Consider the following 114,031-nt stretch of genomic DNA (forward strand, 5'->3'; position numbering starts at 1 on the left):
GGGAGAGTAAGTCGCTGCCAGGTCTGCCAAGGGCATGTAAAATCTTCTCAATACGATAAATGGCCCGCCAAAGGGACCAACGGGCCGCCAGTCTCGCAAGGATTGGGCGGCCCTTTCTGTTGGTGAAATCCTCGCAAAATGTGGGAAAATCCCTACATGAACGAGGAAAGCAGGCCAAAATGTTCAATGCGGGGTCGAGCAGCCCCCGCCGGACCGCTGAAGCCCCCCCCCTGCTCCAGGGGCAAGGGCTTCAAGCACCGGCACCAGAGGTCCGAAGTCGCCAGGACAGGCTCAAAATGGCGCGGGGTGGAGCAGCCCGGTAGCTCGTCAGGCTCATAACCTGAAGGTCGTTGGTTCAAATCCAACCCCCGCAACCAAGATGAAGACACTCCCGCGAGCCCAGCTCCGGGAGTGTTTTTGTTTGCAGAGCCAACTGCCTGCCGCTCCGTCCAGTTCAGGATCGTGCCCAGCTCGCCATGCAGCATGGCCTCGATCTCGCCGCGAGCCGGCGCCGGGGGTCAGAATGAAGCGGGCGGCCGTCGGATCGAACTTCGTAGCCTTCCTCGATCGTGTAGTGCCGGATGGTACGAGACGTACTGCTCCAGATCGCGCGGAGAACCGTCAACGTGATTGCGGCGCGGCCATGATTTCGATTAACTTGGAAACATCGCTTTGCTTGGTTGACATGCCGGAACAAAAAGGTTCTGACTATCCAGCACACTATCTACACTTTTTGCGATGGCGGCGGCGCCTGTCAGACGACGCTACTGAAGCGACATGTATTGAAACTGAAGCGATATATATTGAAGGATATTGGCCCTTGAAGATACGTTTTGCCCTTTTGATGACCACTGCGTTGATTGCGATGAGTGTGGGGACGGCGCGGGCGGAAAACGTGACTACCGAGGCCGCGCCAGCCGGCATGGCGTATGCTGGCGCGACGGACTGGAGTGGGATCTACGTCGGCCTGCATGCTGGTTTCGCTGACGGCGCCGCGACGCAAGGGCAGCAACCAGTTCCTGGTTTTGAGGCAGGCTTCGAGCTTGACGGCAAGCTCGTCGGCGGCCAGGTCGGCGCTCTAGCGCAGGTCGGTAACTTTGTGCTCGGTGTGCAGGGCGATATCTCCTGGGCTGGCCTAAGCGGCAACTACGACTTCGGCTTCGGGCCATTTCCCAACATCTCCATGGAGGTCAACTGGCTGGCCAGCCTGACCGCCCGTGGCGGTATCGCCTTCGACAGCGTGTTGCTCTACGGCCTGGCCGGTCTGGCCGTGGCGGATACTGCAGTAACGTGGCCGGGAGGATCCGCCAGCCCCACATACACCGGGTACACGGTTGGCGCCGGCGTCGCTGTGAAACTCGATACCAATTGGTCGGTTTTCAGTGAGTACGCCTATTACGGGCTTGGCGAGGAGGAGTTCGACGGGGATACATACGACCTCAACCTTTCAAACATCAAGGTCGGCTTGAACTACAAGTTCTGATCCGACCTGACGGGGTTGGCTGTCGGCGGGAAGCACGCTTCCGCCCGCGCCGCGGGCCGCCACGCAAGGTCCTCCTGCATGGCCATGGCTAAGGGCCGGTCGGGCTGTCGGTCGGTCAGGCCGCAATTCCAAGCCGATGTTTGCGCCGCGTCGCCCACGCCGTGATCAGCTGGTCGGCGGTGAGGCCCATGAAGGCGGCGCGCGCCGGCAAATGCCGCCGGACCTCGAGCTGGCAGGTCTCGACCAACCTGCTCATCCCATCCGGCTCATGACGCCAAGGCCTAAGTGAGGTGGCGTCTGTCCCAGTCGGTGCCGGCGGCGAAGGCGCGCAAAATGCGGCGGATGACGTCGGCCTGGCGGGCGTCGATCTCGCGCTCGCCCTTGATCTGTTCGCCGCGCGCGTCGAGCCGCTTGAGGACACGATAGCCGTAACACAGGCCGCCGCCGGACTTGCCGTGTTCGACGCGCCCGCGCAGGCCGCGCCGGGTTTTCATGGCGAGGTCCTTGAGGAACAGGGCATTCATCGTGCCCTTGAGGCCGACATGCAGCTCGGAGATCGCCCCTTCGGCAAGCGTGACGATCGGCACCCCGGTGAACTTCAGATGCCTGTAGAGTGTGGCGATGTCAGCCTGGTCGCGCGACATGCGGTCGAGCGCCTCGGCCAGCACCAGCTGGAACAGTCCGCATTGGGCATCGCGCACCAGCTTCTGGATGCCCGGCCGCAGGATCAGGCTTGCCCCGGAGATGCCGGCGTCCTGATAGGCGCCGGCAACCTCCCAGCCTTCGCGCGCCGCATGTTCGCGGCACCTTCCGTCCTGTCGTCGTTTGTCAGCATCTTCCTGCCCTGCTCAATCAGCCGCCGGGATTACGGTGCCATAACCCTAACCACGCTCGACCAAACTCCAGTCGGTGTTCCGTGCCGGCCTAACGCGTGAAAGCGAAGACGTGTTTTCCCACCTGTTTGTAGTGACAGACGCCGAGGCATGAGTTGGAAGTCGAGGCTGTCGTCGATCATAGCGTAGCGCGCCCAATGGGGGGTACGCCGCAGAGCACAGATCAAGCCTCTATTATGTCTTGGAGCCAGTGTGCTCTTCTGTCGTTCCAAATAAACTTGTGGATGTTTTGGTTGCGTGATCGTCGCCGAACAAGTTGTGCGCGTATTGTTAGTATTTGTTGGCGTGCGGCTTGTTCGGGGGAATCATGAAGCGCGGAAAAGGCTGAGCAACTCGGAAATAAGTAATAATTCATCTCATCGTGGATTATCGTTTCATGAATAGAAAATACGAAATGAGCGTTAATTCTGACGAAAATTTTGATAGATTATTCGTCGAGATTGAATTTGAAGGAAAAGATGTCGGTGTGATAGTTACACAAGAGGAAGATGGCGGCAAATTGTGCGTTTGCGTCTTTTCGTTCATTGATCGGGCGCGCGAAAGGTTCTTTAATTCTGAAAAAATAAAGGAATATCAATTGAGCATGACCTGTTCCTGGAGGCCATTCAATCGGCAAGGGAGAGACTTGTGCTTCTGGACTCGCCTCGAGATAGGTAGGGGCTGTCGACGAGCGCTACTCTGCCGAGGCGGGGCTTATCTACGTCGACGTCCGTTACATGCCCCCGTCCTCGCCACTTCATCGCATGGCAGCTCAAGCTGTCGACGAAACGAATTTGTGGTCAACCTGCGAGAAACTCTACTGCCGCAATCTGAAATCAGCTATTTGACGATGGATGTCGTGTAGCTGTTCGACGCAGACGTTACATTGTTGAGAACGGACTACAGATGGGCGCCCAGCAGGTCCAAGATCTCTTCGAATGGTGGACGACTGAGCTACCAGCGGTTGCGCGCGTCGGGAGAAGGCGCGCTAGCGAACTTAATGATGCTGGGACCAACCTTCTCCGAACAGAAGATGTGGCCTTGGAATGGCTGCCGCCTGATACAGGCGGTGAAACGCATATAGCTGGCCATTCCGAGGCAGGTGCCTGGGAGAACTCCGCCAAGCGGCTGGTGATCGCCCTCAGCCGAAATCAGTTGCTCACCCGTCGCCTGTCCAGCCAACGGCTTCCGCGGTATCAGGCAACTATGATGGCCGAACTGGATCTTCTTGGTGCCACGCCGTTCGAGCCGTCGCAGGTCCACGTCATATTTGCCACAAACGATGGCGGCTGTGGCTATCACATTGTGAAGCGCTCCACCCTCGCTCCCGTCGTCCATGCAGCGAGGCATGCAGGAATCGCAGTCAGCTCGTTGCGGTTGGAAACGAGCGACCGCATCAAGATCGCCGACCGCCACAGCCTTCGCGCGATTTTCCCGCTCACCAAGAAGGAGCGTTTCCAACCGGCAAGCCCCAGTGTGTTATACACTTGATGTGTGTCGCCATGTCCGGCGGGTGCGGTTGCCTTTGTTTCTTGGGCTGCCTGACCGGATGGCCTTCCATTCAGATATTCACCTAACCGAGTCTCGTCATGCCAAGAGCCACCGCAGCACCCAATGCCAAGGGCGCCGATGCCGCCGTCCCTCCCAATGGTGATCTTGCTCAAGGAGCCTCCATCGACGAAATCGCCGAGCGCATCCTGGCGGCGATCTGGGAGCACCGGCTGCCGCCTGGGACCAAGCTGGTCGAGGAAAGGCTGGCCGGCGTGTTCGGTGTCAGCCGTACCAAGGTGCGGCTCGGCTTTGCCAAGCTGGCGCACGAAGGCGTGCTAACGGTGCTCCCCAACCGGGGCACTTTCGTTTCGAGCCCAAGCGTGGCGGAGGCAAGGCAAGTGCTGCATGCGAGGCGGCTTCTGGAACCCGCGCTGGTGCATGACCTGGCCGCCAGCATAACGCGGGAGGGCCTGCGCACGCTACGCGCCATCGCGCGCCAAGAAGCTCAGGCGCGCAAGGCCAACGACCGACGCGCCATCATTCGCCTTTCAGGCGAGTTCCATTGCAAGCTGGCCGAGATTTTTGGCAACCAGTACCTGGGAAGGTATATGCGCGAGCTCTGCTCGCTGACCTGCCTGGTGATCGCGCTCTACGACGCGCCCGGGTTGCCGTCCTGCCCGCATCACGAACACGACGACATCATCGATGCGCTAGAGGCGGGAGACGGCGCGCGCGCCGCGAAGCTGATGGTAGAGCATCTCGGCCACGTGGAAAGCACCCTCAAGCTGGAGTTGCCGGTTGAGGAAGAGGTGGACCTTGAGGCGGTGTTCGCGGAGATCTGAGAGCTTCCACTCGGCTTGCAAGCCCATTCTGCGAAATGAGAGGCAACTGCTCACTACGGACAGTTTCTGTCGTTGTGGTGCTCCACAGCTCAGTCGATTGCCGCAGTGCTTGTTAGACAGGACCGCCCCAATCTCATCATGTTCTACGATGTTCGATACGAGCCGCCAGCGCGTTCGGCAGGCCAATGGTGGACTTGGCATCAGGGCGGCGGAAGGTACCTGCGGTGGCCTTGCGCGGTTGCAGGGCGACCAGGGCCTCGGCCTGCTTGATGGCGGCGGCCATCTGATCCACCACCGGTACCGGGATGCGGTCGCGCACGCGCGCGGCCAGACCCGCAAGCGGTGCACCGGCCAGGATCACCGCATCGGCTTCGTCTTCCTCTACGGCGCGATTGGCCAGTTCGATCAACAGCGCTTCCTTCTCTTCCTGCACGTCCGACACCGAAGTGAAAGCGCCGTTCAGCATGCGGATGCCGGCTAGGCGGCCGCGCAGGCCGTGCATGTCCACGCATTCCTCGTACCACGGTCCAAGAGCGCGCGCGAAGGTGACGATCGCGAAGCGCCGGCCCAGCATGCAGGCCGATAGCATGGCGGCTTCAGCCATGCCGACAACCGGCAGGTCGAACAGTTCACGCGCACCCATCAGGCCGGGGTCACCGAAGGCCGCGATGATGGCGGCATCGTAGTCGGCATGGTGCTCGGCAAGCATTTCCAAGGCAATCGCGCCGCCGATCTGGGCCTCGGCACGGGTGGCGATGTAGGGTACGCCGCGGCTGGCCGTGAGCGCGTGCAGTTCGGTGCCGGGCGCGGCCGCTTGTTCGGCTACGCTCATCAGGCGGGCGGTGATGTCTTCGCTGGTATTCGGGTTAAGAACCAGGATTCGCATGGGGTTGTGTGCGGGCATGGGCCGTACTCACGCGGCTGAGTGAAGTAAGGAGGCAAAGGCGGATTCGGCCAAGCGGGCGGCGGCCAGGACACGCAGGTCAGAGCCGCGCGGGCCGGCAATCTGCAGGCCTACCGGCAGGGCGTCGCGGCCGGTACCACAGGGCACGGAAATGGCGGGCGCCTGCGCATGGTTGAAGAAAGGTGTGAACGCGGCGTGCGCACGCGGCTCTACGGTCACTCCTCCGATCTGCTCCGGCCCCAACCGGTCGTTGCGCCACGCGACGCAGGGCGTGGTCGCGGAAAGCAGCAGGTCGTAGCGCGTGAAGAAGGCCGCCACGGCGAGGCCGATGCTGTGGCTGGCCTCGCGAGCGCGGGCCACCTCCACTCCGCTCCAGGCCAGCCCCCGCTCAATCTGGCGGGCAACATCCGGGTCGAACAGGTCGGGGTCGCGGCGCCAAGCTTCACCGTACAGGTTGGCCAGGCCCACATGCTGCAGCGGCATCAGGGCGGCCTCGTCGGTGCCTGCCGGCCAGACGGGATCGGCACGCTCGACCGACAGGCCGGCAGCCTGCAGGCGAGAGACGGCCGTATCAAAGGCGGCCGCCACGTCGTCGTCCACCGGCACGTTAAGCCCGAGCCGCGGGCTGAACGCGATCCTGAGCGTATGCAGCGGGCGTGCATCCGACACTACGGCAAAACCCAGTGTCGCCGGATCGCGCGGGTCGGGGCCGGACAGGGCACGGAACATCAGTTCGGCATCGGCCACGGTGCGCGTGATCGGCGCCATGACCTGGATGCCATGGAAGGCGTGAGGGAAGCCTACCGCGTCGGGAATGGCGCCGAACGAAGGCTTGAACCCGACCACGCCGGCATGCGCGGGCGGGCGACGGCTGGAGCCGCCACCGTCGGTGCCAAGTGCCAGCGGCGCCATACCGGCCGCCACCGCCACTGCGCAGCCGCCGGAGGAGCCGCCGGCGGTCAGCGTAGGATCTGCCGGGTGCCTGGTCAGCCCGTACACCTTGTTGGTGGTCAGGCCCTTGCATGCAAACTCCGAGGTATTGCCCATCCCTAGGATGATGGCGCCTGCCCGGCGTAGGCGCTCTACGGCGATGGCGTCTTCCGGCGCGACGAAGTCGCGGTATAGCTGCGAACCCTGGGTCACGCACCGGCCTTTGGTCCAGATCACGTCCTTGACGATGACCGGTACGCCGGCCAGCAGCGGCCGCTCGCCACGGGCCAGGCGCGCGCGCAATTCGGCCAAGTCGGCCTGAACCAGGTCCGGCCGTTGCTCGAAGACGGCGTTCAGTTCGGGGTTTCGCTCCTCGATGCGGGCCTGGAAGATGGTGGCTACGTCCGCGGCGTCCAGTCGGCCGGCGCATACGTGCGCGGCGATGCCGGCGGCGTCCAGCGCGACGATGTCCGGTGTGGTTCCGGCGGTGCTTGCGTTGCTCACAGGTTGCCTCCTGCGGTCCGATAGCGGGGTTTGGCCATCTCCGGCAGCGCACACGGCAGGAAGCGGCCGTGGCCGGCCTGCGCGAGAACCTTGCCGTCGTGGGCCACAATCTTGCCGCGCACCAGCGTGGTCACCGGCCAGCCCTTCACCCACTGTCCCTCATATGGCGTGTAGTCCACGGCATGATGCAGGTCTTCGTTGCGGATCACAACTTGGCGTTCGGGATCCCATATAGCCATATCGGCATCCGAGCCGATCGCGATGGTGCCCTTGCGTGGGTGCAGGCCGAACAGTTTGGCGGGATTGGTCGAAGTCAGCGCCACGAACTGGTTGACCGAGATGCGGCCGGTGCCAACACCCCCGGAGAACAGCAAAGGCAGCCGGGTTTCCAGCCCCGGGATACCGTTGGGGATGTAGCTGAATGGCACTTCCTCCCCGCCCGGCTTCTTGCCCCGCGGGTCGTTGTAGCGAAAGGGGGCGTGGTCGGACGAGAAGATGGTGAACAGGCCATCGCTCAGGCCGTCCCAGATCACTTCCTGGTTGGCGCGGTCTCGCGGTGGCGGGCTGCACACGCACTTGGCGCCGAGGTAGCCCTCCTGATCCAGGTCGGAGGCAGTGAGAAAGAGGTATTGCGGGCACGTCTCGGCGAAGATCTTCATGCCGCGGCCGCGCGCCCAGCGGATCTGCTCCACTGCCTCGCGCCCTGACACGTGCACGATCAGGATGGGCAGGTCGACCAGTTCCGAGAAGGTGATAGCGCGATGGGTGGCCTCGCGCTCGACTGCCATCGGCCGCGCCAGCGCGTGGAACTTGGGACCGGTGCTGCCGACGGCCTCGAGCGCCTCGGTCAGCCAAGCAATGCAGTCGGAGTTTTCGGCGTGGATCATCACCAATGCGCCTTCGCGGCGGGCCACCGACAGCACCTCTAGGATCTCGCGGTCACCCAGCTTGAGATCGTCGTAGGTCATATAGATCTTGAACGACGAATAGCCCTCGCGGATCAGCGCAGGCAGCTCGTCGCTGAGCACGGGATGGGTTGGATCTGAGACGATCAGATGGAAGGCGTAGTCGACCACGGCCTTGCCTTCGGCGCGGCGGTGGTAGTCCTCCACCGCCGCGCGCAGCGAGTGCCCCTTCTCCTGTGCGGCGAAGGGGATCACCGTGGTGGTGCCACCGCAGGCGGCGGAAATGGAACCTGTGTAGAAGTCGTCGGCCATCTTCAGCCCATCCGGTACGGGCTGGTCCAGATGACAATGGGCATCCACGCCGCCGGGAAGAACCAGCTTGCCGCTGGCGTCGATTTCCTGCCCGGCGCTGCCCAGGTCATGGCCGAGCCCGGCGATGCGGCCATCGACGATGGCGATATCGCATTGCACGGTGTCGCTGGCAGTGACGATGGTGCCGTTGCGGATGATGATGTCGAACTGTTTCACTCGGCTGTGCTCGCAAGATTGGATGCATTGGTTTGGCTCGGATGTACAGGGAGCACGGCTGCCGCCGCGCTCCCTGATGTGGCCAGGGCGGATGCCGCGTCAGCCCGCGTCGGATAGGTTGATGCGGGCGGTTTCTCGCGCGGCCATGGCGGACAGCGCAATCAGTATGCAGACCACCGCCAGGTAGATTGCCACCGGCGTGGTGCTACCGAAGCGATCGATCAGCGAGACTGCGATCAGCGGGGCGAGAGCGCCGCCAAATACGCCGGCGAACTGGAAGCCCAACGAGGCGCCTGTCACCCGGACCCGGGTGGCGAACAGCTCGGGCAGGAACGAGGCCAGCGGCGAGAACATGAACGACACCAGCACCATGCCGACGAAGGAGCTCAGCATGATCAACGCTGGGTTGGAGGAGTTGACCATCAAGAAGAATATGAAGGCCCAAACCGCGCCGCCGAAGCCGCCAAGCATCAGCACCGGACGGCGTCCGATGCGGTCGGCCAGCAGGCCCGCCACTGGAATGAACAGGATCTGTGCCACTGCACCCATCAGCACTGCGTTCAGCGCGATGCTCCTGGGCAGGCCCAGCTTGGTCGGCACGTAGTACAGCAGGAACAGCGTGAACACGTAAAAGGCGATGTCGCCGCCCAGGCGCGCGCCGAAGGCGATCAGCAGTTGCTTCTTGTAGTTGCTCAGCACTTCCTTGATGGGAGCGCGCGACTCGCCGCTGGTCTCTTCCAGCTTCTCGAACATGCCGGATTCGTGCACACTGGCACGGATATACATGCCCACGCCGACCAGGATGGCGCTCAGCAGGAAGGGCACGCGCCAGCCCCAGCTCAGGAAGGCCTCTTCCGATACCAGCCAGGTGATCAAGGCGAACACCGCGTTGGCGAGGAGCAGGCCGATCGGTGCTGCAAGCTGGACCAGACTGCCAAGGAAGCCGCGCCGCTTGCCTTCGGGATCCAGCTCGTTGACCATGATGGCGGCGCCACCCCATTCACCGCCCAAGGCCAGTCCCTGCACGATGCGTAGCAGCACCAGCAACAACGGGGCCAGCACGCCGACGCTGGCGTAGGTGGGCAGCAGGCCGATGCAGAAGGTGGCCACGCCCATCATCAGCAACGTCACGATCAGGACCCATTTGCGGCCGATCTTGTCGCCGAAATGGCCGAACACGGCGCCACCCAGCGGCCGCGCCACGAAGGCCACGCCGTAGCTGGCCAGCGAAAGCAGCGTGGCGATCAGCGGATCGGTCTGCGGGAAGAAGAGCTTTGGAAAGACCAGCGCCGCCGCCGATCCATAGATGAAGTGATCATAGAATTCGAGGGTGGTGCCGGCCAGGCTGGCGCCCGCCACCCGTGCTACCGATTGCTTCTTGGCTGGCGTTTTCACTGCCGCCGCGCCGGTACTGACTGCTTGCATAGTGGATCCTCCCATGGTCCAGGGCTGTTGCCGGGTGCTTCCCGCTCCACCGATCGGCCGCGCCGGTCTTTGGCGGGAAGTCATTGTGTTCCCCCGAGGCTGCTTACAAAGGCAGCCTCTCAAGCACTATACATTATTCTGATATCCGCCATACAATCAATATCAATATTGTTGTCAATTTCGTCGAGTTCGCGCCGGCAATGATGCAATGCTCGAGGGTCGTACGACGTTGGGGGGGCTATTCAGCGAGCTTTTGGACGGCTCGCCGCCTACAAAACGATTGATATTCCGACCGCACCTCGCAGCGCTCCGTGATGGAAGCGATCGTGCAGGGCGGGCCTATTTCCCGCGCATCGATCTCCAAGCTCACCGGCCTGTCCAAGCAGACCATTTCCGAAATCGTCCGCGTGCTGGAGCTGGAAGGCTGGGTGCAGGAGACGGGTCGCACCAGCGGTCATGTCGGCCGCACCGCCGTCACCTACGAGCTCGTGCATGACGCGGCCTACATCGTCGCCGTCGACCTTGGCGGCACCAAGGTCCGCGTCGCGATCACCGATCTCGCCTGCGAGATTTTCGCGGAAGACATCGCGCCCACCGATCCGCGTGGCGGCCGCTTCATCGTCGACCAGATCGCCAAGCTGGCCTTCCAGGCGGCGGCGCGGCAGGGCATCGCCCGCGACAAGATCAAGCTGGCCGTCATCGGCGTGCCGGGTGCCCCCGACAGCGCCACCGGCCGCGTGCTGCTCGCGCCCAACATCGCCGACTTCGACAAGATGGATGTCGTCAGCGCCTTTTCCCATGCCTTCGGCTTCGATGTGATGCTGGAGAACGACGTCAACCTTGCCGTGCTCGGCGAGAACTGGCTCGGGCAGGGGCAGAGCATCGACAACCTCGCCTATGTGGCGCTCGGCACCGGCGTCGGCAGCGGCCTGATGGTCGGCGGCCATCTTGTGCGCGGCGCGATCAACGCCGCCGGCGAAATGGGCTTCCTGCCGCTCGGCGCCGATCCCTTCGAGGCGGAGTCGCTGCGCACCGGCGCGTTCGAACGCGCGGTCGCCTCGCGTGGCATCGTGGACCGCTACGCAGCACTTGCCGGCCGTCGCCTGACAGTTCCGGAAATCTTCGAGGCCGCGAATGGCGGCGATCAGCCGGCGCAGACCGTGCTCGACGAGATCGCCAGGCACCTGGCGCGTGGCATCGGCGCCATCGCTGCCATCGCCAATCCGGAGAAGGTGATCCTCGGCGGGTCGATCGGCCTGCGACCGGAAATCCTGTCGCGCGTCAAGGTGTTCCTGCTGCAGTGCTTTCCCTATCCGGTCAATGTCGAGACGGGCGAGCTGGGTTCGCGAGCGGCAATCATCGGAGCCGCGGCGATCGGGCTCGGGCAACTGCACAACGCGCTTTTCGGCGTCGACGCGCCCGACGGCCGCATCTCGCTGCCGAAGGTCGACATGGGTGCGTTGAGGGAGGCTGTGTGATGACGGACGAGCTGACCAGGCGTCTTGAAGCGGCGCTCGACAAGGATGCGGCGCTGGCGCTGTTTCGTGGCGCCATTGGGCGCGAGCGGATCTCAAGGCCGGCATCACCTCGTCGCTTGCGGCCCTCGCCTTGCTCGACAGGGCGGGCATTCGCCTGGCCGGCGACGTGTCCTATGCCCGCAGGGCGGCGCCGGCCAATGACGACAGGCCGGAAGCAAAGGCAGAGAGGCGCGAGGACATCGCGCCCTGGGTGAGGTTGGACAGGGTGGCGTTCGACATCGCCCGGCTGATCGGACGGCAGATGGCCCGCGAAGACCTCGGGCGGCTGAGAGCCGCAAATGGAACCCGCCTGAAAGGCGAATGATGGTGCGACGGTCTTTGGTCTTGCGCGACTGAGCTTCTTGGCGCGCGATGGCGCGTAGCGTGCGCAAGCCCTCCAGCGTTATGTTGGCGGCCAGGTCATGCGGCAGCGCGGGTTTGAGGAGCCGCCTCGAGTGCGGCACCTGCCTTGCCTCCGGTCGCTGATGCCTTTGCCAAGACTGATCCGACGGGTCAACTGCCGGCGAGTGCGGCGAGGTTTCCCAGCAGTGGCTTTTTCTCCTTGCCGATCATGAGCACACTGCTGTCTGGTACGAAAAGGGCCGAAAACGGCAGCATGGCCGCACCGATCGGTGACGCTTCATGTCCGAAGCGGCCGGAAAGAATCTGCGGAGCCACAATGCCGATCGCCTTTGATTGGCTGAATTCGCTCTGAACCTTGGACACCAACTCGCGATGAATCGACCGGGGCAGGATGCTGTCCAGTATGATCGCCTCGATGTCGATGATCGACGTGATGGCGATAATCGCCTCCGATATGGCGCTGGCGCAGTCGTCAAGCCATTCGGCAAGCGGCTCGCGGGCGCCAGGCGGCAATGGGTCGAGCTCGCGTACCCGGTTGATGGATATGCCGTTTGCCATGAGGTGGTCGATCAGGACGTAGATCGATGCTCGATGCAGAAGGCTCTGATATCGAACCGAAGTCGCTGACGCAGGCCTAAGCCTTGACGGGGATACAGGAAGGGGCCCGAGCGCGGCGCTATTGCCGTGAGGACCTGTGTGAACCTTGCCGCCCTGCACCAGACCGCCTCCCACGAAGGTGTCGATTGAAATATGCATGAAATCGCGGAACTCCACGCCCGGTCCGAAGGTGAGTTCCGCCAAGGCGGCGGCAGAAGCATCGTTCTCGATGAAGACCGGCATCTTAGCGTCGACCTCGAAAAAGTTGGCGAGATTTATGGCTTCCCAGCGCGGCCCAAGGTCCATTGGAAAACCAAGTTCCTCGCTCCAGCCGCCTAAGAAATAGGGCGAAGCGATACCCAGGCCAACGATCACGGCATCGTCGATCTGCTCGACATGCTCCCGAAATGTTCGCAGGGCCGCGTTGCCGGCGCGCAGCACGAGGTCAGGATCGGGATAGCGATACTCGTGGGAGTAGCGCGCGCTGATCTCGCCCGCATAGTCGACAAGAACTGCATCAAGCGCTCGCCTGCCGATCTTGATCCCGATACTGAAATTGCGGCGCGGCGCCAGTCGGTAGAGAACCGAGGGAGAACCGCGCTGTCCGATTCTTTTACCGACTTGCTTTATTAATCCCGCGACTTCCAGTCCGTCCACGATGCCGGCGATGGCCGCCGGGGTCAAATTGGCCATGCGGGCGAGGTCGGACTTCGATGCTTCGGTGAGACGCCGGATCTCCGAGAGGACGAAGCGCTCGTTATAGTGTCGAAGCTTGATCGAATTGCTACCTCTACCAAGCAAAATTAGGCACTCCACCATTTGAGCCACGGCAGCGAGGCGGCTTTCTTCCAAGCGCTCGCGCGCTGCCGCCACGATGTGGCTCTCAGTCCAACATGTCGCGACATTGCCCCATCGAGGCCGACAGAGTCAAATTCCGCTTGCAGGCACTACCTCTTTATTATAGTGACTTAAAAAAATATATAGGTTTTGGGAGGAGCCTTGAACGCGTCCGCAATGAGGGGAGCCTGGGAGGGGAAAGCCATGACGAACCCCGCTCCCGTGGCCTTGAGAGAAATCACGAAAGCGTTCGGCGGGACTGTCGCTCTGCGTTCAGCCTCCTTCGACCTTCGCGCCGGCGAGGTGCTTGCGCTGCTCGGAGAGAATGGCGCCGGCAAGAGCACCTGCGTGAAGTTGATTGCCGGGGTCTATGCGCCAACCGAAGGCAGCGTCTTGCTCGATGGCCGATCGGTTGTCTTTCATTCCCCGCAGGATGCCCAGGCCGCGGGTATCGCGGTGATGCACCAGCACCCCGGACTGTTTCCGGATCTGTCATTGGCGGAGAATATTTATCTCGGCCACATGCCTCGCGACCGCTTCGGCGGCATCGACGGCGCTGCGATGCTGGATGGCGCGCGCAGGGTCTTGACCATGGTGGGGCTCGACGCGCCTGCCGGAACTCGACTGGGCGAACTCAGAACGTCCGAGCAGCAGCTTGTGGAGATCGCTCGGGCGCTGTCGCTCGACGCGCGCGTTCTCATCATGGATGAGCCGACGGCCGCCTTGTCGCAGCGCGAAGTGGAGCGCTTGTTCGACGTCGTGGACAATCTCCGCCGGCGGGGCGTGGCAATGATGTTTGTCGGCCACCGGATGGACGAGATCTTTCGCATAGCGGATCGCATTGCCGTCCTGCGGGACGGCAGGCTGATCGACATCCGGCCGAAGGCCAATCTCGACCGCAGCGCTGCCATCGCCATGATGGTCGGCAGGGAGATCGGCGGTCTCTATCCCGAGCGCGGTCGATGCCCCGGCAAACTGATCCTCGAAACCCGCGGCCTTTCAAAGGACGGCGTGTTCTCCAATATCGACCTCAACCTGCATGAAGGTGAAGTGCTCGGTCTCGGGGGGCTGGTTGGAAGCGGCCGCACTGAAATCGCGCGTGTCCTCTTCGGCATCGACCGGCCTGATGCCGGCGAAATCCTCATCGACGGTCGCGCGGTTGTTTTCAACAACACCCGCGACGCAATGGACCATCGCATCGCCTATGTGTCGGAAGACCGGCTCGGCCAGAGCCTGGTCATGGATTTTTCCATCCTCGACAACGCCGTGCTGCCGATCGTCGGGCAAGCAGCGCCGCACGGCCTCTACTCCCGGGAACGTGCGATCGGGCTGGTGGCGGACTGGCTCGGACGCATGAAGCTTCGCTTTGCCGGCTACGAACAGCCGGTCAACCAACTATCCGGCGGCAATCAGCAGAAGGTGGCGCTGGCCAAATGGCTGCGGACCGAACCGCGGATCCTGATCCTGGACGAGCCCACCCAGGGTATCGATGTCGGCACCAAGGCCGAAGTTCATGCCATGATCGCCGAGTTGGCGCGGCAAGGCCTCGCGATCGTCCTGATCTCTTCGGAGATGCCGGAACTGATCGGCATGTGCGACCGCATCGTCGCGCTTCGAGAGGGTCAAAAGACGGGTGAGTTCGACGGCCGAACGGCAACGCAGGAAAAAGTCCTGGAAGCGGCCACCAGAAGCAGTGACCTTGAGCAGGCGGCTTCTGCGGCAGTCGTGCTGAACAAGCGGGCCGGTACCGGGCCGCTCGAATTCCTCAAGCGGCGCGAATTCGGACTGCTGGCGGCGATGATCGCCGTGGTCGTCCCCGTGGCCATCATGAACCCGCGGATGCTGAGCGCCGCCAACGTGACAGCGGTCGCGATGGATGCGTCCCTGCTCATTGTCGCGGCGCTGGCGCAGATGCTGGTTCTCCTGACGCGCAACATAGACCTGTCGATTGCGTCGGTGATCGGTCTGGCCGCCTACATGGCGGCAAGCATGGTTCAGGCTCATCCTGGTATCGACATTGCCGTCGGTGTCTCTGCAGCCTGCGCCGTCGGGCTGGCGGCCGGCTTGCTCAACGGTCTCATCGTCACCAAGGGCAAGATCCCGGCGATTGTCGTCACCTTGGCGTCTATGTCGATCTTGCGCGGCTTCAATTCCCTGTGGGCGGCAGGAGACCAGGTCAGCGCGGACGAGGTGACGCAGACCTGGCTCGACATGACGTCGCACAAAGTTCTGGGTCTACCGCTGATCGTCGTGCTTGCAGCCGTCATCCTGGCAGCCAGCTATGTTCTGCTCTATCGCACGGCCTTTGGACGCGAACTCTACGCAACCGGGTCGAATCCTGACGGCGCCCGCCTGATTGGCATCCCCGCCGACCGACGCATCATCGCCGCCTTTGCGATAGCAGGCTTGCTGGGCGGGATATGCGGCGCGCTCTGGGCGTCGCGCTACGCCACTGTCGACGCGCGGGTGGCCCTTGGGTTCGAGTTGACCGTCATTGCCTCGGCCGTGGTCGGCGGGGTCGCCATTCGCGGCGGCTCGGGCACATTGCTCGGAATCGTCCTGGGTTCGCTGACGCTGCTCGTCATCAAGAACGGGCTGACATTGGTCCGCGTCGATCCGCTGTGGCTTCAGGGCGTCTACGGCCTCGTTATCCTCGTCGCCGTCAGCATCGACGCCCTCATCGTCCGCCGGGCCGATCAGCTCCGCCAGCGGAGGCCAAAATGAAAAAGCTCCTGAACACCATCGATTTCTGGGACTTGTTGCTGGCATTCGCCTGCCTGGTGGCCTTTGCCTACGCGGCTCTTTCCATTCCAAATTTCCTGTCCGGATTCAACCTGTCGCAGTTGGCTGCAAGCGTGTCGGAAAAGGCCCTGCTCGTCCTGCCGATGGCGCTGCTCGTCATTGCACGTGAGATCGACCTGTCCATCGCCTCGGTTCTGGCGCTGTCTTCCGTGATCTTCGGACTGCTGATCCAAGCAGGCGCGCCAACGCTCGCGGCCATCCCGGCTACGGTGGTTCTCGGTGGGCTGCTCGGCGCTTTCAACGGCTTGCTGGCGACTGCGCTGGGGCTGCAGTCGCTGGTCGTCACCCTCGGCACGATGGCGCTCTACAGGGGCATCGGCTACATTCTGCTCGGCACGGGATCGGTCAACGTCCTGCCCCCATCCGTCGTAGACTTTGGCATCGGCAACGTGCCCGGCACGCAGGTGCCTTGGACAATCCTCCCCTTCCTGGTCTTGGCCCCGGCCTTTGCGGTGGTGCTCCAGCGAACGCCGGCCGGCAAGCGTCTCTACGCGCTCGGAGGCAATCCGGAAGTGGCGCGCTATTCCGGCATCGACACCGGTCGCATGGTATTCCGGCTGTTCGTGCTCTCCGGGCTGGTCGCGGCGGTCGCCGGGATCGTCTACACGGCCCGCCTCTCCAATGCGCGCGCCAACAACGCACTCGGCATGGAACTGGACGTCATCACCATCGTGCTCCTCGGGGGCGTCAGCGTCTTCGGAGGCAAGGGGCGACTGACCGGCGTGGTGCTGGCGCTGGTTCTGATCGCCGTCATCCGCAACGTGCTTGCACTCAATCAGGTCGGCGGCGACGCCCAGGGCATGATCATCGGCCTGCTGCTGGTTGTCACGCTGCTGGTCGGCAATTTCTGGCGCTCCACTCAAGAAACACTCACCAGAACGCGCGCGATGCGCCAAGCGCAAAGGGTGGATTCGGCCCCTGCACTGAAGTCCGAATAGTAACGGAGGAGAATATGAAGCGTTTTCAGTCGGTACTTCTTGCGTCGGCGGTCCTATTGACGTCGGCGACCCTTGCGCTCAGTCAGGAATGCGCCACGGAACCGGTGACGGTCGGTTTCTTGCCCAAGCTCGACACGGACCCCTACTTCAAAGTCGCACAGCAGGGAGCCGAGGAAGCCGCCAAGGAAATCGGCGGCAAGGCCATCCAGGTCGCCCCATCCCAAGCGACGGCTGAAGCCCAGATCGACTTCATCAACAGCCTTGTTTCCCAGAAGGTCGGTGTGATCGCCATCTCCGCCAATGACGCGAATGCTGTCGCCCCAGCGCTGAAGCGCGCAGCGCAACAGGGTGTGCGCGTCATTTCCTATGATTCCGACGTCGCCGCCGACGCACGTTCGATCTTCGTGAACCAAGCGAAGGGCGACAGCCTGGCGGAGATGATGCTGGAGAGCGCCTACAATCTCACGGGCGGCGAAGGCGAGTTCGCCATCCTGTCCTCCACGCCGACCGCAACCAACCAGAATGCGTGGATCGACTTCATGAAGGCGAAGCTGGCCGCCGAACCCAAATACGCCAAGATGAAGCTCGTTCAGGTTGCCTATGGCGAGGAGAGCGAGCAGATCAATCAGCAGCAGGCACTTGCGCTTGTGCAGGCGTTCCCCGACATCAAGGCAATCATCGTTCCGGCTGGCATTGGCCTTCCCGCCGCTGCACGCGCTCTGGAAGAAGCCGGCATGATCGGAAAGGTCAAGCTGACCGGCCTGGCTCCCGCCACGCTGATTTCCAAATACATCAAGGACGGCGCGGCGCAGGACATCTGGTGGAATGTCTCCGATCTCGGCTACCTGACCTACCAGGCCGCCCAGGCGCTGGCCCAGTGCAAGATCACGGGCAAGGAAGGCGACAAGTTCAGCGCCGGGCGGCTTGGCGAGTACACGATCGGGGCTAGCGGCGAGCTGATCCTTGGACCGGCAAAGATCGTCACGCCGGACAATCTGGCGGAATTCAAGTTCTAACTCCCAAGCAAAAGACAGAGGCGCCGGCCGAGGCCGGCGCCTTCCAGGCAATTCTCGCTGGCAACGGATTTCGTCGCAAATGCACGTCCTTCTCGCAGGAGAGACCTTTTCGGCCATCACGTCGGTTGCGGCCGGGTCCAACGTCGTGACCAGCTCGACCTGGTCGAATGGAGCCACAGCCTTCATCACGGCTTTGTCAGCGGCCGGGCACACCGTCACACAGATTGGCGGCGACCGTTGCAGCACCGAGTTTCCGACCGACTTGGATACACTTCAGAGCTACGCAACCGTCATCCTGTCGGATGTCAGTGCGTTAACACTCCTCCTGACGCCAGAGGCGCGCGCGGGGCGGGTGAGCGTCAATCGACTCGAGTTGCTGAAGACATATGTGGAGCGCGGCGGCGGCCTGTTGATGGCCGGTGGCTACATGAGCTTTCAGGGAATGTTCGGCAACGCGCATTTCTATAACACCGCCATCGAGGACATTCTGCCGATCAGATGCTCCCCCTGGGCCGACGGCATTGAAGTTCCGGAAGGCGCGTACGCCTCCATTGGCCTGCCGACGCATCCGCTTGTCGCTGGATTGGATCTGTCTTGGCCGCCCATACTTGGACTCAACAAGGTGGATTTTCGCCAGGACGGATCATCCCGATTGATCGCCACGGCGCGCTGCCGAGGACACGACTTGCCGCTGTTGGCTACACGTGAATATGCCAACGGTCGCTCCGCCGCCTGGATGACCGACATTGGACCACACTGGCTGTCGGAAGAGTTTCTGCAATCCCAAGTGTACGCGCGCCTGATGGCGAACATTATCCGCTGGTTGTCCAAGGCGACATGATGATCACCGGTGATGCTCGTCGATAGGGCCAGTCGCAAGCTGGACCGATCGACCGTAGCGCCGCTTCCGGCGCTTGAGCTGTCGTTCAGGCAACGCTTCATCACTTGGCCCGGGATCACCGCGTTTCGGCGGTGTGCAACGCGAAACGATTAGATTGGGAAAGATGCAAACATGAAGTTCTTCGTTGATACAGCTGACATCAAGGACATATCTGAACTCAATGATCTCGGCCTTCTGGATGGCGTGACCACCAATCCGTCGCTGATCCTGAAGTCGGGCGGCAGGATCGCCGAGGTCACCAAGCAGATCTGCGACATCGTCGACGGACCGGTTTCGGCCGAAGTGGTGGCGACCGAATATTCCGCGATGATCCGGGAAGCCGAAACCTTGGCGAAGATCGCCGACAACGTCTGCATCAAGGTGCCGCTGACGCTGGACGGGCTGAAGGCGTGCAAGACGATCCGCACCGAGATGAAGCGCCTGGTCAACGTCACGCTCTGCTTCTCGGCGAATCAGGCGCTCCTGGCCGCCAAGGCCGGTGCCTCCTTCGTCTCGCCCTTCATCGGACGTATCGACGACACCGGCTCGGACGGAATTGAGTTGATCGCCGAGATCCGGACGATCTACGACAATTACGGCTACTCGACAGAGATCCTCGCGGCTTCGGCGCGGACGGTGAACCACATCAAGCAGTCGGCGCTCATCGGCGCCGATGTCGTCACCGCGCCGCCCGCCATCCTCAGGGCGCTGGTCAAGCATCCGCTGACCGATGCCGGCCTGAAGCAGTTTCTCGCCGACTGGGAGAAGACAGGGCAAAAGATCGGCTGAACCATGCGAGAGATGACAAAGCTTGTCGACATCGTGCTCGAACAGTCCCGCCACGCGGTGCGCTTCATCATAGCCATTGCCGGACCGCCGGGCGCAGGAAAGTCGACGCTTTCCGAGGCCCTGGCACGTGAACTTCCCCAGTCGGCGATCTTGCCGGTGGACGGGTTTCACTATGACAATCTGCACTTGGATCAATTAGGTCGACGGGCATACAAGGGAGCACCCGACACATTCGACTGCCGCGGCCTGGAAATTCTCTTGCGCCGGATTCGCGCGCGCGAGGTGGAGACGATCGTACCTATCTTCGACCGAACTCGCGACGTGGCGTGCGCGGGCGCCAAAGCCATACCTCAGGAGGCCAAGCACATAATCGTGGAAGGCAATTATCTACTCGTGAAGCGCGGCGACTGGGCGAGGATGCGCGAATTCCTCGACTTCACGATCTTCATTTCCACTCCACGAGAGGAGTTGGAACGTCGGCTGATTGGTCGGTGGGTCGAGTTCGGCCATGACATGGCCTACGCCCGCCAAAGGGCACTGTCCAACGACCTGCCTAACGCAGACTACGTCTGCAAGAACAGCGAAACCGCAGACATAGTCTGGCAGCAGTAGAAGCGCCTGGAAGCCCACGGATTTGCACCGCTGGGCCGGAACGGCGGCGTTTTTCCGCTCAAGGAGCAAAGCACGGCGAGCAGAGTGGAATTCGGGCCGTGAAGACGCAAATCTCTATCGTCGAAGAATTTATGCCAGCGGGCACAGCCAGCCCCCGCAACCAAATCGGAAAAAGCCCGCATGGCAAACCAGGCGGGTTTTTTTGTCGGCCAAAGCAAGCCCTGCCAGGCCGCCCCAACTCCCGTGCCTGGCTCAGCACGATCTCCTCGATCAGGGGCCGCGGCACCCCCAGGCCCACCAATTCTACCTTCGTCATCTCCGGGTGGCTTCTTGCCGGATTGAGCCGGCCTTTTCTTGATGCCGTACTCAATCAAAAGGCTGAATTGCACTCAATATGACATAATTCTAATATTTGCAGCCTGTACGGCAGGCTTGGGCTGCCGGGTGAATGGGAGGCGTGTGTGCGTCGTTGCGTCCCGTGTCGACACAGCGGCGTATATGCTGTTGGGAAATGTCCACCAGAAGAGCGTGAAGAGGTATGGCGGCCTAGTTCCGGCCCCCATGCCTCGTGTCCTGCCTGAATTGCTTGACAGCCAGAACAGCACCGGCCGGGGCGTCGCGTGAACGCGCATGCCCAACGGGGCGGGCCGCGCGCGAGCACGGAGGACGATCATGACGATCAGCTTCATTCTCAACGACGAGGCCGTAAACGACCAGACGACCGGCCTGCAAACAGGCGACAGCGGCGACGGCTTCACCGACACCGACGTGACTTATGCCTCGCTGCCGGCTGCGTTCCGCACCTATCTCGAAACCACCCTCGGGTTGACGTCCACCTTCCCGACCGGCGTCGGGGTCGCGACCAAGGCCAATTCGGTCACCGTCAATGCCACCGCCGGCGCCCAGATCACCGGGGTCAAGTTCACCGACAGTGCCGGCGGCGCCCTCGATGGCGACGACAGCGGGCTCAACACCGTCGACGGCAAGGACATCCTGCTGTTCGCCGACGGCAACGACACCGTGATCGGCAAATATGACAGCGACGGCAACGGCAGTGCCGATGCGATCGCCTTCGTCATCTTCAAGCAGGAGATCATCAATGTCGGCGCCACCAGCGCCCAGGTGACGTTCCACATCGTCACCTATACCCCGATCTTCCACGGCACCAGCACCGATCCCGACGACGCAGTCGACCTCGGCAACACCCTGAGGCTCGCGGCCAGCGAGAAGCTCGCCTTCAGCTTCGGCGGCACGCCCTCCGGTGACCATCTCTTCACCATGGTCCAGTCGGGCACGACCGGACTGGTCGCGACGCCCGAGACCGAAGTGGTCAAGCTGCACATCTCGCAAGGCGGCGGGCCGACCACGCTCGGGCTGTTCAACCAGATGATCGACCCGAACGAGACGCTGGTCGTCACGTTCCTCACCAACCCGAACGCCAACTTCACGGTGCCCAACCTCAGCCAAGGCGAGGCGGATTCCGAGACCAACATCCTGTTCGGCGGCCTGCAGACCATCTCCGGCGGCTCGGTGACGATCTCGCAGACCCAGGGCAACGACGCCGCCGGCATGCGGCTCACCGCCAGCATCGCCACCGGCACCACCGAGTCGACCGGCAACAACTTCATCGCCGGCTACGCCGATGACGGCATTTCGACGATCAGCGCGATCCGGGTGAGGGACGGTTCCGGCACGTTGCTGCTCAGCACCACCACCGACGTCACCACCCCGGTCAACGGCATCACGGTTGACTTCCGTGCCGACGGCACCGTCGACGTCCTCGGCCTGGAGGAAGACTACACGGTCGAATACGACGCGGGTACCCACCAGCGGCTCAAGATCACCGGCCTTGCCGGCAAGTTCGACGTCGGCGGGATCGGCGTGGAGACTCCCGGCTCGGCATCGGCCGCCGTCGGCCAGCAGATCGTGATCGAGGACGACGGGCCCGGCGTGAGCGCGAATGCGACCGCGCTGCTCGACGACGACGCGCTGTCGGGCGGCAACGCCGGCGGCACCAGCGACGACACCAACGCGGCCAACACCTCCGGCACGCTGGGGCATGACTTCGGTACCGACGGTGCCGGATCGATCGCCTTCCTGACCACCGGGGCGCCGTCGGGCTTCACCTACCAGCTGTCGGGCAACGACCTTTTGGTCAAGCAGGGTGCGACGACCGTGCTGACGGTGACGCTCAACACGACCACCGGCGCCTATACGGTGACGCAGAACAATCCGATCCTGCATGCGACCGGCCTGGACGAGAACAACCAGGCCTTCACGATCGCCTACCGTGTGACCGATGCGGACGGCGACACCGCCGACGGCACGCTCGGCGTCAATGTCGACGACGATACGCCGACAACGAGCGCGAACCTGACCGCGCTGCTCGACGACGACGCGCTGACGGGCGGCAACGCCGGCGGCACCGGCGACGACACCAATGCGGCCAACACTTCCGGCACGCTGGGCCTTAGCTACGGCGCCGACGGAGCCGGATCGATCGCCTTCCTGACCACCGGGGCGCCGTCGGGCTTCACCTACCAGCTGTCGGGCAACGACCTTTTGGTCAAGCAGGGTGTGACGACCGTGCTGACGGTGACGCTCAACACCGCCACCGGAGCCTATACGGTGACGCAGAACAATCCGATCCTGCATGCGACCGGCCTGGACGAGAACAACCAGGCCTTCACGATCGCCTACCGTGTGACCGATGCGGACGGCGACACCGCCGACGGCACGCTCGGCGTCAATGTCGACGACGATACGCCGACAACGAGCGCGAACCTGACCGCACTGCTCGACGACGATGCGCTGACGGGTGGCAATGCCGGCGGCACCGGCGACGACACCAATGCGTCCAATACGTCCGGCACGCTGGGTCTTAGCTACGGCGCCGACGGAGCCGGATCGATCGCCTTCCTGACCACCGGAGCGCCGGCGGGCTTCACCTATCAGCTGTCGGGCAACGACCTCCTGGTCAAGCAGGGCACGACGACGGTGCTGACGGTGACGCTCAACACGACCACCGGCGCCTATACCGTGACGCAGAACAACCAGATCCTGCATGCGACCGGCCTGGACGAGAACAACCAGGCCTTCACGATCGCCTACCGGGTGACCGACGCGGACGGCGACACCGCCGACGGCACGCTTGGCGTCAATGTCGACGACGACACGCCGACCACGAGCGCGAACCTGACCGCACTGCTCGACGACGATGCGCTGACGGGTGGCAATGCCGGCGGCACCGGCGACGACACCAATGCGTCCAATACGTCCGGCACGCTGGGCCTTAGCTACGGCGCCGACGGAGCCGGATCGATCGCCTTCCTGACCACCGGGGCGCCGGCGGGCTTCACCTACCAGCTGTCGGGCAGCGACCTCCTGGTCAAGCAGGGCACGACGACGGTGCTGACGGTGACGCTCAACGCGGTGACCGGCGCCTATGCCGTGACGCAGAACAACCCGATCCTGCATGCGACCGGCCTGAACGAGAACAACCAGGCCTTCACGATCGCCTACCAGGTGACCGATGCCGACGGCGACACCGCCAATGGCTCGCTCGGCATCAATGTCGACGACGACACGCCGCTGATCGGGCCGATCTCGGACGGGCTGGTCGATTTCGCCGACGGAGATTCGGTCACCAATCCGCTCAACGGCCTGGTCGGTGCCGACGGGCCGGTAACCTACAGCGTCACCAGTTCGCCTGCGACGCTGACCATCTTCGACGGCACTACAGCGGAGACGACGCTGCTCAGGGACATCTCGGGCAACGGCACGATCGTCACCTACTATGACGACGTGGATGGCAGCGGCACGCTCAACGCTGGCGATACGTCGTTCTTCAAGCTGACGGTGGCGGGCGGGAACTACACCTTCGAGGTGCTCGAGGATCCGCCGCCGGCGGAGGTCACCTTCTCCTTCGACGGAACGCCGTCGGGCAACCACCTCTTCACGATGGTCCAGTCCGACGGAAGCGGCATCGTGGCGACGCCCGAGACCGAGGTGGTCAAGCTGCACATCTCGCAAGGCGGCGGGCCCACCACGCTCGGGGTGTTCAACCAGATGATCGACCCGAACGAGACGATGATGTTCACCTTCCTGAGCAACCCGAACTCGAACTTCACAGTGCCTAACCTCAGCCAGGGCGAGGCCGATCTCGAAACCAACATCCTGTTCGGCGACGTGAAGACGATCACCGGCGGCGAGGTCGCCATCTCGCAGACCCAGGGCAATGATGCTGCCGGAATGCGGCTGACCGCCTACAACACCAAGGGCGACGGCAGCGTCGCCGAGCCAAGCGGCAACGGGTTCATCAACGGCTACACCAATGATCCGATCGCCGCGATCTCGGAGGTCAGGATCTTCGACGACAACGGTACGCTGCTGCTTACGGCCACCGGCGACGTTTCGACGCCCGTCAACGGTATCACCGTCGACTTCCTGGCCAGCGGCGAGGTCGAGGTGCGTGGGTTCGAGGACGACTATTTCATCGAGTACGACGCCGCTTCGCACGAGCGCCTCAAGGTTACCGGCCTCGAAGGCAAGTTCGACATCGGACGCATAGGCATCTCGCAGACGCAGCCGGCGCCGGACGAGGTGCTCGACTTCACCGTGCAGATCTCCGATGCCGACGGGGATACCGCCAGCGACAGCTTCGCGATAGGGATCGATGGCACAGGAATCTTTGACGACAACCACGTCGACGGCGTCATCGCCTAGACGGCAAGCGGCTGTGCACCCTTCGGCGCACGGCCGCCACTTGGAACTGTCGCGGCGTGGGGTCTGCCATGCCGCGCAGTGAGCGTTCGTTCGCAGCGATCATGGCCGCGGTCAGGCGGCAGGCGCCGGCGCTCGTCATGTTCAGCCTGCTGTCCAACCTGCTCCTGCTGGTCGGCGCCCTCTACATGCTGCAGGTCTACGACCGGGTGCTGGCGAGCGGCTCGATGGACACGCTCATGCTCCTGACGGCGATGGCGCTCGCGGCCATCGCCGTCTACGGCCTGTTCGAGCAGGCTCGCCGGCTGATCCTCGGCCGCATCGGCGCCTGGCTGGAGAACGAGCTGTGCGGTCCCGTGATCCGCCGGTCGATGGACGCGCGGCTTGCCGGCGCCGCCGGTGCGGATGCCGGCCTCAAGGACGTGGCCGACCTGCGCGCCTTCATCGGCGGCGAGGGCATCCTGGCCTTTCTAGACGCGCCCTGGACGCCGGTGTTCCTGACGATCGTCTGGCTGTTGCATCCCGGGCTCGGCATGCTGGCGACGGGCGGTGCGGTGGCGCTCTTCGTCGCCGCGCTCGCGAACGACTTCCTCACGCGCGGGCGGCAGCAGCGCGCCAGCCTGATAATGCGCCACAATCAGGCGGAGGCGCTCCGCTATGTCGAGAGCGCCGAAACCATCGCCCCGCTGGGCATGACCGGCATGGTCCTGGCGCGCTGGCAGGCGCAGCGCCGCGATGCCCAGGCCGAGGGCCAGCGCCTCGCCGAGACGACTGTCGCCATCGTCAGCAGTACGCGCGCCCTGCGCCTTGCGCTGCAGGTCCTGATCCTCGGGTTCGGGGCCTATTTCGTACTGAAGGGGCAGTTGACCGCCGGCGGCATGATCGCCGGGTCGATCATCCTCAGCCGCGCGCTCGCCCCGATCGAGCGCTCGATCGGCGGCTGGCGCAGCTTCGTTTCGGCGCGAACCGCGCACCGGAACCTGAGCCGGCTGCTCGGCGCCGGCGACACGGTGGCGAACCCCGTCCAGCCGCCGCGCCCGCTAGGCCGGCTCGAAGTGCAGGAGTTGCAGTACCGGGCGCCGGGATCGGGAGACCGCATCATCGACAACGTGTCGTTCGTGCTAGAGCCGGGCCAGACCTGTGCGGTCGTCGGGCCGTCGGGGGCCGGCAAGTCGAGCCTCTGCCGGCTGCTCGTCGGCGCCTGGAAGCCCTCCCACGGTCACGTTCGGCTCGACAGCGCCGAAATCTCGGCATGGGATGCGGAGGACAGGGGCCGATATCTCGGATACCTGCCGCAGCAGGTGGAACTTTTCCCAGGCACCGTGGCCGAAAACGTCGCCCGCCTGCAGCAGGTCGAGAGCGCGCCGGTCATCGCGGCGGCGAAGCTTGCCGGCATTCACGAGATGATCCTCCATCTGCCTGACGGCTACCAGACCGTCGTCGGCCTGCACGGTACGCGAATCTCGCTGGGACAGCGGCAGCGCATAGGGCTGGCCCGCGCCCTGTTTGGCGATCCGCCGCTGATCATTCTCGACGAGCCGAATTCGAACCTAGACAGCGAGGGCGACCAGGCGCTGCTCCAGGCGCTCAACCAGTTGAAGCAGCAGGGGCGGACGATCCTGATCGTCTCGCACCAGGTGATGCCGCTGCAACTAGCCGACAAAATCCTGGTCCTGAAGGAAGGCAGCGTCGCGATGTTCAGCAACCGCGACGAGGTGCTCAAGACGCTCGGCGGCGGCCGCCGCCACATGCGCGTCGTCTCGACCAGCGGCACGCTGAGCCGGCCGACCCGCGGCCCGACGGCGGCGGAGTAGCGGCCATGTGGAATGAGACCATCGCGCGATTGCAGCAGTACGCGGCCCTTGTGGAAGCCTGGTACGAGGAGGTCTTTACCGCGGCAGGCTGGGCCAATCCCGACGAGGCGGCGCGCATCGCCCTCTATGTGACGCTGATCGTCCTTGTGGGCTGCATCATGATGCTACTCTGGCTGGCGCTTGCCGGTCCCTCGCCGAAAGCCGCCGATCCAAGCCTCGCGCAGGTGACGCGCTGGCCCCGCAGGCTGGGCTATGCGGCGTTCCTGCTGCTTGTCGCCGGCTTCGGCGCCTGGGCATCGACCGCGCCGCTGGCGAGCGCCGCCATCGCGCCAGCCGTCGTCAGCCCGGACGGCAGCCGCAAGACCATCCAGCATCTCGAAGGCGGGATCATCCGGACCATCCATGTCCGGGAGGGGGACTGGGTGGCCAAAGGCCAGAAGCTGATCACGCTCGAGGATACACAGGCCCGCGCCGGCCGCGACGAGTTGCGCGAGCGCTTCGTCCACCTGCTGACGACCGAGGCGCGACTCGTCGCCGAGCAGACCGACGCGGAGGACATCGCGTTTCCCGAGGAGCTAGAGTCTTTGGGGGTTTCCGAGGCCCATCCGACAATGCTGAGCCAGCGCGACCTTTTGCTCAGCCGCCGCGCCACCCTGGAGGGGCGAGACCGGATCCTGGGGCAGCGGGTCAAGCAGTTGGAAGAGGAGATCGCCGGCCTGCGCGAGATCATTACGGCCCAGGACACGCAGCTGATGCTGATCGGCAAGGAGATCAAGTCGGTCGAGGAGCTCTATAGCAAGGGGCTGGAACGCTTGCCGCGGCTTCTGGCGCTGCAACGCGAGCAGGCCGGGCTGCGGGCAGGGCAGGCGGCCAACCGGGCCGCGATCGCGCGCGACAAGCAGGAGATCGGCGAGGCGGAGATGCAGCTCCTGACGCTGCGCCAGGAGAACAAGGAGCGGGTGAACGAGGAATTGACGAAGGTGCGCGCCGGCCTGGCCGAGCTGCGCAGCCAGCTGCCGTCGCGAACCGACGTGCTGAGCCGAACCGTGATCGAGGCGCCGATTGCCGGGACGGTGATGAACGTCCGGGTGACGACCGAGACCGGCGTGATCGGCGCGGGCGCGCCTCTGCTCGACATCGTGCCGGCGGAGAGCAAGCTCATCATCGATGCAAGGGTCAAGCCAATCGACATCGACACGGTCCGGCCTGGCATGAGGAGCCGCATCCTGCTGACCGCCTACAGGCAGCGCAACATGCCCCAGATCCATGGCGTGCTGCGGACCATCTCGGCAGACAGGCTGATCGACGAGCGTTCCGGCGAGCCGTATTTCCTGGCCAAGGTCGAGGTCGACCGGGCAGAGCTTGCGCATGTTCCGGGGGTGCGGCTGAGCCCGGGCATGCCCGCCGAGGTGATGATCCTGACGGGCGAGCAGACCGTGCTGGCCTATTTCCTTGGCCCGCTGCTCGAATCCTTCGCCAGGAGTTTTCGCGAAAACTGAGCGCCAAGCTTCGGATGCCGGCTGTCGGTCCAGACAGCCCCAAGCGCTGAACCAGGCCTTCCCGCAGCAAGGCCGCCGGCCTAAAAATGCGGTCGGATTCAGGACATGGCCGCCGCGCGTGCCGGTCTAAGACCTTTATCGGAACAGGGAGCCTGCCATGCTGCGCAAGACGGAATTCTTCATCGACGGCAAATGGGTGGCGCCGGCCGTTGCCAGGGAGCTCGCGGTCATCAATCCGGCCGATGAGCAGCCCTTTGCGGTGATCTCGCTCGGATCGGCGGCCGACGTCGACAAGGCGGTGGCGGCCGCGCAGCGGGCGTTTCCCGCATGGAGCGCCACCAGCCGTGCCGAACGCATCGGCTATCTCGAGAAACTGCTCGCAGCCTACAGGCGGCGCATGCGCGACATGGCCGAGGCCATTTCGGCGGAGATGGGCGCCCCGATGAAGCTGGCGCTGGAATCGCAGGCGGCCTGCGGCGCCGGCCACATCGAGAGCTTCATCGAGGTGCTCGCCGAATTCGAGTTCGAGGAGCCGCTGAACGCCAGGAACCCGCAGGAGCGGATCGTGCGCGAGCCGATCGGCGTGTGCGGGCTGATCACGCCGTGGAACTGGCCGATGAACCAGGTGACGCTGAAGGTGGTGCCCGCACTTGCCGCCGGCTGCACCGTGGTGCTCAAGCCATCCGAGATCGCGCCGATGTCGTCCATCGTCTTCGCCGAGTTGATGGAGGAAGCCGGCTTCCCCGCAGGCGTGTTCAACATGGTCAACGGCGACGGCCCCACGGTGGGCGAGGCGATGTCCAGGCATCCCGGCATCGATATGATGTCGTTCACTGGCTCGACCCGCGCCGGCACGGCGGTTACCAGGGCGGCGGCCGAGACGGTCAAGCGCGTGGCGCTCGAACTCGGCGGCAAGTCGCCGAACATCGTGTTCGCCGACGTCGACCTCGAGGATGCGGTCGCACGCGGGCTGGCGCATGTGTTCGAGAACACCGGCCAGTCCTGCAACGCGCCGACGCGCATGCTGGTGCAGCGTCCGGTCTACGACAAGGCAGTCGACATCGCGGCGAAATATACGGCGACCGTCAGGGTCGGGCAGCCGGCCGAGGACGGCGACCATATCGGCCCGCTGTCGTCGGACGTGCAGTTCGACAAGGTGCAGGGCATGATCGACGCCGGCATCAAGGAAGGCGCGCGGCTGGTGGCCGGCGGGCTCGGGCGCCCCGAGGGCTTCAACCGCGGCTATTTCGTGCGGCCGACCGTCTTCGCCGACGTCAACAACGACATGCGCATCGCCCGCGAGGAGATTTTCGGGCCGGTGCTGGCGATGATCCCGTTCGAGACCGAGGAGGAGGCGATCGCCATCGCCAACGACACGCCCTACGGCCTGTCCGCCTATGTCCAGTCGGCCGACAAGGTCCGCGCCCAGCGCGTCGCCCGCAAGCTGCGCGCCGGCATGGTGCAAGTCAACGGCACCGACCGCCCCTATGGCAGCCCTTTCGGCGGCTACAAGCAGTCGGGCCTCGGCCGCGAGGGCGGCAAGTGGGGGCTCGAGGATTTTCTCGAGGTCAAGGCGATCAGCGGATTCGAGGAAGGGCTGGGCTGATCGTAGCTGCTGCTGGCGGTGAGGGGGCCCTTTGCGAAGCGGAGGGGCGCGCGGTGGACGTCTACCCCTCATTCCTTCTCAAATATTCCTCGGCGATTTCGCGCATCCGGGCACCGTCGATGCTGTCGGCGTGGCCGCCATGGACGACGCGAACGGGAAGCTCGATCAGCCGGCGCATGGTCGCGCAACAGGCAGTGCGGTCCGAATCCGGCATGTCGTCGACCAAAAGCCCGCCATGGATGGCGTCGCCGGAAAACAGCGTGCCGTTGCGCTCGTCGAACAGGCCGATGGAGCCGGGCGAATGGCCAGGCAGGTGCAGCACGCGGAAGGCGCGGTCGCCGAGGTCGATGACGTCGCCTTCGTCGAGCAGGCGGTGCAGCGGCGCGGGGCTGATCGCGTAATCGGCGGAGTGCCAGCCGGGATAGGGCAGCTCGGAAACGGCGCCGGGAAAGTTGCGGAACATGTGGGCGTAGGTCGCCTCGTCCGGCATGGTTTCGAAGAGCGGCGCCTCGATGCGCGGGCCGGCGCGCCAGGCAAATTCGTGCAGCGAGCCGACATGGTCGAGATGGACGTGGGTCGCGACCGCGAGCAGCGGCCTGCCCGGGATAGTCTCGATTTCAGGCGAGAGCGGGCAGATGCCCATGCCGGTGTCGACCAGCATGTCGAGGTCGCGGCCGCGCACCAGCCAGATGTTGGCGCGGCAATAGTCGGTGACTAAGGGCTCGGTCAGCATCGTCGTCCTGTCGTCGACGATGCGCTTCGAAAACCAGCCCGGCCGTGGCCTCACACGAACGGCCTGCCGATCTTGAAGCGCCCGGGCACGAGCCGGCGGAGATAGTCCATCCCCTTCTCCGACAGGTGGTTGGCGTCGGGCAGCATGAAATCGTCGGGCATGTGGCGGGTCTTGCCGGCAACGTTGGCAAGCGGCACCAGCCTCAGCACGGTCTTGCCGCCCTCGTATTTGAGCGCGACCGAGCCGCCGCCCTTGTCGGCCGCCTCGATGGCGAAGACGCCGGCGTCGAAGGCTTCCTGCGCGTCGACCGCGTTGACCGCGCCGACATAGCCGCGCGGCATGTAGCCGAGCGCATCGACGCGGGCGCGCTTGCCGGGCAGGCCCTCGGCCAGGGCCTGTTCGAAGGCGCGCGGCAGGTCGCTGCCGGAAAGCTTGATGTTGCCGTGGGCATCGCGCTCGAGCTTGTCGGCGGGAACGATGCTCTCGACCAGGGCGCGGCCGTCCTCGGTGGTGACGCCTTCGGACACGGCCACCACGCAGCGGCGGTGGCGGGCGAGCGTCGCCTTCACGTCGTCGATGAAGCGGGGCACCGAGAAGGCCCGCTCGGGAACGTAGACGAGGTGCGGGCCGTCGCCGTCGTCGTCGCGCCAGGCCGCGGCCGCGGCCGTGAGGAAGCCGGCATGGCGGCCCATGACGATGCCGACATAGATGCCGGGCAGCGCCCGGAAATCGAGATCGACGCTGAGGAAGGCACCGGCGACGAATTCGGCGGCCGAGATGAAGCCCGGAACGTGGTCGTTTTCCTCGAGGTCGTTGTCGATGGTCTTGGGCGCGTGCACGAAGGCCATGCTGCCCTGGGCCGCGTCGGTCAGGATCTGCTGGGTGCCGGCGGTGTCGTTGCCGCCGATATAGATGAAGGCCTGGGCATCGGCCTTCTTCAGGCCCTTGAGGATGACCTCGCAATAGGCCGCATCCGGCTTGTCGCGGGTGCTGCCCAGGGCCGCGCTAGGGGTGGCGGCGATGCGCAGGAGCTGCTCCTCGGCGATGTCGGTCAGGTCGACATAGTCGCCGTCGCGGATGCCGCGGACGCCGTGGCGCGAGCCGAGGATGCGGGCCTTGGGATGGCGGCGCCGGATTTCGAGCACCGCGCCGGCCATGGTCTGGTTGATGACGGCGGTCGGTCCGCCGCCCTGCGCGATCACGAATGTCGATGGCATGGTGGTCATCCTCCCCAATGATATCGGGAAACTTTCGTCCTTATCGGCAAGGGACGCAATGGGAGAGATGGAGCGGCCTGGGGACGGCCGCCCTAGCCGACGACGATCGGGCTCTTGCCGTGGACGCGGCTGAAGAGGTCGATGACGTCCTGGTTGATCATGCGCACGCAGCCCGACGACATGGCCTGGCCGATGGTCCACCATTCGGGCGAGCCATGCACGCGGTAGCCGGTGTCGCGGCCGTCCTGGAAGATGTAGAGCGCACGCGCCCCGAGCGGGTTGTCGAGGCCGCCGGGCTGTCCGCCGCGCCATTTCTCCAGCTCCGGCTTGCGGGCGATCATCTCAGGCGGGGGCGTCCAGGTCGGCCACTTCTTGCCGTACTGGATGTTGGCGCGGCCGGACCAGCGGAAGCCGTCGCGGCCGATGCCGACTCCGTAGCGGATGGCGTCGCCGCCCGTCTGGACGAGATAGAGATACCTCTCCTGCAGCCGCACGACGATGGTGCCTGGCGCTTCGCCGGTGGGATCGACGACGATCTGGCGGCGGAGTTTGGGATCGACCTTGGCGAAGGGGATCTCCGGCAGCTGATAGCCTTCGTCGGTGAAGGAGGCGTACATCAGCTCGGGGCTGGTGACCTGCTTGTCGACGCTGATGCTCGGCCGGATCGAACCGGTCGGCGTGGTGTCGAGCCCCATTTCCGGCACCTGCAGCATCTCCATGTCGAGCGTGCGGCTGCAGCCGGCGAGCAGGCCGGCAGCACCGATGCCGAAAAGGACGCTACGGCGCGAGGCGGATTTCGGGTCGCGATGACCGGCTGGGCCGGACCTGGGCAAGACAGGCGATTTCGACACGGCACAATTCCACTGGTTACGCGGACGGCCGAACGAACTCCGGCCCGATAGACTGCATTTTCAGCATTCATGGTTGAAAAAGGGTGAATGCCGGGGCCTCCCCGTTAAGGGCTTTACAACAGTGCCGCGGCGGAGCTTGATCGCCGGTCAACAGGGAGACCGCCATGTCGTTCGAAAGCTGGGCCGCGTTTGCCGCCGCATCCGCCGTGCTGCTCGTGATCCCCGGGCCGACCATCCTCCTGGTCGTCTCCTATGCGCTCGGCCAGGGCTGGCGCACGGCACTGCCGATGGCGATCGGCGTGGCGCTGGGCGACTTCACCGCGATGACGCTGTCGATGCTCGGCATCGGCGCGCTGCTCGCGGCTTCCGCCGCCGTCTTCACCATCCTCAAGTGGATCGGCGCGGCCTACCTCATCTATCTCGGCATCAAGCTGTTCCGTGCCGGTGGTGCGCTGGACGCCAAGCCGCGCACGGATGCGGCATCCGCCGCCAAGATGATGGCGCATGCCTGGATCGTGACGGCGCTGAACCCCAAGAGCATCACCTTCTTCGTCGCCTTCCTGCCGCAGTTCCTCGACCGCAGCGCCGACTTCTGGACCCAGATGCTGGTCTTCGAGCTGACCTTCCTGACGCTCGCCTTCGCCAATGCCTTCGGCTATGCGCTGGTGGCCGCGCGGGCTCGAAGAGTCGTGTCCAATCCGCGCGCCATCCGCATCTTCAACCGCACCGGTGGCACGCTGCTGGTCGGCGCCGGCATCGCGGCGGCTGCCGCCCGCTCCGGGCATTGAGGGACATTGTCATCGTGAAGGATCGGCCATGGTGAAGGACGGGCTCGGTCTTGCGCTGAGCGGCGCCGACGCGGCGGCGGCTGCGTATTACGAGCGCGGAGTGAGCGAACTGCAGCGTTTCGTCGGCGATCCGGTCGGTTCGGCCGACAAGGCGATCGCGGCTGCACCCGACTTCGTCATGGCGCATGTGCTGAAGGGCTGGCTCTACGGCCTGTCGACCGAGTGCGAGGCGATGGTCGTGGCGCGGGATTGTCACCAGACGGCAGCCGGGCTCGTCGCAACGGCGCGCGAAAAGGCGCATGTCGCAGCCCTCGGCCGTCTTGCCGGCGGGCACTGGCACGAGGCCGGGCATATCCTCGCAGAGCTGACGGCGGAGCATCCGACCGATGCGTTGGCGTTGCAGGCCGGGCACCAGATCGACTTCTTCACCGGCAATGCGCCGATGCTGCGCGACCGCATCGCGCGTGCGATGCCCTCGTGGGGCAGGGGCATGCCGGGCTATCACGCCATCCTCGGCATGCAGGCCTTCGGCTTCGAGGAGATGGGCGACTATAAGACCGCGGAGTCGCTCGGCCGCGAGGCGGTGGCGCTGGAGCCGCGCGACGGCTGGGCCCAGCATGCGGTGGCGCATGTGATGGAGATGCAGAGCCGCCAGGGCGACGGCATCGCCTGGATGCGCGGCAATGTCGACGCCTGGACGAAGGAGAGCTTTCTGCAGGTCCACAACTGGTGGCACCTGGCGCTGTTCCACTACGATCTCGGCGAGACCGACGAGGTGCTGGCGCTTTACGACGGGCCGATCTACGGCGCGCAGTCGAAGCTGGCGCTCAACATGGTCGACGCCTCGGCGATCCTGTGGCGGCTGCATCTCGGCGGTGTCGATGTCGGCGGGCGCTGGGCCAGCCTTGCCGCCAACTGGGCGCCGAAGGCTGCCGCCGGCAACTACGCCTTCAACGACGCGCATGCGATGATGGCTTTCGTCGGCGCCGGGCTCGAAGCGCCGGCCAAAGCGATGCTCGAGGCCCAGCGCGAGGCGATCGCGCGCGACGACGACAATGCCGCCTTCACCCGCGACGTCGGCCACCCCGTCACGCTGGCGGTCAAGGCCTTCGGCGAGGGGAGGTACGGCGAGACGGTGCGGCTGCTCGAACCCGTCAGGGCCATCGCCCACCGCTTTGGCGGCAGCCATGCCCAGCGCGACGTGATCGAGCTGACGCTGATCGAGGCGGCCCTGCGTGACGGCAATGACGCGCTGGCAGTGCGGCTCGCCACCGAGCGCAACCATGCGCGGCCGGCAAGCCCGTTGTCGGGCCTGTTCGTGCAGCGCGCGGCGCTTCTCGCCCATGGCTGACTGAGAGCGAAGGGCGTCGGCGAGGCGCTCGATTTATTTTTTGCGAGTTCCGAAATAAATGTCGACCCGACCCGGGAATGTTTGCTATTAAGCATCGTCCGTGGAGGAGCGGGCAGGTGGCCGGGCGTTCAGCCTGTTGGCGACGAAGGCCGGCCAATGACGTGAGAGGATGGGCGCTGGCCTTGCGTCCGCGTCGCTCATTCGGGAGGAACGGCATGTATCTCGGGCTCGATCTCGGCACGTCAGGCGTGAAGGCGCTTTTGATGGATGCCGACCAGAAGATCATCGGTTCCGGCCATGGTGCGCTCGACGTGTCGCGGCCGCATCACGGCTGGTCCGAGCAGGACCCGGCCGACTGGATCCGCGCCACCGAAGAGGCGGTCGCCGAACTCAAGGCGGCACATCCTAGCGAAATCGCCGCCGTGCACGGCATCGGCCTGTCGGGCCAGATGCATGGCTCGACGCTGCTCGATGCCTCTGGCAAGGTGCTGCGCCCGTGCATCCTGTGGAACGACACGCGCAGCTTTGCCGAGGCGGCGGCGCTCGATGCCGATCCGCGCTTCCGCAAGATGACCGGCAACATCGTTTTCCCCGGCTTCACCGCGCCCAAGCTCGCCTGGGTGAAGGCCAACGAGCCCGACATCTTCGCCAAGGTGGCCAAGGTGCTGCTGCCCAAGGACTATCTGCGTCTCTGGCTGTCGGGCGAGTACATCTCCGAAATGTCCGACTCCGCCGGCACGTCATGGCTGGACGTCGCGGCGCGGCGCTGGTCGCCGGAGCTTCTGGCCGCCACCGGCCTCGGCGCCGAGCACATGCCGTCGCTGGTCGAGGGCACGGAGCGGGCCGGAACGCTGCGCGGCGAACTGGCGGCGAAATGGGGCATGGGGCAGGGCGTGGTCATCGCCGGCGGCGCCGGCGACAACGCCGCTTCGGCCTGCGGCATGGGCACGGTCAAGCCGGGCGCCGCCTTCGTGTCGCTCGGCACGTCGGGCGTGCTGTTTGCCGCCAACGGCGCCTATCTGCCCAATCCGGAGAGTGCCGTGCATACCTTCTGTCATGCGCTGCCCAATGCCTGGCACCAGATGGGCGTCATCCTGTCGGCGACGGACTCGCTCAATTGGCTGTGCAACGTCACCGGCAAGGATGCTGCCGAACTGACCCGCGAGCTGGGCGACGAACTGCGCGCGCCGTCGGGCGTCACCTTCCTGCCCTATCTCTCGGGCGAACGCACCCCGCACAACGATGCGGCGATACGCGGCTCGTTCACGGGGCTTGCGCATGAAATCGACCGGGCGGCGATGACCCAGGCCGTGCTCGAAGGCGTGGCTTTCGCCTTCCGCGACAGCCTGGAGGCGCTGGCCAAGGCCGGGACATCGCTGACGCGCGTGACCGCCATCGGCGGCGGGTCGCGCTCGCGCTACTGGCTGAAGTCGATCGCCACCGCGCTCGGCCTGCCGGTCGACATTCCCGCCGACGGCGATTTCGGCGCCGCCTTCGGTGCCGCGCGGCTCGGCCTCATCGCCGCCGAAGGCCCCGACCCGCATCAGGTCTGCACGCCGCCGGCGACCGCCGAAACCATCGAGCCGGTGGCGGCACTGGCAGGCGCCTATGACGAGGCCTACCAGCGCTATCGCAAGCTCTATCCGGCGATCCGGGGGACGACGTGAGCGCCGACCGAGTTTCAGCCCGGCACCTTGTCGAGGAAGCCGGTGATGGCGCTCAGGTGGCCGCCTTCGATGGTGGCGAAGTCGGTGCCTTCGACGATCGCGTCGACGCCGTCGGGGCCAAGGCCCCAGGAGAAGCGGATGGTGTCGCCGAAGCCGTCGGCCTTGCCCTTCAGCTTGAAGCGGAAGCCGGGGAACTGGCTGTGCACGCCGGCGATCAGCGCGTCGATGCCGCCATGGCCGTCGCCCTGCATGATCGGGTCGCGGTAGCTGACGCCGGAGGTGAAGGCGGCGTCTATCTTCGCCTTGCGGACGGCTGCGTCGGTCTCGTTCCAGGCGGCGAAGTAGGCGTCAGTGATGGCGTTGTAGTCGGTCATTTCTGCTCTCCGTCGGGTTCGTCTTGGTTGACGCGGCCTTTGTCGCAGCAGGCACGACTGGAACCAATTACGCCTGAGGTAATCGAATTCGGAATTTCGGCAGCGGCCCCGGAACGGGCGGCGATGCGTACTCACTGAAAGGAGTTCTCCCATGAGCACCGGCTATTTCGGCGACATCAAGCCCGTCAAATATGAGGGACCGGACAGCACCAACCCGCTGGCCTATCGGCACTACGATGCCGACGAGGTGGTCCTCGGCAAGCGGCTGGAAGACCATCTGCGCTTCGCCGTCGCCTACTGGCACAGCTTCGCCTGGCCGGGCGGCGACCCGTTCGGCGGCCAGACCTTCGAGCGGCCCTGGTTCGGCGAGACGATGGACAGCGCCAAGCTTAAGGCCGACGTCGCCTTCGAGCTGTTCTCGCTCTTGGGCGTTCCCTACTACTGCTTCCACGATGCCGACGTGCGGCCCGAGGGCGCGACCTTCGCCGAGAGTGCCAAGCGCCTCGACGAGATCGCCGACCATTTCGAGGCCAAGATGGCCAAGACCGGCGTCAAGCTTCTGTGGGGCACGGCGAACCTGTTCTCCAACCGCCGCTTCATGGCGGGTGCCGCGACCAATCCCGACCCGGACGTCTTTGCCTATGCGGCAGCCACGGTGAAGCACTGCATCGACGTCACCAAGCGGCTGAAGGGCGAGAACTACGTGCTGTGGGGCGGACGCGAGGGCTATGAGACGCTGCTCAACACTGACATGGGCCGCGAGCTCGACCAGCTCGGCCGCTTCCTCAATCTCGTCGTCGATTACAAGCACAGGATCGGCTTCACCGGCACGATCCTGATCGAGCCGAAGCCGCAGGAGCCGACCAAGCACCAGTACGACTACGACGTCGCCACCGTCTACGGCTTCCTCAGGAAGTACGGGCTGGAGAAGGAGGTGAAGGTCAACATCGAGCAGGGCCATGCCATCCTGGCCGGGCACTCGTTCGAACACGAGCTGGCGACCGCCAATGCGCTCGGCATCTTCGGCTCCATCGACATGAACCGCAACGACTACCAGTCGGGCTGGGACACCGACCAGTTCCCCAACAACGTGCCGGAGATGGCGCTGGCCTATTACCAGGTGCTGCTGGGTGGTGGCTTTAAGACGGGCGGCACCAATTTCGACGCCAAGCTGCGCCGCCAGTCGCTCGACCCCGAGGACCTGCTGGTCGCCCATATCGGCGGCATGGACGCCTGCGCCCGTGGCCTCAAGGCTGCGGCGAAGATGATCGAGGACAAGGCACTGTCGGGCCCGCTCGACGCCCGCTATGCCGGCTGGAACTCGGCCGAGGCCAAGGCGATGCTGGCAGGTGAGCGCAGCCTCGAGGATATCGCCGCGCGCGTGGTCAAGGACGGCATCGAGCCGCAGCCGAAGTCGGGGCGGCAGGAATATCTGGAGAACGTCGTCAACCGCTACGTCTGACGGCGCCTTCCGGGAACGGCTGTCCGAAGCCGTTGGGCCCCACGCGCCGTTCGTGGGTGGGGCACGGGCGGTTGAGGTTCCGGCGGGGGCACACCTTGCCCCCGAATTGCCCCTTTCTCGCCCTCATGGCGCCAGTCGAATCAGCCACTTAGTGTCCCATGAGACGGGAACAAAAGACTTTCACCACGCAAAACCACGATCCGGCGATCGAGGCTCTCCTCGACAAGTCGGAGGCCGTTTCGATCGTCGACCGCCTGATGGCGCTGCCGCCGGTCACGGAGACCGAACTGTCCGACGAATGGAGCCGGGCAGTGGCCAAGCGGCTCGAACTCGTGCTCGCCGAGAGCATGCGGGCGCGGATCGACCACGAGGGCCGCGACGCGGCATAGCCCCTTGCCGCTGCGTTTGACGAACGGAGGATGGTCAGCCATCCTCCGGGGATGATACGCGCGGTGCTCCTGGATCTTTCGGGCGTCGTCTATGACGGCGACACGCCGATCCCGGGCGCGGTCGAGGCGATCGCGCGGCTGCGCGATGCCGGCCTGCCCATCCGCTTCGTCAGCAACACCACGCGCTCGCCGCGACAGGCGATCGTGGCGCAGCTGGCCGGGCTCGGCATCGCCGTGTCGGATGGCGAACTGCTGACGCCGGCGAACGCCGCGGTCGCATGGCTGACGGCGCATGGCTGCAGTCCGCATCTGCTCGTGCATCCGGATCTCGAAGCGGAGTTTTCCGGCGTCCCCACGGGCGAGCTGAAGGCCGTCGTGGTCGGCGACGCCGCCGAGGCCTTCGACTACGCAGCGATGAACGGCGCCTTCCGGCAGCTCGTCGACGGCGCCGAGTTCCTGGCGCTCGCCACCAACCGGACCTTCAAGGACGCCGACGGCGGCCTCAGCCTCGATGCCGGGGCCTTCATTGCCGCGCTCGAGTTCGCCGCCGGCAAGCAGGCGATCGTGCTCGGCAAGCCCTCGCGCGACTTCTTCCACGCCGCCCTTGCCGGCCTGGGCTGCGGGCCGGGCGATGCCGTCATGGTCGGCGACGACATGGAGAGCGACGTCGCCGGCGCGTTGCGGGCAGGGCTGGGGGCAGGGCTATTGGTGCGCACGGGCAAGTACCGGCCGGGCGACGAGGGCCGCTTCGCCCCGCATCCGACCGCGGTCGTCGACGACCTGACCGGTGCGGTGGACTGGATCCTTCGCAAGCGAGGCTGAGAGCTTCCCATGGTCGCCGGCACCCTTCTCCTGACCCAGCGCATACGAGGTTACCCCCACCCCTAACCCCTCCCCACAAGGGGAGGGGGATTCCGGCGCTGGTCGCGCCCAGCGAGATGGGCTCACCATTGGATCGCATGGCGCGAAGCAAAGCCTCCCTCCCCCTTGTGGGGAGGGATTGAGGGTGGGGGGTCTGAAGCGCACAGGCGGCTCCGGCAGAGCGCCAACTACGCCCGCCGCATCCTCACCGGCGCGGTGCCGAAGGCCCGCGAAAAGCTGCGGGAAAAGGCAGCGGCGGAGGAGAAGCCGGTGCGCTCGGCCACTTCGGCCATGCTGACGCGGGTGTCCACCACCAGCCTGCGGGCGGCACTCAGGCGCAGCCTGAGATAGTAGGCGCCCGGCGTTTCGCCGATCGAGCCGCGGAAGATGCTTTCGAGCGTGCGCGCCGTCACGCCGGCGCGCTTGGCGATCGCCTCGATCGTCAGCGGCCGGTCGACATGCGCCTCCATCAGCCGGATCGCCTGGGCGAGCCGCGGGTCGTAGCCGTCGAGCCGGCCGAGCGAGACCAGCGGCTGGGCATCGGTTGCCGCACGCGACTGGTCGTAGATGAAGACGCTGGCCACATCGAGCGCCACCGCCATGCCGAGCCGCGACCGCACCAGATGCAGCATCAGGTCGAAGGTCGGCGCGGCCCCGCCGCAGGTGAAGACGGGACCGTCGATGATGTAGCGGTCGGGGCGCACGTCGACCTCGGGAAAGGCCACGGAAAAGTCCTCCAGATCCTCCCAGTGCGTGGTCGCGGCTCTGCCGTCCAGCAGGCCGGCGCGGGCGACCAGCCAGGTGCCGGCCTCGACACCGCCGACCGCCCGCGCGCCACGGGCGGCGCGGCGCAGGCCGCCGAGCAGCTTGGAGGTGGCGTAGCCCTGCGTGCCGAAGCCGGCGATGACGACGAGCACGTCGCACGGTTCGCCGGGATCGAAGGCGCCGGATACGGCTACCGGCAGGCCGCAGGTGGTGACCGCCGGCTGCCCGGTGGCCGAGACGAGGCGGAAATCGAACAGTGTTTCGCCGGCGATGCGGTTTGCGGCGCGCAGCGGATCGATGGCGGAGGCCACGCACATGATGGACGCGCCGGAGAAGACCAGCATCGTCACCCTGAGCGAGGCGCGCTCGCTGCGAAAGATTGTCGGTTTTTCGCTCTTGGCCATTTGGATTTCGTAAAACGCAAAACAGATGCACGCAAGCGGCGCGATGATCGCGACAGATGTTTCGTATGGGAGGAATGCGATGCCGCTCGAGATGAACCGCGAGGTCTTCATTACCTGTGCCGTGACCGGGTCCGGCGGCACGCAGGATCGCAGCCATCTGGTGCCGCGTTCGCCCAAGCAGATCGCCGACTCGGCCATCGAGGCGGCCAAGGCGGGCGCGGCGATCGTCCACTGCCACGTCCGCGATCCCGAAACCGGCAAGCCGCGCCGCGACATCCATCTCTACCGCGAGGTGACCGAGCGCATCCGCGCGGCAGACGTCGACGTGGTGCTGAACCTGACCGCCGGCATGGGCGGCGACATGGTGTTCGGCGGCGTCGAGAACCCGTTGCCGCTGAAGGAAGCCGGCACCGACATGGGCGGCGCCTCGAACCGCGTCGAGCACGTGCGCCAGTGCCTGCCGGAAATCTGCACGCTCGACTGCGGCACGATGAACTTCGCCGAGGCCGACTATGTCATGACCAACACGCCGGGCATGCTGCGCGCCATGGGCGGCATGATGACCGCGATGGGCGTGAAGCCCGAGATCGAGGCCTTCGACACCGGCCATCTCTGGTTCGCCAAGCAACTGGTGGAGGAGGGCGTGCTAGCCCCCGACACGCTGGTGCAGCTGTGCATGGGCGTGCCGTGGGGCGCGCCTGATGACCTCAACACCTTCATGGCCATGGTCAACAACGTGCCGAAGAGCTGGACCTTCTCGGCCTTCTCGCTCGGCCGCAACCAGATGGCCTATGCGGCGGCGGCGGTGCTGGCCGGCGGCAACGTACGCGTCGGCCTCGAGGACAATCTCTGGCTCGACAAGGGCGTGCTGGCGACCAACGCGCAGCTGGTCGAAAAGGCGGTGACCATCGTCGAGACCCTCGGCGCGCGGGTCATCGGGCCGGAAGAGGTGCGCAAGAAGCTGAACCTCGTGAAGCGCGCGCCGCTGGCGGCGTAGCATGGAAGCGCGAAGCACCCCCCTCTGGCCTGCCGGCCATCTCCCCCTCAAGGGGGGAGATCAGTCGCGTCGCCGGCGGTACCCATCCTGCACCGTCGCAAGGATAGGCTTTGCCAAGTTGGTGATTGGCAACGGGGTTGATGACGGTCTGATCTCCCCCCTTGAGGGGGAGATGGCCGGCAGGCCAGAGGGGGGCGTGACGAAGCTCCTCGATCCCAATTTCCATTCAATTCCAGCGGCTCTCCCGGAGTTCACACAATGACAATTTCCAAGGCGGCCGCCATCGGCGGCGGGGTGATCGGCGCGGGCTGGGTGGCGCGGCTGCTGCTCAACGGCATCGACGTGTCGATCTTCGATCCCGACCCGGAGGCCGCCCGCAAGGTTGGCGAGGTGATGAAGGGCGCGCGCCGCGCCTACAAGCAGATGGTGCCTGGCGGCCTGCCCAAGGAGGGCAAGCTGACCTTCGCCAAGACCATCGCGGAAGCCGTGGCCGACGCCGACTTTATCCAGGAAAGCGTGCCGGAACGGCTCGATCTCAAGCACAGGGTGCTGGCCGAGATCGACCAATATGCGCCGGCCAACTCGATCGTCGGCTCGTCCACCTCGGGCATCAAGCCGTCCGACATGCAGGTGGCGATGAAGAAGCATCCCGAGCGGCTGGTGGTCGGCCATCCGTTCAACCCGGTCTACCTGCTGCCCATCGTCGAGATCGTCGGCGGCGCCCAGACCTTCCCCGAGGCCATCGAGGTCGCCAAGGAAATCTATGCCTCCATCGGCATGAAGCCAGTGGTCATCCGCAAGGAGATCGAGGCCTTCGTCGGCGACCGCCTGCTGGAGGCGGCGTGGCGCGAGGCGCTGTGGCTGATCAAGGACGGCATCTGCTCGGTCGAGGAACTCGACGACATCATGCGCTACGGCTTCGGCCTGCGCTGGGCCCAGATGGGCATGTTCCAGGTCTATCGCGTCGCCGGCGGCGAGGCGGGAATGCGCCACTTCATGGCCCAGTTCGGCCCCTGCCTGAAATGGCCGTGGACCAAGCTGATGGACGTGCCGGAATTCAACGACGAGCTAGTCGACCTGATCGCGACCCAATCGGACGACCAGTCGTCGAAGTGGTCGATCCGCGAGCTGGAGAAGATCCGCGACGACAATCTCGTGGCGATCATGGATGCGCTGTCGAAGCAGAACAAGGGCAAGGGCTGGGGCGCCGGCGCGCTCTACAAGGACTACACGCGGCAGCTCGCCGCGCAGGCCAAGCCCAAGGTGTCGAAGGCGGCCGAAAAGGCCAAGGCTGCCAAGCCGGTGAAGAAGGCAACGAAGAAGGCCGCGGCCAAGAAGAAGGGCTGAGACGATGCATTTCGGTCTGTCCGAGGAACAGCAGCTGATCGTCGACACGACGCGCGCCTTCGTCGAGAACGAGCTTTATCCGCATGAACGCGAGGTCGAGCGCACCGGCCACCTCCGGCGCGAGCTGATCGAGGAGATCAAGGCAAAGGCGATCGCCGCCGGGCTCTATGCCGCCAACATGCCGGCGGACGTCGGCGGCGCCGGGCTCGATACACTGACCTGGCTGCTCTACGAAAAGGAACTCGGCCGCGCCAACTATGCGCTGCACTGGACCTGCGTGGCGCGCCCGTCCAACATCCTGCTCGCCGGTACGCCGGAGCAGCGCGAAAAGTACCTGTTTCCCTGCATCCGCGGCGAGAAGTCGGACTGTCTCGCGATGACCGAGCCGGGGGCCGGCTCCGACCTGCGCGGCATGAAGGCATCCGCGGTCGAAAAGGGCGGCGACTGGGTGCTGAACGGCACCAAGCATTTCATCAGCCACGCCGACCTCGCCGATTTCGCCATCGTGTTCATGGCCTCGGGCGAGGAAGACACGCCGCGGGGGAAACGCAAGAAGATCACCGCCTTCTTCGTCGACAAGGGCACGCCCGGCTTCACCGTGCGCGACGGCTATCGCAACGTCTCGCATCGCGGCTACACCAATTCGGTGCTGGAGTTCGACGACTGCCGGCTGCCGGCGAGCCAGGTTCTGGGCGAGGTCCACAAGGGCTTCGAGGTCGCCAACAGCTGGCTGGGCGCGACGCGCCTGCAGGTCGGCGCCACCTGCCTCGGCCGCGCCGAGCGGGCGCTGGGCCACGCGGTCGAATACGCGGCCCAACGCGAGCAGTTCGGCCAGCAGATCGGCAAGTTCCAAGGCGTGTCGTTCAAGCTCGCCGACATGGCGACCGAGCTCAAGGCAGCCGAGCTGATGGTGATGGAGGCCGGCTGGAAATACGACCAGGGCACGGTCACCGACCAGGACATGGCGATGGCCAAGCTCAAGGCCACCGAGATGCTGGCCTTCGTCGCCGACGAGGCGATCCAGATCCATGGCGGCATGGGCCTGATGGACGACCTGCCGCTCGAGCGCATCTGGCGCGACGCCCGCGTCGAGCGCATCTGGGAAGGAACGTCCGAAATCCAGCGGCACATCATCTCGCGCGCCCTGCTCAGGGCGGTGGGCGGATGATGTCGCGGCTTCCTGGTTCGACCCTCCCCCTTGTGGGGAGGATGGCCCGCAGGGCCGGGTGGGGGTAAATATGTCTGGCTCGACTTCATCTACCCCCACCCCGAAGCCGGCGCCGCCCGAACCCGGCAAGAGCCGCCTCGAACGGCTGCTGCGGCCGAAGTCGATCGCCGTGTTCGGCGGCTCGCAGGCAGCGGCCGTGGTCAGGCAGTGCCTGAAAATGGGCTTTGCCGGCGACATCTGGCCGGTGCATCCGACAAAGGACGAGGTCGAGGGCATCAGGACCTTCCGCTCGGTGGCGGAGCTGCCCGCTGCACCCGACGCGGCCTTCATCGGTGTCAACCGCTTCCTGACCATCGAGGTGATCGCGCAGCTCTCGGCGCGCGGCGCGGGCGGGGCGATCTGCTTCGCCTCGGGCTTTCTCGAAGCCGGCAATGACGACGCCGACGGCGAGCGGCTGCAGGGGGAACTGGTGGCGGCGGCGGGCGCGATGCCGGTCATCGGACCCAACTGCTATGGCCTCATCAACTATGCCGACGGCGCGCTGTTGTGGCCCGACCAGCATGGCGGCCAGCGGCTGGCGCCCGGCGGGCGCGGCGTCGCCATCATCACGCAGTCGTCGAACATCGCCTGCAACCTGACCATGCAGAAGCGCGGCCTGCCGGTCGCCTTCCTGATGACGGCGGGCAACCAGGCGCAGACGGGTCTCTCCGAGATGGCGCTGGGCCTGATCGAGGACGAGCGGGTCTCGTGCCTCGGGCTGCACATCGAGGGCTTCGACACCGTCGACGGCTTCGAGCGGCTGGCTGCGCGCGCGCGGGAGTTGGGCAAGCCGATCGTCGCCATGAAGGTCGGCCGCTCCGAGCAGGCGCGCAAGGCGACGATCTCGCACACGGCGTCGCTGGCCGGTTCCGACGCGGCGTCTGATGCCTTCCTCAAGCGCCTGGGTATTGCCCGCGTCGACACCATCCCGTCGCTGCTCGAGACGCTGAAGCTCTTGCATGCGGTCGGCCCGCTGCCGGGTTTTTCGCTGTCGTCGATGAGCTGCTCGGGCGGCGAGGCTTCGGTCATGGCCGACAGCGCCGAGGGCCGGCGGCTCCGTTTCCCCGCGCTGACGCCGGAGCACCATGCGCGGATCAAGTCGACGCTCGGCGCCTTCGTGGCGGTCGCCAATCCGCTCGACTACCATACCTTCATCTGGAACGACGAACCGGCGATGACCGCGACCTTCGCGGCAATGGCATCGGGTGGTTTCGACCTCAACGTGCTGGTGCTGGATTTCCCGCGCAACGATCGCTGCTCGGACGCCGACTGGTGGCCGACCGTGCGCGCCTTCGAGGCGGCACTGAAGGCCAATGGCGCGCGCGGCGCCGTGGTGGCGTCGATGTCGGAGAACCTGACCGAAGAGCACGCCGCGGATCTCCTTGCGCGCGGCATCGTGCCGTTGCAGGGCATCGCCGAGGCGATGGACGCGGCCGAGGCTGCGGCGACGATCGGAGAAGCGTGGGGGAGGCCGACAGCTGCCAAGGTGGGCGAGAAATCACCCCCTCACCGTCTCGCTTCGCTCGACACCTCTCCCCCTGCCCGGGGGAGAGGAATCGAACCTGAAGATGGCGCGAGCTCCATGACTGGCGGTTCCTCTCCCTCACGCAGTGGGGGAGAGGTGGCTCGGGCGGAGCCCGAGACGGTGAGGGCTGCCTCGGCGACGTTGGCTGCCAGAACTCCGCAGACCCTCGACGAAGCCGCAGCCAAATCCCTCCTTCGAGACGCTGGCCTTGCCGTTCCGTCTGGCCATCGTGCATCGACCGTAGCGGAAGCAATCGCAGCGGCCGAGGCGCTTGGCTATCCCGTCGCGCTCAAGGCGCTGGGCGTCGCTCACAAGAGCGAGTTGGGCGCGGTGCGGCTCAATCTGCGGACCGGCGAGGATGTGGGCGCGGCTGCCGCCGCGTTGCTGCCGCTGGGCAGCGGCCTCTATGTCGAGAAGATGGTCTCGGGCGGCGTGGCCGAGCTGATCGTCGGCGTCGTGCGCGATCCGCTGTTCGGTACTGTCATGACCGTCGGCACCGGCGGCGTGCTGGTCGAACTCCTCAAGGACAGCGCCACGCTGCTGCTTCCCGTCTCGCGCGGCGAGGTCGAGGCGGCGCTCAAGCGGCTGAAGATGTTCCCGCTGCTCGACGGCTACCGCGGCCGCCAACGGGGGGATGTCTATGCCGCCATCGATGCGATCATGGCCATTGCCGCATTCGTGTTGGAGCATGCCGATGCGATCGAGGAGCTCGACATCAACCCGCTGATCGTCTGTGGGGAAGGGCAGGGCGCCTGGATCGCGGATGCGCTGCTGGTTTGTTCTTCCCCCCTCGAGGGGGAGGTGGCCGCGAAGCGCCAAGAGGGGGTAGCCTCGGGAGGCACCGCCAACACGCCGTGCCCAGCTTTGACGACCCCACCCGTCCGGACTGCGTCCGGACACCCTCCCCTCAAGGGGGAGGGGAGCGCAAGCGCAGGAGAGTGAAAATGTCCGACGTCGTGAAAACCCGAAAGGAAGGCGTGATCCTCGAGGTCACGCTCGACCGGCCCAAGGCCAACGCCATCGACCTCGCCACGTCGCGGCTGTTGGGCGAAACCTTCAAGGCCTTCCGCGACGACGAGGGCTTGCGCATCGCCATCGTAAAAACGGCGGGCGAAAAATTCTTCTCGGCCGGCTGGGACCTGAAGGCCGCGGCAAACGGCGATGCGGTCGACGGCGACTATGGCGTCGGCGGCTTCGGCGGGCTGCAGGAACTGCGCGACCTCAACAAGCCGGTGATCGCCTGCGTCAACGGCATGGCGGTCGGCGGCGGCTTCGAGCTGGCGCTGTCCTGCGACCTGATCTACGCCTCGGATCATTCGAGCTTCGCGCTGCCGGAAATCCGCGCCGGCACGCTTGCCGACGCCGCCACCATCAAGCTGCCCAAACGCATCCCCTATCATGTGGCGATGGACCTTCTGCTCACCGGCCGCTGGATGGACGTGGCCGAGGCGCATCGCTGGGGCCTGGTCAACGAGGTGCTGCCGGCCGACAAGCTCGAGGACCGCGTCTGGGAGATCGCCCGGCTGCTGGCCGGCGGGCCGCCGCTGGTTTTCGCTGCGATCAAGGAGGTTGCCCGCGCCGCCGAGGTGATGGGCTTCCAGGAAACGATGAACCGCATCACCAAGCGCCAGTTCCGCACGGTGGACGAACTCTACGCCTCGGAAGACAATCTCGAGGGCTTCAAGGCATTCGCCGAAAAGCGCGACCCGGTGTGGAAGGGGAAGTAGGTTCGTGGAGATGACTGCGTTCTCTCGCGCCCCCCTCTGGCCTGCCGGCCATCTCCCCCACGAGGGGGGAGATCAGTCGCGTCGGCCTCGCGCCAAGCTCCTCGGCTTCGCAACGCGGCGTACATCTGGGAAGCTTGCGATTGGTCGCGACGTCGGCGGCAGCCTGATCTCCCCCCTCGTGGGGGAGATGGCCGGCAGGCCAGAGGGGAGCGACGTAGAGCGCTACCTCGACCGAGGTTCGCGCCAATGACCGACTACGCCAAACTCATCGACGCCGAGACCTGGGCCTTCATCGAGCGGACCAACTCCTATTATCCGCCCGATACCATCGACTACACGGTTCACCAGCAGCGCGATATCTACGACCGCATGTGCGGCGAGTTCTTCGCCGGCTATCCCGAGGGCGTTGCGGCCGAGACGACCGCCATCGCCGCCCCGGGGCGGAAAATCCCGATCCGCATCTACCGCCTGGCCGGCACGACGCCGGAGGCGGTGGTGCTCTATTTCCACGGCGGCGGGTTCATTCTCGGCGGGCTCGACAGCCATGACGACGTCTGCGCCGAGCTCTGCGGCCGGACGGGCTACGAGGTGGTGTCCGTCGACTACCGGCTTGCGCCCGAGCACCGGCATCCGGCGGCCTTCGACGACGCCATGGCCGCGTTCGAATGGGCGATCGAGGCCCACGCGCAGCCCGTCGTGCTCGCCGGCGACAGCGCCGGCGGCAACCTCGCCGCCGCCGTCAGCCACGCCACGCGCGGGCACGAGCGCCGGCCGGTCGGCCAGGTGCTGATCTATCCCGGGCTCGGCGGCGACCAGTCGCGCGGCTCCTATGTCCGGCATGCCGAGGCGCCGATGCTGACGATGCGCGACCTCGAATTCTACAAGGACATCCGCACCGGCGGCGAGGACCGCACCGGCGACATCACGCTCATGCCGCTGGCCGACGCCGATTTCGCCAATCTGCCGCCGACGGTGATCATCACCGCCGAATGCGACCCGCTGTCTTCCGACGGCGAGGCCTATGGCGAACGCGTGGTCGCCGCCGGCGGAAAAGCCTTCTGGTTCGAGGAGCCAGGGCTGGTGCACGGCTACCTGCGCGCGCGCCATTCGGTGGGCCGCGCCCGCGCCAGCTTCACCCGCGTCGTCGATGCGGTCGCCGCGCTGGGGCGTGGCGAGTGGGTGTGGTGAGGAGGTAGCGCTCCTTCGCACCCCCCTCTGGCCTGCCGGCCATCTCCCCCACAAGGGGGGTGATCAGTCGCGTCACCGCCGGTGCTCATCCTCCAGGATGCCGACAATTGTGATCGCCGGGCATAATTTGGCCCTTTGCGATGTTGGTGATTGTGGCCGGCGCCGATGAAGGCTTGATCTCCCCCCTTGTGGGGGAGATGGCCGGCAGGCCAGAGGGGGGGTGGGAAGGAGCGCGACTTACACAAGAATATTGTTGCGCGCCCCTCAATTTCCCGCGCTTGCCATCCTCCGGCCCTTGATGGCCTTTTCCAGCCAGCCCATCTCCATCTCCGGCACCGACGAGAGCAACAGGTCGGTATAGGCGTCGAAGGGCGGCTTGAGCACCTGGGACTTCGGCCCGTAGCGCACCACTTCGCCGCGATACATGACGGCGATGGAATCGGCGATCGACTTCACCGTGGCCAGGTCGTGGGTGATGAAGAGGTAGGCCACGCCTTCCTCCTGCTGCAGCTCGAGCAGCAGCTTGAGGATGCCGTTGGCGACCAGCGGGTCGAGCGCGCTGGTGACCTCGTCGCAGATGATCAGGCGCGGCTTGGCCGCCAGCGCCCGGGCGATGCAGACGCGCTGCTTCTGGCCGCCCGAAAGCTCCGCCGGATAGCGGTCGGCGAAGCCGCGCCCCAGCTCGATCTTGTCGAGCAGCTCGGCGACGCGGGCGTCGCGTTCCTTGCCGCCCATGCCAAAGTAGAACTCCAGCGGCCTGCCGATGATGGTCGCCACCGTCTGGCGCGGGTTCATCGCCACGTCGGCCATCTGGTAGATCATCTGCAGCTCGCGCAGGTCGTCGCGGGTGCGGTCCGCCAGCCGGTTGCCGAGCGTCCGGCCAGCGAAGCTTATGCTGCCCTGCTCGGGCGGCAACAGCCCGGTGATGGCGCGCGCCAGCGTCGACTTGCCGGAGCCGGATTCGCCGACGACGGCGAGCGTCTGGCCGGGCAGGACGTCGACCGAGACGTTCTTCAGCACCTTGATCCTGCCGCCGGCATAGGCCGCCGTGACGTTCTTGACCGACAGGAAGGGGGCGGCGTTCGGCTTCTTCTCCTCGTGCGCGATCTCGTGCACGGCGACCAGGGCGGTGGTGTATTCCTGCCGCGGCTCCTTGATGATCTGGCGCGTGCCGCCCCATTCCACCAGCTTGCCGTGCCTGAGCACCATGATCTCGTCGGCGACCTGGGCGACCACGGCGAGGTCGTGGCTGATGTAGAGGGCCGCCACGCCGGTGTCGCGGATCGCCTCCTTGATCGCGGCGAGCACGTCGATCTGGGTGGTGACGTCGAGAGCGGTGGTCGGCTCGTCGAAGACGATCAGGTCGGGTTCGGAGCAAAGTGCCATGGCGGTCATGACGCGCTGCAGCTGGCCGCCCGAGACCTGGTGCGGGAAGCGCCTGCCGATGTTCTCCGGATCGGGAAGGCTGAGCTTCCTGAACAGAGCCACGGCCCGCTTCTCCGCTTCCTCGCGGCTGCAGACGCCGTGCAGCACCGAGGCCTCGACCACCTGGTCCATCAGCCGGTGGGCGGGGTTGAAGGCCGCCGCCGCCGACTGCGCGACATAGCAGACCTCGCGGCCGCGCAGGGCGCGGACGCCGGACGTGCCGGCCTTGCGGATGTCGCGGCCGTTGAGGATGATCTCGCCGCCGGTGATCTTCACGCCGCCGCGGCCATAGGCCATCGACGACAGCCCAATGGTCGACTTGCCGGCGCCGGATTCGCCGATCAGGCCGAGCACCTTGCCGCGATGCAGGCTGAGCGAGACGTCGTGCACGAGCGTGATCGTCCTGGGCGCCTCCCCGGGCGGGTAGACCTTGGCCTCGAGCCGGAGGTTGCGGATGTCGAGCAGCATGTCCGAGCCGGCTGCCGGCTTGGGTGTCCTAGCCATTGCCGCGGCCCCCCTTGAGATCGGTCGTCCGGTTGAGCACCCAGTCGGCGACGAGGTTGACGGAGATGGCGAGTGCTGCGATCGCCGCGGCGGGAATCAGCGCCGCAGGGATACCGAAGACGATGCCGTCCTTGTTCTCCTTGACCATGCCGCCCCAATCCGCGTCCGGCGGCTGCACGCCGAGGCCAAGGAAGGACAGCGCGGAGAGGAACAGCACCGCGTAGATGAAGCGCAGGCCGAGCTCGGAGACGAGCGGGGAGAGCGCGTTGGGCAGGATCTCGCGGAAGATGATCCAGCCCTTGCCCTCGCCGCGCAGCTTGGCCGCCTCGACGAAGTCCATGACGTTGATGTCGACGGCCACCGCGCGCGACAGGCGATAGACGCGGGTGGCGTCGAGGATGCCCATGACGAGGATCAGCGTCATCAGCGTCGAGGGCAGCACAGACAGCACCACGAGCGCGAAGATCAGCGTCGGGATCGCCATCAGGAGGTCGACCAGCCGCGACATGGTGGTGTCGAACCAGCCGCCGACGACCGCGGCGGTGAAGCCGAGGATCGAGCCCAGCGAGAACGACAGCGCCGTTGCCAGCACGGCGATGAAGATCGTCGTGCGGGCGCCGTAGATCATGCGCGAGAGCAAGTCGCGGCCGAGATTGTCGGTGCCGAGCAGGAACTGGCCGCTGGCCGGCGCCCAGACGTCGCCGACGATGTCGGCCTTGCCGTAGGGGGCGATCCACGGCGCGAAGGCGGCCGCGATCAGGAACAGCGCAGTCAGGATCAGGCCGATCCAGGCGCCGATGGGAATGCGTTTGAGGTCTCGCATGGCGCCGTCCTATTTCGGGTGCCGGAGGCGCGGGTTGGCGACGATGGCGGCGATGTCGGCGACGATGTTGAGGCCGATATAGACCGCGGCGAAGATCAGCCCCACCGCCTGCACCACAGGCACGTCGCGCTTGGCGACATGGTCGACGAGATACTGCCCCATGCCGGGATAGACGAAGATCACCTCGATCACGACGACGCCGACGATGAGGAAGGCGAGGTTGAGCATGACGACGTTGATGATCGGTGCGATCGCGTTGGGGAAGGCGTGCTTGCGGATGATGTCGAAGGGCGACAGACCCTTGAGCTCGGCCGTCTCGATGTAGGCCGACTGCATGACGTTGAGGATCGCCGCGCGCGTCATGCGCATCATGTGGGCGAGCACGACGAGCGTGAGTGCTGTCGCCGGCAGGGCGATCGCCTTCATGCGCTCGAGGAAGGGCATGCCGTCATAGACGGTGGAGATGCCGGGGAAGATCTGCCACTTCACGGCGAAGAAATAGACGAGCAGGTAGCCGACGAAGAACTCCGGCAGCGAGGTCGAGGCCAGAGCCAGGCCCGAGATCGCCTTGTCGATGAAGCCGTTGCGGTAGCGCACCGCCAGCAGCCCGAGCAGGATCGCCAGCGGCACGGAAACGGCCGCCGCCCAGAAGGCGAGGAACAGCGTGTTCTTGAGGCGCCCGCCGATGGCTGTGGCGATGTCCTGCCGGCTGGACAGGGCCGTGCCGAGGTCGCCGGTCAGCACCCCGCCCAGCCACCTGAAGTAGCGGACATAGGCAGGGTCGTTGAGGCCGAGCGACTCGCGCAGGTTGGCGAGCGCCTGGGGCGTCGCCGACTGGCCGAGAATGGATTGGGCGACGTCGCCGGGCAGGATTTGCGTACCGGCGAAGATCAGGACCGAAACGGCCAGAAGCAGCAGAAGGCCCAGCGCGATGCGCTGGGCGATCAGTTTCAGGATCGGATTGGACATGCGGGCGTGGCCGATCTCACGCGTTGAGCCAGCACTTGGACAGTGCGTAGCCGCCCATCATCTCCTGGTTGCCGTCATCGACCCAGCCGCCGACCTTGGCGCTGGTGGCGTCGATGAAGTCGTTGAACATCGGCGTGATGACCCCGCCCTCGTCGCGGACGATCTGGCCCATGTCGGCGTAGATCTTCTTGCGCTTGTCCTTGTCGAGTTCGGAGCGTGCCTGGAACAGCATCTTGTCGAAGTCCTCGCGGAAGAAGCGCGTGTCGTTCCAGTCGGCCTTGGAATAGTAGGCGGTCGAATACATCTGGTCCTGCGTCGGCCGCCCGCCCCAGTAGGAGGCGGAGAAGGGCTGCTTGTTCCAGACCTCCGACCAGTAGCCGTCGCCCGGCTCGCGCTTGACCTCGATGGTGATCCCGGCCTTGGCGGCACTCTGCTGGTAGAGCTGGGCGGCATCGACTGCACCCGGGAAGGCGACGTCGGAGGTGCGCAGCAGCACCGAGCCGGAATGGCCGGACTTCTTGTAGTGGAAGGCCGCCTTGTCCGGGTCGTACTTGCGCTGCTCCATCTCGGTGAACAGCGGATAGGCCTTGTTGATCGGCGTGTCGTTGCCGACCGAGCCGTAGCCCATCAGGATCTTCTGCAGCATCTCCTCGCGGTCGAGCGCGTATTTCAGCGCCAGCCGGAGATCGTTGTTGTCGAAGGGCGCGGTGTTGCAGTGGGCGATGAAGACGTAGTGGCCGCGGCCGGCGACGTTGCGGATGACCACGCCCGGCACGCGCTTGATCAGTTCGACGATCTTCGGCTCGACGCGGTTGATGATGTCGACCTGGCCGCCCTGCAGCGCCGAGGTGCGGGCCGTGGCGTCGTTGATGACGATGATCTCGATCTGATCGGCGAAGCCGCGATCGTCGCGCCAGTAACTGGCGAACTTCTCGCCGCCGAGCCGCACGCCCGCCTCGTTGACTGTGACCTTGTAGGGGCCGGTGCCGATGCCTGCGTCGGGCTTGTCCTTGCCGCCATTGGGCTGGATCATCAGGTGGTAGTCGTCGAGCAGGAAGGGCAGGTCGGCATTGGCCTCCTTGAGCGTGAAGACGACGTTCTGGCCGTCTTTCTTGACCGAGGCGATGCCGCCCATCAGGCCGAGGGCGCCCGACTTCGCCTTTTCGTCCGAGTGGCGCTCCATGGTCGCCACCACGTCGTCAGGGGTCATCTCCTTGCCGTTGTGGAACTGCACCCCCTTGCGGATCTTGAAGGTCCAGGTCTTGGCATCGTCGGATGCGCCCCACTCCTCGGCAAGGGCGGGATGCACTTCGCCGGTCGGCGAGATCTGCACCAGCTGTTCGCCCCACTGGCGGCCGAAGAAATAGGGAACCTGACTCGACCAGGATGCCGGGTCGAGGCTGTCGGTTGCAGCACCTCCCTGCATGCCGGCGCGAAGGATGCCGCCCTTGACCGGGCCTTCGGCCCTGGCGGCGTTGGACATAAGCGTGTTGGCGAATGCTGCTGAGACGCCAAGGGCAGCGGCGCGGCCCAGGAAGTCGCGCCGGCTCAATTTGCCTACAGCGACATGACGGCTCAGGAATTCCAGTTCATCGGACATTGGAAGGCTCCTCACTCTGGCGGTCGTTATGGCTCGACTTCTGATGCCGATATTGACCGCACGTAAGGACAGCGGCAAGACCGATTACGACATCGCATGGCGCAATCGGCATGTCGCTTCTGGACCAAATGGCCGCGAGCGTCAGATCCCGTCGCGGGGGATAACTTCGTCGAAATCGCGTTCGAAGATCAGTTTTTCGCCTTCGTAAGCCTCGATGCGGCCCGTGAGATGGAAATTCATCGCATCCGAGCGCATCGTCGTGAAGGTCTCTGTGCGGACGGCCCAGTCGTTTCTGGACAATGTCTGTGTCCAGTGGGTCTCGCCATGGGCCGAGAGCGGGTCGGAGGGGAGGATTGTCCAGGTCTCGCGGGCGACGTCGCCGATGACCAGACCGTGGTCGATGTCGCGGATTTCGCCGAAGTCGTCGACGATGGCGAGCGTCACCTTGCCGGTCGCTTCGTCGCGATCGATCCTGCGGCTGTTCGAACTTTCGCGCAGGGTTTCGATCTGCCAGGGCGCCGCACCCTCGGGCTCCTCGAAGGTCCATTCGTCGCCCTCACTGGGCGGGCGTACCGGCAGGTCGATCGCGCCGTCGTGGATCGTGAGCGTCACCTCTTCCGGCGACGGCCAGACCAGCGGCCAGTAGGTCGACGAGACGGCGACGCGCAGCCGGTTGCCCGCAGCAATGCGGTAGGCGATGTCGTCGAGCTTGAAGGCGATCTCAAACGTCTCGCCCGGCACGACTTCTTCGGGGAACTCGTGGCCGTTGCGGTGGCAGAGGTTGAGCACGCCATAGGTGATGCGCGTCGAGGCGCCGTCGGGCTGGACGTCGCACAGGCGCACCGCGACCATCGCGCGTTTGCGGTCGGCGGCGAGCTTCAGCCGGATCACCGGGCTGCCGACGATGTCCATTGGCGCCTGCAGCGGAGGGCCGTCGAAGCAGGCCGACTTCCGGTCGTCGTGGCGCTGGTCGCCCGGCAATTCCGGTCCCAGCCAGATTGCGCAATATTCGCCGCCGTCCATGCCGCAGTCCTGCGGCGAGGCGATCGTCACTGGCGCGTCGAGCCTGGCGGCCTCGGCCAGGCGACCGCCTGCGCCGAGCGAGAGGCTCCTGGCGACGATGTTCGGCGACGGCCATCGCCGTTCGGCGATCCAGCGGCCCTTGCGCTCGAGATACCAGTCGCGCGGCGGCTCCGAATCCATGACGTAGAGCCGCATCGCCGGGTCGTCCTCGACGCCGGTGTCCTTGCCCTTCAGCCAGTGGTCCCACCAGCGCAGCGCCTCCTGCAGGAAGCCGATCGCCGGCTTCGGCACGGCGAAGTGTGGGTATTTGTGGATCCACGGGCCGACGATGCCCTTGGTCGGCGATTTCAGGTTCGCGACGAGCCGCGAGACGGTGTTCTTGTAGGCGTCGCCCCACCCGCCGACGGCCAGAACCGCGGCCTTGATGGCGGAATAGTCCTCGTTGACCGAGCCGCGCTTCCAGTAGGCGTCGTGCCGCTGGTGCCCCAGCCAGACCCCGGGCAGGAAGGGCTCGTGCTCCAGCCGGTCGAGCCACATGTCGCGCCACTTGTCGCCGACGAGTGCCGGATCCGGCGGGCGGGACGAGTAGGACAGCATTGTGGCGCCCCAGCCCATGTTCTCGTTGAGCAGCAGGCCGCCCTTGTAGTGGATGTCGTCGGCGTAGCGGTCGTCGGTGGAGCAGAGCGTGATGACGGCCTTGAGCGCCTTGGGCTGGAGGGCGGCGACCTGCAGGCCGTTGAAGCCGCCCCAGGAGATGCCCATCATACCGACCTTGCCGTTGCACCAGGGCTGGGCGGCCGCCCAGGCGATGACGTCGCAGGCGTCCTGCCATTCCTGGTCGGTGTATTCGTCCTCCATCAGCCCTTCGGAATCGCCGTTGCCGCGCATATCGACGCGGATCGAGGCATAGCCGTGGCCGGCGAAATAGGGATGGGTCAGGCAATCGCGCGTCGTGGTGCCGTCGCGCTTGCGGTAGGGCAGGTGCTCGAGGATGGCCGGCACCGGGTCCTGGTCGGCGTCCGCCGGCATCCACACCCGCGCCGACAGCCGCGTGCCGTCGGGCATGACGATGCCCATGTCGGGAAACTCGACGATGTCGCGCGGAAATTCGGTGATGGTCTTCATCAGCATTCCAGTCTTGTGCTTCGCCATTTGTGCACGCCGGCATCGCCGCTGGCTAGCGTGGAAACGTCATCAACGGCCGCAGGACACAGCAGATTGAAAAGACCTGTTAAAGGTACTAATTATAGCTTTCGAAAAGGGGCTATGAACATGCCGAATACAGTTCTCGCCGAAGTCACGGCCAGCGTCTCGGAACTGAAGAAGAACCCGATGGGCACGGTGGCAGCCGGGGAAGGCTTCCCTGTCGCCATTCTCAACCGCAACGAACCGGCCTTCTATTGCGTGCCGGCGAAGGCGTTCGAGGCGATGATGGAACGGCTCGAGGATATCGAACTCAACGCGATGGCCGACGCCCGCAAGGGCGAGAAGCGCGTGCGGGTCGATCTTGATGCCCTATGAGGTCGAGTTCCTCGAAACCGCGCTGAAGGAATGGAAGGCGCTCGACGCCAACACGCGCGAGCAGTTCCGCAAGAAGCTGAAGGAGCGTTGCGAGACCCCGCGCGTCCCCTCGGCCAAGCTGCACGGCGCCAAGGATCGCTACAAGATCAAGCTGCGCAGTGCTGGCTATCGCCTCGTCTACGAGGTCGAAGACGACAAGCTGGTGGTGCTGGTCATCGCCATAGGCCGGCGGGACCGCCTCGAGGTTTACGCCAAGGCGGCAAGGCGCTGAGCTAGTTCAACGGGATGTCGTTGTCGGCCTTGCTCGACTGATACGTCTCCGACATCTCGTCGTAGAGCTTCGAGATTTTCGCGACGCGTTGCTCCAGCCGCTTGCGGTCGGCCTCGGGCAGCTCGCGCACCAGCTTGCGCAGGGAGAAGCTCTTCCAGTAGGCATTCTCGGCGTTGTAGCCGCCCGGCTCCAGCGTGAAGACCTCCTTCAGGATCTTGAGGTCATGCGGGATGGCGAAGCTGTCGCGCGAATCCTCGTGGCTGAAGAGGTAGTAGAAATTGTCGAAGCCGGCCCAGGTGATCGCCGACAGGCAGAGCGAGCAGGGCTCGTGCGTCGACAGGAAGATCAGTTCCTTGGTGTCGGGACGATCCGCCTTCGGCATCTCGTAGAAGCGCTTCAGGCAATGCATCTCGCCGTGCCAGAGCGGGTTCTCGAGCTCGTTGTTGGTCTCGGCGATGACCAGCGAGCGGTCGTCCTTGGCCAGCAGTGCCGCGCCGAACAGCTTGTTGCCCTTCGTCACGCCCTCGGCGGTCTTGGGCACGATGTCGTTTTCGATGACGTCGAACAGGCGCTCGATCAGGGAGAGTTCGGCCATTTTAGAAGCCTTCCGGTAGGGAGATTTCGTATGGGTGCGAGAAGTGGAACTCTTCCAGGTTCGAGCCCGAGCCGCCGCGGTCGACGACGATGAAATCCTGGTTCTCGCCGATCGGGGTCAGCACCGCGTGCCAGAGGTTGCGCGGATAGTTGACGCCCTGGCCGGGTGCCGTGACGAAGGCGTGCGGCTCGCCCGGGCCGTCGTCGGTGTCGGGGCATACGACCACGAGATAGGGACGCGGCGACAGCGGGATGAAGGCCTGGCTGCCGAGCGGGTGACGCTCGACCATCGAGAGCTTCAAGGGGAAGTCGTAGGGCGTCCCCTTGAAGATGTTGATGATGACGCAGGCGTCGGGACCGGTCGCCTCGCAATGGGCGAGCGCGTGGAAGCGCTCGCATTTGCCGGCATTGATCGGGTAGTGCGTGTCGCAGTTGGTGTCGATGACCTCGCCGAAATCGGCGAAGTTTTCGCGGGTCAGGGGTCTTGCGACGATGCGCTTCACGATCGGCTCCCGGTGATCAGCCGCGGCGCGAGGCGAACGGCGCGCCAAGCTTCATGTGGCGGTTGACGTCCTTGTAGAGCAGGTAGCGGAAGCGGCCGGGGCCACCGGCATAGCAGGCCTGCGGGCAGAAGGCGCGCAGCCACATGAAGTCGCCGGCCTCGACCTCGACCCAGTCGTTGTTCAGGCGGTAGACCGCCTTGCCTTCGAGCACGTAGAGGCCGTGCTCCATGACATGGGTTTCCGGGAAGGGGATGACGCCGCCCGGTTCGAAGGTCACGACCGTCACGTGCATGTCGTGGCGCAGGTCGTCAGGATCGACAAAGCGGGTCGTCGCCCAGGTGCCGTTGGTGTCCGGCATGGCGTTCGGCTCGACGTCGTTGTCATTGAGGAACAGCGGCTCGGGCGCGTCGAGGCCCTCGACATATTCGTAGGCCTTGCGGATCCAGTGGAAGCGCGCCGTCTCGGTGCCGGCGTTGCGGACGGTCCATTTGCTGGCCGGCGGCAGGTAGGCATAGCCGCCCGGCGTCAGCACATGGCTCTTGCCGGCAACCGTCACGGTCACTTCGCCCTCGACCACGAAGAACACGCCCTCGGCGCCCGCATCCGGTTCCGGCTTGTCGCTGCCGCCGCCCGGCTGCACTTCCATGATGTATTGCGAGAAGGTCTCGGCGAAGCCCGACAGCGGCCTAGCGATGACCCAGAGCCGCGTCTTGTCCCAGTGCGGCAGGAAGCTGGTGACGATGTCCGAGAACTCGCGCTTCGGGATCACCGCATAGGCTTCGGTGAAGACGGCGCGATCGGTGATCAGGTCCGTCTGGGGAGGCAGGCCGCCTTTCGGCGCGTAATAGGAGCGTTTTGTCATCGGTCTTAGCGGGGAAGGAGGTCGTTGAGGCGATACCAGGCGATGCGCTCCACCTGCTTGCAGGCAGCAGTGAATTCCTGATCTCGGGAGTTGGCGATGCGGGTCTCGAATGCCTTGAGGATGCTTGCCTTGTCATTGTCGCGCACGGCGATGATGAAGGGGAAGCCGAACTTCTCGACATAGGCGGTATTGAGCTCGGTGAAGCGGGCGCGCTCGGCATCGGTCAGCGCGTCGAGGCCGGCGGAGGCCTGCTCCCTGGTCGATTCCTCGGTCAGGCGCTTGGCCTGGGCCAGCTTGCCGGCGAGATCGGGGTGGGCGGTCAGCACGCCGAGCCGCTCGGCGTCGGTTCCCGAACGGAAGGCGCGGCAGAGCGCATTGTGCAGGCCGCCGGCGCTGTCATGGGCCGGGCCCAGCTCGAGGTCGAAGGCGCGCTCGGCGACCCAGGGCGAGTGCTCGAAGATCGAGCCGAAGCGCTGGACGAACTCCTGGCGATCCATACGCGAGGGACGCAGCGCCTGCGGCTGGTAGGGATGGTTTTCGCGCCAGTGCTTGGCGATATCAGCGCGGCGGGCGATCCAGACCTTGTCGTGGCTCTGCACATACTCGATGAAGCGGCGCAGCGCTTCGGCGCGGCCGGGACGGCCGACGAGGCGGCAGTGCAGGCCGATGCTCATCATGCGCGGCCGGCCGGCGGCACCCTCGCGGTAGAGGGTGTCGAAGCTGTCCTTCAGATAGGCGTAGAACTGGTCGCCTGAGTTGAAGCCCTGCGCGGTCGCAAAGCGCATGTCGTTGGCGTCGAGCGTGTAGGGGATCACCAGCTGCGGCGGAATCGCGTTGCCGTGGCCGTCATGGTCGAGCCAGTAGGGCAGCTCGTCGTCGTAGGTGTCGGAAATCCAGTCGAAGCCGCCTTCGGCAGCGGCGAGGCGCACCGAATAGACCGAGGTGCGGCCGAGATAGAGGCCGGTCGGGCGTTCGCCGACGACTTCCTTGTGCAGGCGGATCGCTTCCAGCAGGTCGGCGCGTTCGGCGGCTTCCTCGTGATCGCGATAGTCGATCCAGCGCAGGCCGTGCGAGGCGATCTCCCAGTCGGCGTCCTGCATCGCCGCCACATGGTCGGGCGAGCGGGCAAGGGCCGAGGCGACGCCATAGACGGTCACCGGCACATTGGTTTCGGTGAACATGCGGTGGAGCCGCCAGAAGCCGGCGCGGGCGCCGTATTCATAGATCGATTCCATGTTCCAGTGGCGCTTGCCCGGCCAGGGGGCCGCGCCCACGACCTCGGACAGGAAGGCTTCCGAGGCGGCGTCGCCGTGCAGGACGTTGTTCTCGCCGCCCTCTTCGTAGTTGACCACGAATTGCACGCACACATTAGCACCGCCCGGCCATTTCGGGTCTGGTGGGTTCGCGCCGTAGCCGCGCATGTCTCTTACGTAACGCATGGTCCCTCGAAAGCGGTGTTTTCTGCCACTTGAGCAGGATAGCGAAAGGAACGGCAGACATTCCCTCGAAAAATTTTGAAAGTCTTTTTGTACGCCTCTTCTCGACCGCACCTTATGCAATGCCCTTAAATGGCGCAAAATCTATGATGATGGCGCATGTCGCCAGTAGGGAGAGCGAATGACAAAGGCCGAAGGCGGACGCCTCACCACCCATGTCCTTGATACTGCAACCGGCAAGCCGGCCGAAGGGCTGTCGATCACGCTGTTCCATATCGAGGGCGATGTGCGGACGCTGCTCAAGAAGGTCGCCACCAATTCCGACGGCCGCTGCGATGCGCCGCTGCTTGCCGGCGACGAGTTCCTGACCGGCGACTACGAGCTGGTGTTCGAAGCCGGCGACTACCTGCGCCGCCAGGGAACCGAACTGCCGAAGCCGGCTTTCCTCGACGTCGTGCCGATCCGCTTTGGCATGGCCGAGCGGACGCATTATCATGTGCCCTTGCTGATCTCCCCCTACGGCTATTCCACCTACAGGGGCAGCTGAGCCATGGCGACGGTCAAGACACGCAACCAGATCCGCTTCATCCTCAACGGCGAGGATGTGCAGCTTTCCGACGTTGCGCCCGCCGAGACGCTGCTCGACTATTTGCGCCTGAGCCGCTCGCTGCGCGGCACCAAGGAAGGCTGCGCCGAGGGCGACTGCGGCGCCTGCACGGTGCTCGTCGGCCGGTTGGCCGGTGGCAAGCTCGTCTATGAGAGCGTCAATGCCTGCATCCGCTTCGTCGGTTCGCTCGACGGCTGCCATGTCGTGACAATCGAACATCTCGCCGGCGGCGGCGACAAGCTGCACCCGGTGCAGCAGGCGATGGTCGATTTCCACGGCTCGCAATGCGGCTTCTGCACGCCGGGCTTCGTGATGTCGCTCTACGGCCTGTGGATGGTCTCGCCCGAGCCTTCGGACGCGGCGATCGAGAAGGCGCTGCAGGGCAATCTCTGCCGTTGCACCGGCTACGAGGCGATCATGCGCGCCGCGCGTGCCATCTCCGACTACGGCAAGGTGGCCAAGGACCCGCTGCTGGCCGAACGCAAGGCGATCACCGCCCGGCTCGAGGCGCTGAGGGACGGCACCCGCGTCGAGGTCGGCGAGGGCAGGGACCGCTTCGTCATCCCGGCCGATGTCGACGATCTCGCCGCCGTGCTGGAAGCCGAGCCGACCGCGACCGTGGTCGCCGGTTCGACCGACGTCGGCCTCTGGGTCACCAAGCACATGCGCGACATCGCGCCCGCAGTCTTCATCGCCAACATCGACGGCCTGCATTCGCTGAGCGAGGACAAGGGCGTCATCTCGATCGGCGCCGGCGTCACCTACACCGAGGCGTTCGAGACGCTGTCGAAGCGCATTCCGGCGCTCGGCCCGCTCATCGACCGCATCGGCGGCGAGCAGGTGCGCAACATGGGCACCATCGGCGGCAACGTCGCCAACGGCTCGCCCATCGGCGACACGCCGCCGCCGCTGATCGCGCTCGGCGCGACGCTAACCCTGCGCAAGGGCAAGGCGCGCCGTGCGATCCCGCTGCAGGACTTCTTCGTCGCCTATGGCAAGCAGGACCGCGCGCCGGGCGAGTTCGTCGAGGCCGTGCACGTGCCGGTGCCGGCGAAGGGCGACCATTTCGCCGTCTACAAGGTCACCAAGCGGCGCGACGAGGACATCACCGCCGCGCTCGGCGCCTTCTGGCTGCAACTCGCCAAGGACGGCACGGTGGCCGATGTCCGCATCGCCTATGGCGGCATGGCGGCGACGCCAAAGCGTGCCAGTGCCGTGGAAAAGGCGCTGCTCGGCCAGCCCTGGAGCGAGGCGACCGTGGAAGCGGCGATGGCCAGATATGCCGAGGACTTCACGCCGCTGACCGACATGCGCGCTACGGCGGAGTATCGTGCGCTGGTGGCGAAGAACCTGCTCCTGCGTTTCTACATGGAAACCACCGGCACCAAGGCGCCATTGACGGTGTCGAGATACGAGGCTGCGTGACATGACCCAGCACCAACCGAACCTCACGGCCGCGAAGATCACCGGCGGCGTGCACACCGAACAGCGCCATGATTCCGCGCACAAGCACGTTTCGGGTGATGCCGTCTATATCGACGACATGCCGGAACCGGCGGGCACGCTGCATATCGGCCTCGGCCTGTCCAACGTCACGCATGGCACGCTGAAATCCGTCGACCTGACGGCGGTGCGTGCCGCGCCCGGCGTCGTCGACGTTTTGACCCATGCCGACGTGCCCGGCGAAAACGACGTGTCGCCGAGCGGCATGCATGACGATCCGGTCTTCGCCGAAGGCAAGGTGCAATTCCATGGCCAGCCGATCTTCGCCGTCGTCGCCAAAACCCGCGAGCAGGCCCGCCGCGCGGCGCGCCTCGCCAAGATCGAATATGAAGAACTGCCGGCCATCATCAGCATCTGGGATCTCGATCCGGAGAAGGACAAGCAGGTCACCTCGCCGCTGACGCTCAATCGCGGCGACGCCGCCGCTGCCATCGCCGCTGCCCCGCGCAAGGTGAAGGCGCGGATGAAGCTGGGCGGCCAGGACCATTTCTATCTCGAAGGCCAGGTGTCCCTGGCGGTGCCCGGAGAGGACGACGAAGTCGTCGTCTATTGCTCGACGCAGGGGCCGAGCGAGACCCAGCATCTCGTTTCCCACGTGCTCGGCGTGCCGAGCCATGCGGTGACGGTGGAGGTGCGCCGCATGGGCGGCGGCTTCGGCGGCAAGGAAACCCAGGCCAACCAGTGCGCGGCGATCGCGGCGATCGCGGCCAAGAAGCACAAGCGCGCCGTCAAGGTCCGGCTCGACCGCGACGAGGACATGACCGCCACCGGCAAGCGCCACGACTTCGCCATCGACTACGAGGTCGGCTTCGACGACGAGGGCCGTATCCTCGGCGTCGACTTCATGTTCGCGCTCAATGCCGGCTTCTCGGCCGACCTGTCGGGGCCGGTGGGCGACCGGGCGCTGTTCCACTGCGACAACGCCTATTTCTATCCGAACGTGCATGCCAAGTCGGCGCCGCTCTACACCAACACGGTGTCGAACACGGCGTTCCGCGGCTTCGGCGGCCCGCAGGGCATGGTCGGCGCCGAGCGCGTCATCGAGGAAGTGGCGTTTGCGGTGGGCAAGGACCCGCTCGAGATCCGCAAGCTCAATTTCTACGACGCCATGGGCACGCCGGGCGAACGCAACCTCACGCCCTATCACCAGAAGGTCGAGGACAACATCATCCACCGCATCGTCGCGGAACTGGAGGAAAGCTCGTCCTACCAGCGCCGCCGGCGCGAGATCGCGGCCTTCAACAACAACAGCCGCTTCGTCAAGCGCGGCCTGGCACTCACCCCGGTCAAGTTCGGCATCTCGTTCACCAAGACCGAATCCAACCAGGCCGGTGCCCTGGTGCACGTCTATGCCGACGGCTCGGTGCACATGAACCACGGCGGCACGGAGATGGGGCAGGGCCTGCACCTCAAGGTGGCGCAGGTGGTGGCCGAGGAGTTCCAGATCGACCTCGACAGGGTGAAGATCACCGCGACGACCACGGCCAAGGTGCCGAACACGGCGCCGACGGCGGCGTCGTCGGGCGCCGACCTCAACGGCATGGCCGCACAGAACGCGGCGCGGCAGATCCGCAAGCGCCTCACCGATTTCGCCGCCGAGAAGTACCAGGTGCCGGCCGACCAGATCGTGTTCCTGCCCAACCGGGTGCGCGTCGGCAACCAGGAGATTTCCTTCAACGACCTGGTCAAGCAGGCCTATCTCAACCGCATCCAGCTGTCGGCGGCCGGCCACTACAAGACGCCGAAGATCCACTGGGACCGCAGCAAGGGCAGGGGCCACGCCTTCTACTACTACGCCTATGGCGCGGCCTGCTCGGAAGTCTCGGTCGACACGCTGACCGGCGAATACGTCATCGAGCGCGCCGACATCCTGCACGACACCGGCCGGTCCCTGAACCGGGCCATCGACATCGGCCAGGTCGAGGGCGGCTTCGTGCAGGGCACGGGCTGGCTGACGACCGAGGAGCTGTGGTGGGACGGCAAGGGCCGGCTGCGCACGCACGCGCCGTCGACCTACAAGATCCCGCTGGCGTCGGACCGGCCGAAGATCTTCAACGTGGCGCTGACCGACTGGTCGGAGGCCTATGAGCCGACCGTCCACCGCTCGAAGGCCGTCGGCGAGCCGCCGCTGCCGCTCGGCATCTCGGTGCTGCAGGCATTGTCGGACGCGGTCGCCAGCGTCGCCGACCACAAGATCAGCCCGCGTCTCGACGCGCCGGCCACGCCGGAGCGGGTGCTGATGGCGATCGAACGCCTCCGGGCCGAGGCGGCCCAGGTCAAGTGAGCAAGACCGGCAGGCGCCTCCGGGCATTCCTCGACGCAGCGCCCTCGGCGGTGCTGGTCGAGGTGACCGAGGCCAAGGGCTCGACCCCGCGCGAAAAGGGCGCGTGGATGCTGGTGTCGCCGGAGCGCATCTTCGGCACCATCGGCGGCGGCCAGCTCGAATTCATGGCGATAGACGCGGCGCGGGCGATGCTGGCGGGGTCAATCTCCCCCCTCGAGGGGGAGATGCCCGCAAGGCGGGCAGAGGGGGTAACCTCAGGAAGAGGCGCCCAAGAGGCGTTGAACCCGGACGCAACGACCCCACCCGGCGGCTTCGCCGCCACCCTCCCCTCAAGGGGGAGGGAAACGCTCACCCTCGACATCCCGCTCGGGCCGGAGATCGGCCAGTGCTGCGGCGGCCGCGTCGAGATCGCGGTGCGCGCGGTGGACGAAGTGATCGCGGCGGAACTGATCGCAGCGGCGGAGGCGTCGGACGCCGCTCTCTCGCATGTCTATGTCTTCGGCGGCGGCCATGTCGGCCATGCGCTGGCATCCGCCTTCGCGTTGCTGCCGCTCAACGTCGTGATCGTCGAGACCCGCGCGGACGCCCTGGACGGCATGCCCGTTGGCATCGACACCCGGCTGACCCCGGTGCCGGAGGAGATGGTGCGCGAGGCGCCGTCCGGTGCTGCCTTCGTCGTGCTCACCCATGACCACGCGCTCGATTTCCTGATCGTCGCCGAGGCGCTGAAGCGCGATGATGCCGCCTATGTCGGCATGATCGGCTCGAAGACCAAGAAGGCCACGTTCAGGAGCTGGTTCCTGAAGACCGCCGGCGGCAGCGAGCAGGTCTTTGCACGGCTCGTCTGCCCAATCGGCGGGGACGCGGTGAGGGACAAGCGTCCCGCCGTGATCGCCGCACTCGCTGCCGCCGAGATCATGACCGCGCTGGCGGGCGCCACGAAGGGCTGAGCCTCAGCCGGCCATAGCCGTGGCATTCCTGGCCACGACAGCAAGATAGGCGGCCTGCAGTTCGGCGCGAACCGGCAGGCGTTCGGCGGCAGCCTCCGACAGCGGCTCGCCAAGATGGTCGGTGCGCAGTTCCACCATGAAGCGGTCCCACATCTCCGGCCCGCCCTTTTCCAGAAGTTCGGCGCGGATGCTGAGTTCTTCGCTCACCGGCAGCCATTTGCGTCCCCATGCGGCGATGTGGGCGAACACGGGCAGCAGTTCGATCGCCATTTCGGTCAGGCTGTAGATCGCCTTCTGCTTGTGGCTGGGGTCGTCCGCCTTGCTGATCAGCCCGTCCTCGACCAGGCGCTTCAGCCGGTCGGCCAGGATGTTGGAAGCGATACCTTCCTCGGACTGGGTCAGGAGTTCGCGAAAGTGGCGGCGATTGCCGAACATCATGTCGCGCAAGACGATCAAGCTCCATTTGTCGCCGACGACCTCGAGGGTGAGGTTGATCGGACAGCCCGAGCGATGCTGCTGGTTCATGAAGGGAACTCCCCCAGTAAAACTGGTTGCAATATAAAATCAGTTGAGCTAGCGTGCAACTGATTAATGTTTGCAACTGGTTGCATTCCAGTTAGTGGAAGCCTGTAGCAGGGATTGGAGAGCGTGCAAGCGCCTTCGGCCGAGGTCGAGCGGTCGGCGGCCGCGCGCCAGATCGAGAGGAGATGAAGATGCGCATGCCACATGGATTGGATCGGCGTAGCCTGATCAAGGGAGCTGCCCTGTCGGCCGCCTTGTTGATGCCCGCCAGCGCGGGCGCGGTGCAGAAGCAGCCGGCCGCACAGCAAGGCGGTTCAGGCAAGCCAGGGAGCAATGCGATGGGCAATTTCTCGGCCGACCGGCTCGACCGGATGCGGAAGACGATGGCCGGCTATGTCGAGCGCGGCGTCGTGCCGGGGCTGGTGTGGGCGGTCGACCGCGGCGGCGAGACCCATGTCGAGGCCGTCGGCAGCCAGGCCTTCGACGATCCCACGCCGATGCGGCGCGACAGCATCTTCCGCATCGCCTCGCTGACCAAGCCGGTCACCGCCGCGGCGGCGATGATCCTGGTCGAGGAGGGGCGGCTCAGGCTCGACGACCCGGTCGACCAATGGCTGCCCGAACTCGCCGGCCGCAAGGTGCTCAAGGCAGTCGACGGTCGGCTCGACGACACCGTGCCGGCCAGCCGGCCGGTCACGCTGCGCGATCTGCTGACGCTGCGCTTCGGCCTCGGCGCCATCATGGTCTATCCGATCCGCTATCCGCTGCAGCAGGCCATGCAGGATGCCGGGGTGGCGCCTAGCGCCGATCTCTTCCGCGGCCCGCCGGACGAATTCATGAAGCGCATCGGCAGCCTGCCGCTTGCACACCAGCCTGGCGAGGGCTGGCTCTATCATACGGGCATGGACGTGGCCGGGGTGCTGATCGCGCGTGCCGCGGGGCAATCGCTGTCGGCGTTCATGAACGAGCGGATCTTTTCGCCGCTCGGGATGAAGGACACGGGCTTCGAGGTTCTCGCGGAAAAGACCGACAGGCTCACCACCGCCTACAGCCGGGACTTCCAGACCGGCAAGCTCGGCGTCTACGACCAGGCCAAGGGCGGCCGGTTCGCCAGCCCGGCAGCCTTCGAGGCCGGCGGCGGCGGCCTGGTCTCGACCGCCGACGACTATCTCGCCTTCCAGAAGATGATGCTTGGCAAGGGCCGGCTCGGCGACGAGCGCATCCTGTCGCGCGCCGCGGTCGAGCTGATGACCACCGACCAGCTGACGGCGGAGCAGAGGGACAGCGCCCGGACCTTCTTCAACGGCAACAGCGGCTGGGGCCTGGGAATGGCGGTCGCGCTCAAGCGCGACAACCTCTGGATGACGCCCGGCCGGTTCGGCTGGGACGGCGGCTACGGCACCTCCGCCTATGCCGATCCGGCCGAAGGGCTCGCGGGCATCCTGCTCACCCAGCGCCTGATGGAGTCGCCCGAGCCACCGGCCTACTATGTCGACTTCTGGAATTCGGCCTACCAGGCACTCGCCTGAAACGTGTCAATGGCCGGGGCAGCCTCAGCGCCCGGCCAATATGTCCTTGATCAGCCGCTGGCAGCGGTCGGCCATGAAGTCGAGCAGCAGCCGGACCTTCGGGTCCTGCAGCTTCTTGTGCGGATAGACGGCCGCGAACTGCACCGGAACGGGCGGGGCCTGCGGCAGGATGACCTTCAGCCGCTGGTCGCGGAGGAAGGGCTCGACCTCGAAGCGCGGCTTGTTGACGATGCCGCGGCCGGCCAGCGCCCAGCCGGTCAGCACGTCGCCGTCGTCGGAATCGAAGGGGCCGTGGACCTCGAACTTGGCCGGGCCCGCGCTCGTCTCCAGCAGCCAGAAGAACTCGCGCGAACCGGGATAGCGCAGCATCAGGCAATCGTGCTTGTTGGAGACCAGTTCCTGCGGCGACTGCGGCTCGCCGCGTCGCTCCAGATATTTGGGCGAGGCGACCAGCACGCGCTCGCATTCCATGATGCCGCGCATCCTGAGGCTCGAATCCTCGATCAGGCCGAGCCGGAAGGCGACGTCCAGGCCTTCCTTGAGGATGTCGACATTGTGGTCGGAAAGCCGGAGCCGGACCTCGATGTCGGGATACTTGTCGTGGAACTCGGGGATGCCCGAGGCGATCAGCCTGCGCCCGAGGCCCAGCGGGGCGGTGACGCGGATCGTGCCGCGCGGCTGGCCCGAGAGTGCCGCGACGGCGGCCTCTGCCTCGACGATCGAATCCAGCACCTGCTTGGCGCCGGCGTAGAACACCGTGCCGTGCTCGGTCGGCATCAGCTGTCGTGTCGTGCGGTTGAACAGGCGCACGCCCAGGTGCTTCTCCAACTCCTTGATTCGGTTGGAGGCGACAGCCGGGGAAATGCGCATGTCGCGGCCCGCGGCGGAGAGATTGCCGAGCTCCACGACGCGCACAAAGACGGCGATGTTGTCCAGATATGCCATTAGCGTCCCATAGCCAGCTTATGCCGTGCGGCAATACGCTAGTATTTTCCAGATTTTTTTGAAAGTCATCGCGAATCCGTCCTCTTCCGCAGGGCGTGCGGCGTCGTAAGATTGCCGCCACGTTGGGAAGAGGATCGGCGGATGGTGAACGACTACGCGCTTTTGTGGGACTGGCTGAGCTTCGGCGTGAGATGGCTGCACGTCATCACCGCCATCGCCTGGATCGGCTCATCGTTCTACTTCATCGCCCTCGATCTCGGGCTGAGGAAGCACGCCAACCTGCCGGCCGGCGCCCATGGCGAGGAATGGCAGGTGCATGGCGGCGGCTTCTACCACATCCAGAAGTATCTGGTGGCGCCGGCGCAGATGCCCGAGCACCTGACCTGGTTCAAATGGGAATCATACGCCACCTGGCTGTCGGGCTTCGCGCTGCTGTGGGTGGTCTATTACGGCGGGGCCGAGCTCTTCCTGATCGACCGCAACGTGCTCGACGTGTCGGTGCCGGTGGCGATCGGCATTTCGCTGGCGTCGATCGCGCTGGGCTGGGTGGTCTACGACCAGCTGTGCAAGTCGCGCCTCGGCGACAACGACACCCTTTTGATGCTGGTGCTCTACGGCGTCGTCGTGTTCATGAGCTGGGGCTACACGCAGCTCTTTACCGGCCGCGCGGCCTTCCTGCACCTCGGCGCCTTCACCGCGACGATCATGTCGGCCAACGTCTTCATGATCATCATCCCGAACCAGAAGATCGTGGTGGCGGACCTGATCGCCGGCCGCACGCCGGACCCCAAATACGGCAAGATCGCCAAGACGCGATCGACGCACAACAACTACCTGACCCTGCCGGTCCTGTTCTTCATGCTGTCGAACCACTATCCGCTGGCTTTCGGCACGCAGTTCAACTGGATCATCGGCGCGCTGATCTTCATCATCGGCGTGCTCATCCGCCACTACTTCAACACCGTCCACAGGCGTGCCGGCAACCCGCACTGGACCTGGCTGGCCGCCACCCTGCTGTTCATCGTCATCATGTGGCTGTCGACGGTGCCGAAGGTGCTGACCGGCGAGGACAAGAATGCCGCCAATGCCGCGGCCGCCGCCCAGCCGCTGATCGCCGCGGCGCAGTTCCCGGCGGTCCGCGACACCGTACTCGGGCGCTGCGCCATGTGCCATGCCGCCACGCCTTCCTACGAGGGGGTCTACCAGGCGCCCAAGGGCGTGAAGCTCGAGACCGACGCGCAGATTGCCCAGCATGCGCGCGAGATCTATCTGCAGGCCGGCCGCAGCCATGCGATGCCGCCCGGCAACGTCACCCAGATCACGCCGGAAGAGCGACAGATGCTCGCCACCTGGTTCGAAGAGGCGCAGAAGCTGCGCTGACGACTGAGAAGACCTGGATCGAAACGGGAAGCAGTTTCCGCGAGGAAACGGCCGATTTCGCCTGGGCAGAAAAGCTCGTAGGGTTCCATCATGACGACAACACTCCTTCGCGGCCGCACGCTCTCCTTCCTGCGCTGGCCCGACAGCGCCGACGACCACGCCTCCTATGCCTATGAGGCGGATGGCGCGGTGCTCATGCGCGACGGCAGGATCGCGGCCGTCGGCGCCTACGAGCGGGTGGCCGCCGAGGCGGGCAGCGGCGCGAGGGTGGTCGATCACCGGCCCCACCTCATCCTGCCCGGCTTCATCGACGCGCACGTGCATGTGCCGCAGATGCAGATCATCGCCTCCTACGGCGCCGAACTGCTCGAGTGGCTGAACAAGTACACCTTCCCCGAGGAGACGCGCTTCATCGACGCCCAGCATGGGCGCCGCATCGCCAGGACCTTCCTCGACGAGATGGTGCGGCACGGCACCACCACCGTCGCCGCCTACTGCTCGGTGCACAAGCAGTCGGCGGAAGCCTTCTTCGCCGAATCGCACGACCGCAACATGCTCAACATCGCCGGCAAGGTGATGATGGACCGCAACGCGCCCGAGGGCGTGCTCGACACGCCGCAGGCGAGCTACGACGACACCAAGGCACTGATCGCCGAATGGCACGGCAGGGGCCGCCAGCTCTATGCGATCACGCCGCGCTTCGCGATCACGTCTTCGCCCGAACAGATGGAGATGGCGGGCCAGCTCGCCAGGGAACATCCCGACCTGCACATCCAGACGCACCTGTCGGAGAACCACGCCGAGATCGCCTTCACCCAGGAGCTCTATCCCTGGTCGCGCGACTACACCGACATCTACGAGCACTACGGCCTGCTCGGCAAACGCACGCTGCTCGGCCACTGCATCCATCTCGGCGAGCGCGAATCCGACGCGATTTCCGAACACGGCTCGATCGCCGTGTTCTGCCCGACCTCCAACCTGTTCCTCGGCTCGGGGCTGTTCGACTACCACCGCTATCGCCGGCGCGAAAAGCCGCTGCGCATCGCGACCGCGACCGACGTCGGCGGCGGCACCAACTATTCGATGCTGCGCACCATGGACGAGGCCTACAAGGTCATCGCGCTCAACGGCGAGAAGCTGAACCCGCTCGCTTCCTACTGGCAGCTGACGCGCGGCAACGCCGAATCGCTGTCGATCGCCGACAAGGTGGGCACGCTGGAGGTCGGCACCGACGCCGACATCGTCGTGCTCGATGCCCGCGCGACGCCCGGCATGCGGCTTCGCATGGAACGCGTCGAGACGCTGGCCGAGGAGCTGTTCCTGCTCCAGACGCTGGGCGACGACCGCGCCGTGGCCGAGGTCTATGTCGCCGGCCGCCCCGCCAAGTCGACCATGGATCAGGCGGCCTGACCTTGCGTCATAGCCCGGTGTCTGCCATGTGACCTCTGGTCTGAAGGAGGAGCGGACGATGGCAGCAGCCGATGATGTGAAGAAGATCGCCGAGCAGGAGGCCCGGCTCGTCTTCGACGCTTTCGACGAGGCAACGGCCTACGAGATCGGCTCGGCCATCCGCGCCCGCGGCCTCGCCGAGAAATTCCCCATCGTCGTCGACATCCGCCTGTGGGACCGCACGCTTTTCTACTGCGCGCTGCCGGGCTCGACGGTCAGCAATACCGAGTGGGCACGGCGCAAGTTCAACGTCGTCCGGATGTTCCACCGCAGCAGCTACCGCATGGTGCTGACCAAGGCGCGCGAGGACCGGACCTTCCCGGTGGGCGAGGCGCTGCCGATCGAGGACTACGTGCTCGCCGGCGGCGGCTTCCCGATCCGGGTCAAGGGCGCGGGCGTGATCGGCTCGATCGCCGTGTCCGGCCTGCCGGAGCGCCAGGACCATGAGGTGGTCGTGGCGGCGATCGCCGATCATCTCGGTATTCCCAGGCAGGAGCTTGTGCTCGATCCTGTATGATTTGAAGGCCGCGCTGCCCCTCATCCCCCTGCCGGGACCTTCTCCCCGTGAGTACGGGGAGAAGGAGGCTGGCCGCAATGCCTCCGCTTGCCCCTTCTCCCCGCCTGCGGGGAGAAGGTCCCGCCCCTTCGATAAACTCAGGACGGGATGAGGGGCGGCGCGACATGAACAGACGAAGCGACGCATAGCGAGAGCCCGGATGACCATCACCGACCCGAAGCAGTTCCTGACGAAGATCTTCGAGGCCGCCGTCGCGGCTGCCGATCCGGAACTCACCATTCGCCGCCACCTGCCGGCAAGGCCAAAGGGACGCACCATCGTCATCGGTGCCGGCAAGGGCTCGGCGCAGATGGCGGCGGCCTTCGAGAAGGCATGGGACGGGCCGCTCGAAGGCGTGGTCGTCACTCGCTACGGCTTTGCGGCCCCCTGCGAGCGCATCCGCATCGTCGAGGCCTCGCATCCGGTGCCCGATGCCAATGGCCTCGAGGCGGCGAAGCTCCTGCTCGAGACGGTCTCGGGCTTGACCGAGGACGACCTGGTCGTGGCGCTGGTCTCGGGCGGCGGCTCGGCGTTGCTGCCGTCGCCGGCCGGCGGACTGACGCTCGCCGACGAGATCGCGGTCAACGAGGCATTGCTCGCCTCGGGCGCGCCGATCTCGGCGATGAACACCATCCGCAAGCACATCTCGACCATCAAGGGCGGCCGGCTCGCCGCCGCCGCCCATCCGGCGCGCGTCGTCTCGCTCGTCGTCTCCGACATCCCCGGCGACAACCCGGCACTGGTGGCTTCGGGACCGACCGTTCCCGACGCGGCGTCACGTGGCGACGCCCTGCGGCTGATCGAGACCTACCGGATCCAGCTTCCGGCCAATGTCATGGCGCATATCAATTCGGCTGCCGCCGACGCCCCGTCGCCATCCGATCCGCGCTTTGCCCGCAACGAGGTGCATGTCATCGCCTCGGCCGCGGTGTCGCTCGATGCCGCGGCTGACGCGGCGCGCGCTCTCGGCGTCGAGACGGTCATCCTGTCCGATGCGATCGAGGGCGAGGCACGCGAGGTCGGCGGCGTACACGCTGCGATCGCGCGTGAAGTGGTCACCCGCAACCGTCCCTTCAGCAAGCCGGTGCTGATCCTGTCGGGCGGCGAGACGACGGTGACGTTGCGCGCCAAACCTGGTGAAAAGGGGGGCAAGGGCGGCCGCAACAGCGAGTTCCTGCTCGCTTTCGCCATCGGCATCGACGGGCTTTCCGGCATCGACGCGCTCGCCGCCGACACCGACGGCATCGACGGCTCCGAGGACAATGCGGGAGCCTTCGCCGACGGCTCGACGGTCGCCCGCATGCGCGCGGCCGGCGTCGACGCCAAGGCCATGCTCGTGGGCAACAACGCCTGGACCGCGTTCAATTCGGTGGGCGACCTTTTCGTCCCAGGCCCGACGGGCACCAACGTCAACGACCTCCGGGCGATCCTTATCCGCTAATCGGGGTGGTTTGCGCCTTGTTGCGCCCCCTCTGTCCTGCCGGACATCTCCCCCACAAGGGGGGAGATTGGCAGTTGCGCCGTTTCTGCTGGTCCTGCAGAGCCTCCGATGGCCCGAGATGTTGATGAAGGCTGATCTCCCCCCTTGTGGGGGAGATGTCCGGCAGGACAGAGGGGGGCGTGCAAGAACTCGCCCTTGGCCAGCATTGGTTCGCGCGCGACCAAGCCCTGACCTTAGGACCCCGCCCTCACACCTCGTGCAGATAGAGGTGGTAGTCGAGTTCGCTCACAGTGCGTGCGACGCGCAGGTACTCGGCTTCCTTGATCGCCGTGAAGGTGCGGTGCAGGTCGTGGCCGAGGGCCTCGCGCAGGAACTCCGACGCTTTGGCGGCCTCGATGGCCGAGCGCCAGTCCGGTGGCATCACGCTTTCGGTGCCTTCGGCCTGCTCGTAGCCGTTGCCTGACGTCTCCGGGCCGGGATCGAGCTGTTCCTCCAACCCCTTGGAGATGCCGGCGAGGATGGTCGCGGCGACGAGGTAGGGGTTGGCGTCGACGCCCGACGGACGATGTTCGATGCGGCGGTTCTTCGCATCGCCCGCCGGCACGCGTAGCGCCACCGAGCGGTTGTTGACGCCCCAGGTCGGCGCCACCGGCGCGTAGGACTGCGACACGAAGCGGCGCCAGGAATTGGCGTGCGGGGCAAACACCAGCATCGATTCCGCCATCGTGTCGGCGAGGCCGCCGAGCGCATGCAGAAGCTTCGGTTCCCAGGTGCCTTCCACGGCTTCGGTGAAGACGTTGCGGTCGTCCTTGTCGAGCAGCGAGACGTGGAAGTGCATGCCCGAGCCCGCATACTTCTCGATCGGCTTGGCCATGAAGCAGGCAGTCACGCCATGGCGGCGGGCCTGGGCGCGCACCAGCCGCTTCAGCATGATCAGGTCGTCGGCGGCCTGCATCACGTCCTTGCGGTAGCGCAGGGTGAGTTCGTACTGGCCGGGCGCATATTCGGAGATGACCGTCTCGGCGGGGATTCCTTGCGCCTTTGCTGCCGCATAGATGTCGGAGAACAGCGGTTCCATGCCGTGCAGATGGTCGACCGAATAGACCTCGGTCTTGCCCGAGGCGCGGCCGTCGAGCACGGCGCGCGCCGGCTGCACCTTGCCGTCGCCGTCGCGGTCGTTGGCGAGCAGGAAGAATTCGAGTTCGAAGGCACCCGCCGGGTAGAGACCCTTTTCGGCCAGCCGCTCGACCTGATGCTTCAACGCCAGCCGCGGGTCGGACGTCATCGGCGCGCCGTCGAGATGGTACATCGACATCAGGAGCTGGCCACGGGCAGGGCTGGTGCCGTGCAGCGGCTTCAGCGTGCCGGGGATCGGCCAGGCTCTGAGGTCGCCGTCGCCGGAATCCCAGATCAGGCCGGTTTCGTGGACGTCCTCGCCGGTGATGTCGAGGCCGAGGATGGAGATGGGCAGGTGCCGCCCGCCCTCGTAGAGCCCCATCAATTCGTGGCGGCGGATGATCTTGCCGCGGCCGACGCCGTTGGAGTCCGTCAGTACGATGTCGAAGGCTTCGATGCCGGGGTTGGCGTCCAGAAAGGCCCGCGCCTCGTCGATGGTCGAGCCGGAAGGTGATGTCATGATGTCACTCGATTGTCCTTGTGCCTTGTCTCATGCCGCAAGACGGGCGGCAATATCGCCGAAAGCTGCAACCAGCTTGTCGACCTGCCGCGCGGTCGTCACCGGCGAGACCAGCATCATGTTGTGGAACGGCGCGATCAGCACGCCGCGATTGACCAGCGCCACATGCACCGCAGCCTCCAGCCGGGAGGCATGCGCATGCTCTGCCTCGCCGCCGTTGCGCAGCGGGCCTGGGGCGCAGATGAACTCGACGCGGGCGCCGACGCGCATCACGTGCCAGGGCAGCTTCCGTTTTCGGATCGCCTTGTCGAGGCCGGTCGCCAGCCGCTCGGCCAGCTTCTCCATGTGGGCGTAGTTCGCCTCGGTCATCACCTCTTCCAGCGCGGCACGCATCGCCGCGAACTGGAGGGGATTGGCCGACAGTGTCGTGCCCATGCCGGAATAGCCCGGTTCCTTGGTGCTGTTGTAGGCGGCGTAGCGGGCGGCCGTCTCCTCGCTCATGCCCCAGACACTGGCCGGCACGCCGCCGGCGACGGGCTTGCCGAGCACGAACAGGTCGGGGTCGAGATCGTGCTTGCGGGTATAGCCGCCGGGGCCGGTGGAGATGGTGTGGGTCTCGTCTATGAGCAGCAGCGTGCCGGTCTTGCGGGTGAGCTTGCGCACGCCTTCGAGGAAGCCGGGCTCGGGCAGCACCATGCAGGAATTGGTCAGCACCGGTTCTGTGATAACGCAGGCGACGTCGCCATGGTTCAGCGCCTTTTCCAGCGCGGGCAGATCGTTGAACTCGACGATGCGGGTGCGGGCGGTGAGGTCGCGGAACTCGCCGGCGAGGCCGGGTCGGTTGATCGGCTTGCCGTCGTCCAGCCGCACCATCGTCTCGTCGACCGAGCCATGGTAGCAGCCGTTGAAGACGAGGATCTTGTCGCGACCGGTGACGGCGCGGGCGACGCGCAGGGCAAAGCGGTTGGCGTCGGTTGCTGTCGTGGCGATCTGCCAGTGCGGCAGGCCGAAACGCTTGGCTAACAGCAGGCCGAGGGTGAGCGAATCCTCCGACGGCAGCATGTAGGTCAGGCCACGGCTCGCCTGCCGGCGGATGGCGCGGGCGACGGGGGCAGGCGAATGGCCGAACATCGAGCCGGTGTCGCCGAGGCAGAAGTCGGCCAGGCTGATGCCGTCGACGTCGGTGATGGTGGAGCCGTTCGCCTTGTCGACCAGGATGGGGAAAGGCGTCGGCCAGTCCTTCATCCAGTGCATCGGAACGCCGTTGAAGAAGCCCGCCATGCCGTTGCCGAGGGCCGCCTCGGATTTGGGCCGGGCGCGGCGGAAGATTTCCGCCTCCGTCGCTGCAAGCTCCGCGATGCGCGACAGCGGCACGCCGCCTTCGGTGGCTTCTGGTCGTTCGACGCGGTTCATCATGCCTCCCCATCCGACAGTCGGCGCCACTCTAGCCAGCCGCCACCATTGACGGCAACTGGCCGCCATCGGAGTGTCGATTGGCTCAGCCATATTGATGTTCGGCCAGCGTCGTCGATCATGCTGATGAGCTTTGGGGGGATGTGCCGATGCGTGCTATCATGACAGCCATGTCGATCCTGCTTGCGGCGGGCCCGGCCGTTGCCTCTGGCGGGCTCTCCTGCGGTGCCAAGGACGAGGCAGTGAAACTGGCCATCGAGAGCGGCGTCACGCGTGGCATGGGCAGCCCCGTTTTTGATTTCCGGGGCGAGATCGAGATCCTCGACAATGCGGTGGCGCAGGACCTGCGCAAGATGAGCTTCGACAAGGCGCATCTCGCCCAGTACTGGCTCGACGGCGAGGAGCTTCGGCTGATCGTCTACCGCGAACGCGAGGCCGACAAGCCGCACGGCTATGTCGAGGTCATGGTCAAGACGAAGTCGGGCGACGAAGGCGACTATATCGGGCAGTATTCGGTCACCGTCTTCGACATGGCCGATGCCACCGGCGGCGAGGGCAAGACCTTCAATTTCAGCGGCCGCGCCACCTGCCTGGTGGAGTGATTGAACGACGCGCGGATTCCCCTCACCCGGGGGTGAAGGGGCAACCGGTCGAGATCAAAGGCCGCCGGTTACCCTGCGATGTCGATGACGCCGCAGTCGCCGGCGGCGCTGCCGAAGGCGATGCGGCGTTCCTGCCTGTCCCAGGCCATCGAGGTGATGGCGCCCTTGCCTGGGCGGCGCAACAGCACCTCCTTGGCGTCGGCGAAGCGCACCGCCATCACCATGCCGTCGTCGTAGCCGACGGCGACGATGTCCTCGCTCGGATGGCAGCACACGGTGGTGACCATGGAATTGCCGCGGGTGCCGAGTTCCAGCGGCGCCTTGCCCATCGGGCCGTCCTTGCCGGTGAACGGCCAGACGATCGCCGCGGGTGCGCCCGAACTCGCCAGCCACTTGCCCTTGGCGCTCCACGACAGGCTCTTCACCTTGGCCGGATAGCCGGTCATGCGCATGTGCTTGCCGTCGGCGAGCTTCCAGCCGTGCAGGGCGTTCTCCTGCATGGTGGTCACCACATAGGCGCCGTCGGGCGAGAACGTGATGCCGGTATGGGCGCCGTCCCACTGCAGCTCGGTCGGCGCGCCTGCGGCGGCCGGGAAATGCAGGGTCGCGCCATTGTAGCGGGCGACGCCGAAACGCATGCCCTTCGGCGAGAAGGCGATGCCTTCGACCGAGCGCGGGTGGACGAATTCCTTCACCTTGCCGTCGGCGAAGCGCACCCAGGCGTTGCGGCCGCTGGCATAGGCGACAGCCCCCTGCGGGCCCGATGCCACCGAGGTCACCCATTTCCTGCCGGCGCTGGCCAGTTCTTCGGCGGTTCCCGCGGAAGAGAGCGACATCACCTTGCCGTCCTCGCCGCCCGAGATCAGCAGATCGTTCTTCGCGGTCGTCGTCGCGGCCAAAAGCCCGTCATGCAGCTTCACCGACTTCTGGCCATGGTCGAGCCAGTGCACCATGCCGTCGGCGAGGGCGAAGAAGGGGATGTCGTCGAGGAAGGCAGCAGCGACGCAATGGCCTTCGAGATCAAGCGGGGCGACTGTGGGCATGATGTTGCGGCTTCGATGAGAGCGTTCTTCTCCCCGTTTACGGGGAGAAGATGGCGGCAGCCAGATGAGGGGCGGAAAAAACAGGGGAGAAAGGGTTGCCCCTCATCCGTCCCTGCGGGACACCTTCTCCCCGCAGGCGGGGAGAAGGAAGATGGCGCTCACGCCGCCTGGCAGGCCTCGAAGCTGCGCGTCAGGCGCTCGGCGTCGAGTTCGCGGCCGATGAACACCAGCCGGCTCTCGCGCTTCTCGCCGTCCTTCCAGGCGCGCTGGTGGTCGCCTTCGATGATCATGTGAACGCCCTGGATGACGTAGCGATCGGGATCGTCCGCGATCGCGATGATGCCCTTGAGGCGAAGGATGTTGGGGCCTTCCATCTGGGTGATCTTCTCGATCCAGGGGAAGAACTTCTTGGGGTCCATGTCGCCGCCGCGCAGCGACACCGACTTCACCGTCACGTCGTGGATCGGCGATGCCGAGCCGTGGTCGTGATCATGGTGGTCGTGGTCATGATCGTGATCGTGGTGGTGATGGTCGTGGTCGCAGTCCGGACCGCACTCATGATCGTGGTCGTGGTCGTGTGCGTCGAGGAAATGCGGGTCGTCGGCCAGCACGCGCTGGAGGTCGAATGCGCCGCGGTCGAGCACCTGGTCGAGCGCCACGCCGGCGCGGGTGGTGCGGTGGATTTTCGCGGTCGGGTTGATGGCGCGGATGGTGGCCTCGACCTGGCGCAGTTCGTCCGCGTTCACCAGGTCCGTCTTGTTGAGCAGCACCACGTCGGCGAAGGCGATCTGGTCCTCGGCCTCGCGAGAATCCTTCAGCCGCAGCGGCAGGTGCTTGGCGTCGACGAGCGCGACGACCGCGTCGAGCTTGGTCTTGGCGCGCACGTCCTCGTCCATGAAGAAGGTCTGGGCAACCGGCACCGGGTCGGCGAGGCCGGTGGTCTCGACGACGATGGCGTCGAAGCGGCCGGGGCGGCGCATCAGGCCTTCCACCACGCGGATCAGGTCGCCGCGCACGGTGCAGCAGACGCAGCCGTTGTTCATCTCGTAGATCTCCTCGTCGGATTCCACGATCAGGTCGTTGTCGATGCCGATCTCGCCGAACTCGTTGACGATGACCGCATAACGCTTGCCGTGGTTCTCCGACAGGATGCGGTTGAGCAGCGTCGTCTTGCCCGAGCCGAGATAGCCGGTCAGCACGGTCACGGGGATTTGGGTCTGGGCTTCGGTCATGGTCGTCCTCGGGAGCGGATAGAGGCTCCATATAGGATGCCGGTCGCGCATTTGCACGCGGCAAACCGCTCGTCAGCGAGATTCCAGCTCGTCGAGGATCGCCAGCATCTCGCGCAGCTTCAGCCTCGCGTCGACCAGCTTCTTGGCCGACACCAGCCCCGGCCGGCCGGACAGGGTGAGGAAGGTTTCCAGTACCTGATCCGAGTGCCGGCACAGCATCACCAGGAACTCGCCGGAGGGGGCGTTCCTGCCGTCGAACCAGTTCTTGACCGCGCGCTCGTTGGCAAGGGTCAGGCCGGCGACGGTCTTCACGCCGCCGACCGGGAAGTCCCTGCGCAGGGCTCCGGCGATCGCGGCGGCGAATGCCGCCGATCCCATCCGCCCGGCCCCCTCCGCAAAGGTCTTTCCGGAAATGGACCGATGATTTCTGTCTCTATTCGCAGACGACATTCCACCTAGCGCCCAATATCGTCGGTCTTGCCTGAGGAGGCCCGCCCACCAACCATTCTGGACATCCGATCTTCGCCGCATCCGACGATGCCGGCGCAAGGCTGCCCGCGTGCGTCTGCGCGGGGGCTCCGAAGGCACAAACGACGTATCCCGAGAGGAGAAGCAAATGAGTGCCACATTGGATGCCACGATCGACCTGAACGCGTTCTACAAGCTGGCTCGCGAGGACATCAAATCGCTGTTGGGCGCGGCTGCGGTCAATTCCGCAGTCATCTTCAACAACAGCGCGAGCCCGGTCACCTTCTACGTCTACAACTACATCGACACCGTCTACTGGGTCTCGGCCCAGCGGGTGCTCGTCGCGCCCCAGACCTATGGCACGGTCGCGGCCTCGGGGTCGTTCTTCAAGATCCACCCGAACGACAACGCAAACGGGGAATTCCTGGTCGCCCCGAACCGGGCCTACGTCTACTCCGGTCCCGGCAACGTGCGACCGGCCTGAGCCGGGATGATCGGGAGTTCATCAGGGAACAGGAGCTGATCATGGGAAGCTACACACCTGTGCGACTGTCGGGGGACCGCCTCGTGTCGGAGGGCAGGGCGATCGAGAAGACCGAGGCGATGCGACGCATCCGCCAGGGCCTGGACGTCCATGCCGACAAGAAGAAGGCGCACACCCTGGCGCTGGCGCTGAGCGAAGGTCAGGGCGACTGGAAGGATGCGCCACACGTGCCGGGCGGCTACCGGCACTATCATGACGCCTCGCACCAGTACCGCGGGCACATATTCTATGGCGGCCCGAGCTGAGCCGCGCCGTGCCGCCTGAAAGGTCAGGCGTTGCCGCCGGGCACCCCGAAAAGGGTACCCGGCGGCAATTCGCTGACGGCGGGTCGGCGGATGAGGTACTGTTGCGCGGGAGCGCGACAGCCGGGCCGCGGCTGAATTTGCGGATCGGCGAGGCGGCAGTCTTTCGCATTCGGTCATGGAGCGCTCGTCCCCGAGTCCCAGGGGCCTACTTCGCATGCTGGACCCGTGATGCGCTGACATTCCGACTTTTCTGCAAAGGTGCTGGGTTGCACGCTCTGCCGGGGTAAAGGAGTTCGCAAATCGATAAAATTGCTCGCAAAGATTGTATCTTGCAAGTATTTCGGTTGTAAAGACTTGCGCGAGCGTGGTCTTGGGGCAGACACCTCGCAAGATTAACGAAACTTAACTAGGCCCGGTGCAGGCGGCCTCCTAGATTGACGGCCGGGCCGGGGGCACCGACCCTCAGAGGAGCTGGCCGACCATGCCGGATCAGCCATTGCGCGCCAATCTCACCCGCCGCCGGGCGCTCGGCCTTATCGCGGTCACCGCAAGCGGCGGCGCCTTCATGCCGGCAATCGCGCGGGCGCAAGACCAGCCGCTCCTCTTGCCCAATGCCGGGGTCTGCACGATCACGCCCGAGACGACGGAGGGGCCGTATTATTTCGATCCGGTGCTGGAACGCAGCGACATCACCGAGGGTCGCAAGGGGGTAGCGCTGACCGTCCGCCTCCAGGTGGTGGACCAGCACTGCCGGCCGATCGAGGGCGCTCGCGTCGACATCTGGCATTGCGACGCCGAGGGCCGCTACTCCGGCTATCCGGGCCAGGGCGACGGGCGGGACGTGGACACCACCGGCGAGAAGTTCCTGCGCGGCTGGCAGCCCACCGGCAAGGACGGCATCGTCGCCTTCGGCACCATCTATCCGGGCTGGTATCGCGGCAGGACCACGCACATCCATTTCAAGGCGTTCCCGGACCAGGCTTCGGTGATGACCGGGCAGATGTTCTTTCCCGACGACGTCAGCGATCGCATCTTCGCCGGCGTCGCGCCCTACAACGGCCGGCGCGGCACGCGCGACACGATGAACGCCGCCGACGGCATCCTGCGCCGCGCCGGGACGGGCGTGGAGAGCCGCGTGCGTCGGATCGCTTCGGCCTACGAGGCGGCGATGATCGTCGCGATCGAGCGCCAGGGCTAGCGCGCCGGCAAATTTGCCGGCGAAATGTTTCTGTCATCGAACTGTAACATCCGTCTGGCAAGACGCCGTTGCGGGAGACGGTTGCCGGCAAAGCGACATGGCAACCTTCCGCCCAAATCGATTGCCAACGGCCGCGCGGCAACTATTCTCAGCCGGCGCGGTGCGGGGCATGGCGCGGGAGATGCGGATGTCCAAGTCCAACAAAGGCGCGGCGATGAGCCGACTTCATTCGGTGGCCCGGCTGGCGCGCACCACGCTCGCAGCCCGGCTCCTGGCGCACGGCTTCTACGCCGGCCAGGACCAGATCATGCTGTCGCTGCACGAAGAGGACGGCCAGACCCCCGGCCAGCTCGCCGCGCGGCTCGGCGTGCGGCCGCCGACCATCACCAAGACCATCAACCGGCTGCAGGCGCAGGGCTTCCTCGAGAAGCGCGCCTCCGACACCGATGCCCGCCAGGCGCACATCTTCCTCACCGAGGTCGGGCACAATGCCATTCGCGCCGTCGAGAAATCGGTCAAGAAGACCGAGAAGCAGGCGCTGAAGGGCTTCGACAAGAAGGACGTCAAGCAGCTGTCGAAGCTTCTGATCCGCATTGAGGCCAACCTTTCGGATGTCGACCTCGTCGACGACGAGACCGGCGCCGAAGCCGATCCGGCGGCGGATGCCGAGCACGAGCTGGAGGCCGAAGCGGCGGAATAGGCTTTTCTTCGCCTGGTCCACCGATTTTGCCTTGCCGCGCGGCGGGCGTTGGCGCAATAGAGCATTTCCGCTGTTCTTCGAACCGCGAAAACGCTCTATCTCTTTGTTTTGACGCAATTCCGGACGCTTCGCACTTTATCCTGGACTTGCTCTAGCCACACGACCTCGTCCTTACCCGGCCCGCCAGCGTGACCTCCCAGAAGCCAGCAGAGACAGCGACGCCGACCTCGGCGATCCTGCTGATATTCGCCTCCGGTCTGGTCTTCTCCTTCCTCGACACCAGCGCCAAGCACCTTGTCACCTCGGGCATGGCCGCGCCGTTCGTCACCTGGGTCCGATTCGCCGTCCATACGCTGCTCGTGCTGCTGCTCTTCAAGGCCTGGCAGCGGCCGGAGCGGCTGGTGCCGCAGAGCCTGTCGCTGCAGATCCTGCGCGCCGTCTTCATGTTCGGCTCGACCATCTTCAACTTCATGGCGCTGCAGACGCTGCAGCTCGCCGAGACGGTGTCGATCAATTTCGCCAGCCCGATGGTCATCACCGCGCTCGCCGGGCCGCTGCTCGGCGAATGGGCGGGTTGGCGGCGCTGGCTCGCGGTCGGCGTCGGCTTCGTCGGCGTGATGGTCATCACCCGGCCGGGCTTCGGCGGCTTCAGCATCGGCTACGTCTTCTCGATCTGCGCCATGCTGAGCTCGTCGCTCTACACGATCATGACGCGTAAGATGGGCGCCAGCGAAACCGCCGAGAGCCTGATCCTCTATTCGGCCGCCGTCCCGGCGCTTTTCATGCTGCCGGCGGTGCCGCTGGCCGGCTCGCTGCCGGTCCGCCCCTATGACTGGCTGGTGCTGTTCGGGCTGGGCGTCTTCGGCGGCTTCGGCCACTGGCTGCTGATCAAGGCCTACCAGCGCGCCACCGCCACCGCGCTCGCTCCCTATCCCTATCTGCAGCTGGTCTGGATGATCATTCTCGGCTGGCTGGTCTTCGGCCAGTTGCCCGACCGATGGACGCTCGCCGGCGGCGCGATCATCGTCGCCAGCGGCCTCTACATCATCCACCGCGAGCATACGCTGAGGGTACGTAACCGTGCGGCACCCAATGCCGAGGCCGAGGAACTGGCAAAAAAGCTTTGATTTGCCGTTGAACAATGGCATAGGGCTTTAAACGGTTTAAAAGACCGTCCGTTCACGCTTGCGGATGGAGGCCCCGCTGGCCCAGAAGATCAAGCTCTCGACGATCGCCGACGCGCTCGGCGTCTCGACCGCCACCGTTTCGCTTGCGCTGCGCGACAGCCCCCTGGTCGCCGATGTCACCCGCGACCGCATCAAGCAGCATGCCCGCGAGATCGGCTACATCTACAACCGCCGCGCCGCCAGCCTGCGCACCTCCCGGTCCGGCATCGTCGGCGTCGTCGTCCACGACATCATGAACCCGTTCTATGCCGAGATCCTGCGCTCCATCGAGAGCGAACTCGACCGCAGCGGCCAGACCTTCATCCTGTCCAACCACTACGACCAGCTGGAAAAGCAACGCACCTTCGTCGACACGCTCCTGCAGCTCGGCGCCGACGGCGTGATCATGTCGCCGGCGATCGGCACCCCGGCCGAGGACATCATCATGGCCGAGGAGAACGGCCTGCCGGCGGTGCTGATCGCGCGTTCGGTGGATGGTGCGGAGGTCCCGGTCTTCCGCGGCGACGATGCCTACGGCACGGCGCTCGCCACCAACCACCTGATCTCGCTCGGCCACAAGCGCATCGCCATGATCGGCGGCACCGACCAGACGTCGACCGGCCGCGACCGCTATCAGGGCTATCTCAACGCCATGCAGGCGGCGGGCCTCGAGGTCATGCCGTGGTGGCGCATCGCCGGGCCGCGCACCAAGCAGGGCGGCTTCGAGGCGGCAGGACAGTTTTTGGCGCTCAAGGACAAGCCGACCGCGGCCTGCTGCTGGAACGACCTCGTCGCCATCGGCCTGATGAACGGCATCGCCCGCGCCGGGCTGGTGCCGGGCATCGACGCATCCGTCACCGGCTACGACGACCTCGAGGAAGCCCAGATCGCCACGCCGGCGCTGACCACGGTGTGGAACGGCCAGCGCGAGGTTGGCCGTCGCGCGGCGAGCGCCTTGCTCGACAAGCTCAACGGCCAGCAGGTGCGCCCCTCGCAGGAGCTCATCAAGCCCGAGCTGCACGTCCGCCAGTCGACCGGAAGGCCGAAAGAGCGGGCTTGAGCCGAAGCGCGGCACCCCGGAAGCGGAAGTACGCCGCGGGAGCTGATTGCAATTCCCCCTCACCGGCCGCTTCGCGGCCACCTCTCCCCCACTTCGTGAGGGAGAGGAATCGCCAATCACGTAGGCTGCGGCCCTCAAGGGCGCGACCCCTGTAGAACGGGATGCGACCTGACGGGACAGGGAGCGACCTCGCAGGACTTGGGTTCCTCGCCCCCACGGAGTGGGGGAGAGGTGGTTTGCACAGCAAACCGGTGAGGGGGGGGTGAAGACGGTCTGCCGGCTTAAGGTCGCGGCTTATTCCGCCGCCGTCCTTGCCGCCTGCCGCGCCACCGCGTGGGCGCGGGCGGCGTCGCCGAAGGCCTTGAAGATGCGCTGCGACACGTCGTCGGACTTCACCCAGTATTCGGGGTGCCATTGCACGCCGACGGCGAAGGCGCGGGCGTCGCGCACCGACACGGCCTCGACCGTGCCGTCGGGTGCGACGGCCTCGACCTGGAGCTTCGAGCCAAGCCGCTCCACCGCCTGGCGGTGGACCGAGTTGACCATGATGTCGCCCGTGCCGAACACGCCGGCAAGGCAGCTGCCCGGCTTGATGGTCGCCACCTGGCGGATGGCGAAGCGCTCGTCCTGGTTGTCGCTGACCGGGGCGCGGTGATCGTCGATGCCGTCGCGCTCCTGGATCTCCGTGGCGAGCGAACCGCCCAGCGCCACGTTCAGTTCCTGGATGCCGCGGCAGATGGCAAGCAGCGGCACGCCGCGCTCGATCGCCTTGCGGATCAGCGGCATGGTCGTCGAATCGCGGGCGAAGTCGTAGGGGCCGTTGGCGTCGGTCGCCTCCTCGCCATAGAGGCGGGGGTCGACGTTCGACTTCGAGCCGGTCAGCATCACGCCGTCGACGGAAGACAGGAGCTCGTCGAGATCGAGGCGGTCGCCGAAGGAGGGGACAAGCAGGGGCAACACGCCGGCACCCGCGATCGCAGCCTCGAGATATTGCTGCGGCGCCGCATGCCAGGTGTAGTTCTCGAACTGCTTGACATCGGTCGAGACGGCGACGAGCGGCTGGCGCATGATTGGATTCTGGTCCTTCTGAGAAACAGGCGGTTTCCTTGCCTACAAAATAGGCGAAGCCAAGGCACATTTCCAATGCAAGTTTGATTGTGCAGCCAAGCGCCCGACACAAGAGTTAGACTATAGTTTTAGGCGCGCGCGGCGGCCGCAGGATTTGTGTCGTCAATCGGCGAGAGCTGGCCGGCACGCGCTTTACTCGCATCATCGGCCGTGTATTGATGCCCGCGACGTTGGTTGCGGGAGGCCAAAGATATCCCCGGCGTCATGCATTCTCGTTCGGTCCAGTATGGGAGGATTTTGATGGATCGCCGTTCATTTATCAGGAAAGCCGGCACGATCGGCGTCGGTGCGGCCGCCGCTGCTGCAACACTTGCGGCACCGGCAATTGCTCAGTCCAACCCCAAGATCACGTGGCGCCTCACGTCGTCCTTCCCCAAGGGGCTGGACACCATCTATGGCGGTGCCGAAGTGCTGTCGAAGTACGTTTCCGAAGCAACCGACGGCAACTTCACCATCCAGCCTTTTGCCGGTGGCGAAATCGTCCCCGCGCTGCAGGCCGCCGACGCCGTCTCTGCAGGCACCGTCGAGGCCTGCCATACGGTCTCCTACTATTTCTGGGGCAAGGACCCGACCTGGGCGCTGCCGTCCGCCGTACCCTTCGCGCTCAATGCGCGCGGAATGAATGCCTGGCATTACCATGGCGGCGGCATCGATCTCGCCAACGAGTTCTACGCGACTCAAGGCATCGTCGCCTTCCCCGGCGGCAACACCGGCGTGCAGATGGGGGGCTGGTTCCGCAAGGAAATCAACACGGTCCAAGACCTCCAGGGCCTGAAATACCGCATCGGTGGCTTCGCCGGCACGGTCATCTCGAAGCTCGGCGTCATTCCGCAGCAGCTGCCGGGCGGCGAGATCTACCAGGCACTCGAAAAGGGCACCATCGACGCCGCCGAATGGGTCGGTCCCTATGACGACGAGAAGCTCGGCTTCCAGAAGATCGCGCCGTATTACTACTATCCCGGCTGGTGGGAAGGTGGCCCGACCGTCCACTTCATGTTCAACAAGGCAAAGTTCGACGAACTGCCGAACGCCTACAAGTCGCTGCTGCGCACCGCGGCCCACGCGACCGATGCCAACATGCTGCAGAAGTACGACTTCCTGAACCCCACGGCGATCAAGAAGCTGGTGGCGTCGGGCGCGCAGCTGCGCCCGTTCAGCCCGGACATCCTCTCGGCCTGCTTCGATGCTGCCAACGAGGTCTATGCCGAGATGGAAGCGAACAACGCCAACTTCAAGAAAATCTGGGACTCGATCAAGGCATTCCGCAAGGACTACTTCCTGTGGACGCAGATCGCCGAATACAACTACGACACCTTCATGATGGTCCAGCAGCGCGCCGGCAAGGTCTGACCTCGGGCTGCATCGACAAGTAAGAAACCCCCGGGTCAGGCGCCCGGGGGTTTTCTTTTGCCTGATCGAACCGGCTGTCTGGAGCCTGCTCCGATGGCATCGGAACGGGCGCTACTGTCCTTGAGCGTCCGGCTAGAACTTCGGCGCCGTATTCAGGTCGAAAGCGGGTGGGGTCGTCAGGCCGCCACCTGCGCTGCCGGGCGCGCCCGGGACCAGAATCTGGATCTTGTCGAGGTCCTGCACGACGTTGGCATCCAGGAAGTACGTTACCATCCCCGGGAAGGCGATCAGCAGGCCGACCAGGATCAGTTGCAGCACCACCCAGGGGATCGCCCCCCAATAGATGTCGCTGGTCTTGATGGTCTTCGGTGCGATGCCGCGCAAGTAGAACAGCGCGAAGCCGAAGGGCGGATGCATGAAGCTGGTCTGCATGTTGGCGCAGATCATGACGCCGAACCAGATCAGGTCGATGCCAAGGGCGCTCGCCGCCGGGGCGAGAAGCGGCACGATGATGAAGGCGATCTCGAAGAAATCGAGGAAGAATGCGATTACGAAGATGAACAGGTTGACGAAGACGAGGAAGCCGACCACGCCCCCCGGCAGTGACGTCAGCATGCCTTCGATCCAATGGCTGCCGCCAACGCCCTGGAACACCAGGCTGAAGACGCGCGCGCCAAGCAGGATGAAGACGACCATCGCCGTCAGGCGCATGGTCATGTCCATGCCCTGGTAAATGAGCTTCCAGCTCAGCCGCCGGTTCATCCATGCAAGCAGGATCGCGCCAACGACGCCCATTGCGCCTGCCTCGGTGGGCGTAGCGAGCCCCATGAAGATGGTGCCGAGCACCACGAAGATCAGTGCGAGCGACGGGATCATGCCGTGCGCGCATTTGACGATGAGCGGCCAACCACGCAGCGTTCGTGCTTCCGGCGGAAGGGCGGGCACGTGATCCGGCCTGAAGATGCTCAGGATGAAAACCCAGCCGGCAAACAGCAGCACCTGCACGATACTGGCGCCGGTGGCGCCGATGTACATGTCCCCGGGAGACCTCTGCAGCTGGTCGGCGAGCACGATCAGCACCAGCGACGGCGGGATCAGCTGGGTGATGGTTCCTGACGCGGCGATGACGCCGGTGGCATGTCGAACGTTGTAGCCGTAGCGCGTCATCACCGGCAGGGAGATGAGCCCCATGGCGATGACCGAGGCGGCAACAGTGCCGGTGATGGCGCCCAGGATGGCTCCGACAAGGATGACGGCATAGGAGAGGCCGCCACGAACGCCGCCGAAGAGCTGGCCGAAGCCCTCCAGCAGGTCTTCCGCCAGTCCGCACCGCTCCAGGATGACGCCCATGAAGGTGAAGAACGGAATGGCAAGCAGCAGTTCATTGGAGAGTACCGAGAACAGCTGGTAGGTCAGGTTGCCGAGAAAGTCGGGCGCGATCAGGCCGAGTTCGATGGCGATGAGCCCGAAAAACAGGCCCACTGCTGCGAGCGAGAATGCTGCGGGGTAGCCGATGACCATGAAGAAGATCAGGCCCACGAACATCAGCGGGGCCATGTATTCGGTGAGAAGTTCGATCATTGAACAGGCTTCTCGTAGGCGAATTCGCGGACATAGTCGGTCGTCAACGCAAGAACGCATTTGATGATTTCGGAAATGCCCTGCAGGCCGACCAGCCCGAAGCCGAGGGGCACCATCAGCTTGACCGGCCAGCGAGCCAGCCCGCCGGCCTGGTTCGAACCCTCGTTGGTTATCCAGGACTGCCAGAACCAGGGCCAGGTGAAGTAGATCATGAGCGCGCACATCGGCAGCAGGAAGAAAATGCCGCCCAGCAAGTCGATCCAGGTCCGTGTCCGCTCGCTGACCGAGCCGTAGAGCAGATCGACGCGGACGTGTTCATTGACCTTCAGCGTCCAGGCGCCGCCGAGCATTACCATGCCCGCGAACATGTACCACTGCGATTCCGAAAGCGTGTTGGAGTTATGCCGGTAGATGTTCAGCAACCCGGTGAACACCGTGGTTCCCAGGGCCTGATCGAGCCACATCAGGCCGCTGGTGCTGTAGCGAAACATGGCGTTGAAGGCGCTGACGAGAGACGCGAACAAAACCAGATAGATCGCGACGATGCCGACGCGCCGGCTCAATTCGTCGACCACGCGTATGAAGGCCAAGGCCAACTGCACGGCTGAATCTCCCATGTTTTGGTAATCGCGCCGTATTCCCCATTTTTGTTCGGCGCGTTTCGATCTTTGACACAGGATATGCAGGTCCGGCACTTTCGCGTCAACCGATCAGCGGCGTGAGCGAGGACGATGAGCGCCGCTAATCGGGGAAAAAGGGGCCGTGCCGCGGCGGCATTCAACCAAAGTCGAATCGGCAGGCGCGCCTGGTCAGCCCGATGCGCGCTGGTCCCTGCGATCGCCGGTCAGGACCAGCATGGCGGCGAGCAGCGCATACATCCACGCGTCGCGCCATTCGATGGGGAAATACCCCGCCCACAGCGACTCGGCCATGCCGAAGGCCGCGGCCCCGAGTGCTGCGCGGGCCGGTACGTAGTAGCTGCCGACAGCGGTGACGAAGAGGATCTTGAGACCATAGACGAGCCCGGCGCCGAAGCCGAGATTGCCGTAGTAGAGCGCCGCCAGCACGCCGGCCAGAGCGGCGCAGAGGCCGCCCAGCAGCACCGTCCGGTTGAAGACATGTGCGGTGTCGATGCCGCACAGCCTGGCGGCCAGGGGGTCGTCGGCGATGGCGCGCCAATCCCTGCCGAAGCGCGTCCGCGCGAGATAGCACGCCCCGCCCGCGACGACCGCGGACGCGAGCGCGACGTTGACCAGCTGGATCACCGTCAGGGTCGCGGCAAAGCCGTTGCCGGAGGCGAACGCGACCGGCGTCGCCAGCATCGGCGGCAGCCAGAAGTCGCGGGTGTCGGCGGAGATGCGGGTCAGCTCCATCAGCACGATGAGCACGCCGAGCGTCGCCGCCACGATCGTGTTCGGCGAGTGGCCGGCAAGCGGCGCAAACACGAGGCGCGACAGCAGGCGGCCGATCAGCGCGGCATAGGCGAATGCGACCGCGATGCCGAAGGCGACGGTCGCCGGCAGCGTCAGCCACAGCACCTGGTAGCCGTAGACCGCGGCCAGGATCATCGTCTGGCCGCAGAAGGCGAAGATCGCGCCATGCGCCAGGTTGGTGCGCTTGAGCAGTCCATTCGCCAGCGCATAGCCGAAGGCGAGCAGCGCATAGATCGCAGCCGAGTGCACGCCGTTGAGGAGCTGTTGCAGGAAGTAGAGCATGCGCGCACCGGCGCGGGCTCATCCCGCGCCGGCAAAGGTTGCGCCTTGAAATCTAACTTGTCAAATGGCGTTTACCAGTTAGATTTGGACTATGGCAGTTTCCTGGACACGGCATCGCTTCTCCGGCGGCGCGCTCGCGCTCGACGCGGCCAACACGGTCGTCCTGCGCGGCGACGCGGAGCGGAGTTTCGACCGCTTCGCCGAGCCGGCCGAGATCGCGCGTTTTGCCACGGCGGCGAGCGAGTACCGGGCGGACGAGCTTCAGGGCAGGGCGGTTGCGGTGTCCGACCCTCACGCCGCCGCGGGCAAGGTCATCGCCATCCGCGAGGCGACGGACAGGCTGTTCCGGCACGGGGTGACGGAAGGCGCATTTGCTGCCCCGGACATGGCCCCGCTGCTCGTCGCCTGTGCCGACGGGCTTGCCGGCGTCGCCGAGACGTTCAGCGCGGCTGCGCCGTTCGGGAAGGGTGCACAGCCGCTGGCGCTGGAGGCGGCGCTCGCCGTGTCGGCGCTCTCGCTGCTCGCGTCGGACAATCTCGCTCGCCTGCGCATCTGCCCGAATTGCCGCTGGCTGTTCCTCGACCGCAGCCGCAACGGCAGCCGGCTCTGGTGCGACATGGCGGTGTGCGGCAACCGCCAGAAGGCCAGGCGGCATTATCGCCGCCGCAGCAAGGGGGAGGCACTAGATGCCTAGTCTGCGCAGGATCGCGCTGGGCCTCGCGGCATTGGCGCTGTTCGGCCTGGCCGGCTGCCGCGACAGCGGCGGCGAGGGCGAGCACTTCGAGATTTCCGGCCGCCTGTTCGTGTTCAACTATCGGGTGGCGACCGTGCGCTACATGGTGACGCTGAGGCCGCTGCAGCCGATCGGCGACGGCGAGGTCGCCGTGGCGAGCTTCGAGAATCCCGCCGGAGGCGACGGCATCGTCGTGCGGCAGAAGATCTGGCCGATGAGCCAGAAGGTGACGATCGAGAGCCCGCCGCTGGAATGCGTCGCCAAGGACCGGCCCTACAAGGTGACGATTCGCATCGAGGATGCGGCGGGTGCGCCGATGCAGACCATCGAGACGACGATGGCCTCGTCGCAGGACCAGTCGGCGCTTCCGGACCGGCCGCTGGTGGTGGGGCCGTTCTACGATCCCAATCCGGCACTGGCCGGCCATCCCGACGGACGGCTTCCCGGCGGCCGCGGCGTGACCTGCCCGGCATCGTGACCGTCGACGGAGACGGCGCGCACGTTCCCTGAAACGAGCGGCTGGCGAAGCCAAGGAACGAGCGTCCACACCGTTCGGGCGCAAGAACATTTGCGCTGGAAAGCCATTCGTTTGACGCGACAGCCGCCCATGGAAAGGCTATCCCTAGGCTACCCAAGGTCAGCTGCGCCGAATCCCGGGCGGTTCGGGCACAGGAAATGCGCATGACGCTCCACGACGTCGCTCTCGACGACAAGTTCGATCTCGGCAAGCAGCGCATCTTCCTGTCCGGCGCCCAGGCCGTCATCCGCATGCTGCTCATGCAGCGCGAGCGCGACCGGCTCGCCGGCCTCGACACCGCAGGCTTCGTCTCCGGCTATCGCGGTTCGCCGCTCGGCGGCCTCGACATGCAACTGTGGCGGGCGAAGCAGCAGTTGGCCGGCTCGAACATCGTGTTCCAGCCCGGTCTCAACGAGGAACTGGCGGCCACCGCCTGCTGGGGCTCGCAGCAGACGGAGCTGCTGGGCGAGGGCAAGCACGACGGCGTCTTTTCCGTCTGGTACGGCAAGGGGCCCGGCGTCGACCGTTCCGGCGACGTCTTCCGCCACGCCAACCTGGCCGGCTCCTCCAGGCACGGCGGCGTGCTGGCGCTGATGGGCGACGACCACACGGCCGAATCCTCCACCAACGCGCATGCGACCGAGTTCCTGTTCGTCGACACGATGATCCCGATCCTCAACCCGGCAGGGGTGCAGGAACTGATCGACTTCGGCCTGTACGGCTTCGCCCTTTCGCGCTTCGCCGGCACCTGGGCGGCGATCAAATGCGTCAAGGACAACATCGAATCGACCGCCTCGGTGGACGCCTCGCCCGGCCGGCTGAACATCGTCCTGCCGGAGTTCGACATGCCGCCCGGCGGGCTCAACATCCGCCACGAGCTCGACCAGCTCGGCCAGGAGGCGCGGCTGCACGAATACAAGCGCGCCGCGGCCGCGGCCTTCATCCGCGTCAACGACATCAACCGCATCGTCTATTCCGGCGGCCGCAAGCCGAAGCTCGGCATCATCACCGTTGGCAAGAGCTTCCTCGACGTGCGCCAGGCGCTCGACGATCTCGGCATCGACGAGAAGCGCGCCGGCCAGCTCGGCATCCGCCTGTTCAAGGTCGGCTGCCCGTGGCCGCTCGACCTCGAGCACATCCGCGACTTCGCCAAGGGGCTGGAGACGATCATCGTCGTCGAGGAGAAGCGCTCGCTGATCGAGACGCAACTGCGCGAGGACCTTTACGGCACCTCCATGCAGCCCAAGGTGGTGGGCAAGAGAGACGAACGCGGCGACTGGCTGTTTCCGGCCAAGGGGGCGCTCGACCCTAACGACATCGCCATTGCCATCGGCGAGCGCGTGCTCAAGGTCATCGGCCCGTCGGAGGAAATCGCCGCCCGCGTCAGCCGGCTGCGCCAGTACCAGGCGATGCTGGCCGACACCAGGGATGTCGCAGGGCGCACGCCCTTCTTCTGCTCGGGCTGTCCGCATAATACCTCGACCAAGGTGCCGGAAGGTTCTATCGCCGGGGCCGGCATCGGCTGTCACTTCATGGCGCTGTGGATGGATCGCAGCACGCTCGGCTTCACCGCGATGGGCGGCGAGGGCGCGCAGTGGATCGGCCAGGCGCCGTTCTCCAGGCGTAAGCATATCTTCCAGAACCTCGGCGACGGCACCTACAACCACTCCGGCACGCTGGCGATCCGCTTCGCGCTTGCGTCCGAGGCCAACATCACCTTCAAGATCCTCTACAACGACGCCGTCGCCATGACCGGCGGCCAGCCGCACGAAGGCAGCCTCACCGTCGACATGATCGCCCGCCAGGTGCGGGCCGAGGGCGTCGAGCGCATCGCCGTCGTCACCGACGAGCCGGGCAAGTATGGCGGGCGCGGCCAGTTCCCGGCCGGCACCACCTTCCATCATCGCGACGATCTCGATTTCGTCCAGCGCCAGCTGCGCGACATGCCGGGCGTGACGGTTCTGCTCTACGACCAGACCTGTGCCGCGGAAAAACGCCGCCGGCGCAAGCGCGGCACGTTCCCCGATCCCGACAAGCGGGTGTTCGTCAACGAGCTCGTCTGCGAGGGCTGCGGCGATTGCGGCGTCAAATCCAACTGCGTGTCGATCCAGCCGGTCGAGACCGAGTTCGGGCGCAAGCGCCGGATCGACCAGTCGAGCTGCAACAAGGACTTCTCCTGCCTCGGCGGCTTCTGCCCGTCCTTCGTGACCGTGCATGGCGCCAAGCTGCGCAAGGCCGAGGGCATCGCGGGCGCCAGCAACCCGCTCGAAGGCGTGCCCGCGCCGAGGCAATTCCCGCTCGACCGCGACGGCTGGGCGGCGATCATCGACGGCGTCGGCGGCACGGGCGTGGTCACCATCGGCGCGATCCTCGGCATGGCGGCGCATCTCGAAGGCAAGGGCTGCGGCATGATCGACATGGCCGGCCTCGCCCAGAAGGGCGGCTCGGTGTTCAGCCATGTGCGGATCGCGCCCACGCCTTCAGACATCAACGCCATTCGCGTTTCGGCCGGCAAGGCCGACCTGATCCTCGGCTGCGACCTCGTCGTCTCGGGCGCCAAGAAGGTGCTGGCCGCGGCGCGCGAGGGCCACACCATCTTCGTCGCCAACACGGCCGAGATCATGCCCGGCGAATTCGCACGTCTGGCGGACTTCTCGCTGCCGACGGAGCGGCTGAAGAAGTCGATCCGCGCGGCGGCGGGCGAGGCCAACGCGCATTTCTTCGACGCCACGCGCACCGCCTCGGCACTCTTCGGCAATTCGCTCGGCGCAAACATGTTCATGCTCGGCTTCGCCTTCCAGCATGGCGGCCTGCCGCTCTCGGCCGAGGCGGTCGAACGCGCCATCGAACTCAACGGCGAGGCGGTGGCGATGAATGTCACGGCCTTCCGCTGGGGGCGCCGCGCCGCGCATGAGCCCGGCTTCGTCCGCGCCATGGTCGAGCGATCCGGCCACGGCGAGGAACGTGCCGTTGCGCAAACCCTCGACGAGGTGGTTGCGCGTCGCGCCGAATTCCTGGCCGCCTATCAGGACGCCGCCTATGCGGACCGCTACAGGACCCGCGTCGCAGCCATCCGCGCGGCGGAAACAGGCGCTGCGCCGGGCTCGACCGCGGTCACCGAAGCTGCGGCGCGCAGCCTGTTCAAGCTGATGGCGATCAAGGACGAATACGAGGTCGCGCGGCTCTATACCGACGGGACCTTCCAGCGCGAGCTGTCGAAGCAGTTCCAGGGTTACGACCGGCTCGAGTTCCACCTCGCGCCGCCGATCCTCGGCAGGAAGGGTGCGGACGGCAGCCCGCGCAAGTCGAGCTTCGGCCCGTGGATGATGAAGGCGTTCAGGCTGCTCGCGGCGATGAAGGGCCTGCGCGGGACGGTGTTCGACGTCTTCGGCTACACCGCCGAACGGCGATCGGAGCGCGAGCTGCTCGCCGCCTACGAGGCCGACCTCGACCTCATCCGCGCCTCGATCGTCCCAGGCAACGTCGAGGCCGCCGCAGCGCTCGCCTCGGTGCCGCAGCTCGTCCGGGGCTACGGCCATGTCAAGCATGCGAGCATGGACAAGGCCGCCGGCGAACGCGCCCGGCTGGTCGAACGCCTGCGGCAGGCACCGCGGCGCGAAGATCTGCAGGCTGCCGAATAGCCGATACGACTTGTTTACCTGAACTCGAGATTACAGCTCCTGGCAGGTTGCCCGGGGACTGCGGAACCCTTCGGAAACGGGCTTTCTAAGCCTTTCTTAAGGCGCATGTGCCAGTGCTTGGGTCGGCCATGTGGGCTCCGGACGTGCGCAGAAAAAACAACGAGATACCAGTCGACGTCTACATTCCGTTCGTGGAAACGCTTTTCCGCGATGGCTCGACGCTTGCCGTTGGTATGATCGCCCAGACGATGCTGATGGTCGTCGTCTGGTGGAAGACGGCGCACCCGCTCTACCTCGTCATCGCGCTCTGCATGCTGCTCGTCGGCACATTGCGCCTGCGGAATTTCCGCAAATACAACAGCTTGCCGGCAGCCACCACCTGGGAAGAAGCGCGCAAGCGCGAGAACGACTACATCCTGTATGGGTCGTTGCACGGCCTGGTGCTGGGCGCGTTCTGTCTGGCGGGCATCTACTTCGCCTACGATCCGTTCGCCGAGATTGCCGCCGTGTGCGTGACGCTTGCTTCGGCCACGTCGATCGCCGGCCGAAACTATGGATCGCCGCGTATGGTGGTGATCCTCACCGTCACCATGACCTGGGCCATCTCCCTGGGTTTCCTGTTGCGCGGCGACTTCTACCATGTCTTCCTGGGGCTGCTGTCCGCGCCGTTCCTCTATGCGATCCGCAAGTTCGCCGACACCGTGCGCGACGTGCTTTTCACCGCCGTGTCGGAAGAGAAGAAGGCCAACCGCCTGGCCCAGCGCTTCAATCGCGCACTCAACACCATGTCGCACGGCCTGGTGATGCTAGGCCCGGACGGCCGCGTTGCGGTCGCCAATGCCGAGGCCGCGCACCTGATGTCGGTGCGCGCGCCGGAGGCGCTGCTCGGGCGGTCGATCCACGGCCTGCTCATGCGCGGCGTCGCCGCCGGCCAGCTGGCGTTGAAGGATTGCCGCTACATCGAGGCGCAACTGACGCGGGCGCTGCGCGAAGGCAGGGACCGCAAGGTGCTCGTGTCGCTGTCGAACGGGCGGTTCCTCGAGTTTTCGGCCCGCGAGGGCAGCCAGGAACTCGGCGTCATCACGTTCGAGGACGTGACCGCACGTGTGGCCGCCGAGGAGAAGATCCGCTTCATGGCGCGCTACGACAGCCTCACCGGCCTGCCCAACCGCGCCTATTTCCACGAGGTCGTCGACGAATGCATGTTCGCCGGCGACCGCGACAGGCTTTGTGCGCTCGCAGTCCTCGACCTGGACGACTTCAAGAGCGTCAACGACACGCTCGGCCATCCCGTTGGCGACGGCCTGATCTACGCGGTCGCCGAGCGGCTCGCCGTCTTCGCCAGCGAAGACGTCAAGGTCAGCCGCTTCGGCGGCGACGAGTTCATGATCTATTTCGACCAGGTCGACAGCGAAGCGCATCTGGGATCGATGCTCGACCGCATCTTCGCCGCCATGCAAGGTGAGGTGGACGTCGCCGGACATGTCCTGCGCATCCAGGCCAGCGGCGGCGCCGTGCTCGCACGGGTTCGCGATTCCGACGTCGACACGATGATCGTCAAGGCCGACCTTGCCCTCTACAAGGCCAAGGATATGGGCAAGAACGGCTGGCAGCTGTTCGAGTCGGTCATGGACGCGGCCTTCCGCAACCGCCAGATGATGAAGGCCGATCTTCGGAGCGCGATCGAAGCCGGCGCCCTGCGCGTGGTCTTCCAGCCCATCGTTTCGATGAGCACCATGCGCATCGCCAGCTGCGAGGCGCTCTGCCGCTGGGACCATCCGGACCTGGGCCCGGTGTCGCCCTCGACCTTCATCCCGCTGGCCGAGGAGATGGGTATCGTCTCCGACATCAGCACCTTCGTGCTGCAGGCGGCCTGTGCCGAATGCTCGAAGTGGCCTGCCCCGATCAGCGTGTCGGTGAACCTTTCGGCCAAGGACTTCCGCAGCCGCGATGTGGTCGACAAGGTGAGGGCAGCACTTGCCGCTTCCGGTCTTGCGGCCAATCGCCTGGAGATCGAGGTGACCGAAACGGCACTGCTCGACGACAAGTCGCAGACGCGGGCCTATGTCGAGGAGCTGAAGTCCATCGGCATCCGCATCGCGCTCGACGATTTCGGCACCGGCTATTCCAGCCTGAGCTACCTCCACAAGCTGCCGCTGGACAAGGTCAAGATCGACCGCAGCTTCCTGGCGGACGTGGCGCAGAACCCGCGCTCGCTCCAGCTGCTCAAGGGTATAGTCGACCTGTCGCGCCCGCTCGGGCTGACGGTGACCGTGGAAGGGGTGGAAACCTTTGAGCAGCTCAAGATCCTGGCCGTCGCGGTGCAGCCCGACCTGGTGCAGGGCTTCCTGTTCGGTTCGGCACTGTCGTCATCGGGCATAGAGACGATGTCCAACACGGTCTGGCCGTTCGCGCAGGACCTGAGCCGGGCGCGCAAGGCCGCCAACCGCTGACCTTCTTCATCGCTGGAAGCTTAACGCGAGAATATGCTTAATTTTCCGTTAATTATTAACCTTAACGGAAGGTAAACGAGAACTGTCTTATTTTCATCTTTACATCATGAGGGTCCGCGCTACCCTTCTGCCAGGGCGGAAGTACGGGGAAAGCCATGACCATCCATCAAGCGACGTCCGGCGGTGACGCCGGCGTCAAGAGTAGCAGTGAGTCCGAAGCCGATTCGTCGTTTGCGAGTCACGTTTCGAGTTTGCTCGAGAGGACCGAATATCGCCGCTGCGACAAGGGCGAGGACCTCGAAGACATCTACCGCCTGCGCTACAAGTCGTATCGCCTGAGCGACATGGTGTCGGAAAACGCCGACCACACGATCCATGACAACCTGGACGAAGTGGAAAACTGCTACAAGTTCGGCATCTATATCGACGGCCACCTGGTCAGCACCTTGCGCATCCATCATGCGTGCCGCGAGACCCCGCTGTCACCGTCGACGACGGTCTATGGCGACGTGTTGCATCCACAGCTGGCGGCCGGAACCACCTTCGTCGATCCGAGCCGTTTCGCGGCAGACCCCGACTGGTCGCGAGTCTATCCGCAGATTCCCTACCTGACGCTTCGCCTTGCCGGCATGGCCTGCTTCTATTTCGAGACGCCATATTGCCTTTCGACGATCAGGCCGGAGCACTCCGGGTTCTATCGCCGCATCTACAAGTCGGAGCAGATCGGCGAGCTGCGCGAATATCCCGGCCTGAACTACAAGGTTGTGCTCTACCGTGCCGACGTGAACGCCATACGCGAGCGTTCGTTCAAGCGCTTCCCGTTCTTCAAGTCGACGCCGATGGAGCAGCGACTGATGTTCGGCAGGCCGGCGGTCGGCGAGCTTGCGCCGCTGACAATTCTTCCGACGGCGAAATACTACCGCGAGGCGGCGTGAGCGGCCCTGCCGCTGCGCCTTGCCATGGCAGGCGGCCGCGCCCATAAGTTGGCGATGCCGGGACGCGCGAAGCCTGGCGATTCCGAGGGCCGATGACATCCCGCAGCGAACTCGTCCGAAGCACAGTCTGGTCGCGCGACCTGGCGGCGGACGAGCTTGAGCGCGCCACCCGCGGCGTGACCGAGAAGCACTTCGTCAAGGGCAGCTACATCTGCCATCGCGGCGACCGCTGGGACTATTGGGGCGGCATCGTCACCGGCCTGGTCAAGATGAGCTCGATTGCCCGCAGCGGCAAGGCGATCACCTTCGCCGGCCTTGGCGCCGGCGGCTGGTTCGGCGAGGGCTCGGTGCTGAAGGACGAGCAGCGCAAATACGATCTCGTCGCGCTGCGCGACACGCATCTGTTGCTGATGAACCGGGCCACCTTCTTCTGGCTCACCGAGAACAGCGTCGGCTTCAACCGGTTTCTCGTCCGCCAGCTCAATGAGCGGCTGGCGCAATTCATCGCCTCGACCGAATACGAGCGGCTGCTCGACCCCAAGGCCAAGGTGGCGCGCAACCTGTCCTGGCTGTGCAATCCGGTGCTGAACCCGCATGTGAAGAGCCTGGTCGAGATCACCCAGGAGGAGATCGCGCTGCTCGCCGGCGTGTCGCGGCCGGTCGCCAACCGCAGCCTGCAGGAACTCGAGCAGGAAGGCCTGCTGCGCGCCGAACATGGCCGCATCTACGTCGTCGACGCCGAAAGGCTGGGCGACTACGGCGCATAGCGACCCTTTGAGGGGTCAACTCGTCTTGCTGTCGGGGGTGTCAGGAGACGTGGCGCGGGGACCGCGCATTTAAAAGACAACCTGCCGTCCTGTCTGTCAAGCGGCGCGTTGATCGCCCACCGCCTTCGCGCATAGCCTCACCCCAATCAAAGCCGGCGCGCGACGCCGGGCAGACGGAGAAAACTCCGCAGCAGAAAGGGAGGAGCTCGCATTGACCGATGCCGGCATCGCCGCGCGCGCGGATGTCCACCATGCAGGCGGCAACGCAGGCCGTTATGCTAAGGACGGGCTTGCCGCCCCTGCGCATCCTGCCAGAATGCCCCGCTCGACCGCCAAAGATGCGGCAAGCGGGAGGAACTGGCGCATGGGTGCATCGGCGCATGCCGACGGCATGGATACGTTCCCGAAATTCCTGCTGCTCAACGCCGAACGGTTCGGCGACCGCCCCGCCATGCGGCACAAGGACTTCGGCATCTGGCAAAGCTGGACCTGGAAGGAGCAGCTGGCCGAGATCCGCGCCTTCGCCATCGGGTTGCAGGCGCTCGGCCTCGAGCGTGGCGACCGCATCGCCATCATCGGCGCCAACCGGCCCAGGCTCTACTGGAGCTTCGCCGCCGCCCAGTCCCTCGGGGCCGTGCCCGTGCCGGTCTATGCCGACGCGGTGGCCGAGGAACTGGCCTATGTGCTCGACAATGCGGGCGTGCGCTTCGCCGTCGTCCAGGACCAGGAGCAGGTCGACAAGATCCGCTCCTTCGCCAGCGAGATCCACGCCCTGACCGACGTCATCTACGACGAGCCGCGGGGCCTGCGCGACTACGATCACAAGGGCCTGCACGATTTCGGCAAGGTCCAGCAGCAGGGGGCGGCATTGCTCGCCGCCAGCCCCGCGCTCGGCGACGCCTGGGAAGGCGCCGTCCGCGACGCGTCCGGCGACGAGATATCGGTCATGCTCTACACCTCCGGCACCACCGGCCGGTCGAAGGGCGTGATGATCAAGGCCGTCAACGCGGTCGGCGCCGCGCGCGACACCGCCGTCTTCGATCGCCTCTCCGAGAATGACAGCGTGCTGGCCTATCTGCCGCTCGCCTGGGTCGGCGATCACTATCTCAACTACGCGCAGGGCTACGTTGCCGGCTTCTCGATGAACTGCCCCGAGAGCAGCGAGACCGTGGCGCAGGACCTGCGCGAGATCGGCCCTACCTTCTATTTCGCGCCGCCGCGCATCTTCGAGGGGCTGCTCACCAGCGTCACCATCCGCATGGAGGATGCCGGCTGGCTGAAGCGCAAGATGTTCACCCATTATGTCGGCGTGGCGAAGAAATACGGCGAAGCCATCCTCGAGGGCCGCCCGGTGCCGCTCGCCGGGCGCATTGCCTACGGCATCGGCGAATTCCTGGTCTACGGTCCGCTCAAGAACGTGCTCGGCCTTTCCAACATCCGCGTCGCCTACACCGCGGGCGAGGCGATCGGCCAGGACCTGTTCTCGTTCTTCCGCTCGCTCGGCATCAACCTCAAGCAGCTCTACGGCCAGACCGAGGCCTTTCTCTATGTGACGGTGCAGAAGGACGGCGAGGTGCGCGCCGATACGGTCGGGCCGGCGGCGCCCAACGTCGACATCCGCATCACCGACGCGGGCGAGGTGCAGTTCCGCTCGCCGGGCCAGTTCTCCGGCTACTACAACCAGGACGACAAGACCGCGGAGGCGATGACCGAGGACGGCTACGTCAAGACCGGCGACGCCGGCTTCTTCGACAAGGACGGGCAGCTCAGGATCATCGACCGCGCCAAGGACGTCGGCAAGCTCGCGACGGGTGCGCTGTTCGCACCCAAATACATCGAGAACACGCTGAAGTTCTTCCCCAACATCAAGGAGGCGGTCGCCTATGGCGACGGGCGCGGCTTCGCCTCCGCCTTCGTCAACATCGACCTGCAGGCGGTGGGCAACTGGGCCGAGCGCAACAACATCGCCTATGCCTCCTACCAGGAGCTCGCCGGCCACCCCGAGGTCTATCGCATGATCGCCGGCAACGTCGAGGAGACCAACCGGCGCCTGTCGCGCGAGCCGATGATGGCGGGCGCCCAGATCAAGCGCTTCCTCATCCTGCACAAGGAACTCGACGCCGACGACGGCGAGCTGACGCGGACCATGAAGGTGCGCCGCGCCTTCGTCGCCGACCGTTACGCGCCGCTGATCGAGGCGCTCTACGACGGCTCGACGGAGAAGTTCGTCGACACCGAGGTGACCTACGAGGACGGCCGCAAGGGCCGCATCAAGGCGACGGTCCAGATCATGGACGTCAGGACCTTCGGCGCCAAGGGCGCGGTCATGCGGGAGGCTGCGGAATGAACATCCACGCCAGCCCGCAAGCCGCCGCGGCCGAAGATGGCATCGCCCCCGGCGGTCTCCTGATGGAGGTGAAGAACGTCTCGCTGTCCTTCGGCGGCGTGAAGGCCATCACCGACATCTCCTTCGACGTGCGCAAGGGTGAGATCCGAGCCATCATCGGGCCCAACGGCGCCGGCAAGACGTCGATGCTCAACGTCATCAACGGCTTCTACACGCCGCAGCAGGGCACGATCGTGTTCCGCGGCCGCGAGCGCAGGGCGATGAAGCCGCACCACGCGGTCCGCCAGGGCATCGCCCGCACCTTCCAGAACGTCGCGCTGTTCAAGGGCATGTCGACGCTCGACAACATCATGGCCGGCCGCTCGGTGCTGATGCGGCGCAACCTGTTCTGGCAGATGCTCTGGCACGGCCCGGCGCTCGCCGAGGAGATCGAGCATCGCCGCGTGGTCGAGGAGATCATCGACTTCCTCGAGATCCAGCACATCCGGCGCGTGCCGGTCGGCAAGCTGCCCTACGGCCTGCAGAAGCGCGTCGAGCTCGGCCGCGCGCTCGCCATGGAGCCGTCGCTGCTGCTGCTGGACGAGCCGATGGCCGGCATGAACCTCGAGGAGAAGGAGGACATGAGCCGCTTCATCCTCGACGTGAACCGGCAACGCGGCACCACCATCGCGCTGATCGAGCACGACATGGGCGTGGTGATGGACCTTTCCGACCGGGTGGTCGTGCTCGACTACGGCAAGAAGATCGCCGACGGCCCGCCCGACGAGGTCAAGTCAAACCAGCAGGTCATCGACGCCTATCTCGGCGTCGCACATTGAGGAGGCTTCCATGATGGTTCCGATCGCACCGCTCATCTCGCTGATCGCCGGCGTCCTGATCCTCGTGATGCCCAGGCTGCTCAACTACATCGTCGCCATCTACCTCATCGTCGTCGGCCTCATTGGCCTGTTCCCGCAATTGTCGGGTTGAGGCGCAGGCATGTTTGAACGCTCTTCCTCACCGTCTCGGGGTGGCAATGAACCACCCCTGCCGACCCTAGATACGGAGCCGTCGTCATGGATCTCCTGAACTCCATCCTGGTGAAGCCCTTCGGCGACATGTTCGGTGCGCCCGACTTCCTTATCCAGGTGCTGTGGGAGGGCCTGGTGGCCGGCGTGCTCTACGCGCTGATCGCGCTCGGCTTCGTGCTCATCTACAAGTCTTCGCGTATCTTCAATTTCGCCCAGGGCATCATGGTGGTGTTCGCGGCGCTGACACTTGTCGGGCTGCACGAGAAGGGGGTGCCGGCGCTGCTCGCCGTGCCGATGACGCTTGCGGTGATGTTCGCGCTCGCGGTCGCCATCGAGCGCGTCGTGCTCAGGCCGCTGGTCAACCAGCCCGACATCATCCTTTTCATGGCCACGATCGGCATCACGCTGTTCCTCGTCGGTTTCGGCGAACTCATCTTCGGCGGCGAGAACAAGGTGATGATCACCGAGCAACTGTTCATTCCCACCGGCAGCTTCGAGTTCGAGCCCTTCGGCGGCTTCGTCTCGATCGAGCAGAAGGACGTCACCGCCGTCATCGGCGCGGTGCTCCTGGTCGCCGGGCTGATCCTGTTCCTCAACCGCTCGAAGATGGGTCGCGCCATCCGGGCGCTCGGCGACGACCACCAGGCGGCGCTTTCGGTCGGCATCTCGCTATCGACCATCTGGGTGCTGGTCTGGTTCATCGCCGGCGTCATCGCGCTGGCCACGGGCATCGTCTGGGGCGCGCGGGCAGGGGTCTCCTTCGCGCTCGAGGTCATCGCCTTCAAGGCGCTGCCGGTGCTGATGCTGGGCGGGCTCGAATCCGTGCTCGGCGCCATCGTCGGCGGCATCGCCATCGGTGTTCTGGAGAAGCTGTTCGAGATCTACTGGGGTCAGCCGCTGCTCGGCGGCAACACCGAGACCTGGTTCGCCTTCGTCTTCGCCCTCATCGTCCTGCTGTTCCGGCCCCAGGGCCTGTTCGGTGAACGCATCATCGAGCGGGTGTGAGACCATGCTCTACCGCACAGCCGGCCAGTTCAAGACCTCCTACCATGCCGACCACGCGCTGTTCCCGGTTCGCCAGGACGCGCTGCTGCTCGGCTTCATCCTCTTGCTTGCCTTCGTCGTCTTCCCGATGACGGCCAGCGAGTTTGTCTTCAAGGCGCTGCTCGTGCCGGTGCTGATCTATGCGCTGGCGGCGCTGGGGCTCAACATCCTGACTGGCTTCGCCGGGCAGCTGTCGCTCGGCACCGGCGCCTTCATGGGCGTCGGCGCCTATGCCTGCTACAAGCTGGTCAGCATCTTCCCTGAGATGAACATCGTCGTGGCGATCGCGCTGTCTGGCTTCTTCTCGGCGGCCATCGGCGTCGCCTTCGGGCTGCCGTCGCTCAGGATCAAGGGCTTCTATCTCGCCATCGCCACGCTCGCGGCGCAGTTCTTCCTGGTCTGGCTGTTCGAGAAGTGGGCCTGGCTCTACAACTACAATTCGTCGGGCGCGATCCAGGTGCCCAACATCGACATGTTCGGCGTCACCGTCGCCGGGCCGAATGCCAGCGCGGTGGTGCAGTACTATTTCGTGCTCTGCGTGGTCGCGCTGGTCACTTTCTTGGCCATCAACATCACCCGCGGCCGCGTCGGCCGCATCTGGAAGTCGGTGCGCGACATGGACATTGCCGCCGAGCTCGTCGGCATCAACCTGATGAAGGCGAAGCTGTCGGCCTTCGCGGTGTCGTCCTACATCGTCGGCGTCTCCGGCGCGCTGTTCGTGTTCCTGTGGCGTGGCGCGGCCGAGCCGGTGCTGTTCGACATCCCGCTGTCGTTCCGCGTGCTGTTCATTGCCATCATCGGCGGCCTCGGCTCGATCCTCGGCAACTTCCTGGGCGCCATCCTGATCGTGGCGCTGCCGGTCGTCATCAGCGCCCTGCCGGCGGCACTCGGCCTGCCGGTCAGCTCGGCAACGGTCGAGCACCTCAACACCATGACCATCGGCGCGCTGATCATCACGTTCCTGATCATCGAACCGCACGGGCTCGCCCGCTTCTGGGCGATCATCCGGGAGAAACTCATCATGTGGCCGTTCCCGCACTGACGCCGGGGCGGCCTTCGAGACGGGGCGGTCGACCCGATCCGAACGGGAAAAGCGACCAAGTGGAGGAGACCAGAATGAAGACGTTCCTGAAGAAGACCCTGCTGCCGGTGGCGTTGCTCGTCGGCACCGCGCTTGCGGTGCCGGCGTTCGCCGCGGAGGACGTGATCAACGTCACCAACCTGTCCTACCGCACCGGGCCGTTCGCGGCGACGGGCACGCCGCTGATGAACGGCCAGCGCGACTACATGCAGATGCTCAACGAGCGCGACGGCGGCGTCAACGGCGTCAAGCTGAACTACGACGAGTGCGAGACCGGCTACAACACCGAAAAGGGTGCCGAGTGCTACGAGAAGACCAAGGCGACCAGCATCGTCACCCAGCCCTGGTCGACCGGCATCACGCTGCAGGTGCTGCCCAAGTCCAACGTCGACAAGGTGCCGATCCTCGCCCCCGGCTACGGCTTCTCGCCGATGACCGACGGCAAGGTCTTCCAGTGGGCCTTCAATCCGCCGGCCACCTACTGGGACGGCGCCTCGATGATCCTGAAGAGCATCTCAGACGGCAATGTCGAGAACCTCAAGGGCAAGAAGGTCGTGCTGCTGCACCTCGATGCGCCCTACGGCAAGGAGCCGATCCCGCTGCTCAAGGCCTATGCCGACAAATACGGCTTCACCTTCCTGCCGATCCCCGTCGGCGTGAAGGAGATGCAGAACCAGTCGGCGCAGTGGCTGCAGATCCGGCGCGAGCGCCCGGATTTCGTGCTGATGTGGGGCTGGGGCGCGATGAATGTCGGCGCGGTCACCGAGGCGGTCAAGACCAAGTTCCCGATGGACAAGTTCGTCGGCATTTGGTGGTCCGGCCATGACGGCGACATGAAGTCGGTGGGCGAGGCGGGCAAGGGTTATCGCTCGCTGTCGTGGAGCCTGCCCGATTCCAACTCGCAGGTGATGCAGGACATCAAGAAATACGTGGTTGACGCCGGCAAGTCGCAGATCGGCGCCGGCGAGTTCGACTGGGTGTTCTACCAGCGCGGCGTGCTGATCTCGATGTTCACCGTCGAGGGCATCAAGGCCGCGCAGGAGAAGTTCGGCACCAAGGTGGTCAATGCCGAGCAGCTGCGCTGGGGCCTCGAGAACCTCAAGCTCGACGAGGCCAGGCTCGCCTCGATCGGCATGGCCGGCATGATCGGGCCGTTCTCCACCGCCTGCAACAACCATGCCGGCCACGCCGGCGCCTGGATGCTGCAGTGGGACGGCACGAAGTTCGTCAAGGTCTCCGATCTTCTGTCGGCCGACCAGGACATGATCGCGCCGCTCGTCGAGGCCGAGGCCAAGAAATACGCCGAGGCCAACGCGCCCTGGCCGGTCAACGAAGAGTGCAAGATGTAATGCTGCCGCCCGTTCCACAGACGGGACGGGCGAAACTTGAACAGGCGAGGGGCCGGGACATCGCCCGAACTGCTCCTCCGATTTGGGCGTAGCGGCGCCTCTCGCCTGCAGCCTCTCCCCGCCACCGCGGGGAGAGGCTGGTCGGCAGGCGGCAAGACGATGAACGAGAGGACGACGATGACGAGCAAGGCCAGTTCCGACCTCGAGCCGAAGAATGCCCAGGCGCCGATCCTCTCGGTCAACAACATCGAGGTGATCTACGACCATGTCATCCTGGTGCTGAAGGGCGTTTCGCTGTCGGTGCCGGCCGGCGGCATCACCGCGCTTTTGGGCGCCAACGGCGCCGGCAAGACCACCACGCTCAAGGCGATCTCCAACCTTCTGCTCGCCGAGCGCGGCGAGGTCACCAAGGGCACCATCGTCTTCGACGGCGACCAGGTGCAGGCGCTGTCACCCAACCAGCTCGTCCGGCGCGGCTGCATCCAGGTTATGGAGGGCCGCCACTGCTTCGGCCATCTCACGGTCGAGGACAATCTCCTGTCCGGCGCCTTCACCCGCCGCGACGGCAAGGCCGCCGTGCGCGCCGACCTCGACCTCGTCTACGAGTATTTCCCGCGCCTCAAGGTGCGGCGCACGAGCCAGGCGGGTTACACCTCGGGCGGCGAGCAGCAGATGGTGGCCATCGGCCGGGCGCTGATGTCGCGGCCGAAGATGATTCTCCTCGACGAGCCGTCGATGGGGCTTGCGCCGCAACTGGTCGAGGAAATTTTCGAGATCGTCAGGAAGCTCAACGAGGAGCAGGGGGTGTCTTTCCTGCTCGCCGAGCAGAATGCCGGGGTGGCGCTGCGCTATGCCAAATACGGCTACATCCTCGAGTCCGGCCGCGTGGTTCTCGACGGCGAAGCACGGGCGTTGCGCGAGAACGAGGATGTGAAGGAATTCTATCTCGGCGTTGGCGGCGAAGGGCGAAAATCATTCCGCAACGTCAAGCACTACAAGCGGCGCAAGCGCTGGCTCGCCTGAGCCCCTGCGTCGATATGTGCGGTGATTGCCCGAGAATCCGTTGATATTCTTGTCACACGGCGAAAGGCAATCTTTCCATTGCCCTGCCGCGCGCATTTCGCTATGTGCCCTTGAACTCGTATTCCGGAGGGGACTCTCATGGCTGACCACACGCCGACCGGCCCGATCGAACTTGGCGCAGATATGGACTACGCCGAGCACGAGAAAACCTATTCGACCTTCATCACCCTGGCGAAATACGGCACCTTGGTCTGCGTGGCACTGATCGTCGCGATGGCCTTCGGCTTCTTCACGCCCGCCGGCTTCTTCTCGTCCACGGTGCTGTTTCTGATCATCTGCGCCGTCGGCGGCTATCTGCTCCGCGACGTGCCGACCCATATTACCTGACATTTTCTCCGCGCAGCCGCGGGTTTTCCGCGTCCGCTCGAATCCCCTCCAGAAGGGGTAGGGTTGGAACAGGCAGTCTTCGCTCTGAACGACCTGAATGCGGACCGGCGGCGTGTGCCGATGCTGCCTGCGCGCCCGGCGGGCGCGACTTCGATGTGATTTCTGGGACGCCGGCCTCCGGTCCCGTCCCGTGCGGATTTCGTTGGTAGAGGCCGACGCAACTTTTCGCGTCAGGCACTTTACGTTTGGTAAGGTTCCAACCGAAAGGACGTAGCGGTGGGCCAGGCAATATTCATACCGAGGGAAACTGACCCGAACGAGGGTCGCGTGGGCGGTTCGCCGGAGACGGTGAAACGCCTCGTCGGCTTTGGCTTCGAGGTGGTCGTCGAGACAGGCGCCGGCACCCTGTCGCGCATCACCGATGCCGACTACCAGGCGGCGGGTGCCAGGATCGGCAAAGCGGCGGATGCCGCGAAGGCCGATGTCGTGCTCAAGGTCAGGCGGCCGAGCGAGGCCGAGCTCAAGGGCTACAAGGCGGGTGCCGCGGTGCTCGCCACGATGGATCCCTATGGCAACGAGGCGGCCGTGGCGGCGATGGCCAAGGCCGGCGTGACGGCCTTTGCCATGGAGTTCATGCCGCGCATCACCCGTGCCCAGGTGATGGACGTGCTGTCGTCGCAGGCCAACCTCGCCGGCTACCAGGCGGTGGTCGACGGGGCGGCCGAATACGATCGCGCCCTGCCGATGATGATGACGGCGGCGGGCACGGTGCCGGCGGCAAAGGTGTTCATCATGGGCGTCGGCGTCGCCGGCCTGCAGGCGATCGCCACCGCCCGCCGCATGGGCGCGATCGTCACCGCCACCGACGTGCGTCCGGCGGTGAAGGAACAGGTCGCCTCGCTGGGCGCCAAGTTCATCGCCGTCGAGGACGACGAGTTCAAGCAGGCCGAGACCGCCGGCGGCTACGCCAAGGAGATGTCCAAGGAGTACCAGGCGAAGCAGGCGGCGCTGACCGCCGAGCACATCGCCAAGCAGGACATCGTCATCACCACGGCCCTGATCCCGGGCCGTCCGGCGCCGAAGCTGGTGTCGGCGGCGATGGTCGCTGCGATGAAGCCGGGCTCGGTGCTGGTCGACCTCGCGGTCGAGCGCGGCGGCAATGTCGAGGGCGCTGTCCCCGGCAAGGTCGTGACCACCGGCAACGGCGTCAAGATCGTCGGCCATCTCAACGTGCCGGGCCGGGTCGCGGCGTCGGCCTCGCTGCTCTACGCCAAGAACCTGTTCGCCTTCCTCGAGACGATGATCGACAAGGGTGCCAAGAAGATCGCCATCAACCGCGACGACGAGCTGGTCAAGGCGACGATGCTGACCGACGCCGGCAAGGTGGTGCACCCCAACTTCGCCAATGCGGCCGCAGCCGCGGCGGCGGACAAGCCCAAGCCGATCGTTGCGGGCCAGAACCGCGGCGACGATCCGGCGACCGACGGCGCTGCTGCCAAGCCCGCGGCGAAGAAGGCCGCCAAGTCCGACAAGCCGGCCGCCGCCAGGAAACCGGCTGCTGCCAAGAAATCAGCCAAGTCGATCTCCGGGGGAGATGCGTGATGGAACAGACGGCTCTCGAAAAAGCGCTCGACCAGCTCGACCAGGCGGTGGCCGCGGTCCGGCTCGGCGTGCAGGAACTGGCCAACGCGCAAGGGGCGGCGGACGCCGCCGGCGGGGTGGCGCACGCTGCCTCTGGCGGGGTGATCGACCCGTTCGTGTTCCGCTTTGCCATCTTCGTGCTGGCGATCTTCGTCGGCTACTACGTGGTCTGGTCGGTGACGCCGGCCCTGCACACGCCGCTGATGGCTGTGACCAACGCCATCTCCTCGGTCATCGTGGTGGGTGCGCTGCTTGCCGTCGGCATCGCCGCGTCCGGCCTTGCCACCGGCTTCGGCTTCGTCGCCATGGTGCTCGCCGCCGTCAACATCTTCGGCGGCTTCCTCGTCACCCAGCGCATGCTGGCCATGTACAAGAAGAAGGACAAGTGACGTGAACGTGAACCTCGCTTCCTTCCTCTACCTGGTCTCGGGCATCCTGTTCATCCTGGCGCTGCGCGGCCTGTCGCACCCGACCACCAGCCGCAAGGGCAACACCTACGGCATGATCGGCATGGGCATCGCCATCGTCACCACGCTGGCGCTGGCCAAGCCGTCGCTGGGCGGCCTCGGCCTGATCGTGCTCGGGCTGGCCATCGGCGGCGGCGTCGGCGCGGTCACCGCGCGGCGCATCGCCATGACCTCGATGCCGCAGCTGGTGGCCGCCTTCCACAGCCTCGTCGGCATGGCCGCCGTGATGGTCGCGGCCGCCGCGATCTATGCGCCCGAAAGCTTCGGCATCGGTGCGGTCGGCGCCATCCACGGCCAGGCGCTAGTCGAGATGAGCCTCGGCGTTGCCATCGGCGCCATCACCTTCACCGGCTCGGTCATCGCCTTCCTCAAGCTCGACGGCCGCATGTCGGGCAAGCCGATCATGCTGCCGGCCCGCCACCTGATCAACGCCGCCCTGGGCGCATCCCTGGTCGTGCTGATCGTGCTGCTCGTCACCACCCAGTCGACCACCATCTTCTGGCTGATCGTGGCGCTGTCGCTCGTGCTCGGCGTGCTCTTGATCATCCCGATCGGCGGCGCCGACATGCCGGTGGTCGTCTCGATGCTCAACTCCTATTCGGGCTGGGCGGCGGCCGCACTCGGCTTCACGCTCGGCAACCTGGCGCTGATCATCACCGGTGCGCTGGTCGGCTCGTCGGGCGCGATCCTCAGCTACATCATGTGCAAGGGCATGAACCGCTCATTCATCTCGGTCATCCTCGGCGGCTTCGGCGGCGAGACGGCCGTGGCTGCTGACGACGGCATCCAGCGCACGGTCAAGACCGGTGCCGCCGACGATGCGGCCTACCTGATGATGAACGCCCAGAAGGTCATCATCGTGCCGGGCTACGGCATGGCGGTGGCCCAGGCCCAGCATGCGCTGCGCGAGATGGCCGACAAGCTCAAGGCCAACGGCGTCGAAGTCAAATACGCAATCCACCCGGTTGCCGGCCGCATGCCCGGCCACATGAACGTGCTCTTGGCCGAGGCCAACGTGCCCTACGACGAGGTGTTCGAGCTTGAGGACATCAACTCGGAGTTCGCCCAGGCCGACGTCGCCTACGTCATCGGCGCCAACGACGTGACCAACCCGTCGGCGCGCGACGACAAGAACTCGCCGATCTACGGCATGCCGATCCTCGACGTCGACAAGGCCCGCACCTGCCTGTTCGTCAAGCGCTCGCTCGGCTCCGGCTACGCCGGCATCGACAACACGCTGTTCTACAAGGACGGCACCATGATGCTGCTCGGCGACGCCAAGAAGATGACCGAGGAAATCGTCAAGGCCATGGATCACTGAGCCAAGCGCTCGGGGCCGCGGGCGTCGAAGCGACAACTCGCACATGCCAACAAAAAGCCCGGCTCATCGCCGGGCTTTTTTGCATTGGCAGAGGTCGTGCTTGCCCTAAGCACAGCGTCGCGCTGCGTCGCGCTGCCCCTCATCCGCCTGCCGGCACCTTCTCCCCGCAGGCGGGGAGAAGGAGGCCCCGGCCGCAACGCCGGCGCCCCCCTCTCCCCGTCCTTCACGGGGAGAGGGTAAGGGTGAGGGGCAGCTTGATCCCGCAGGAGATCATCTTTGCGCTTCCGTCGCCATCCTGACCGCAAGCCCCGCCAACACCGTTCCCATCAGCCAGCGCTGGATCTTCAGCCAGCCGGGGTTGCCGCTCAGGAACTGCGAGATCGACCCGGCGGTCAGCGCGATGATCGTGTTCACCGAAACGCTGATGCAAATCTGGATCGAGCCGAGCACCAGAAGCTGCGTCAGCACGTTGCCGGCCGCCGGGTCGATGAACTGCGGCAGCAGCGACAGGTAGAGCACCGCAACCTTGGGGTTGAACAGGTTGGTGAAGAAGCCCATGGCGAACAGCTTGCGCGGCCTGTCCCTGGGCAGCTCGCGCACATGGAACGGCGAGCGACCGCCGGGGCGGATCGCCTGCCACGCCAGCCACAAGAGATAGGCGGCGCCGGCGAAGCGGATCGCGTCATAGGCGTAGGGCACGGCAAGCACGAGCGCGGTGATGCCGAAGGCGGCGCACAGCATGTAGACGACGAAACCGAGCGCCACGCCACCGAGCGAGATCAGCCCGGCCCTGGGGCCCTGGCTGAGCGAGCGCGACACCAGGTAGATCATGTTGGGGCCGGGCGTCAGCACCATGCCGAGCGCAATGGCTGCGAAAGCAATCAGATTGGCCGTGTCCGGCATAAATCCCCCTCGAGCGAAACAGGTCGTCGACCTGAGGGTCGCATGTTTGTCTCGGAACGGAAGTTGGCGAAAGGGGCAGGACGGTGGCAGCGATTGCGACAGTATGTCAGCGGCGGTACGAGCACCAGCTGCGCGGGAGATGGTCCGGCCGCGCCATCTTCATACCGGCGGCAAGCGCGTCGTCGAGGCTGTCGGTGTAGTAGGCGGTGTCTTCGATGCCGCCAAAATGATTGACGCGAATCCTGTTGCCGCGCTTGCTGATCAGAATGCCGATGGTTCGAAGCTGGTCCTGAACTTCCCGGTACCGCATGATGTTCACCCGCCGCGCCAGCACGCGCGCCGAAGCTTCGACGCGCCGCTCAGGCCGGATGAACTGCTCCTTCCTCGACGGAGCCCACGTACATCTGAGACAGCTGATATTTGCGGTTTTGGCCGCCGATTGCAAGCGGCGGGCGGCAAAACAGGCGTTTGCCGCACCAGCGGCGCGAGCGCCGGTGCGACAGATATCGGGTCCTGGCGGATCCTGGCCGCTTGCGGCTACTTGGCCGCGGCACTCACCAATTGCAGCGCACCGACGGCGAGCGCCATGTTGAGGCCGGTCTGGGCCTGGACGCTGAGCGGCTGGAGCGCGATCGAGCGGCTCGATCCGCCGACCAGCACATGCGCTCCGAGGCCCACCGCCACGGTCGCCTCGGCGCTGGCGCCGACATAGTTGCCGGCCAGCACGTCGGGGGCGTAGACGTCCTTGCTGGGGGCCAGCACCAGCCATTGCATGACCGCGCCGGAAGTGGTGCCGATATCGATGCCGTATTTGTTGATCCGGCCCGAATAGCTTTCCGGCGCGCGGTTGCCGAACGACGGCTTGAAGGTGCAGTGCATGTCCTTGCTCGATCCGACGACGAAGCCGGCACCGCCGTTGACCGTGCAGGTGAGCATGCCCAGCTTCGCGCCGAACTGGGCGTGGGCCGGCAGCGAGAGCGGCAGAAGCGCCACTGCGGCAAGCAGCAGTTGTTTCATGGCTGGTCTCCTTTCACGGCAATAGCAACCGGTTCGCCGTCGAAAGGTTCCCGCAAAGCCGGCCTGGCTACAGCGGAATGGCGGCGGCAGGCTGGCCGCCGAAGCGCCTCAGGCGCCGCGCGTGCGCGCCAGGCCGTCGACCGCCGGCTTGTAGGTGGGGTCCAGGCGGACCGCCTCGGCGTAGGACTTGGCAGCCTTCGCCTTGTCGCCGCGGCGCTCGTAGATCAGCGCCTGGTTGGCCCAGCTCTCGGCGATCTTGCCGTCGAGCTTGATCGCCATGTTGAAGTCGGCGAAGGCGTTGTCCTCGTCGTTGGTGGCGAGATAGGAAAGGCCGCGGCCGTTGTAGGGTTCGGCCGAGTCCGGCGCCAGCGAGATCGCCTTGGAGAAATCCTCGATGGCGAAGGCGTGCTGGCCCTGCTGCTGGTAGATCAGGCCGCGATTGTGGTAGGCGCGCGGGTCGGTGGTGTCGAGCTGGATCGCCTTCTGGAAGTCGTTGAAGGCGTCCTGGGTGCGGCCGGCCTTGCGGTACAGGTTGCCGCGGCCGATATAGGCCGCGTCGTAGGAATCGTTCAGCTGGATGGCCTTGTTGTAGTCCGCCAGCGCCGCGGTCTGGTCGCCCATGAAGCGGTGGATCAAGGCGCGGTTGGAATAGGCCTGGTAGAAGTTCGGATTGAGCTGCAGCGCCCGGTCGAAATCCTGCAGCGCCTCGCGGTACTTGCCGCCGCGGCCATAGGCCGAGCCGCGCACGTTGTAGGTCTCGGGATCGTTCGGATTGCTCGAGATCACCGAGCTCAGCGATGCGATGTTTTCGGCCGAACCCTGCGCGGTGTCGATGCGGGTCAGCTCGCCGGCGGGGCCGGATGAGGACTGGCAGCCGGCGGCGGCCAG

The 114,031-nt window shown here is 65.6% G+C and carries 98 protein-coding genes, 1 tRNA gene and 1 pseudogene (1 of these 100 cut by a window edge); 64 read left to right on the top strand and 36 right to left on the bottom strand.

The genetic code is table 11. From position 1 onward, the window contains the following. Nucleotides 1–300: 300 nt before the first annotated feature. Nucleotides 301–377 (top strand) — tRNA-Met (locus tag AmiPiv_RS06290). Between the two features lie 146 nt (nucleotides 378–523). Next, on the top strand, nucleotides 524–1,483 hold the full coding sequence (locus AmiPiv_RS06295; RefSeq protein ID WP_340036487.1) for an outer membrane protein: 960 nt from the start codon (nucleotides 524–526) through the stop codon (nucleotides 1,481–1,483). Nucleotides 1,484–1,598: 115 nt separating this feature from the next. Here the strand turns inward: AmiPiv_RS06295 and AmiPiv_RS06300 are convergent, their stop codons facing one another. Both AmiPiv_RS06300 and AmiPiv_RS06305 read right to left on the bottom strand, forming a co-directional pair. Beyond that, the gene (locus AmiPiv_RS06300; RefSeq protein WP_340036488.1) at nucleotides 1,599–1,739 is read right to left on the bottom strand and encodes a hypothetical protein; all 141 of its coding nucleotides are present in this window, start codon (nucleotides 1,737–1,739) and stop codon (nucleotides 1,599–1,601) included. 25 nt (nucleotides 1,740–1,764) lie between these two features. Continuing rightward, nucleotides 1,765–2,298: pseudogene (locus tag AmiPiv_RS06305) on the bottom strand (recombinase family protein); the annotation flags it as partial. 963 nt (nucleotides 2,299–3,261) lie between these two features. Here AmiPiv_RS06305 and AmiPiv_RS06310 point away from each other — a divergent pair. Beyond that, the gene (locus tag AmiPiv_RS06310) at nucleotides 3,262–3,846 is read left to right on the top strand and encodes a hypothetical protein (RefSeq protein WP_340036489.1); all 585 of its coding nucleotides are present in this window, start codon (nucleotides 3,262–3,264) and stop codon (nucleotides 3,844–3,846) included. A 98-nt stretch (nucleotides 3,847–3,944) separates the two neighbouring features. Next, nucleotides 3,945–4,688 carry a GntR family transcriptional regulator gene (locus AmiPiv_RS06315; RefSeq protein WP_340036490.1) on the top strand — a complete coding sequence of 248 codons (744 nt, stop codon included), beginning with the start codon at nucleotides 3,945–3,947 and terminating at the stop codon, nucleotides 4,686–4,688. A gap of 136 nt (nucleotides 4,689–4,824) precedes the next feature. Here the strand turns inward: AmiPiv_RS06315 and AmiPiv_RS06320 are convergent, their stop codons facing one another. From AmiPiv_RS06320 to AmiPiv_RS06335, 4 genes are all read right to left on the bottom strand, one after another. Further along, complete coding sequence (locus AmiPiv_RS06320) at nucleotides 4,825–5,574, bottom strand: aspartate/glutamate racemase family protein (RefSeq protein WP_340036881.1); 750 nt, start codon at nucleotides 5,572–5,574, stop codon at nucleotides 4,825–4,827. 27 nt (nucleotides 5,575–5,601) lie between these two features. Next, nucleotides 5,602–7,026 carry an amidase gene (locus AmiPiv_RS06325; RefSeq protein ID WP_340036492.1) on the bottom strand — a complete coding sequence of 475 codons (1,425 nt, stop codon included), beginning with the start codon at nucleotides 7,024–7,026 and terminating at the stop codon, nucleotides 5,602–5,604. After that, a complete protein-coding gene (gene hydA, locus AmiPiv_RS06330; RefSeq protein ID WP_340036493.1) occupies nucleotides 7,023–8,459 on the bottom strand; it encodes a dihydropyrimidinase in 1,437 nt (478 codons plus the stop codon). Before hydA ends, AmiPiv_RS06325 begins: the two co-directional genes overlap by 4 nt. Nucleotides 8,460–8,558: 99 nt before the next feature. Continuing rightward, complete coding sequence (locus AmiPiv_RS06335) at nucleotides 8,559–9,899, bottom strand: MFS transporter (protein WP_340036494.1); 1,341 nt, start codon at nucleotides 9,897–9,899, stop codon at nucleotides 8,559–8,561. A 296-nt stretch (nucleotides 9,900–10,195) separates the two neighbouring features. On the opposite strand from AmiPiv_RS06335, the gene AmiPiv_RS06340 reads away from it, so the two are divergent. Continuing rightward, nucleotides 10,196–11,362 carry an ROK family protein gene (locus AmiPiv_RS06340; RefSeq protein WP_340036495.1) on the top strand — a complete coding sequence of 389 codons (1,167 nt, stop codon included), beginning with the start codon at nucleotides 10,196–10,198 and terminating at the stop codon, nucleotides 11,360–11,362. A gap of 130 nt (nucleotides 11,363–11,492) precedes the next feature. Further along, nucleotides 11,493–11,726, top strand: a complete 234-nt coding sequence (locus AmiPiv_RS06345; protein ID WP_340036496.1) for a hypothetical protein — start codon at nucleotides 11,493–11,495, stop codon at nucleotides 11,724–11,726. A 188-nt stretch (nucleotides 11,727–11,914) separates the two neighbouring features. Here the strand turns inward: AmiPiv_RS06345 and AmiPiv_RS06350 are convergent, their stop codons facing one another. Further along, on the bottom strand, nucleotides 11,915–13,234 hold the full coding sequence (locus AmiPiv_RS06350; protein ID WP_340036497.1) for an ROK family transcriptional regulator: 1,320 nt from the start codon (nucleotides 13,232–13,234) through the stop codon (nucleotides 11,915–11,917). 168 nt (nucleotides 13,235–13,402) lie between these two features. Here AmiPiv_RS06350 and AmiPiv_RS06355 point away from each other — a divergent pair, with 168 nt between their 5' ends. The 10 genes from AmiPiv_RS06355 (at nucleotide 13,403) to AmiPiv_RS06400 (ending at nucleotide 29,876) form a co-directional block, all read left to right on the top strand. Continuing rightward, nucleotides 13,403–15,922, top strand: coding sequence for an ATP-binding cassette domain-containing protein (locus tag AmiPiv_RS06355; RefSeq protein WP_340036498.1), 2,520 nt, complete (start codon nucleotides 13,403–13,405; stop codon nucleotides 15,920–15,922). Then, complete coding sequence (locus AmiPiv_RS06360) at nucleotides 15,919–16,938, top strand: ABC transporter permease (protein WP_340036499.1); 1,020 nt, start codon at nucleotides 15,919–15,921, stop codon at nucleotides 16,936–16,938. Before AmiPiv_RS06355 ends, AmiPiv_RS06360 begins: the two co-directional genes overlap by 4 nt. A gap of 14 nt (nucleotides 16,939–16,952) precedes the next feature. Continuing rightward, entirely contained in the window at nucleotides 16,953–17,954 is a 1,002-nt protein-coding gene (locus tag AmiPiv_RS06365; protein ID WP_340036500.1) for a rhamnose ABC transporter substrate-binding protein, read from the top strand. 79 nt (nucleotides 17,955–18,033) lie between these two features. Then, nucleotides 18,034–18,795, top strand: a complete 762-nt coding sequence (locus AmiPiv_RS06370; protein WP_340036501.1) for a glutamine amidotransferase — start codon at nucleotides 18,034–18,036, stop codon at nucleotides 18,793–18,795. Between the two features lie 171 nt (nucleotides 18,796–18,966). Beyond that, nucleotides 18,967–19,623, top strand: coding sequence for a fructose-6-phosphate aldolase (gene fsa / locus AmiPiv_RS06375; protein WP_340036502.1), 657 nt, complete (start codon nucleotides 18,967–18,969; stop codon nucleotides 19,621–19,623). Nucleotides 19,624–19,635: 12 nt separating this feature from the next. Then, nucleotides 19,636–20,235, top strand: coding sequence for an AAA family ATPase (locus AmiPiv_RS06380; protein WP_340036503.1), 600 nt, complete (start codon nucleotides 19,636–19,638; stop codon nucleotides 20,233–20,235). Nucleotides 20,236–20,907: 672 nt separating this feature from the next. After that, the gene (locus AmiPiv_RS06385; protein ID WP_340036504.1) at nucleotides 20,908–24,960 is read left to right on the top strand and encodes a beta strand repeat-containing protein; all 4,053 of its coding nucleotides are present in this window, start codon (nucleotides 20,908–20,910) and stop codon (nucleotides 24,958–24,960) included. A gap of 68 nt (nucleotides 24,961–25,028) precedes the next feature. Then, nucleotides 25,029–26,771 carry a type I secretion system permease/ATPase gene (locus AmiPiv_RS06390; RefSeq protein WP_340036505.1) on the top strand — a complete coding sequence of 581 codons (1,743 nt, stop codon included), beginning with the start codon at nucleotides 25,029–25,031 and terminating at the stop codon, nucleotides 26,769–26,771. A gap of 5 nt (nucleotides 26,772–26,776) precedes the next feature. After that, on the top strand, nucleotides 26,777–28,270 hold the full coding sequence (locus tag AmiPiv_RS06395) for an HlyD family type I secretion periplasmic adaptor subunit (RefSeq protein WP_340036506.1): 1,494 nt from the start codon (nucleotides 26,777–26,779) through the stop codon (nucleotides 28,268–28,270). Nucleotides 28,271–28,427: 157 nt separating this feature from the next. After that, a complete protein-coding gene (locus tag AmiPiv_RS06400) occupies nucleotides 28,428–29,876 on the top strand; it encodes an aldehyde dehydrogenase family protein (RefSeq protein WP_340036507.1) in 1,449 nt (482 codons plus the stop codon). 61 nt (nucleotides 29,877–29,937) lie between these two features. On the opposite strand, the gene AmiPiv_RS06405 is transcribed toward AmiPiv_RS06400, so the two are convergent. From AmiPiv_RS06405 to AmiPiv_RS06415, 3 genes are all read right to left on the bottom strand, one after another. Continuing rightward, nucleotides 29,938–30,609 carry an MBL fold metallo-hydrolase gene (locus AmiPiv_RS06405; protein WP_340036882.1) on the bottom strand — a complete coding sequence of 224 codons (672 nt, stop codon included), beginning with the start codon at nucleotides 30,607–30,609 and terminating at the stop codon, nucleotides 29,938–29,940. Between the two features lie 50 nt (nucleotides 30,610–30,659). Continuing rightward, the gene (locus AmiPiv_RS06410; RefSeq protein ID WP_340036508.1) at nucleotides 30,660–31,826 is read right to left on the bottom strand and encodes a diphosphate--fructose-6-phosphate 1-phosphotransferase; all 1,167 of its coding nucleotides are present in this window, start codon (nucleotides 31,824–31,826) and stop codon (nucleotides 30,660–30,662) included. 92 nt (nucleotides 31,827–31,918) lie between these two features. Continuing rightward, nucleotides 31,919–32,659: a L,D-transpeptidase gene (locus AmiPiv_RS06415; RefSeq protein WP_445206921.1), complete on the bottom strand. Its 741-nt coding sequence runs from the start codon at nucleotides 32,657–32,659 to the stop codon at nucleotides 31,919–31,921. A 182-nt stretch (nucleotides 32,660–32,841) separates the two neighbouring features. Here AmiPiv_RS06415 and AmiPiv_RS06420 point away from each other — a divergent pair, with 182 nt between their 5' ends. The 3 genes from AmiPiv_RS06420 (at nucleotide 32,842) to xylB (ending at nucleotide 36,483) form a co-directional block, all read left to right on the top strand. Further along, complete coding sequence (locus tag AmiPiv_RS06420) at nucleotides 32,842–33,465, top strand: LysE family translocator (RefSeq protein WP_340036509.1); 624 nt, start codon at nucleotides 32,842–32,844, stop codon at nucleotides 33,463–33,465. 28 nt (nucleotides 33,466–33,493) lie between these two features. Next, complete coding sequence (locus tag AmiPiv_RS06425; protein ID WP_340036510.1) at nucleotides 33,494–34,816, top strand: tetratricopeptide repeat protein; 1,323 nt, start codon at nucleotides 33,494–33,496, stop codon at nucleotides 34,814–34,816. Between the two features lie 215 nt (nucleotides 34,817–35,031). Beyond that, the gene (gene xylB, locus AmiPiv_RS06430) at nucleotides 35,032–36,483 is read left to right on the top strand and encodes a xylulokinase (RefSeq protein WP_340036511.1); all 1,452 of its coding nucleotides are present in this window, start codon (nucleotides 35,032–35,034) and stop codon (nucleotides 36,481–36,483) included. A gap of 14 nt (nucleotides 36,484–36,497) precedes the next feature. Here xylB and AmiPiv_RS06435 read toward each other — a convergent pair whose 3' ends face one another. After that, entirely contained in the window at nucleotides 36,498–36,857 is a 360-nt protein-coding gene (locus tag AmiPiv_RS06435; protein ID WP_340036512.1) for a nuclear transport factor 2 family protein, read from the bottom strand. Between the two features lie 151 nt (nucleotides 36,858–37,008). On the opposite strand from AmiPiv_RS06435, the gene xylA reads away from it, so the two are divergent. The 3 genes from xylA (at nucleotide 37,009) to AmiPiv_RS06450 (ending at nucleotide 39,530) form a co-directional block, all read left to right on the top strand. After that, nucleotides 37,009–38,319, top strand: a complete 1,311-nt coding sequence (gene xylA, locus AmiPiv_RS06440; protein ID WP_340036513.1) for a xylose isomerase — start codon at nucleotides 37,009–37,011, stop codon at nucleotides 38,317–38,319. A 158-nt stretch (nucleotides 38,320–38,477) separates the two neighbouring features. After that, on the top strand, nucleotides 38,478–38,708 hold the full coding sequence (locus AmiPiv_RS06445) for a hypothetical protein (RefSeq protein ID WP_340036514.1): 231 nt from the start codon (nucleotides 38,478–38,480) through the stop codon (nucleotides 38,706–38,708). 63 nt (nucleotides 38,709–38,771) lie between these two features. Then, entirely contained in the window at nucleotides 38,772–39,530 is a 759-nt protein-coding gene (locus tag AmiPiv_RS06450) for a TIGR01458 family HAD-type hydrolase (protein WP_445206909.1), read from the top strand. 227 nt (nucleotides 39,531–39,757) lie between these two features. On the opposite strand, the gene AmiPiv_RS06455 is transcribed toward AmiPiv_RS06450, so the two are convergent. Then, the gene (locus AmiPiv_RS06455; RefSeq protein WP_340036515.1) at nucleotides 39,758–40,738 is read right to left on the bottom strand and encodes a GlxA family transcriptional regulator; all 981 of its coding nucleotides are present in this window, start codon (nucleotides 40,736–40,738) and stop codon (nucleotides 39,758–39,760) included. A gap of 79 nt (nucleotides 40,739–40,817) precedes the next feature. Between AmiPiv_RS06455 and AmiPiv_RS06460 the strand changes: the two genes are divergently transcribed. The 6 genes from AmiPiv_RS06460 (at nucleotide 40,818) to AmiPiv_RS06485 (ending at nucleotide 48,729) form a co-directional block, all read left to right on the top strand. Beyond that, entirely contained in the window at nucleotides 40,818–41,735 is a 918-nt protein-coding gene (locus tag AmiPiv_RS06460) for a 3-keto-5-aminohexanoate cleavage protein (protein ID WP_340036516.1), read from the top strand. Between the two features lie 258 nt (nucleotides 41,736–41,993). Then, nucleotides 41,994–43,082 (top strand): 3-hydroxyacyl-CoA dehydrogenase NAD-binding domain-containing protein, encoded by a 1,089-nt coding sequence (locus AmiPiv_RS06465; protein ID WP_340036517.1) that lies wholly within the window; start codon nucleotides 41,994–41,996, stop codon nucleotides 43,080–43,082. Between the two features lie 4 nt (nucleotides 43,083–43,086). Continuing rightward, nucleotides 43,087–44,250: an acyl-CoA dehydrogenase family protein gene (locus AmiPiv_RS06470; RefSeq protein WP_340036518.1), complete on the top strand. Its 1,164-nt coding sequence runs from the start codon at nucleotides 43,087–43,089 to the stop codon at nucleotides 44,248–44,250. A 70-nt stretch (nucleotides 44,251–44,320) separates the two neighbouring features. Beyond that, nucleotides 44,321–46,756, top strand: a complete 2,436-nt coding sequence (locus AmiPiv_RS06475) for an acetate--CoA ligase family protein (protein ID WP_445206910.1) — start codon at nucleotides 44,321–44,323, stop codon at nucleotides 46,754–46,756. 2 nt (nucleotides 46,757–46,758) lie between these two features. Continuing rightward, nucleotides 46,759–47,541: a carnitinyl-CoA dehydratase gene (locus AmiPiv_RS06480; protein WP_340036519.1), complete on the top strand. Its 783-nt coding sequence runs from the start codon at nucleotides 46,759–46,761 to the stop codon at nucleotides 47,539–47,541. Nucleotides 47,542–47,787: 246 nt separating this feature from the next. Further along, a complete protein-coding gene (locus AmiPiv_RS06485) occupies nucleotides 47,788–48,729 on the top strand; it encodes an alpha/beta hydrolase (RefSeq protein WP_340036521.1) in 942 nt (313 codons plus the stop codon). A gap of 264 nt (nucleotides 48,730–48,993) precedes the next feature. Here the strand turns inward: AmiPiv_RS06485 and AmiPiv_RS06490 are convergent, their stop codons facing one another. The 5 genes from AmiPiv_RS06490 to AmiPiv_RS06510 form a co-directional block, all read right to left on the bottom strand. Then, a complete protein-coding gene (locus tag AmiPiv_RS06490) occupies nucleotides 48,994–50,658 on the bottom strand; it encodes an ABC transporter ATP-binding protein (protein WP_340036522.1) in 1,665 nt (554 codons plus the stop codon). Further along, a complete protein-coding gene (locus AmiPiv_RS06495; protein WP_340036523.1) occupies nucleotides 50,651–51,481 on the bottom strand; it encodes an ABC transporter permease in 831 nt (276 codons plus the stop codon). Before AmiPiv_RS06495 ends, AmiPiv_RS06490 begins: the two co-directional genes overlap by 8 nt. Nucleotides 51,482–51,490: 9 nt before the next feature. Then, complete coding sequence (locus tag AmiPiv_RS06500) at nucleotides 51,491–52,450, bottom strand: ABC transporter permease (protein ID WP_340036524.1); 960 nt, start codon at nucleotides 52,448–52,450, stop codon at nucleotides 51,491–51,493. A gap of 16 nt (nucleotides 52,451–52,466) precedes the next feature. Beyond that, nucleotides 52,467–54,050 (bottom strand): ABC transporter substrate-binding protein, encoded by a 1,584-nt coding sequence (locus AmiPiv_RS06505; protein ID WP_340036525.1) that lies wholly within the window; start codon nucleotides 54,048–54,050, stop codon nucleotides 52,467–52,469. Nucleotides 54,051–54,191: 141 nt separating this feature from the next. Beyond that, nucleotides 54,192–56,198: a CocE/NonD family hydrolase gene (locus AmiPiv_RS06510; RefSeq protein ID WP_340036885.1), complete on the bottom strand. Its 2,007-nt coding sequence runs from the start codon at nucleotides 56,196–56,198 to the stop codon at nucleotides 54,192–54,194. A gap of 147 nt (nucleotides 56,199–56,345) precedes the next feature. Here AmiPiv_RS06510 and AmiPiv_RS06515 point away from each other — a divergent pair, with 147 nt between their 5' ends. Beyond that, nucleotides 56,346–56,594 carry a type II toxin-antitoxin system Phd/YefM family antitoxin gene (locus AmiPiv_RS06515; RefSeq protein ID WP_340036526.1) on the top strand — a complete coding sequence of 83 codons (249 nt, stop codon included), beginning with the start codon at nucleotides 56,346–56,348 and terminating at the stop codon, nucleotides 56,592–56,594. Beyond that, complete coding sequence (locus AmiPiv_RS06520) at nucleotides 56,584–56,865, top strand: type II toxin-antitoxin system RelE family toxin (protein WP_340036527.1); 282 nt, start codon at nucleotides 56,584–56,586, stop codon at nucleotides 56,863–56,865. The genes AmiPiv_RS06515 and AmiPiv_RS06520 overlap by 11 nt, the downstream gene beginning before the upstream one ends. A gap of 1 nt (nucleotide 56,866) precedes the next feature. Here AmiPiv_RS06520 and AmiPiv_RS06525 read toward each other — a convergent pair whose 3' ends face one another. The 4 genes from AmiPiv_RS06525 to puuE are packed head-to-tail and all read right to left on the bottom strand — an operon-like array spanning nucleotide 56,867 to nucleotide 60,263. Beyond that, nucleotides 56,867–57,460: a nucleoside deaminase gene (locus AmiPiv_RS06525; protein ID WP_340036528.1), complete on the bottom strand. Its 594-nt coding sequence runs from the start codon at nucleotides 57,458–57,460 to the stop codon at nucleotides 56,867–56,869. Nucleotide 57,461: 1 nt separating this feature from the next. Beyond that, complete coding sequence (locus AmiPiv_RS06530) at nucleotides 57,462–57,962, bottom strand: ureidoglycolate lyase (RefSeq protein ID WP_340036529.1); 501 nt, start codon at nucleotides 57,960–57,962, stop codon at nucleotides 57,462–57,464. 16 nt (nucleotides 57,963–57,978) lie between these two features. Beyond that, nucleotides 57,979–58,824: a bifunctional allantoicase/(S)-ureidoglycine aminohydrolase gene (locus AmiPiv_RS06535; RefSeq protein WP_340036530.1), complete on the bottom strand. Its 846-nt coding sequence runs from the start codon at nucleotides 58,822–58,824 to the stop codon at nucleotides 57,979–57,981. Nucleotides 58,825–58,829: 5 nt separating this feature from the next. Further along, nucleotides 58,830–60,263 carry an allantoinase PuuE gene (gene puuE / locus AmiPiv_RS06540; protein WP_340036531.1) on the bottom strand — a complete coding sequence of 478 codons (1,434 nt, stop codon included), beginning with the start codon at nucleotides 60,261–60,263 and terminating at the stop codon, nucleotides 58,830–58,832. 178 nt (nucleotides 60,264–60,441) lie between these two features. On the opposite strand from puuE, the gene uraH reads away from it, so the two are divergent. The 4 genes from uraH to xdhC are packed head-to-tail and all read left to right on the top strand — an operon-like array spanning nucleotide 60,442 to nucleotide 65,604. Further along, the gene (gene uraH / locus AmiPiv_RS06545; protein WP_340036532.1) at nucleotides 60,442–60,807 is read left to right on the top strand and encodes a hydroxyisourate hydrolase; all 366 of its coding nucleotides are present in this window, start codon (nucleotides 60,442–60,444) and stop codon (nucleotides 60,805–60,807) included. A gap of 3 nt (nucleotides 60,808–60,810) precedes the next feature. After that, complete coding sequence (gene xdhA, locus AmiPiv_RS06550) at nucleotides 60,811–62,292, top strand: xanthine dehydrogenase small subunit (RefSeq protein WP_340036533.1); 1,482 nt, start codon at nucleotides 60,811–60,813, stop codon at nucleotides 62,290–62,292. A gap of 1 nt (nucleotide 62,293) precedes the next feature. Then, nucleotides 62,294–64,654: a xanthine dehydrogenase molybdopterin binding subunit gene (xdhB, locus tag AmiPiv_RS06555; protein ID WP_340036534.1), complete on the top strand. Its 2,361-nt coding sequence runs from the start codon at nucleotides 62,294–62,296 to the stop codon at nucleotides 64,652–64,654. Continuing rightward, nucleotides 64,651–65,604, top strand: coding sequence for a xanthine dehydrogenase accessory protein XdhC (xdhC, locus tag AmiPiv_RS06560; RefSeq protein ID WP_340036535.1), 954 nt, complete (start codon nucleotides 64,651–64,653; stop codon nucleotides 65,602–65,604). The genes xdhB and xdhC overlap by 4 nt, the downstream gene beginning before the upstream one ends. A gap of 3 nt (nucleotides 65,605–65,607) precedes the next feature. Here xdhC and AmiPiv_RS06565 read toward each other — a convergent pair whose 3' ends face one another. After that, on the bottom strand, nucleotides 65,608–66,129 hold the full coding sequence (locus AmiPiv_RS06565) for a winged helix-turn-helix transcriptional regulator (RefSeq protein ID WP_340036536.1): 522 nt from the start codon (nucleotides 66,127–66,129) through the stop codon (nucleotides 65,608–65,610). Nucleotides 66,130–66,323: 194 nt separating this feature from the next. Between AmiPiv_RS06565 and AmiPiv_RS06570 the strand changes: the two genes are divergently transcribed. Further along, a complete protein-coding gene (locus AmiPiv_RS06570; protein ID WP_340036537.1) occupies nucleotides 66,324–67,655 on the top strand; it encodes a serine hydrolase domain-containing protein in 1,332 nt (443 codons plus the stop codon). Between the two features lie 24 nt (nucleotides 67,656–67,679). On the opposite strand, the gene AmiPiv_RS06575 is transcribed toward AmiPiv_RS06570, so the two are convergent. Beyond that, nucleotides 67,680–68,600: a LysR family transcriptional regulator gene (locus tag AmiPiv_RS06575; RefSeq protein ID WP_340036538.1), complete on the bottom strand. Its 921-nt coding sequence runs from the start codon at nucleotides 68,598–68,600 to the stop codon at nucleotides 67,680–67,682. Between the two features lie 144 nt (nucleotides 68,601–68,744). On the opposite strand from AmiPiv_RS06575, the gene AmiPiv_RS06580 reads away from it, so the two are divergent. From AmiPiv_RS06580 to AmiPiv_RS06595, 4 genes are all read left to right on the top strand, one after another. Then, complete coding sequence (locus AmiPiv_RS06580; protein WP_340036886.1) at nucleotides 68,745–69,980, top strand: urate hydroxylase PuuD; 1,236 nt, start codon at nucleotides 68,745–68,747, stop codon at nucleotides 69,978–69,980. A 90-nt stretch (nucleotides 69,981–70,070) separates the two neighbouring features. Then, nucleotides 70,071–71,390: a guanine deaminase gene (gene guaD, locus AmiPiv_RS06585; RefSeq protein ID WP_340036539.1), complete on the top strand. Its 1,320-nt coding sequence runs from the start codon at nucleotides 70,071–70,073 to the stop codon at nucleotides 71,388–71,390. A 58-nt stretch (nucleotides 71,391–71,448) separates the two neighbouring features. Beyond that, nucleotides 71,449–71,946 (top strand): heme-degrading domain-containing protein, encoded by a 498-nt coding sequence (locus tag AmiPiv_RS06590; protein WP_340036540.1) that lies wholly within the window; start codon nucleotides 71,449–71,451, stop codon nucleotides 71,944–71,946. 199 nt (nucleotides 71,947–72,145) lie between these two features. Further along, nucleotides 72,146–73,426, top strand: coding sequence for a glycerate kinase type-2 family protein (locus tag AmiPiv_RS06595; RefSeq protein ID WP_340036541.1), 1,281 nt, complete (start codon nucleotides 72,146–72,148; stop codon nucleotides 73,424–73,426). A 247-nt stretch (nucleotides 73,427–73,673) separates the two neighbouring features. Here AmiPiv_RS06595 and AmiPiv_RS06600 read toward each other — a convergent pair whose 3' ends face one another. Together AmiPiv_RS06600 and AmiPiv_RS06605 are read right to left on the bottom strand one after the other, a co-directional pair. Beyond that, nucleotides 73,674–75,062, bottom strand: a complete 1,389-nt coding sequence (locus AmiPiv_RS06600) for a glutamine synthetase family protein (RefSeq protein WP_340036542.1) — start codon at nucleotides 75,060–75,062, stop codon at nucleotides 73,674–73,676. A gap of 30 nt (nucleotides 75,063–75,092) precedes the next feature. Further along, nucleotides 75,093–76,478 (bottom strand): aspartate aminotransferase family protein, encoded by a 1,386-nt coding sequence (locus AmiPiv_RS06605; RefSeq protein WP_445206911.1) that lies wholly within the window; start codon nucleotides 76,476–76,478, stop codon nucleotides 75,093–75,095. A gap of 146 nt (nucleotides 76,479–76,624) precedes the next feature. Between AmiPiv_RS06605 and AmiPiv_RS06610 the strand changes: the two genes are divergently transcribed. Next, nucleotides 76,625–77,077 carry a hypothetical protein gene (locus AmiPiv_RS06610; RefSeq protein WP_340036543.1) on the top strand — a complete coding sequence of 151 codons (453 nt, stop codon included), beginning with the start codon at nucleotides 76,625–76,627 and terminating at the stop codon, nucleotides 77,075–77,077. A 68-nt stretch (nucleotides 77,078–77,145) separates the two neighbouring features. Here AmiPiv_RS06610 and AmiPiv_RS06615 read toward each other — a convergent pair whose 3' ends face one another. From AmiPiv_RS06615 to AmiPiv_RS06625, 3 genes are all read right to left on the bottom strand, one after another. Further along, nucleotides 77,146–78,120, bottom strand: a complete 975-nt coding sequence (locus tag AmiPiv_RS06615; RefSeq protein WP_340036544.1) for a WD40 repeat domain-containing protein — start codon at nucleotides 78,118–78,120, stop codon at nucleotides 77,146–77,148. 158 nt (nucleotides 78,121–78,278) lie between these two features. Continuing rightward, nucleotides 78,279–79,352, bottom strand: coding sequence for a CobW family GTP-binding protein (locus tag AmiPiv_RS06620; RefSeq protein ID WP_340036545.1), 1,074 nt, complete (start codon nucleotides 79,350–79,352; stop codon nucleotides 78,279–78,281). Nucleotides 79,353–79,424: 72 nt separating this feature from the next. Next, a complete protein-coding gene (locus tag AmiPiv_RS06625; RefSeq protein WP_340036546.1) occupies nucleotides 79,425–79,730 on the bottom strand; it encodes a hypothetical protein in 306 nt (101 codons plus the stop codon). 238 nt (nucleotides 79,731–79,968) lie between these two features. Between AmiPiv_RS06625 and AmiPiv_RS06630 the strand changes: the two genes are divergently transcribed. The 6 genes from AmiPiv_RS06630 (at nucleotide 79,969) to AmiPiv_RS06655 (ending at nucleotide 84,733) form a co-directional block, all read left to right on the top strand. Beyond that, a complete protein-coding gene (locus tag AmiPiv_RS06630; protein WP_340036547.1) occupies nucleotides 79,969–80,304 on the top strand; it encodes a hypothetical protein in 336 nt (111 codons plus the stop codon). Between the two features lie 41 nt (nucleotides 80,305–80,345). Continuing rightward, complete coding sequence (locus tag AmiPiv_RS06635) at nucleotides 80,346–80,609, top strand: hypothetical protein (RefSeq protein ID WP_340036548.1); 264 nt, start codon at nucleotides 80,346–80,348, stop codon at nucleotides 80,607–80,609. A 481-nt stretch (nucleotides 80,610–81,090) separates the two neighbouring features. Next, nucleotides 81,091–81,807: an intradiol ring-cleavage dioxygenase gene (locus AmiPiv_RS06640; protein ID WP_340036549.1), complete on the top strand. Its 717-nt coding sequence runs from the start codon at nucleotides 81,091–81,093 to the stop codon at nucleotides 81,805–81,807. 187 nt (nucleotides 81,808–81,994) lie between these two features. Continuing rightward, nucleotides 81,995–82,507 (top strand): MarR family winged helix-turn-helix transcriptional regulator, encoded by a 513-nt coding sequence (locus tag AmiPiv_RS06645; protein WP_340036550.1) that lies wholly within the window; start codon nucleotides 81,995–81,997, stop codon nucleotides 82,505–82,507. A gap of 188 nt (nucleotides 82,508–82,695) precedes the next feature. Continuing rightward, nucleotides 82,696–83,634: a DMT family transporter gene (locus AmiPiv_RS06650; RefSeq protein WP_340036551.1), complete on the top strand. Its 939-nt coding sequence runs from the start codon at nucleotides 82,696–82,698 to the stop codon at nucleotides 83,632–83,634. Nucleotides 83,635–83,710: 76 nt separating this feature from the next. Next, nucleotides 83,711–84,733 (top strand): LacI family DNA-binding transcriptional regulator, encoded by a 1,023-nt coding sequence (locus AmiPiv_RS06655; protein ID WP_340036888.1) that lies wholly within the window; start codon nucleotides 83,711–83,713, stop codon nucleotides 84,731–84,733. Between the two features lie 294 nt (nucleotides 84,734–85,027). Here AmiPiv_RS06655 and AmiPiv_RS06660 read toward each other — a convergent pair whose 3' ends face one another. Further along, nucleotides 85,028–85,801, bottom strand: a complete 774-nt coding sequence (locus AmiPiv_RS06660; protein ID WP_340036552.1) for a gamma-glutamyl-gamma-aminobutyrate hydrolase family protein — start codon at nucleotides 85,799–85,801, stop codon at nucleotides 85,028–85,030. Between the two features lie 300 nt (nucleotides 85,802–86,101). Here AmiPiv_RS06660 and AmiPiv_RS06665 point away from each other — a divergent pair, with 300 nt between their 5' ends. Then, nucleotides 86,102–87,211 carry a TRAP transporter substrate-binding protein gene (locus AmiPiv_RS06665; protein WP_340036553.1) on the top strand — a complete coding sequence of 370 codons (1,110 nt, stop codon included), beginning with the start codon at nucleotides 86,102–86,104 and terminating at the stop codon, nucleotides 87,209–87,211. 132 nt (nucleotides 87,212–87,343) lie between these two features. On the opposite strand, the gene AmiPiv_RS06670 is transcribed toward AmiPiv_RS06665, so the two are convergent. From AmiPiv_RS06670 to AmiPiv_RS06680, 3 genes are all read right to left on the bottom strand, one after another. Continuing rightward, nucleotides 87,344–88,792 carry a TRAP transporter large permease gene (locus AmiPiv_RS06670; RefSeq protein WP_340036554.1) on the bottom strand — a complete coding sequence of 483 codons (1,449 nt, stop codon included), beginning with the start codon at nucleotides 88,790–88,792 and terminating at the stop codon, nucleotides 87,344–87,346. Further along, nucleotides 88,789–89,394, bottom strand: a complete 606-nt coding sequence (locus AmiPiv_RS06675; protein ID WP_445206922.1) for a TRAP transporter small permease subunit — start codon at nucleotides 89,392–89,394, stop codon at nucleotides 88,789–88,791. Before AmiPiv_RS06675 ends, AmiPiv_RS06670 begins: the two co-directional genes overlap by 4 nt. 207 nt (nucleotides 89,395–89,601) lie before the next feature. Continuing rightward, on the bottom strand, nucleotides 89,602–90,507 hold the full coding sequence (locus tag AmiPiv_RS06680; protein WP_340036555.1) for a branched-chain amino acid ABC transporter permease: 906 nt from the start codon (nucleotides 90,505–90,507) through the stop codon (nucleotides 89,602–89,604). A gap of 91 nt (nucleotides 90,508–90,598) precedes the next feature. Here AmiPiv_RS06680 and AmiPiv_RS06685 point away from each other — a divergent pair, with 91 nt between their 5' ends. The 17 genes from AmiPiv_RS06685 to AmiPiv_RS06765 all read left to right on the top strand — a co-directional run bounded on the left by AmiPiv_RS06685 (nucleotide 90,599) and on the right by AmiPiv_RS06765 (nucleotide 111,223). Further along, nucleotides 90,599–91,201 (top strand): CGNR zinc finger domain-containing protein, encoded by a 603-nt coding sequence (locus AmiPiv_RS06685; RefSeq protein WP_340036556.1) that lies wholly within the window; start codon nucleotides 90,599–90,601, stop codon nucleotides 91,199–91,201. Continuing rightward, the gene (locus tag AmiPiv_RS06690) at nucleotides 91,194–91,718 is read left to right on the top strand and encodes a hypothetical protein (RefSeq protein ID WP_340036557.1); all 525 of its coding nucleotides are present in this window, start codon (nucleotides 91,194–91,196) and stop codon (nucleotides 91,716–91,718) included. Before AmiPiv_RS06685 ends, AmiPiv_RS06690 begins: the two co-directional genes overlap by 8 nt. 203 nt (nucleotides 91,719–91,921) lie before the next feature. Further along, nucleotides 91,922–95,398: an indolepyruvate ferredoxin oxidoreductase family protein gene (locus AmiPiv_RS06695; protein WP_340036558.1), complete on the top strand. Its 3,477-nt coding sequence runs from the start codon at nucleotides 91,922–91,924 to the stop codon at nucleotides 95,396–95,398. 233 nt (nucleotides 95,399–95,631) lie between these two features. Beyond that, nucleotides 95,632–97,851 (top strand): putative bifunctional diguanylate cyclase/phosphodiesterase, encoded by a 2,220-nt coding sequence (locus tag AmiPiv_RS06700; RefSeq protein ID WP_445206923.1) that lies wholly within the window; start codon nucleotides 95,632–95,634, stop codon nucleotides 97,849–97,851. 155 nt (nucleotides 97,852–98,006) lie between these two features. Then, complete coding sequence (locus AmiPiv_RS06705) at nucleotides 98,007–98,786, top strand: N-acyl amino acid synthase FeeM domain-containing protein (RefSeq protein WP_340036559.1); 780 nt, start codon at nucleotides 98,007–98,009, stop codon at nucleotides 98,784–98,786. Nucleotides 98,787–98,878: 92 nt separating this feature from the next. Beyond that, a complete protein-coding gene (locus AmiPiv_RS06710) occupies nucleotides 98,879–99,553 on the top strand; it encodes a Crp/Fnr family transcriptional regulator (protein WP_340036561.1) in 675 nt (224 codons plus the stop codon). Nucleotides 99,554–99,917: 364 nt separating this feature from the next. Beyond that, a complete protein-coding gene (locus AmiPiv_RS06715) occupies nucleotides 99,918–101,900 on the top strand; it encodes an AMP-dependent synthetase/ligase (protein WP_340036562.1) in 1,983 nt (660 codons plus the stop codon). Continuing rightward, nucleotides 101,897–102,718 carry an ABC transporter ATP-binding protein gene (locus AmiPiv_RS06720; protein ID WP_340036563.1) on the top strand — a complete coding sequence of 274 codons (822 nt, stop codon included), beginning with the start codon at nucleotides 101,897–101,899 and terminating at the stop codon, nucleotides 102,716–102,718. Before AmiPiv_RS06715 ends, AmiPiv_RS06720 begins: the two co-directional genes overlap by 4 nt. Nucleotides 102,719–102,728: 10 nt before the next feature. After that, nucleotides 102,729–102,869, top strand: a complete 141-nt coding sequence (locus AmiPiv_RS06725) for a DUF3096 domain-containing protein (protein ID WP_340036564.1) — start codon at nucleotides 102,729–102,731, stop codon at nucleotides 102,867–102,869. Nucleotides 102,870–102,955: 86 nt separating this feature from the next. After that, nucleotides 102,956–103,915: a branched-chain amino acid ABC transporter permease gene (locus AmiPiv_RS06730; RefSeq protein WP_340036565.1), complete on the top strand. Its 960-nt coding sequence runs from the start codon at nucleotides 102,956–102,958 to the stop codon at nucleotides 103,913–103,915. 4 nt (nucleotides 103,916–103,919) lie between these two features. After that, on the top strand, nucleotides 103,920–104,996 hold the full coding sequence (locus AmiPiv_RS06735; protein WP_340036566.1) for a branched-chain amino acid ABC transporter permease: 1,077 nt from the start codon (nucleotides 103,920–103,922) through the stop codon (nucleotides 104,994–104,996). 74 nt (nucleotides 104,997–105,070) lie between these two features. Further along, complete coding sequence (locus AmiPiv_RS06740) at nucleotides 105,071–106,384, top strand: ABC transporter substrate-binding protein (RefSeq protein WP_340036567.1); 1,314 nt, start codon at nucleotides 105,071–105,073, stop codon at nucleotides 106,382–106,384. Nucleotides 106,385–106,561: 177 nt separating this feature from the next. Beyond that, the gene (locus tag AmiPiv_RS06745; protein WP_340036891.1) at nucleotides 106,562–107,407 is read left to right on the top strand and encodes an ABC transporter ATP-binding protein; all 846 of its coding nucleotides are present in this window, start codon (nucleotides 106,562–106,564) and stop codon (nucleotides 107,405–107,407) included. 138 nt (nucleotides 107,408–107,545) lie between these two features. Then, nucleotides 107,546–107,794: an aa3-type cytochrome c oxidase subunit IV gene (locus AmiPiv_RS06750; RefSeq protein ID WP_340036568.1), complete on the top strand. Its 249-nt coding sequence runs from the start codon at nucleotides 107,546–107,548 to the stop codon at nucleotides 107,792–107,794. A gap of 276 nt (nucleotides 107,795–108,070) precedes the next feature. After that, nucleotides 108,071–109,396, top strand: coding sequence for a Re/Si-specific NAD(P)(+) transhydrogenase subunit alpha (locus tag AmiPiv_RS06755; protein WP_340036569.1), 1,326 nt, complete (start codon nucleotides 108,071–108,073; stop codon nucleotides 109,394–109,396). Beyond that, a complete protein-coding gene (locus tag AmiPiv_RS06760; protein ID WP_340036570.1) occupies nucleotides 109,396–109,824 on the top strand; it encodes an NAD(P) transhydrogenase subunit alpha in 429 nt (142 codons plus the stop codon). Before AmiPiv_RS06755 ends, AmiPiv_RS06760 begins: the two co-directional genes overlap by 1 nt. A gap of 1 nt (nucleotide 109,825) precedes the next feature. Beyond that, nucleotides 109,826–111,223: an NAD(P)(+) transhydrogenase (Re/Si-specific) subunit beta gene (locus AmiPiv_RS06765; RefSeq protein ID WP_340036571.1), complete on the top strand. Its 1,398-nt coding sequence runs from the start codon at nucleotides 109,826–109,828 to the stop codon at nucleotides 111,221–111,223. A 270-nt stretch (nucleotides 111,224–111,493) separates the two neighbouring features. Here AmiPiv_RS06765 and AmiPiv_RS06770 read toward each other — a convergent pair whose 3' ends face one another. The 4 genes from AmiPiv_RS06770 to AmiPiv_RS06785 all read right to left on the bottom strand — a co-directional run. Further along, nucleotides 111,494–112,126 (bottom strand): LysE family translocator, encoded by a 633-nt coding sequence (locus tag AmiPiv_RS06770; protein WP_340036572.1) that lies wholly within the window; start codon nucleotides 112,124–112,126, stop codon nucleotides 111,494–111,496. Between the two features lie 106 nt (nucleotides 112,127–112,232). Then, a complete protein-coding gene (locus tag AmiPiv_RS06775) occupies nucleotides 112,233–112,436 on the bottom strand; it encodes a hypothetical protein (protein ID WP_340036573.1) in 204 nt (67 codons plus the stop codon). A 227-nt stretch (nucleotides 112,437–112,663) separates the two neighbouring features. Further along, nucleotides 112,664–113,143, bottom strand: coding sequence for a DUF992 domain-containing protein (locus tag AmiPiv_RS06780; protein ID WP_340036574.1), 480 nt, complete (start codon nucleotides 113,141–113,143; stop codon nucleotides 112,664–112,666). 108 nt (nucleotides 113,144–113,251) lie between these two features. Then, on the bottom strand, nucleotides 113,252–114,031 hold the 3' portion of the coding sequence (locus tag AmiPiv_RS06785; protein WP_340036575.1) for a tetratricopeptide repeat protein. 72 nt of this gene lie beyond the right edge of the window; the window shows 780 of its 852 coding nt (coding positions 73–852); its start codon lies off the right edge, out of view; the stop codon is at nucleotides 113,252–113,254.

The organism is Aminobacter sp. Piv2-1 (assembly GCF_037625995.1).
Lineage (GTDB): Bacteria > Pseudomonadota > Alphaproteobacteria > Rhizobiales > Rhizobiaceae > Aminobacter.

Excerpts from the sequence above, each read along its gene's own strand:
- AmiPiv_RS06535 (WP_340036530.1), bottom strand. The coding sequence starts at position 58,824 with ATGACAAAACGCTCCTATTACGCGCCGAAAGGCGGCCTGCCTCCCCAG.
- AmiPiv_RS06625 (WP_340036546.1), bottom strand. The coding sequence starts at position 79,730 with ATGGGATCGGCGGCATTCGCCGCCGCGATCGCCGGAGCCCTGCGCAGG.
- AmiPiv_RS06370 (WP_340036501.1), top strand. The coding sequence starts at position 18,034 with ATGCACGTCCTTCTCGCAGGAGAGACCTTTTCGGCCATCACGTCGGTT.
- AmiPiv_RS06605 (WP_445206911.1), bottom strand. The coding sequence starts at position 76,478 with ATGATGAACCGCGTCGAACGACCAGAAGCCACCGAAGGCGGCGTGCCG.
- AmiPiv_RS06310 (WP_340036489.1), top strand. The coding sequence starts at position 3,262 with ATGGGCGCCCAGCAGGTCCAAGATCTCTTCGAATGGTGGACGACTGAG.
- AmiPiv_RS06500 (WP_340036524.1), bottom strand. The coding sequence starts at position 52,450 with ATGTCCAATCCGATCCTGAAACTGATCGCCCAGCGCATCGCGCTGGGC.
- AmiPiv_RS06575 (WP_340036538.1), bottom strand. The coding sequence starts at position 68,600 with ATGGCATATCTGGACAACATCGCCGTCTTTGTGCGCGTCGTGGAGCTC.
- AmiPiv_RS06485 (WP_340036521.1), top strand. The coding sequence starts at position 47,788 with ATGACCGACTACGCCAAACTCATCGACGCCGAGACCTGGGCCTTCATC.
- AmiPiv_RS06565 (WP_340036536.1), bottom strand. The coding sequence starts at position 66,129 with ATGAACCAGCAGCATCGCTCGGGCTGTCCGATCAACCTCACCCTCGAG.
- AmiPiv_RS06515 (WP_340036526.1), top strand. The coding sequence starts at position 56,346 with ATGCCGAATACAGTTCTCGCCGAAGTCACGGCCAGCGTCTCGGAACTG.
- AmiPiv_RS06595 (WP_340036541.1), top strand. The coding sequence starts at position 72,146 with ATGACCATCACCGACCCGAAGCAGTTCCTGACGAAGATCTTCGAGGCC.
- AmiPiv_RS06490 (WP_340036522.1), bottom strand. The coding sequence starts at position 50,658 with ATGGCTAGGACACCCAAGCCGGCAGCCGGCTCGGACATGCTGCTCGAC.
- AmiPiv_RS06775 (WP_340036573.1), bottom strand. The coding sequence starts at position 112,436 with ATGCGGTACCGGGAAGTTCAGGACCAGCTTCGAACCATCGGCATTCTG.
- xdhA (WP_340036533.1), top strand. The coding sequence starts at position 60,811 with ATGGCGACGGTCAAGACACGCAACCAGATCCGCTTCATCCTCAACGGC.
- AmiPiv_RS06385 (WP_340036504.1), top strand. The coding sequence starts at position 20,908 with ATGACGATCAGCTTCATTCTCAACGACGAGGCCGTAAACGACCAGACG.
- fsa (WP_340036502.1), top strand. The coding sequence starts at position 18,967 with ATGAAGTTCTTCGTTGATACAGCTGACATCAAGGACATATCTGAACTC.
- AmiPiv_RS06590 (WP_340036540.1), top strand. The coding sequence starts at position 71,449 with ATGGCAGCAGCCGATGATGTGAAGAAGATCGCCGAGCAGGAGGCCCGG.
- AmiPiv_RS06745 (WP_340036891.1), top strand. The coding sequence starts at position 106,562 with ATGACGAGCAAGGCCAGTTCCGACCTCGAGCCGAAGAATGCCCAGGCG.
- AmiPiv_RS06720 (WP_340036563.1), top strand. The coding sequence starts at position 101,897 with ATGAACATCCACGCCAGCCCGCAAGCCGCCGCGGCCGAAGATGGCATC.
- uraH (WP_340036532.1), top strand. The coding sequence starts at position 60,442 with ATGACAAAGGCCGAAGGCGGACGCCTCACCACCCATGTCCTTGATACT.
- AmiPiv_RS06295 (WP_340036487.1), top strand. The coding sequence starts at position 524 with ATGAAGCGGGCGGCCGTCGGATCGAACTTCGTAGCCTTCCTCGATCGT.
- AmiPiv_RS06420 (WP_340036509.1), top strand. The coding sequence starts at position 32,842 with ATGTCGTTCGAAAGCTGGGCCGCGTTTGCCGCCGCATCCGCCGTGCTG.
- AmiPiv_RS06710 (WP_340036561.1), top strand. The coding sequence starts at position 98,879 with ATGACATCCCGCAGCGAACTCGTCCGAAGCACAGTCTGGTCGCGCGAC.
- puuE (WP_340036531.1), bottom strand. The coding sequence starts at position 60,263 with ATGCGTTACGTAAGAGACATGCGCGGCTACGGCGCGAACCCACCAGAC.
- AmiPiv_RS06750 (WP_340036568.1), top strand. The coding sequence starts at position 107,546 with ATGGCTGACCACACGCCGACCGGCCCGATCGAACTTGGCGCAGATATG.
- AmiPiv_RS06640 (WP_340036549.1), top strand. The coding sequence starts at position 81,091 with ATGCCGGATCAGCCATTGCGCGCCAATCTCACCCGCCGCCGGGCGCTC.
- AmiPiv_RS06740 (WP_340036567.1), top strand. The coding sequence starts at position 105,071 with ATGAAGACGTTCCTGAAGAAGACCCTGCTGCCGGTGGCGTTGCTCGTC.
- AmiPiv_RS06615 (WP_340036544.1), bottom strand. The coding sequence starts at position 78,120 with ATGCCCACAGTCGCCCCGCTTGATCTCGAAGGCCATTGCGTCGCTGCT.
- AmiPiv_RS06405 (WP_340036882.1), bottom strand. The coding sequence starts at position 30,609 with ATGCTGACCGAGCCCTTAGTCACCGACTATTGCCGCGCCAACATCTGG.
- AmiPiv_RS06360 (WP_340036499.1), top strand. The coding sequence starts at position 15,919 with ATGAAAAAGCTCCTGAACACCATCGATTTCTGGGACTTGTTGCTGGCA.
- AmiPiv_RS06600 (WP_340036542.1), bottom strand. The coding sequence starts at position 75,062 with ATGACATCACCTTCCGGCTCGACCATCGACGAGGCGCGGGCCTTTCTG.
- AmiPiv_RS06425 (WP_340036510.1), top strand. The coding sequence starts at position 33,494 with ATGGTGAAGGACGGGCTCGGTCTTGCGCTGAGCGGCGCCGACGCGGCG.
- AmiPiv_RS06735 (WP_340036566.1), top strand. The coding sequence starts at position 103,920 with ATGCTCTACCGCACAGCCGGCCAGTTCAAGACCTCCTACCATGCCGAC.
- AmiPiv_RS06510 (WP_340036885.1), bottom strand. The coding sequence starts at position 56,198 with ATGAAGACCATCACCGAATTTCCGCGCGACATCGTCGAGTTTCCCGAC.
- AmiPiv_RS06620 (WP_340036545.1), bottom strand. The coding sequence starts at position 79,352 with ATGACCGAAGCCCAGACCCAAATCCCCGTGACCGTGCTGACCGGCTAT.
- AmiPiv_RS06300 (WP_340036488.1), bottom strand. The coding sequence starts at position 1,739 with ATGAGCAGGTTGGTCGAGACCTGCCAGCTCGAGGTCCGGCGGCATTTG.
- AmiPiv_RS06730 (WP_340036565.1), top strand. The coding sequence starts at position 102,956 with ATGGATCTCCTGAACTCCATCCTGGTGAAGCCCTTCGGCGACATGTTC.
- AmiPiv_RS06610 (WP_340036543.1), top strand. The coding sequence starts at position 76,625 with ATGCGTGCTATCATGACAGCCATGTCGATCCTGCTTGCGGCGGGCCCG.
- AmiPiv_RS06685 (WP_340036556.1), top strand. The coding sequence starts at position 90,599 with ATGGCAGTTTCCTGGACACGGCATCGCTTCTCCGGCGGCGCGCTCGCG.
- AmiPiv_RS06365 (WP_340036500.1), top strand. The coding sequence starts at position 16,953 with ATGAAGCGTTTTCAGTCGGTACTTCTTGCGTCGGCGGTCCTATTGACG.
- guaD (WP_340036539.1), top strand. The coding sequence starts at position 70,071 with ATGACGACAACACTCCTTCGCGGCCGCACGCTCTCCTTCCTGCGCTGG.
- AmiPiv_RS06665 (WP_340036553.1), top strand. The coding sequence starts at position 86,102 with ATGGATCGCCGTTCATTTATCAGGAAAGCCGGCACGATCGGCGTCGGT.
- AmiPiv_RS06455 (WP_340036515.1), bottom strand. The coding sequence starts at position 40,738 with ATGGCCAAGAGCGAAAAACCGACAATCTTTCGCAGCGAGCGCGCCTCG.
- AmiPiv_RS06465 (WP_340036517.1), top strand. The coding sequence starts at position 41,994 with ATGACAATTTCCAAGGCGGCCGCCATCGGCGGCGGGGTGATCGGCGCG.
- AmiPiv_RS06315 (WP_340036490.1), top strand. The coding sequence starts at position 3,945 with ATGCCAAGAGCCACCGCAGCACCCAATGCCAAGGGCGCCGATGCCGCC.
- AmiPiv_RS06445 (WP_340036514.1), top strand. The coding sequence starts at position 38,478 with ATGAGACGGGAACAAAAGACTTTCACCACGCAAAACCACGATCCGGCG.
- xylB (WP_340036511.1), top strand. The coding sequence starts at position 35,032 with ATGTATCTCGGGCTCGATCTCGGCACGTCAGGCGTGAAGGCGCTTTTG.
- AmiPiv_RS06725 (WP_340036564.1), top strand. The coding sequence starts at position 102,729 with ATGATGGTTCCGATCGCACCGCTCATCTCGCTGATCGCCGGCGTCCTG.
- AmiPiv_RS06460 (WP_340036516.1), top strand. The coding sequence starts at position 40,818 with ATGCCGCTCGAGATGAACCGCGAGGTCTTCATTACCTGTGCCGTGACC.
- AmiPiv_RS06390 (WP_340036505.1), top strand. The coding sequence starts at position 25,029 with ATGCCGCGCAGTGAGCGTTCGTTCGCAGCGATCATGGCCGCGGTCAGG.
- AmiPiv_RS06630 (WP_340036547.1), top strand. The coding sequence starts at position 79,969 with ATGAGTGCCACATTGGATGCCACGATCGACCTGAACGCGTTCTACAAG.
- AmiPiv_RS06660 (WP_340036552.1), bottom strand. The coding sequence starts at position 85,801 with ATGCGCCAGCCGCTCGTCGCCGTCTCGACCGATGTCAAGCAGTTCGAG.
- AmiPiv_RS06680 (WP_340036555.1), bottom strand. The coding sequence starts at position 90,507 with ATGCTCTACTTCCTGCAACAGCTCCTCAACGGCGTGCACTCGGCTGCG.
- AmiPiv_RS06525 (WP_340036528.1), bottom strand. The coding sequence starts at position 57,460 with ATGGCCGAACTCTCCCTGATCGAGCGCCTGTTCGACGTCATCGAAAAC.
- AmiPiv_RS06770 (WP_340036572.1), bottom strand. The coding sequence starts at position 112,126 with ATGCCGGACACGGCCAATCTGATTGCTTTCGCAGCCATTGCGCTCGGC.
- AmiPiv_RS06760 (WP_340036570.1), top strand. The coding sequence starts at position 109,396 with ATGGAACAGACGGCTCTCGAAAAAGCGCTCGACCAGCTCGACCAGGCG.
- AmiPiv_RS06400 (WP_340036507.1), top strand. The coding sequence starts at position 28,428 with ATGCTGCGCAAGACGGAATTCTTCATCGACGGCAAATGGGTGGCGCCG.
- AmiPiv_RS06335 (WP_340036494.1), bottom strand. The coding sequence starts at position 9,899 with ATGGGAGGATCCACTATGCAAGCAGTCAGTACCGGCGCGGCGGCAGTG.
- AmiPiv_RS06495 (WP_340036523.1), bottom strand. The coding sequence starts at position 51,481 with ATGCGAGACCTCAAACGCATTCCCATCGGCGCCTGGATCGGCCTGATC.
- AmiPiv_RS06780 (WP_340036574.1), bottom strand. The coding sequence starts at position 113,143 with ATGAAACAACTGCTGCTTGCCGCAGTGGCGCTTCTGCCGCTCTCGCTG.
- AmiPiv_RS06475 (WP_445206910.1), top strand. The coding sequence starts at position 44,321 with ATGTCTGGCTCGACTTCATCTACCCCCACCCCGAAGCCGGCGCCGCCC.
- AmiPiv_RS06635 (WP_340036548.1), top strand. The coding sequence starts at position 80,346 with ATGGGAAGCTACACACCTGTGCGACTGTCGGGGGACCGCCTCGTGTCG.
- AmiPiv_RS06705 (WP_340036559.1), top strand. The coding sequence starts at position 98,007 with ATGACCATCCATCAAGCGACGTCCGGCGGTGACGCCGGCGTCAAGAGT.
- xdhB (WP_340036534.1), top strand. The coding sequence starts at position 62,294 with ATGACCCAGCACCAACCGAACCTCACGGCCGCGAAGATCACCGGCGGC.
- AmiPiv_RS06380 (WP_340036503.1), top strand. The coding sequence starts at position 19,636 with ATGACAAAGCTTGTCGACATCGTGCTCGAACAGTCCCGCCACGCGGTG.
- AmiPiv_RS06690 (WP_340036557.1), top strand. The coding sequence starts at position 91,194 with ATGCCTAGTCTGCGCAGGATCGCGCTGGGCCTCGCGGCATTGGCGCTG.
- xylA (WP_340036513.1), top strand. The coding sequence starts at position 37,009 with ATGAGCACCGGCTATTTCGGCGACATCAAGCCCGTCAAATATGAGGGA.
- AmiPiv_RS06645 (WP_340036550.1), top strand. The coding sequence starts at position 81,995 with ATGTCCAAGTCCAACAAAGGCGCGGCGATGAGCCGACTTCATTCGGTG.
- AmiPiv_RS06320 (WP_340036881.1), bottom strand. The coding sequence starts at position 5,574 with ATGCGAATCCTGGTTCTTAACCCGAATACCAGCGAAGACATCACCGCC.
- AmiPiv_RS06715 (WP_340036562.1), top strand. The coding sequence starts at position 99,918 with ATGGGTGCATCGGCGCATGCCGACGGCATGGATACGTTCCCGAAATTC.
- AmiPiv_RS06355 (WP_340036498.1), top strand. The coding sequence starts at position 13,403 with ATGACGAACCCCGCTCCCGTGGCCTTGAGAGAAATCACGAAAGCGTTC.
- AmiPiv_RS06670 (WP_340036554.1), bottom strand. The coding sequence starts at position 88,792 with ATGATCGAACTTCTCACCGAATACATGGCCCCGCTGATGTTCGTGGGC.
- AmiPiv_RS06700 (WP_445206923.1), top strand. The coding sequence starts at position 95,632 with ATGATCGCCCAGACGATGCTGATGGTCGTCGTCTGGTGGAAGACGGCG.
- AmiPiv_RS06470 (WP_340036518.1), top strand. The coding sequence starts at position 43,087 with ATGCATTTCGGTCTGTCCGAGGAACAGCAGCTGATCGTCGACACGACG.
- AmiPiv_RS06480 (WP_340036519.1), top strand. The coding sequence starts at position 46,759 with ATGTCCGACGTCGTGAAAACCCGAAAGGAAGGCGTGATCCTCGAGGTC.
- AmiPiv_RS06520 (WP_340036527.1), top strand. The coding sequence starts at position 56,584 with ATGCCCTATGAGGTCGAGTTCCTCGAAACCGCGCTGAAGGAATGGAAG.
- AmiPiv_RS06395 (WP_340036506.1), top strand. The coding sequence starts at position 26,777 with ATGTGGAATGAGACCATCGCGCGATTGCAGCAGTACGCGGCCCTTGTG.
- AmiPiv_RS06435 (WP_340036512.1), bottom strand. The coding sequence starts at position 36,857 with ATGACCGACTACAACGCCATCACTGACGCCTACTTCGCCGCCTGGAAC.
- AmiPiv_RS06505 (WP_340036525.1), bottom strand. The coding sequence starts at position 54,050 with ATGTCCGATGAACTGGAATTCCTGAGCCGTCATGTCGCTGTAGGCAAA.
- AmiPiv_RS06695 (WP_340036558.1), top strand. The coding sequence starts at position 91,922 with ATGACGCTCCACGACGTCGCTCTCGACGACAAGTTCGATCTCGGCAAG.
- AmiPiv_RS06410 (WP_340036508.1), bottom strand. The coding sequence starts at position 31,826 with ATGCCATCGACATTCGTGATCGCGCAGGGCGGCGGACCGACCGCCGTC.
- AmiPiv_RS06570 (WP_340036537.1), top strand. The coding sequence starts at position 66,324 with ATGCCACATGGATTGGATCGGCGTAGCCTGATCAAGGGAGCTGCCCTG.